The 107,440-nt window shown below is 55.7% G+C and carries 102 protein-coding genes and 3 pseudogenes (1 of these 105 running past the window's edge); 53 read left to right on the top strand and 52 right to left on the bottom strand.

Annotation, left to right across the window (positions count from 1 at the left end):
• The coding region (locus tag ACOTZD_RS14965; RefSeq protein WP_421636335.1) for an SOS response-associated peptidase at positions 1 to 664 on the bottom strand (664 nt) is incomplete at its 3' end.
• A gap of 324 nt (positions 665 to 988) precedes the next feature.
• Positions 989 to 1,186 (bottom strand): annotated as a pseudogene (locus ACOTZD_RS14960) (tyrosine-type recombinase/integrase); the annotation flags it as partial.
• A 71-nt stretch (positions 1,187 to 1,257) separates the two neighbouring features.
• On the opposite strand from ACOTZD_RS14960, the gene ACOTZD_RS14955 reads away from it, so the two are divergent.
• The 3 genes from ACOTZD_RS14955 (at position 1,258) to ACOTZD_RS14945 (ending at position 2,234) form a co-directional block, all read left to right on the top strand.
• Complete coding sequence (locus ACOTZD_RS14955; RefSeq protein ID WP_255301129.1) at positions 1,258 to 1,389, top strand: hypothetical protein; 132 nt, start codon at positions 1,258 to 1,260, stop codon at positions 1,387 to 1,389.
• A 221-nt stretch (positions 1,390 to 1,610) separates the two neighbouring features.
• Positions 1,611 to 1,808, top strand: a complete 198-nt coding sequence (locus tag ACOTZD_RS14950) for a hypothetical protein (RefSeq protein WP_003856931.1) — start codon at positions 1,611 to 1,613, stop codon at positions 1,806 to 1,808.
• 3 nt (positions 1,809 to 1,811) lie between these two features.
• Positions 1,812 to 2,234, top strand: a complete 423-nt coding sequence (locus ACOTZD_RS14945; RefSeq protein WP_022651250.1) for a GFA family protein — start codon at positions 1,812 to 1,814, stop codon at positions 2,232 to 2,234.
• Positions 2,235 to 2,268: 34 nt separating this feature from the next.
• Here the strand turns inward: ACOTZD_RS14945 and ompC (ACOTZD_RS14940) are convergent, their stop codons facing one another.
• Complete coding sequence (gene ompC / locus ACOTZD_RS14940) at positions 2,269 to 3,429, bottom strand: porin OmpC (RefSeq protein WP_003856933.1); 1,161 nt, start codon at positions 3,427 to 3,429, stop codon at positions 2,269 to 2,271.
• Between the two features lie 387 nt (positions 3,430 to 3,816).
• A complete protein-coding gene (gene nifJ / locus ACOTZD_RS14935) occupies positions 3,817 to 7,341 on the bottom strand; it encodes a pyruvate:ferredoxin (flavodoxin) oxidoreductase (RefSeq protein ID WP_045336352.1) in 3,525 nt (1,174 codons plus the stop codon).
• Between the two features lie 270 nt (positions 7,342 to 7,611).
• On the opposite strand from nifJ, the gene ACOTZD_RS14930 reads away from it, so the two are divergent.
• A complete protein-coding gene (locus tag ACOTZD_RS14930; protein ID WP_003856935.1) occupies positions 7,612 to 7,878 on the top strand; it encodes a DUF333 domain-containing protein in 267 nt (88 codons plus the stop codon).
• Position 7,879: 1 nt separating this feature from the next.
• Here ACOTZD_RS14930 and hslJ read toward each other — a convergent pair whose 3' ends face one another.
• The 4 genes from hslJ to ACOTZD_RS14910 form a co-directional block, all read right to left on the bottom strand.
• Complete coding sequence (gene hslJ, locus ACOTZD_RS14925) at positions 7,880 to 8,317, bottom strand: heat shock protein HslJ (RefSeq protein WP_061856078.1); 438 nt, start codon at positions 8,315 to 8,317, stop codon at positions 7,880 to 7,882.
• A 123-nt stretch (positions 8,318 to 8,440) separates the two neighbouring features.
• On the bottom strand, positions 8,441 to 8,569 hold the full coding sequence (locus ACOTZD_RS14920; RefSeq protein WP_017693358.1) for a DUF2474 domain-containing protein: 129 nt from the start codon (positions 8,567 to 8,569) through the stop codon (positions 8,441 to 8,443).
• A complete protein-coding gene (cydB, locus tag ACOTZD_RS14915) occupies positions 8,569 to 9,579 on the bottom strand; it encodes a cytochrome d ubiquinol oxidase subunit II (protein WP_023314215.1) in 1,011 nt (336 codons plus the stop codon). The genes ACOTZD_RS14920 and cydB overlap by 1 nt, the downstream gene beginning before the upstream one ends.
• 5 nt (positions 9,580 to 9,584) lie before the next feature.
• Positions 9,585 to 10,979, bottom strand: a complete 1,395-nt coding sequence (locus ACOTZD_RS14910; protein WP_003856944.1) for a cytochrome ubiquinol oxidase subunit I — start codon at positions 10,977 to 10,979, stop codon at positions 9,585 to 9,587.
• Between the two features lie 393 nt (positions 10,980 to 11,372).
• On the opposite strand from ACOTZD_RS14910, the gene ACOTZD_RS14905 reads away from it, so the two are divergent.
• From ACOTZD_RS14905 to patD, 3 genes are all read left to right on the top strand, one after another.
• Positions 11,373 to 11,561 carry a hypothetical protein gene (locus ACOTZD_RS14905; protein WP_003856945.1) on the top strand — a complete coding sequence of 63 codons (189 nt, stop codon included), beginning with the start codon at positions 11,373 to 11,375 and terminating at the stop codon, positions 11,559 to 11,561.
• 82 nt (positions 11,562 to 11,643) lie between these two features.
• A complete protein-coding gene (locus ACOTZD_RS14900) occupies positions 11,644 to 13,068 on the top strand; it encodes a PLP-dependent aminotransferase family protein (RefSeq protein ID WP_174402384.1) in 1,425 nt (474 codons plus the stop codon).
• A 139-nt stretch (positions 13,069 to 13,207) separates the two neighbouring features.
• A complete protein-coding gene (gene patD, locus ACOTZD_RS14895) occupies positions 13,208 to 14,632 on the top strand; it encodes an aminobutyraldehyde dehydrogenase (protein WP_003856950.1) in 1,425 nt (474 codons plus the stop codon).
• A gap of 35 nt (positions 14,633 to 14,667) precedes the next feature.
• On the opposite strand, the gene ACOTZD_RS14890 is transcribed toward patD, so the two are convergent.
• From ACOTZD_RS14890 to ACOTZD_RS14880, 3 genes are read right to left on the bottom strand one after another with little or no spacing between them, the layout of a single operon-like run.
• The gene (locus ACOTZD_RS14890) at positions 14,668 to 14,850 is read right to left on the bottom strand and encodes a DUF1869 domain-containing protein (protein WP_003856955.1); all 183 of its coding nucleotides are present in this window, start codon (positions 14,848 to 14,850) and stop codon (positions 14,668 to 14,670) included.
• Positions 14,851 to 14,853: 3 nt separating this feature from the next.
• Positions 14,854 to 15,207 carry a DUF1971 domain-containing protein gene (locus ACOTZD_RS14885; RefSeq protein WP_003856958.1) on the bottom strand — a complete coding sequence of 118 codons (354 nt, stop codon included), beginning with the start codon at positions 15,205 to 15,207 and terminating at the stop codon, positions 14,854 to 14,856.
• 27 nt (positions 15,208 to 15,234) lie between these two features.
• Positions 15,235 to 15,561, bottom strand: coding sequence for a DUF1971 domain-containing protein (locus ACOTZD_RS14880; protein ID WP_015570441.1), 327 nt, complete (start codon positions 15,559 to 15,561; stop codon positions 15,235 to 15,237).
• A 243-nt stretch (positions 15,562 to 15,804) separates the two neighbouring features.
• Here ACOTZD_RS14880 and ACOTZD_RS14875 point away from each other — a divergent pair, with 243 nt between their 5' ends.
• Entirely contained in the window at positions 15,805 to 15,978 is a 174-nt protein-coding gene (locus ACOTZD_RS14875; protein ID WP_003856960.1) for a GhoT/OrtT family toxin, read from the top strand.
• 86 nt (positions 15,979 to 16,064) lie between these two features.
• Entirely contained in the window at positions 16,065 to 16,823 is a 759-nt protein-coding gene (locus ACOTZD_RS14870) for an alpha/beta fold hydrolase (protein WP_032658563.1), read from the top strand.
• 33 nt (positions 16,824 to 16,856) lie between these two features.
• Here ACOTZD_RS14870 and ACOTZD_RS14865 read toward each other — a convergent pair whose 3' ends face one another.
• The 3 genes from ACOTZD_RS14865 to ACOTZD_RS14855 are packed head-to-tail and all read right to left on the bottom strand — an operon-like array spanning position 16,857 to position 23,351.
• Entirely contained in the window at positions 16,857 to 19,031 is a 2,175-nt protein-coding gene (locus ACOTZD_RS14865) for a virulence factor SrfC family protein (RefSeq protein ID WP_174402352.1), read from the bottom strand.
• Positions 19,028 to 22,009, bottom strand: a complete 2,982-nt coding sequence (locus tag ACOTZD_RS14860; RefSeq protein ID WP_058659708.1) for a virulence factor SrfB — start codon at positions 22,007 to 22,009, stop codon at positions 19,028 to 19,030. Before ACOTZD_RS14860 ends, ACOTZD_RS14865 begins: the two co-directional genes overlap by 4 nt.
• A 4-nt stretch (positions 22,010 to 22,013) precedes the next feature.
• On the bottom strand, positions 22,014 to 23,351 hold the full coding sequence (locus ACOTZD_RS14855) for an SrfA family protein (RefSeq protein WP_174402351.1): 1,338 nt from the start codon (positions 23,349 to 23,351) through the stop codon (positions 22,014 to 22,016).
• A 282-nt stretch (positions 23,352 to 23,633) separates the two neighbouring features.
• Between ACOTZD_RS14855 and ACOTZD_RS14850 the strand changes: the two genes are divergently transcribed.
• Together ACOTZD_RS14850 and ACOTZD_RS14845 are read left to right on the top strand one after the other, a co-directional pair.
• On the top strand, positions 23,634 to 25,232 hold the full coding sequence (locus tag ACOTZD_RS14850) for an ABC transporter substrate-binding protein (RefSeq protein WP_174402350.1): 1,599 nt from the start codon (positions 23,634 to 23,636) through the stop codon (positions 25,230 to 25,232).
• Positions 25,233 to 25,333: 101 nt separating this feature from the next.
• Complete coding sequence (locus tag ACOTZD_RS14845; RefSeq protein ID WP_003856971.1) at positions 25,334 to 25,567, top strand: YdcY family protein; 234 nt, start codon at positions 25,334 to 25,336, stop codon at positions 25,565 to 25,567.
• 3 nt (positions 25,568 to 25,570) lie between these two features.
• On the opposite strand, the gene ACOTZD_RS14840 is transcribed toward ACOTZD_RS14845, so the two are convergent.
• Positions 25,571 to 26,020 (bottom strand): DMT family transporter, encoded by a 450-nt coding sequence (locus tag ACOTZD_RS14840; RefSeq protein ID WP_058652216.1) that lies wholly within the window; start codon positions 26,018 to 26,020, stop codon positions 25,571 to 25,573.
• Positions 26,017 to 26,535 carry a GNAT family N-acetyltransferase gene (locus ACOTZD_RS14835; protein WP_032609278.1) on the bottom strand — a complete coding sequence of 173 codons (519 nt, stop codon included), beginning with the start codon at positions 26,533 to 26,535 and terminating at the stop codon, positions 26,017 to 26,019. The genes ACOTZD_RS14840 and ACOTZD_RS14835 overlap by 4 nt, the downstream gene beginning before the upstream one ends.
• A 148-nt stretch (positions 26,536 to 26,683) precedes the next feature.
• Between ACOTZD_RS14835 and ACOTZD_RS14830 the strand changes: the two genes are divergently transcribed.
• The 3 genes from ACOTZD_RS14830 to ACOTZD_RS14820 all read left to right on the top strand — a co-directional run bounded on the left by ACOTZD_RS14830 (position 26,684) and on the right by ACOTZD_RS14820 (position 29,288).
• A complete protein-coding gene (locus tag ACOTZD_RS14830; RefSeq protein WP_003856978.1) occupies positions 26,684 to 27,259 on the top strand; it encodes a helix-turn-helix domain-containing protein in 576 nt (191 codons plus the stop codon).
• 66 nt (positions 27,260 to 27,325) lie between these two features.
• Positions 27,326 to 28,360 (top strand): NADP-dependent oxidoreductase, encoded by a 1,035-nt coding sequence (locus ACOTZD_RS14825; protein WP_048244146.1) that lies wholly within the window; start codon positions 27,326 to 27,328, stop codon positions 28,358 to 28,360.
• Positions 28,361 to 28,619: 259 nt separating this feature from the next.
• On the top strand, positions 28,620 to 29,288 hold the full coding sequence (locus ACOTZD_RS14820) for a GntR family transcriptional regulator (RefSeq protein ID WP_032658540.1): 669 nt from the start codon (positions 28,620 to 28,622) through the stop codon (positions 29,286 to 29,288).
• 123 nt (positions 29,289 to 29,411) lie between these two features.
• On the opposite strand, the gene pqqU is transcribed toward ACOTZD_RS14820, so the two are convergent.
• Positions 29,412 to 31,529, bottom strand: coding sequence for a TonB-dependent receptor PqqU (gene pqqU, locus ACOTZD_RS14815; protein WP_023314203.1), 2,118 nt, complete (start codon positions 31,527 to 31,529; stop codon positions 29,412 to 29,414).
• Between the two features lie 246 nt (positions 31,530 to 31,775).
• Between pqqU and ACOTZD_RS14810 the strand changes: the two genes are divergently transcribed.
• Positions 31,776 to 32,837 (top strand): YncE family protein, encoded by a 1,062-nt coding sequence (locus ACOTZD_RS14810; protein WP_003856985.1) that lies wholly within the window; start codon positions 31,776 to 31,778, stop codon positions 32,835 to 32,837.
• Positions 32,838 to 32,930: 93 nt separating this feature from the next.
• Here the strand turns inward: ACOTZD_RS14810 and ansP are convergent, their stop codons facing one another.
• A complete protein-coding gene (ansP, locus tag ACOTZD_RS14805) occupies positions 32,931 to 34,427 on the bottom strand; it encodes an L-asparagine permease (protein ID WP_022648235.1) in 1,497 nt (498 codons plus the stop codon).
• 327 nt (positions 34,428 to 34,754) lie between these two features.
• Positions 34,755 to 35,645 carry a LysR family transcriptional regulator gene (locus ACOTZD_RS14800; RefSeq protein ID WP_032658533.1) on the bottom strand — a complete coding sequence of 297 codons (891 nt, stop codon included), beginning with the start codon at positions 35,643 to 35,645 and terminating at the stop codon, positions 34,755 to 34,757.
• Positions 35,646 to 35,757: 112 nt separating this feature from the next.
• Between ACOTZD_RS14800 and ACOTZD_RS14795 the strand changes: the two genes are divergently transcribed.
• The 13 genes and pseudogenes from ACOTZD_RS14795 to ACOTZD_RS14735 all read left to right on the top strand — a co-directional run bounded on the left by ACOTZD_RS14795 (position 35,758) and on the right by ACOTZD_RS14735 (position 47,358).
• Entirely contained in the window at positions 35,758 to 36,156 is a 399-nt protein-coding gene (locus ACOTZD_RS14795; protein ID WP_023314200.1) for a (R)-mandelonitrile lyase, read from the top strand.
• Between the two features lie 71 nt (positions 36,157 to 36,227).
• On the top strand, positions 36,228 to 36,767 hold the full coding sequence (locus tag ACOTZD_RS14790; protein ID WP_003856993.1) for a shikimate kinase: 540 nt from the start codon (positions 36,228 to 36,230) through the stop codon (positions 36,765 to 36,767).
• Positions 36,768 to 36,876: 109 nt separating this feature from the next.
• Positions 36,877 to 37,878 (top strand): MsnO8 family LLM class oxidoreductase, encoded by a 1,002-nt coding sequence (locus tag ACOTZD_RS14785; RefSeq protein ID WP_045342988.1) that lies wholly within the window; start codon positions 36,877 to 36,879, stop codon positions 37,876 to 37,878.
• The gene (locus ACOTZD_RS14780) at positions 37,875 to 38,996 is read left to right on the top strand and encodes an amidohydrolase (RefSeq protein WP_003856998.1); all 1,122 of its coding nucleotides are present in this window, start codon (positions 37,875 to 37,877) and stop codon (positions 38,994 to 38,996) included. The genes ACOTZD_RS14785 and ACOTZD_RS14780 overlap by 4 nt, the downstream gene beginning before the upstream one ends.
• A gap of 16 nt (positions 38,997 to 39,012) precedes the next feature.
• Positions 39,013 to 41,276, top strand: a pseudogene (locus ACOTZD_RS14775) (NtaA/DmoA family FMN-dependent monooxygenase).
• Between the two features lie 9 nt (positions 41,277 to 41,285).
• Complete coding sequence (locus tag ACOTZD_RS14770) at positions 41,286 to 41,795, top strand: GNAT family N-acetyltransferase (RefSeq protein ID WP_023324690.1); 510 nt, start codon at positions 41,286 to 41,288, stop codon at positions 41,793 to 41,795.
• Between the two features lie 9 nt (positions 41,796 to 41,804).
• Positions 41,805 to 42,731, top strand: coding sequence for an amino acid ABC transporter permease (locus ACOTZD_RS14765; RefSeq protein ID WP_023324689.1), 927 nt, complete (start codon positions 41,805 to 41,807; stop codon positions 42,729 to 42,731).
• Positions 42,715 to 43,488 carry an amino acid ABC transporter ATP-binding protein gene (locus ACOTZD_RS14760; RefSeq protein WP_003857007.1) on the top strand — a complete coding sequence of 258 codons (774 nt, stop codon included), beginning with the start codon at positions 42,715 to 42,717 and terminating at the stop codon, positions 43,486 to 43,488. The genes ACOTZD_RS14765 and ACOTZD_RS14760 overlap by 17 nt, the downstream gene beginning before the upstream one ends.
• A gap of 9 nt (positions 43,489 to 43,497) precedes the next feature.
• Complete coding sequence (locus ACOTZD_RS14755; RefSeq protein WP_003857009.1) at positions 43,498 to 44,385, top strand: transporter substrate-binding domain-containing protein; 888 nt, start codon at positions 43,498 to 43,500, stop codon at positions 44,383 to 44,385.
• 166 nt (positions 44,386 to 44,551) lie between these two features.
• A complete protein-coding gene (locus tag ACOTZD_RS14750; RefSeq protein WP_022651235.1) occupies positions 44,552 to 45,169 on the top strand; it encodes a glutathione S-transferase family protein in 618 nt (205 codons plus the stop codon).
• A gap of 37 nt (positions 45,170 to 45,206) precedes the next feature.
• On the top strand, positions 45,207 to 45,437 hold the full coding sequence (gene pptA / locus ACOTZD_RS14745; protein WP_003857012.1) for a tautomerase PptA: 231 nt from the start codon (positions 45,207 to 45,209) through the stop codon (positions 45,435 to 45,437).
• Between the two features lie 186 nt (positions 45,438 to 45,623).
• Positions 45,624 to 46,625: a Kdo(2)-lipid IV(A) acyltransferase gene (locus tag ACOTZD_RS14740; protein WP_023314194.1), complete on the top strand. Its 1,002-nt coding sequence runs from the start codon at positions 45,624 to 45,626 to the stop codon at positions 46,623 to 46,625.
• Between the two features lie 91 nt (positions 46,626 to 46,716).
• Entirely contained in the window at positions 46,717 to 47,358 is a 642-nt protein-coding gene (locus ACOTZD_RS14735; protein ID WP_023324686.1) for a hypothetical protein, read from the top strand.
• On the opposite strand, the gene ACOTZD_RS14730 is transcribed toward ACOTZD_RS14735, so the two are convergent.
• Entirely contained in the window at positions 47,351 to 47,650 is a 300-nt protein-coding gene (locus ACOTZD_RS14730; RefSeq protein ID WP_000612740.1) for an ArsR/SmtB family transcription factor, read from the bottom strand. The genes ACOTZD_RS14735 and ACOTZD_RS14730 overlap by 8 nt on opposite strands.
• 161 nt (positions 47,651 to 47,811) lie before the next feature.
• On the opposite strand from ACOTZD_RS14730, the gene fusA reads away from it, so the two are divergent.
• Positions 47,812 to 49,914: an elongation factor G gene (gene fusA, locus ACOTZD_RS14725; protein WP_003857019.1), complete on the top strand. Its 2,103-nt coding sequence runs from the start codon at positions 47,812 to 47,814 to the stop codon at positions 49,912 to 49,914.
• A 67-nt stretch (positions 49,915 to 49,981) separates the two neighbouring features.
• On the opposite strand, the gene ACOTZD_RS14720 is transcribed toward fusA, so the two are convergent.
• The 3 genes from ACOTZD_RS14720 to ACOTZD_RS14710 form a co-directional block, all read right to left on the bottom strand.
• Positions 49,982 to 50,407: a DUF3828 domain-containing protein gene (locus tag ACOTZD_RS14720; RefSeq protein WP_003857021.1), complete on the bottom strand. Its 426-nt coding sequence runs from the start codon at positions 50,405 to 50,407 to the stop codon at positions 49,982 to 49,984.
• Positions 50,407 to 50,769 carry a CHAP domain-containing protein gene (locus ACOTZD_RS14715; protein WP_174402320.1) on the bottom strand — a complete coding sequence of 121 codons (363 nt, stop codon included), beginning with the start codon at positions 50,767 to 50,769 and terminating at the stop codon, positions 50,407 to 50,409. The genes ACOTZD_RS14720 and ACOTZD_RS14715 overlap by 1 nt, the downstream gene beginning before the upstream one ends.
• Positions 50,770 to 50,894: 125 nt before the next feature.
• Positions 50,895 to 51,467 (bottom strand): flavin reductase family protein, encoded by a 573-nt coding sequence (locus tag ACOTZD_RS14710; RefSeq protein WP_003857024.1) that lies wholly within the window; start codon positions 51,465 to 51,467, stop codon positions 50,895 to 50,897.
• A gap of 105 nt (positions 51,468 to 51,572) precedes the next feature.
• On the opposite strand from ACOTZD_RS14710, the gene nhoA reads away from it, so the two are divergent.
• Positions 51,573 to 52,418 carry an N-hydroxyarylamine O-acetyltransferase gene (nhoA, locus tag ACOTZD_RS14705; protein ID WP_003857025.1) on the top strand — a complete coding sequence of 282 codons (846 nt, stop codon included), beginning with the start codon at positions 51,573 to 51,575 and terminating at the stop codon, positions 52,416 to 52,418.
• 79 nt (positions 52,419 to 52,497) lie between these two features.
• Here nhoA and narI read toward each other — a convergent pair whose 3' ends face one another.
• The 6 genes from narI to ACOTZD_RS14675 form a co-directional block, all read right to left on the bottom strand.
• Complete coding sequence (gene narI / locus ACOTZD_RS14700; RefSeq protein ID WP_003857027.1) at positions 52,498 to 53,178, bottom strand: respiratory nitrate reductase subunit gamma; 681 nt, start codon at positions 53,176 to 53,178, stop codon at positions 52,498 to 52,500.
• Complete coding sequence (narW, locus tag ACOTZD_RS14695; protein WP_022651230.1) at positions 53,175 to 53,870, bottom strand: nitrate reductase molybdenum cofactor assembly chaperone; 696 nt, start codon at positions 53,868 to 53,870, stop codon at positions 53,175 to 53,177. Before narW ends, narI begins: the two co-directional genes overlap by 4 nt.
• Complete coding sequence (gene narH / locus ACOTZD_RS14690; RefSeq protein WP_174402319.1) at positions 53,870 to 55,414, bottom strand: nitrate reductase subunit beta; 1,545 nt, start codon at positions 55,412 to 55,414, stop codon at positions 53,870 to 53,872. Before narH ends, narW begins: the two co-directional genes overlap by 1 nt.
• Positions 55,411 to 59,151, bottom strand: a complete 3,741-nt coding sequence (locus ACOTZD_RS14685; RefSeq protein WP_174402318.1) for a nitrate reductase subunit alpha — start codon at positions 59,149 to 59,151, stop codon at positions 55,411 to 55,413. Before ACOTZD_RS14685 ends, narH begins: the two co-directional genes overlap by 4 nt.
• Positions 59,152 to 59,218: 67 nt before the next feature.
• A complete protein-coding gene (locus ACOTZD_RS14680) occupies positions 59,219 to 60,604 on the bottom strand; it encodes a NarK family nitrate/nitrite MFS transporter (RefSeq protein ID WP_174402317.1) in 1,386 nt (461 codons plus the stop codon).
• 211 nt (positions 60,605 to 60,815) lie between these two features.
• A complete protein-coding gene (locus tag ACOTZD_RS14675; RefSeq protein WP_003857036.1) occupies positions 60,816 to 61,391 on the bottom strand; it encodes a TetR family transcriptional regulator in 576 nt (191 codons plus the stop codon).
• A gap of 116 nt (positions 61,392 to 61,507) precedes the next feature.
• Here ACOTZD_RS14675 and ACOTZD_RS14670 point away from each other — a divergent pair, with 116 nt between their 5' ends.
• Positions 61,508 to 62,998, top strand: coding sequence for an MFS transporter (locus tag ACOTZD_RS14670; protein WP_099543355.1), 1,491 nt, complete (start codon positions 61,508 to 61,510; stop codon positions 62,996 to 62,998).
• Positions 62,999 to 63,043: 45 nt separating this feature from the next.
• Here ACOTZD_RS14670 and ompC (ACOTZD_RS14665) read toward each other — a convergent pair whose 3' ends face one another.
• Together ompC (ACOTZD_RS14665) and yddG are read right to left on the bottom strand one after the other, a co-directional pair.
• Positions 63,044 to 64,117 carry a porin OmpC gene (gene ompC, locus ACOTZD_RS14665; protein WP_174402316.1) on the bottom strand — a complete coding sequence of 358 codons (1,074 nt, stop codon included), beginning with the start codon at positions 64,115 to 64,117 and terminating at the stop codon, positions 63,044 to 63,046.
• Between the two features lie 627 nt (positions 64,118 to 64,744).
• Positions 64,745 to 65,623: an aromatic amino acid DMT transporter YddG gene (yddG, locus tag ACOTZD_RS14660; protein ID WP_003857042.1), complete on the bottom strand. Its 879-nt coding sequence runs from the start codon at positions 65,621 to 65,623 to the stop codon at positions 64,745 to 64,747.
• A gap of 220 nt (positions 65,624 to 65,843) precedes the next feature.
• Here yddG and fdnG point away from each other — a divergent pair, with 220 nt between their 5' ends.
• The 3 genes from fdnG to fdnI are packed head-to-tail and all read left to right on the top strand — an operon-like array spanning position 65,844 to position 70,436.
• A complete protein-coding gene (fdnG, locus tag ACOTZD_RS14655; protein WP_421636334.1) occupies positions 65,844 to 68,891 on the top strand; it encodes a formate dehydrogenase-N subunit alpha in 3,048 nt (1,015 codons plus the stop codon).
• Between the two features lie 11 nt (positions 68,892 to 68,902).
• A complete protein-coding gene (gene fdxH, locus ACOTZD_RS14650; protein ID WP_003857048.1) occupies positions 68,903 to 69,787 on the top strand; it encodes a formate dehydrogenase subunit beta in 885 nt (294 codons plus the stop codon).
• Positions 69,780 to 70,436, top strand: coding sequence for a formate dehydrogenase-N subunit gamma (gene fdnI, locus ACOTZD_RS14645; protein ID WP_003857050.1), 657 nt, complete (start codon positions 69,780 to 69,782; stop codon positions 70,434 to 70,436). The genes fdxH and fdnI overlap by 8 nt, the downstream gene beginning before the upstream one ends.
• Before the next feature lie 59 nt (positions 70,437 to 70,495).
• Here fdnI and ppk2 read toward each other — a convergent pair whose 3' ends face one another.
• A complete protein-coding gene (gene ppk2, locus ACOTZD_RS14640; RefSeq protein ID WP_421636333.1) occupies positions 70,496 to 71,314 on the bottom strand; it encodes a polyphosphate kinase 2 in 819 nt (272 codons plus the stop codon).
• Positions 71,315 to 71,475: 161 nt separating this feature from the next.
• Between ppk2 and araJ the strand changes: the two genes are divergently transcribed.
• On the top strand, positions 71,476 to 72,651 hold the full coding sequence (gene araJ, locus ACOTZD_RS14635) for an MFS transporter AraJ (RefSeq protein ID WP_174402315.1): 1,176 nt from the start codon (positions 71,476 to 71,478) through the stop codon (positions 72,649 to 72,651).
• Positions 72,652 to 72,690: 39 nt separating this feature from the next.
• On the opposite strand, the gene ACOTZD_RS14630 is transcribed toward araJ, so the two are convergent.
• Complete coding sequence (locus tag ACOTZD_RS14630) at positions 72,691 to 73,893, bottom strand: NAD(P)/FAD-dependent oxidoreductase (RefSeq protein WP_050870565.1); 1,203 nt, start codon at positions 73,891 to 73,893, stop codon at positions 72,691 to 72,693.
• A 130-nt stretch (positions 73,894 to 74,023) separates the two neighbouring features.
• Between ACOTZD_RS14630 and ACOTZD_RS14625 the strand changes: the two genes are divergently transcribed.
• Complete coding sequence (locus ACOTZD_RS14625) at positions 74,024 to 74,533, top strand: RrF2 family transcriptional regulator (protein ID WP_015570482.1); 510 nt, start codon at positions 74,024 to 74,026, stop codon at positions 74,531 to 74,533.
• Positions 74,534 to 74,572: 39 nt separating this feature from the next.
• Here ACOTZD_RS14625 and adhP read toward each other — a convergent pair whose 3' ends face one another.
• The 7 genes from adhP to ACOTZD_RS14590 form a co-directional block, all read right to left on the bottom strand.
• On the bottom strand, positions 74,573 to 75,583 hold the full coding sequence (gene adhP, locus ACOTZD_RS14620) for an alcohol dehydrogenase AdhP (protein WP_023314184.1): 1,011 nt from the start codon (positions 75,581 to 75,583) through the stop codon (positions 74,573 to 74,575).
• A gap of 206 nt (positions 75,584 to 75,789) precedes the next feature.
• Positions 75,790 to 77,499, bottom strand: coding sequence for an ABC-F family ATP-binding cassette domain-containing protein (locus ACOTZD_RS14615; protein WP_174402313.1), 1,710 nt, complete (start codon positions 77,497 to 77,499; stop codon positions 75,790 to 75,792).
• Positions 77,500 to 77,886: 387 nt separating this feature from the next.
• Complete coding sequence (locus tag ACOTZD_RS14610) at positions 77,887 to 79,584, bottom strand: NAD-dependent malic enzyme (RefSeq protein WP_003857058.1); 1,698 nt, start codon at positions 79,582 to 79,584, stop codon at positions 77,887 to 77,889.
• Between the two features lie 176 nt (positions 79,585 to 79,760).
• Positions 79,761 to 79,898: a stationary-phase-induced ribosome-associated protein gene (sra, locus tag ACOTZD_RS14605; RefSeq protein ID WP_003857059.1), complete on the bottom strand. Its 138-nt coding sequence runs from the start codon at positions 79,896 to 79,898 to the stop codon at positions 79,761 to 79,763.
• Between the two features lie 95 nt (positions 79,899 to 79,993).
• Positions 79,994 to 80,209: a biofilm-dependent modulation protein gene (gene bdm, locus ACOTZD_RS14600; RefSeq protein ID WP_003857061.1), complete on the bottom strand. Its 216-nt coding sequence runs from the start codon at positions 80,207 to 80,209 to the stop codon at positions 79,994 to 79,996.
• A gap of 141 nt (positions 80,210 to 80,350) precedes the next feature.
• The gene (locus tag ACOTZD_RS14595) at positions 80,351 to 80,872 is read right to left on the bottom strand and encodes a VOC family protein (protein ID WP_104468639.1); all 522 of its coding nucleotides are present in this window, start codon (positions 80,870 to 80,872) and stop codon (positions 80,351 to 80,353) included.
• Between the two features lie 51 nt (positions 80,873 to 80,923).
• Positions 80,924 to 81,775, bottom strand: a complete 852-nt coding sequence (locus tag ACOTZD_RS14590; protein ID WP_174402312.1) for a Vmh family MBL fold metallo-hydrolase — start codon at positions 81,773 to 81,775, stop codon at positions 80,924 to 80,926.
• Between the two features lie 111 nt (positions 81,776 to 81,886).
• Here ACOTZD_RS14590 and ACOTZD_RS14585 point away from each other — a divergent pair, with 111 nt between their 5' ends.
• Together ACOTZD_RS14585 and ACOTZD_RS14580 are read left to right on the top strand one after the other, a co-directional pair.
• Positions 81,887 to 82,774 (top strand): LysR family transcriptional regulator, encoded by an 888-nt coding sequence (locus ACOTZD_RS14585; RefSeq protein WP_234903206.1) that lies wholly within the window; start codon positions 81,887 to 81,889, stop codon positions 82,772 to 82,774.
• A 69-nt stretch (positions 82,775 to 82,843) separates the two neighbouring features.
• Complete coding sequence (locus tag ACOTZD_RS14580) at positions 82,844 to 83,272, top strand: OsmC family protein (protein ID WP_003857069.1); 429 nt, start codon at positions 82,844 to 82,846, stop codon at positions 83,270 to 83,272.
• A gap of 23 nt (positions 83,273 to 83,295) precedes the next feature.
• On the opposite strand, the gene ACOTZD_RS14575 is transcribed toward ACOTZD_RS14580, so the two are convergent.
• On the bottom strand, positions 83,296 to 84,201 hold the full coding sequence (locus tag ACOTZD_RS14575) for a LysR family transcriptional regulator (protein WP_048244118.1): 906 nt from the start codon (positions 84,199 to 84,201) through the stop codon (positions 83,296 to 83,298).
• A 137-nt stretch (positions 84,202 to 84,338) separates the two neighbouring features.
• Between ACOTZD_RS14575 and ACOTZD_RS14570 the strand changes: the two genes are divergently transcribed.
• Positions 84,339 to 85,088 (top strand): SDR family oxidoreductase, encoded by a 750-nt coding sequence (locus tag ACOTZD_RS14570; RefSeq protein WP_174402310.1) that lies wholly within the window; start codon positions 84,339 to 84,341, stop codon positions 85,086 to 85,088.
• Here the strand turns inward: ACOTZD_RS14570 and ACOTZD_RS14565 are convergent.
• From ACOTZD_RS14565 to ACOTZD_RS14530, 8 genes and pseudogenes are all read right to left on the bottom strand, one after another.
• Positions 85,042 to 85,152: a hypothetical protein gene (locus ACOTZD_RS14565; RefSeq protein ID WP_349861263.1), complete on the bottom strand. Its 111-nt coding sequence runs from the start codon at positions 85,150 to 85,152 to the stop codon at positions 85,042 to 85,044. The genes ACOTZD_RS14570 and ACOTZD_RS14565 overlap by 47 nt on opposite strands.
• Positions 85,109 to 85,909 (bottom strand): annotated as a pseudogene (locus ACOTZD_RS14560) (ABC transporter ATP-binding protein); the annotation flags it as partial. The pseudogene ACOTZD_RS14560 and the gene ACOTZD_RS14565, both read right to left, overlap by 44 nt.
• 94 nt (positions 85,910 to 86,003) lie before the next feature.
• A complete protein-coding gene (locus ACOTZD_RS14555; protein ID WP_003857075.1) occupies positions 86,004 to 86,990 on the bottom strand; it encodes an ABC transporter ATP-binding protein in 987 nt (328 codons plus the stop codon).
• Positions 86,987 to 87,883 (bottom strand): D,D-dipeptide ABC transporter permease, encoded by an 897-nt coding sequence (ddpC, locus tag ACOTZD_RS14550; RefSeq protein ID WP_174402308.1) that lies wholly within the window; start codon positions 87,881 to 87,883, stop codon positions 86,987 to 86,989. The genes ACOTZD_RS14555 and ddpC overlap by 4 nt, the downstream gene beginning before the upstream one ends.
• Positions 87,880 to 88,902, bottom strand: a complete 1,023-nt coding sequence (locus tag ACOTZD_RS14545) for an ABC transporter permease (protein WP_003857077.1) — start codon at positions 88,900 to 88,902, stop codon at positions 87,880 to 87,882. The genes ddpC and ACOTZD_RS14545 overlap by 4 nt, the downstream gene beginning before the upstream one ends.
• A gap of 23 nt (positions 88,903 to 88,925) precedes the next feature.
• Entirely contained in the window at positions 88,926 to 90,458 is a 1,533-nt protein-coding gene (locus ACOTZD_RS14540) for an ABC transporter substrate-binding protein (RefSeq protein WP_003857078.1), read from the bottom strand.
• A gap of 15 nt (positions 90,459 to 90,473) precedes the next feature.
• Entirely contained in the window at positions 90,474 to 91,046 is a 573-nt protein-coding gene (gene ddpX, locus ACOTZD_RS14535) for a D-alanyl-D-alanine dipeptidase (RefSeq protein ID WP_003857079.1), read from the bottom strand.
• A 12-nt stretch (positions 91,047 to 91,058) separates the two neighbouring features.
• A complete protein-coding gene (locus ACOTZD_RS14530) occupies positions 91,059 to 91,913 on the bottom strand; it encodes a MurR/RpiR family transcriptional regulator (protein WP_022651219.1) in 855 nt (284 codons plus the stop codon).
• A 266-nt stretch (positions 91,914 to 92,179) separates the two neighbouring features.
• Here ACOTZD_RS14530 and ACOTZD_RS14525 point away from each other — a divergent pair, with 266 nt between their 5' ends.
• The 8 genes from ACOTZD_RS14525 (at position 92,180) to ACOTZD_RS14490 (ending at position 103,162) form a co-directional block, all read left to right on the top strand.
• Positions 92,180 to 93,655: an alpha/beta hydrolase gene (locus tag ACOTZD_RS14525; RefSeq protein WP_174402307.1), complete on the top strand. Its 1,476-nt coding sequence runs from the start codon at positions 92,180 to 92,182 to the stop codon at positions 93,653 to 93,655.
• An 87-nt stretch (positions 93,656 to 93,742) separates the two neighbouring features.
• Positions 93,743 to 94,954 carry a diguanylate phosphodiesterase gene (locus ACOTZD_RS14520; RefSeq protein WP_003857082.1) on the top strand — a complete coding sequence of 404 codons (1,212 nt, stop codon included), beginning with the start codon at positions 93,743 to 93,745 and terminating at the stop codon, positions 94,952 to 94,954.
• Positions 94,955 to 95,042: 88 nt separating this feature from the next.
• Positions 95,043 to 95,939: an aminoimidazole riboside kinase gene (locus tag ACOTZD_RS14515; RefSeq protein WP_045346219.1), complete on the top strand. Its 897-nt coding sequence runs from the start codon at positions 95,043 to 95,045 to the stop codon at positions 95,937 to 95,939.
• Positions 95,940 to 96,110: 171 nt separating this feature from the next.
• Positions 96,111 to 97,628, top strand: coding sequence for a carbohydrate porin (locus ACOTZD_RS14510; RefSeq protein ID WP_045346217.1), 1,518 nt, complete (start codon positions 96,111 to 96,113; stop codon positions 97,626 to 97,628).
• A 66-nt stretch (positions 97,629 to 97,694) separates the two neighbouring features.
• Positions 97,695 to 99,065 (top strand): sucrose-specific PTS transporter subunit IIBC, encoded by a 1,371-nt coding sequence (locus ACOTZD_RS14505; RefSeq protein ID WP_003857085.1) that lies wholly within the window; start codon positions 97,695 to 97,697, stop codon positions 99,063 to 99,065.
• A complete protein-coding gene (locus ACOTZD_RS14500; RefSeq protein WP_045346215.1) occupies positions 99,065 to 100,471 on the top strand; it encodes a sucrose-6-phosphate hydrolase in 1,407 nt (468 codons plus the stop codon). The genes ACOTZD_RS14505 and ACOTZD_RS14500 overlap by 1 nt, the downstream gene beginning before the upstream one ends.
• 28 nt (positions 100,472 to 100,499) lie before the next feature.
• Positions 100,500 to 101,516: a LacI family DNA-binding transcriptional regulator gene (locus ACOTZD_RS14495; protein WP_045349982.1), complete on the top strand. Its 1,017-nt coding sequence runs from the start codon at positions 100,500 to 100,502 to the stop codon at positions 101,514 to 101,516.
• A gap of 95 nt (positions 101,517 to 101,611) precedes the next feature.
• On the top strand, positions 101,612 to 103,162 hold the full coding sequence (locus ACOTZD_RS14490) for a methyl-accepting chemotaxis protein (RefSeq protein ID WP_045346213.1): 1,551 nt from the start codon (positions 101,612 to 101,614) through the stop codon (positions 103,160 to 103,162).
• A gap of 110 nt (positions 103,163 to 103,272) precedes the next feature.
• Here ACOTZD_RS14490 and ACOTZD_RS14485 read toward each other — a convergent pair whose 3' ends face one another.
• Both ACOTZD_RS14485 and ACOTZD_RS14480 read right to left on the bottom strand, forming a co-directional pair.
• Entirely contained in the window at positions 103,273 to 104,283 is a 1,011-nt protein-coding gene (locus ACOTZD_RS14485) for a phage integrase (RefSeq protein ID WP_414149118.1), read from the bottom strand.
• Between the two features lie 96 nt (positions 104,284 to 104,379).
• Complete coding sequence (locus ACOTZD_RS14480) at positions 104,380 to 104,679, bottom strand: helix-turn-helix domain-containing protein (RefSeq protein ID WP_000106733.1); 300 nt, start codon at positions 104,677 to 104,679, stop codon at positions 104,380 to 104,382.
• Between the two features lie 120 nt (positions 104,680 to 104,799).
• On the opposite strand from ACOTZD_RS14480, the gene ACOTZD_RS14475 reads away from it, so the two are divergent.
• Both ACOTZD_RS14475 and ACOTZD_RS14470 read left to right on the top strand, forming a co-directional pair.
• Positions 104,800 to 105,069, top strand: a complete 270-nt coding sequence (locus ACOTZD_RS14475; RefSeq protein ID WP_421636332.1) for a regulatory phage cox family protein — start codon at positions 104,800 to 104,802, stop codon at positions 105,067 to 105,069.
• A gap of 15 nt (positions 105,070 to 105,084) precedes the next feature.
• Positions 105,085 to 105,273 carry a hypothetical protein gene (locus ACOTZD_RS14470; protein ID WP_421636331.1) on the top strand — a complete coding sequence of 63 codons (189 nt, stop codon included), beginning with the start codon at positions 105,085 to 105,087 and terminating at the stop codon, positions 105,271 to 105,273.
• On the opposite strand, the gene ACOTZD_RS14465 is transcribed toward ACOTZD_RS14470, so the two are convergent.
• Complete coding sequence (locus ACOTZD_RS14465) at positions 105,236 to 105,511, bottom strand: hypothetical protein (protein ID WP_064910462.1); 276 nt, start codon at positions 105,509 to 105,511, stop codon at positions 105,236 to 105,238. The genes ACOTZD_RS14470 and ACOTZD_RS14465 overlap by 38 nt on opposite strands.
• Positions 105,512 to 105,779: 268 nt before the next feature.
• On the opposite strand from ACOTZD_RS14465, the gene ACOTZD_RS14460 reads away from it, so the two are divergent.
• The 4 genes from ACOTZD_RS14460 to ACOTZD_RS14445 form a co-directional block, all read left to right on the top strand.
• Entirely contained in the window at positions 105,780 to 106,280 is a 501-nt protein-coding gene (locus ACOTZD_RS14460) for a replication protein B (protein WP_421636330.1), read from the top strand.
• A 66-nt stretch (positions 106,281 to 106,346) separates the two neighbouring features.
• Entirely contained in the window at positions 106,347 to 106,565 is a 219-nt protein-coding gene (locus tag ACOTZD_RS14455) for a DUF2732 family protein (protein WP_159109623.1), read from the top strand.
• Positions 106,566 to 106,587: 22 nt separating this feature from the next.
• Positions 106,588 to 106,851, top strand: coding sequence for a DUF5405 family protein (locus tag ACOTZD_RS14450; protein WP_421636329.1), 264 nt, complete (start codon positions 106,588 to 106,590; stop codon positions 106,849 to 106,851).
• Between the two features lies 1 nt (position 106,852).
• Positions 106,853 to 107,440: the 5' portion of a replication endonuclease gene (locus ACOTZD_RS14445; RefSeq protein WP_421636328.1), read on the top strand. The gene runs 1,716 nt beyond the window's last position; 588 of the gene's 2,304 nt are visible here — the first part of the coding sequence; its start codon is at positions 106,853 to 106,855; the stop codon falls past the right edge of the window.

Here is a 107,440-nt window from a genome sequence, read left to right as displayed (position 1 = left end):
CTGCCTCGATTAGTTCCGGCCCCTGGTTCTTAACATTCCCCACGGCACGCGTAACGGCGTGCCAGATAAACATGTCGGCGGACACTGTCCCGTCGGCAACTAATCCTTCAGCTTCGTTCCCTCCTACACCAGGACGCATCCATTCTCGTGCTGCTTCCGGTGACAGAACCAGTGGCCGTCGGTCGTGAATATCGACCAGTCCTTTGTCAGCTGCAGACGTCACAATCAGAAAACCTTCTGCTTCATCACCACGCTCAAATGGCGTACTGCCGATCGCTGCCATGAAAATGGGCTGACCATCTGCCCGGTGAATGAAGTAAGGCTGTTTCTTGTCGCCTTCCTTCTTCCATTCGAACCATCCGTCGGCGAAGCATATCGCCCGGCCATGCTGCCAGAGAGGTTTAAACATTCTGCTGGTGGCCGCCGTCTCGATGCGAGCGTTAATCAGTGGCGGCTTATCCCACCACCCGGGCGCATATGACCACAGGACAGGATCGAGGTGCAACTGTTCGTCTCGTTCGCTCAGCAACAGAACTTTGGTACCGGGCGCGACGTTGTACCGGCCAATGGGTTCCGGGTCGTATGCGATGTCGCGATCGGCTTCATGAGCCAGGTAAGCCAGATATTCTTCACGGGTTTGTGCTTGTGCAAAACGTCCACACATAGAAACCTCCAGTCAGTCAGACTGAAAGTATATGGCAGGGAGAAAAAGGAGGGCACACTGGCTAAAGTTAGGGGCAAATTTAGGGGCAAAACTGAGGAATAGGGGCAAAAAAAGGGCATTAAAAATGTATTACTGGGTAGCTTTAGGGAGAAACTGCTATGCTTTAACTAATTGAATAAATTGACAAAACGAAAGCAATCAATGAGTTAACAAAATCAGCGTAGCTTATTCAGGTTGTACTGTTCTTTCTTGTTAATCTCTTGATTTTGTTGCATCTATTCGTTACTCAGATCTCAAATGGGGCACAGGGTGAGGAAAACGATTTCAAAGCGTCAGCTTCGTGTTCATCTCTTCTATCCATGTAGCATAGATTTCATACACCATCTGCGCATTTACGTGCCCCATCTGGTTAGCGATAAAAGACGGGTTTGCGGCTACCGGTAAAAACCAGCATGCGAAAGTGTGTCGTGTATGGTACGGATTGCAGCGCCGAATGCCAGCACGATTTACAAATGAGCCCCACAGGAGAAGTTTGGTTAAGACTGAAGGGTTGTCTACACTTACAGCTTACGCAGTAAAAAACGGAGGTGAAAATGACTGACCGTCCCGTTCATGGTGACCATCCTGATTATAATCCCAGCCCGGATAACCCGGAAAAGGATGGAAGAAAACCGAAAGATGATCCTGGCTCAGCGCCTGAATCAGGCGATAAAGATCCAGAGTAATGACCAACCGCCTTTACGAAGGCGGTTTTAACACCCATTACGGCCTCTCTACGCGCACCGCTATTCACGTTATCCTCATCAACGTCGTCTGATAACCGCTCAGAATCCATCCCTTTTTTGCCGGATGAACGGGTGAGATAAAGCACGGATCTCATTCCCGCGTACCAGCGCGTTTTACAGTTCTCCTGCTACGCTTTTGAGGGGGACAAGGGAGCGCTTCTATGAAAAATAAAGACGAGCAGACAGGATTAGTTGGGCTGGCGATTGGTGCCGCCGTTATCGGGCTGGTTTCATCCCAGAAGATCATCAACCGTGAAAGTATTGTCGATGAACTGGTAAGGCTCGGCAGGCAGAAGGGGGATGGTGTCGAAGATGAGGTCTTTTTAAAAGCGGCTGAGTTAGTGAGAAAAGGGGTATAAGCGATGGCTGACATTCGTCATGCACAGTGTCATTGTGGGGCGGTGAAATTTACGGTTGAGCTGACGGACGGCCTGAATACCGCACGTCGATGTAGCTGCTCGTTTTGCAGGATGCGTGGGGCGGTCGTGGTTTCAGCGCCTTTGACGGGCATTAAGGTGACGCAGGGCGCGGACACGCTCACAGAGTACCGTTTCAACACCGGCACGGCGCGCCATTTCTTCTGTTCGATTTGCGGTATTTACACGTTCCACCAACGACGTTCCAATCCCAATGAATATGGTGTGAATGTCGCCTGTCTGGAAAATGTCACGCCATTCGACTTCCCGGAAGTGGCGGTAATGGATGGAGTAAATCACCCTATGGATGGCGACAGCGGGGTATTTGGCTATCTCTCTTTCCGTAAAGAACAGACGAAACAGCGATGAAAACTAGCCCGCAGATCGCTGCGGGCTAACGGGATTAGAACTGGTAAACCAGACCTAACGCTACAATGTCATCCGTACCGATGCCATTGTTTTTGTAGAATGAATCATCTTCATCCAGCAGGTTGATTTTATAATCAACATAGGTGGACATGTTTTTGTTGAAATAATAGGTAGCACCGACGTCAGCATATTTCACCAGGTCTTTATCGTCCTGGCCATTGCCCAGGTCTTTACCTTTAGACTGTAAATAGGAAATGGCCGGACGCAGACCGAAATCGAACTGATATTGTGCGGTGACTTCGAAGTTCTGGGTTTTGTTTGCAATACCGCCGCCATCTTGGCTATCGGTTGAACCATAAGGGGTCATATTGCGGGTTTCGGAATACATTGCCGCCAGGTAAATATTGTTAGCGTCATATTTCAGGCCGGCAGTCCATGCATCCGCCTTATCGCCACCTGCATACTGAGATGCTGCGCCAGTGCCAGCACTAACCTGATCGTTGGTACGGTCAGATGACGCATATGCCGCGCCCGCGCTGAAGCCCATGCCAAAGTCATAGGTGGTGGAGATACCGAAGCCATCACCGTTTTGATTACGAATGTTGTTATCTGAACGGTTATTAGTGCCTTCCTGAGAGCAGCCATACTCGTCACAGTTGCTGCCTTCATTATTACCCTGATACTGCACCGCGAAGTTCAGACCCTGCACCAGACCAAAGAAGTCGGTGTTACGGTAGGTCGCCACGCCGTTTGCACGACCGGTCATAAAGTTATCGGCATAAGTATAAGAGTCGCCACCAAATTCTGGCAGCATATCGGTCCAGCCTTCAACGTCGTACAGGACGCCATAGTTGCGGCCGTAATCGAAGGAGCCGTAATCGCCCACCTTCACGCCCGCGAAGGCCAGACGCGTCCAGGACTGATTGTCAGAACCTTCGGTGTTGTTTGCCTGAATGTTGTATTCCCATTGGGCGAAGCCGGTCATCATGTCGTTGATTTGGGTTTCACCTTTAAAACCCAGACGCATATAGGTTTGATCGCCATCTTTAGACGCGTCGTCAGAGAAATAATGCAGACCATCTACTTTGCCATACAGATCCAGTTTATTGCCGTCTTTATTATAAATTTCAGCTGCGTGAGCGGCTCCAGCCATTAACAAAGCGGGGATCATCAGTGCCAGTACTTTTCTTTGCATTTTGATTATTCCTTTGCAGTTATTTTTTTATCGCTTAGTGAACTTTCCGGGCTGGAAAGGTGTCCCATGCTAAATCACTCTGGCGGCGGATGAATAAAATATAATTGTTACGGGTTAAGTAAAATCTAAACTAAATGATGCGGTTGAAATAATGATAAACGTCATGAATGGATTATTATAATCAATACAAAATAAAAATTATTAATTACGAGGAAAACAAGGTAATCTCCACGCCGTTATATGCCTTTAAGATTATTTCATCCATAATTCACGTGAATATTGTTCAGAACATTGAGGCAATTTTCACCGATCTTCTGGATTCGCCCGGTGCACGTGCATCGGGCTTTTTTATAGCAAAAAAATGCCCGGACAAGCCGGGCATACAGGTTATTCACTGGTCGATTTTTCGGCTTTTCCTGCCAGTTGCGCCAGAAAGTCATAACGCTTCTGAAGATCCGCTGCCGCATCCTTCCATAGCTGCTCTGCTACTTCAGGCTGCTGGGCGTTCAGCCTGCGGAAACGCTGCTCCTGAAGTAAGGTTTCGGCAAGGGCGTCTGACGGCGGACGCGAATCCAGCGCCAACGGCAATTTCCCTTCATCGGCACGGCGCGGGTCAAAGCGGTACAGTGGCCAGAAGCCGGTTGCGGTGAGCTGACGCATCTGGTCGTGGCTGAGTGCCAGATCGTAGCCATGCTCCTCACACGGACTGTAGGCGATGATCAGCGACGGGCCTGGATACGCTTCCGCCTCCTGAATGGCTTTCACCGTCTGGTTGAGCTGCGCCCCAAGCGAAATTTGCGCGACGTAGACGTGCCCATACATCATCATGCTGACGCCCAAATCTTTACGCGCCTTGCGCTTGCCGTGCTCACCAAATTTCGTGACCGCCCCCAATGGCGTTGCTTTCGAGGCCTGTCCGCCGGTGTTGGAATAACACTGAGTATCGAGCACCAGAATATTGACGTTTTCGGTCAGGCTCAGGACATGATCAAGACCACCGAAACCAATATCGTAGGCCCACCCGTCGCCGCCGATCAGCCAGATAGATTTTTCAACCAACGCGTCAGCATCAGTCAGGAGTTGTTCAGCCCCTTCAACACCCTGAAGCGCGTGGCGCAGTTCAGCAACCTGCGCACGACGAACGTCAGGTGTGGCCTCCGCATGCAGGGCATCATTCAGTTCTGCCGGGATCTTATCGGCAAACTGTGCCAGCAGACGCATTACGCGGGCGCGGTGCTGATCGACCGTCAGACGGAATCCCAGACCAAATTCTGCGTTGTCCTCGAAAAGCGAGTTTGCCCACGCCGGGCCGCGACCGTTTGCGTCGGTAGTGTACGGCGTGGACGGCAGGTTACCTCCGTAGATCGACGAGCAGCCCGTCGCGTTGGCAATCAGCATCCGGTCGCCGTAAAGCTGGGTAAGCAGTTTGATATACGGTGTTTCGCCGCAGCCGGAGCACGCCCCGGAGTACTCGAAGAGCGGGGTGATGAGCTGCGAGGTACGAATGTCAATGCGTTCCAGCTTGTTGCGATCGATTTCGGGCAGGTCGAGGAAGAAATCATAATTCACTTTCTCTTCTTCAACATGTTCAAGACGCGACATCATATTGATGGCTTTGATTGACGGGTCCTGACGATCTTTCGCCGGGCACACCTCGACGCACAGGTTACAGCCGGTACAGTCTTCCGGCGCCACCTGAAGTACATATTTCTGACCACGCATATCGCGGGATTTTACATCCAGCGAGTGCAAACTTTCCGGTGCGCCATCTAACGCTTCTGGTGACACCACTTTGGCGCGAATGGCCGAGTGCGGGCAGGCCGCCACGCAGTGGTTGCACTGGGTGCACAGCTCTTCTTTCCAGATAGGGATCGCTTCGGCAATGTTGCGTTTTTCCCAGCGGGTCGTGCCCATCGGCCAGGTGCCGTCAGGCGGAAGCGCAGAGACGGGAAGGGTATCTCCCAGTCCGGCAAGCATCGCCGCCGTGACGGTTTTGACGAAATCCGGGGCGGCGTCAGACACCACTGGCGGCCGGTTCGGACTGCTGGCATTGACCGGCTGCAACGGCACCTCGAACAGCGATTCGCGGGCCAGCGCCAGCGCCTGCCAGTTGCGCTCAACCAGTTCCTGACCTTTGCTGCTGTAGCTTTTGGCGATCGCCCCCTGGAGTTCCATCAGCGCGCTGTCGCCCGGCAGAATATTGGTCAGGTGGAAGAACGCCATCTGCATAACCGTATTGATACGCGCCGCCAGGCCGCATTCGCGGGCGATCTTCGCGGCGTTAATGACATACAGGCGCGCCTGTTTCTGGTTAAGCACTGCCTGCACTTCCTGGGGCAGGCGTGCCCAGACCTCGTCGGCGCTGTAAGGGGTGTTGATCAGGAAAATACCGCCGGGCTTCAGGCGCTCGGCCATCTGATATTTATCAATGAACTGGAGCTGGTGACAGCCAACAAAATCCGCCTGAGAAATCAGGTATGCCGAGCGGATCGGGTGTTCGCTGACGCGCAGGTGGGAGACGGTCAGTCCGCCCGCTTTTTTGGAGTCGTAGACGAAATATCCTTGCGCATACCACGGCGTAGAGTTGCCGATAATTTTGATGTTGTTCTTGGTCGCCGAGACGCTGCCGTCGCTGCCCAGACCGTAGAACAGCGCTTCCAGTTTCGCATTCGAGGGCAGGGTGTTTTCCGGCAAAGGGAGAGAAAGGTTAGTCACGTCATCATAAATGCCGACCGTAAAGCGCGGCTTCGGTTTTGCCTCGCGCAGTTCAGCAAATACCGCAAGGACGCACTCCGGCCCGAACTCTTTTGAAGACAATCCATAACGCCCGCCAATGACGCGCGGCAGCGTTTCGCGCTCACCGCGGTTAAACGCCTCAGCCAGTGCGGTCATCACATCCAGATAAAGTGGCTCAGCCTGTGCGCCAGGTTCTTTGGTGCGGTCCAGTACTGCCACGGCACGCGCGCTGTCCGGTAGGGCTGCGAGCAGGTGTTTCGCTGAGAAGGGACGGTAGAGGCGAACTTTGAGCACGCCAACTTTTTCACCACGCGTCAGCAGCTCATCGACCACCTCTTCGCAGGTGCCGATGGCAGAGCCCATCAGGACGATCACGCGCTCGGCCTGCGGATGACCGTAATATTCAAACGGCTTATATTCGCGGCCCGTCGCAGCGGCAAAATCGTCCATCGCCTGTTCAACGTGCTCATACACCGCGTTGTACCACGGGTTTGTCGCCTCGCGGGACTGGAAATAGGTATCCGGGTTCGCAGAGGTACCCCGGATCACCGGATGTTCCGGATTGAGGGCGCGAGCGCGATGCGCATCGATGTCAGCCTGCGGCAGCAGATTGAGAATGGTGTCGTCCGGCAGTGGAACGATTTTGTTGATCTCGTGGGACGTGCGAAAACCATCGAAGAAATGAATAAATGGCACTCGGCTTTTCAGCGTAGCGATATGCGATATCAGCGCGAAGTCCTGTGCTTCCTGTACGCTGCTGGCGCAGAGCATAGCGCAGCCGGTCTGACGCACGGCCATCACGTCTGAGTGGTCGCCAAAAATAGAAAGAGCGTGAGTGGCTACGGTGCGTGCGGCAACGTGCAACACAAACGGCGTTAATTGCCCTGCCAGCTTGTAAAGCGTGGGGATCATCAACAGCAGCCCCTGAGACGACGTAAACGAGGTCGACAGGGCACCGGTCTGCAACGCACCATGCACGGTGGCAATGGCCCCGGCTTCGGACTGCATCTCAACAACCCGCGGGACATCGCCCCAGACGTTTTTTATCCCATTACCAGCCCAGGCGTCAGCCTGTTCAGCCATCGTGGAGCTGGGAGTGATGGGGTAGATGGCGATCACTTCGCTGGTACGAAACGCAACAGACGCGACTGCACCATTGCCGTCAATAGTTTGCATAGGACAACACCCTTACATTGCGCAAAAAGAGGGGTCTGTAAAACGACGACAGACCCTGAATATTATCTGTGTATTTTAGCAAAGCTCAGGTTTTACGATTTTCGCTTTTGTGTCCTTGGTATGCGCTGTATCAATGACTCGAAGGCTATTCGCGTTAAAAAATTGCGAGAAATTGTTACCAGGGCGCATAAATACGCACATCCGCTCTCGACGATGCGGCGCGTGATGCCTATTATGCATAGGTTTCGCGTTAATTATGGGGAGGAAGGTATGCGTTCAGCATTTTGGGTCGGATGTGCCGCGTTACTGTTGTCGGCATGCAGCAATGAACCAGTACAGCAGGCGACAGCGGCACACGTTACGCCGGGTATGCGAGCGGCTATGTCCAGTTCAGGTCAGGCCAACTGCGCAATGATCGGCGGTTCACTCTCCGTTGCCCGTCAGCTCGACGGCTCAGCCATCGGCATGTGCGCGTTGCCAAATGGCAAACGCTGTAGTGAGCAGTCGCTTGCCGTTGGTTCGTGCGGAAGCTACTGAGTTATTCAACTCGCTTAAACATCAATGTCTTATTGGCTGTCGCCAGCGTTAACTGGTCTTCGGTCAGGTCTACCTGTGCGCCTGTGCTTAGCATATCGGCGATGGTCTGATCCAGTTCATTTAGCTGCGGCTCGGTGCAGAGTTTCCGCGTCATTGCCAGCGTTTTGACCGTCAACTCTCCTTCGGACAGTTTACCCTGGCCGTTGAAGCCGTTGCACATTGTGCCGGAGACGACAATGTTGTTAATCAGGCTGATATTGGGTTGCGCACTGAAGCGAATTTCAGGCTGCGTTTTCCCGCCTTTGACTGCTTTGCCATCCACATTTTCAAGAACGAAACGGTGATTCTCTAACTGATCGGTCTGAACGGAGGCTTTACCAGGATTAACGCATCCAGCCAGTACAAGGCTGATTAAACTTACTGCCGCGAGCTTTTTCATTTTTCTTCTCAAACTATCAATGCTGTAAATATTTTTTCAGTGTAACCATACCCTCCTGGGTGTTAATGGGGTTTATCTGAAAATGCGGGAAGGGACCGGGCGGCGGCGCGCCCGGTCAGCGAGTTAGTGCGATTTAAATCCAGCTGCGGCCATCAGCATTTTAAAGAGCATACTTACGCAGGCCAGCGCCAGGACGCTGCCGCCCCAGATGATGGCAAGCCACATCAAACGTTTCCATACAGGTTGTTGCATCAGTGATAACCCTCCCCATGCTGTACTTTTCCTCGAAAAACGTAATAACTCCAGAAGGTGTAGACCAGAATCACGGGAATGATCAACAGTGCACCCACTAACATAAAGCCCTGGCTTTGGGCTGGCGCAGCGGCCTGCCAGAGGGTAATGTCCGGCGGGATGATATGCGGCCAGATGCTGATCCCAAGCCCGCTAAAGCCAAGAAAAACCAGCCCTAACGTCATGATAAACGGCAGGGTATGGCTCGCAGGATCGTGCAGGCAGCGCCACTGGCACAGACTCAGGATCGCAACCAGCGCAGGAACAGGCAGCAGATAAAACAGATTCGGCAGAGTAAACCAGCGCGCAGCAATGGCTGGTTGGGCGAGAGGGGTCCAGATACTGATTATCGCAATGAATACCAGAAGCAGGGGCAGAAGCACTTTCGATAGCTGACGCATCCGCTTTTGCAGGGCATTTTCGCTTTTCATTACCAGCCACGTTGATCCTAACAGCGCGTAAGCCACCACAAGACCCGCTCCGCAGAAAAAATTGAACGCGGTAAACCAGTCAAACGGACCACCGCTGTAAGCTCGACCGGTGACGCTGAACCCCTGGATGACCGCACCGACGGTGATGCCCTGGCTGAAGGTCGCCACAATTGACCCGCCAATAAAGGCCTTATCCCAGAACGGGCGGTGCGCCGGAGTGGCCTTGAAGCGAAATTCGAAGGCGACCCCACGAAATATAAGCCCGATCAGCATTATTGTCAGTGGAATGGTTAGCGCGTCGATGATAACCGCATAGGCGAGAGGAAAGGCGCCAAACAGGGCCGCACCGCCAAGCACCAGCCAGGTTTCGTTGCCATCCCAGACGGGAGCCACGCTGTTGACCATCACGTCGCGGTCGTCCGCATTCGGCGTTGCCGGAAACAGGATGCCTATCCCCAGATCAAAACCGTCCATCACGATATACATCAACGTGGCGAAAACGATAATCACGAACCAGATAATGGAAAGATCGATACCCATTACGGTTACTCCTTAAATTCAGTGGTGACGGCAGAAAGCGGACGAGCAGGGCGGCCATCGGATTCAGTCGCGAAGGATTCATGGGGCTGCGGCCCTTTTTTAATCAGACGCACCATATAGCTGTAACCCACGCCGAATACCGCGGTATAAACCACGAAGAAGGCCAGCAAACTGATGCTCATGTGCAGATCGCCATGCGCGGAAACCGCATCCTTCGTACGCTGTAGTCCATAGACGACCCACGGCTGGCGGCCGACCTCCGTTGTTACCCATCCGGCGAGGATCGCGATCAGCCCGGACGGTCCCATCAGCAGGGCAAACCACAGGAAGGAACGTGATGTATAAAGGCGCTGTTTGTAACGCAGCCAGATTGCCGTCACGCCCAGGAGCAGCATCAACATCCCCAGGCCGGCCATGATGCGGAAAGACCAGAAGACAATGGTGGCGTTCGGGCGATCTTCTTTTGGGAACTCCTTCAATGCCGGAACCTGTTTATCGAGACTGTGGGTCAGGATCAGGCTGCCGAGAGCGGGAATTTCCAGGCCAAAACGGGTCCGTTCCTGCTCCATATCCGGCCAGCCAAACAGCAGCAGTGGAGTAGGCTCACCCGGCGGATTCTCCCAGTGACCTTCGATGGCGGCTATTTTCGCTGGCTGGTGTTTTAAGGTATTAAGCCCGTGCATATCCCCCACCAGCGCCTGGACTGGGGCCACGATTAACGTCATCCACAACGCCATGGAGAACATAGTGCGAATAGCGGGGGTATTGTTTCCGCGCAGCAAATGCCAGGCCGCGGAGGCACCAACAAACAGTGCGCTGCTGAGAAATGCCGCTATCGACATGTGCAGCAGGCGGTAAGGGAAGGAGGGGTTAAACACCACGGCAAACCAGTCCACCGGAACGACCTGACCGTTGATGATTTCATACCCTTGCGGTGTCTGCATCCAGCTGTTTGACGAGAGGATCCAGAACGTAGACATGAGGGTCCCCAGTGCGACCATGCATGTCGAAAAGAAGTGCAGCCCCGGCCCGACCTTATTCCAGCCAAACAACATCACCCCGAGGAACCCCGCCTCAAGGAAGAACGCGGTAAGCACTTCATAGGTCAGCAGGGGGCCGGTAATACTGCCCGCGAACTGCGAAAACCCGCTCCAGTTGGTGCCAAACTGATAAGCCATCACCAGGCCGGAGACCACGCCCATCCCAAAGTTGACGGCGAAGATCTTTGACCAGAAATGGTACAGCGATCGCCAGACGGGATTTTTTGTTCTCAGCCACAGCCCTTCCAGCACGGCGAGATAGCTCGCCAGGCCAATGGTTATCGCCGGAAAAATAATATGAAAGGATACGGTAAAGGCGAACTGTATTCGCGCAAGATGAAACGCATCTGGACCAAACATGCATTGCCTCAATGTTAAACGGTGTACTGTTATGATAAAGAGGGGGGGAATGAGATATCAGAAGCAGAAATTGATAATTTACCTATAACAGTTGTGTGAAAAGGTGAACTTTATCTGGCTGATATAGCTAACAAGTAAGAATAAAAAATTTCTTTTTATGATTATTACGCATTAAACAGCTTGCTTTGTCGCCAGCAACATGCGTTAATGGATTTCTGGTTTTGAATCCAAATAAATATCTGACGTAGTTTTATAAAGCAGTTCTCATCACGTTGTGCCTCTCCGCAGCCTCTCTTGGGTCTTTATCTACATTCCGATTAGTTTTGTATCGAACCATTTTTTGCCTGATCGGCTCATGAGTAATTTACGTTTTTACGTTTACAGGAGAATCCTATGACTTCTTATATCCATTTCCGCTGCCCATGCTGTCATGGCTCGCAGTACCGCACCTCAGCTTTTGATGTGTCTGACAAAAATCCGTTCGGCGCGAAATGCATTTTCTGCAAATCGCCAATGATCACGCTCGACCACCTGGCCGCAGCGCGTTCGGCTCAGAATCACATTACTGAGTACCGCAAGTAATCTGCCGCGTTTCCCATAACAGTTAGCAAAATCTTCTCTTTTTCTCCTGCTGATATACACTGTCAGCAATAAGGAGAATCTGATGAAAAAATACCAGCGTCTGGCGCAACAAATTATCTCGCAGATTGAGCTTGGCGTATGGTTGCCGGGCGATAAGTTACCTTCTCTGCGAGAGCAGGTGGCAAGCAGCGGCATGAGTTTTATGACCGTGGGCCACGCGTATCAGATGCTGGAAAGTCAGGGGCGCATTGTTGCCAGACCGCAGTCAGGCTATTACGTTGCCGCGCGCCCGACCACACACCAGCCTGCACCGCCCGCGCAGGTGATGCGCGATGAAGTGGTCGACATCAACACCTATATCTTCGACGTGCTACAGGCCAGCCGCGACCCCTCCGTTGTCCCTTTTGCCTCGGCGTTTCCCGATCCGCGCCTTTTCCCGCTTCAGCAACTCAACCGATCGCTGGCTAACGTCAGCAAAACGGCTACCGCCATGAGCGTGATTGAAAACCTGCCGCCGGGTAACGTCGACTTACGTCATGCCATTGCCCGTCGCTACGCTCAGCAGGGAATGAATATCTCCCCGGATGAAATTGTGATCACCGCGGGTGCGCTTGAGGCGCTCAACCTCAGTTTGCAGGCTGTGACTGAACCAGGGGACTGGGTTATCGTTGAAAATCCCTGTTTTTATGGCGCACTCCAGGCGCTTGAACGTCTGAAACTGAAAGCGCTGTCGGTTGCCACTGACGTGCGTGAGGGCATCGATCTCAGTGCCCTTGAGCAGGCATTAAATGATTATCCGGTGAAAGCCTGCTGGCTGATGACCAACAGTCAGAACCCGCTCGGCTTCACGCTGAGTGCAGAGAAGAAAGCTCAGCTGGTGGCGTTATTAACCCGGCATAACGTCACGCTGATTGAAGACGATGTTTACAGCGAACTCTACTTTGGCCGCGAAAAGCCGCTTCCGGCAAAGGCCTGGGATAAGCAGGATATGACGTTGCACTGCTCCTCATTCTCCAAGTGTCTGGTGGCTGGTTTTCGTATTGGCTGGGTGGCGGCGGGAAAACATGCGCGCCGTATTCAGCAGTTGCAGCTGATGAGTACGTTATCCACCAGTTCTCCCATGCAGCTGGCGCTGGTGGATTACCTGGCGACCAAACGTTACGACGCCCACCTTCGCCGCCTGCGACGCACGCTTGCTGAACGCAAACAGCAGGCCTGGCAATCGCTTTTGCGCCATATGCCTGCCGGCGTCAAAATCCATCATAACGACAGCGGCTACTTTTTATGGCTGGAACTGCCTGAACAGCTGGATGCGGGGCGGTTGAGTGAGAAGGCGTTAACCCATCAAATCAGCATTGCGCCCGGCAAGATGTTTTCCACCTCCAATATCTGGACACCGTTTTTCCGTTTCAATACCTCATGGGGATGGGGCGAGCGGGAGGAGCAGGCGATCGTCCAGCTGGCGGGGGTAATCCGCGAAATGATGCTGCACCCAGTCACACCTTGATGAAAATTCCTGAAGCGACATGACGCGCGGTCTACCTTTAGTAAGGGAGTGCGGATTGGTGACGTGACGTTGTCACGTACATGTCCGCCAGAACGTGTGCTGACAGCGAAAACAATGTCGATTTCAACAGGACGATGCTATGCAAAATCAATTGCTGATTAATGGTGAACTGGTGGCCGGCGAAGGTGAGAAGCAGGCGGTTTATAATCCTGCCACGGGTGAAGTGCTGCTGGAGATTGCTGAAGCGTCGGAAGCACAGGTGGACGCTGCCGTCCAGGCTGCCGATCGCGCGTTCACAGAGTGGGGACAAACGACGCCGAAAACGCGCGCCGAATGTCTGTTGAAACTGGCTGATGTGATAGAAGCCAACGCTGACGCGTTCGCAAATCTGGAATCCCTTAACTGCGGGAAACCGCTGCACTGTGTCCAGGGGGACGAGATCCCGGCCGTGGTCGATGTGTTTCGCTTCTTTGCCGGGGCCGCCCGCTGCCTGAACGGGCTGGCTGCCGGAGAATACCTCGAAGGACATACTTCGATGATCCGCCGCGACCCGGTTGGCGTTGTCGCCTCTATTGCGCCCTGGAACTATCCTCTGATGATGGCGGCGTGGAAGCTGGCGCCCGCGCTGGCGGCGGGAAACTGTGTCGTCATCAAGCCGTCTGAAATCACTCCGTTGACGGCGCTGAAGCTGGCGGAACTGGCGAAAGATATCTTCCCGCCAGGCGTGTTGAACGTGCTGTTTGGTCGCGGCAAAACCGTAGGAGATCCGCTGACCGGTCACGAAAAAGTCCGTATGGTTTCTCTCACCGGCTCTATTGCTACAGGAGAACATATTATCGGGCATACCGCATCTTCAGTTAAACGTACCCATATGGAATTGGGCGGAAAAGCGCCGGTCATTGTCTTTGACGATGCAGATTTGGATGCCGTGGTTGAAGGCGTGCGTACGTTTGGTTTCTACAATGCTGGTCAGGATTGTACCGCAGCCTGTCGTATCTATGCCCAGAAGGGGATTTACCCCGCGCTGGTCGAAAAGCTGGGCGCAGCCGTTGCCAGCCTGAAAATGGGCGCGCCGGACGATGCTTCAACCGAGCTGGGCCCGCTCAGCTCCGCAGCGCATCTTTCCCGCGTTTGTGCTGCCGTGGACGAGGCCAAAACCCTTGGACATATCCGCGTCGTCACCGGTGGCAGTAAAAAAGAGGGGGCAGGATATTACTTCCAGCCAACGCTGCTGGCCGGGGCGAAGCAGGAAGATGCGATCGTCCAGCGAGAAGTGTTTGGCCCGGTGGTCAGCGTGACAGAATTTGAGGATGAAGCGCAGGTGCTGAACTGGGCTAACGATTCGCAATACGGCCTGGCCTCGTCCGTCTGGACAAAAGACGTCGGACGCGCCCATCGCCTCAGCGCACGGTTGCAGTATGGCTGCACCTGGGTCAATACCCATTTTATGCTGGTGAGCGAAATGCCGCACGGCGGGATGAAGTTATCCGGTTACGGAAAAGATATGTCGGTCTACGGACTTGAGGATTACACGGTAGTCCGACATGTCATGTTTAAACACTAAACCCTCATGCCCGGCGCAGTGCCGGGCGATTCAGCTTACCAGCCACATACCTCGTGTTCATTTTCCGTATCGTAGGCGCGAACGGTGTTCACCAGATCCTTCACGACATCTGCCGCGACGTCCGGGATCAACAGCTCCATTGGCGCTTCTGTTTCATAATCCACTGACACGCCGTTGCTGTTGTTGGTGACGGTCACAGTATAGGTAGCCTTACCCATTATTTACTCCTTATGCGTGTTGACCACTTTACCGATGCCCGCACCGCTGAGCGTGACGGCAGGATCCGCGAAAAAGTCGATATTAAAATAGGTGTCGTCGGTCAGAAGCTCAATGCGGTGCCATTTTTGCGGTGGGGAGATGCCAAAAGAACCGGCCTCAATGACCACTTCCAGATCGGGCTCGGTGGCGTCGCCATCGGCAAAGCCAAAGTAACGCACCGCACCCTGCATGACGGACAACCGACCGTACACGCCGGCTTTGGTGTTGTGATGGGTAAAAAGCGCTTTTGGGGCGGTCTCTTTATTCCAGAACGGCGTCGAGCGGGTATGAACAAAGTTTTCAGGAATACGTAACATCATAGTTTCCTTCATGTTGGCGGGTGCTTAAAGGGACTTAAGCACCTCAGGTTCAACAAAGAATTCAATATTGAACAGGGTGTCGTCGGTCATCACCTCAATGTGGTGCCATCTCTCTGGCGGGAAAACGCCGAAACGACCCGCTTCAATGACGAGCTCGCTGTCAGGCTCAGGTGTAAATTCATCAGCATAGCCCAGATAACGCACTGCGCCACGCATCACCGAAAGGCGAGGGTAAACGCCCGGACGCGTGCCCGTATCAAGGTGACGTTTAAAAATGCCAGCTGGGGCCGTTTCTTTGTTCCAGAAAGGCGTGGAACGGGTGTGAATGCAACTCTGCGGAATGCGTAGCATGTTTCCTCCCTTAAAAGCCTGCTGTTATTAGACTGCTTTCTGCGGGGATGGATTTATCAAAAAGTGCATTTAGTTTGCATGTTATCAATAATAACCGTTTTGCTTTACCCGGCGTTGTTACACAAGGTACTCAGTTGTTATTATCCATAGTATTTAAGTGGTTATGATGTAACGAAAAAACTTGATCTGTGTCAACATATGACGCATATTGCGTGCGGTTATTTTTCGGCTCAGGTAAACAGAATGACGTTGTATCAAAAGATGTTGGTGTTCTACGCAATCATGGCCTCCATCTGCGCATTAATCACCTGGTTCCTGTCTAAAGATCGTAAACGTATTCGCCTGTTGAGCGCATTCCTGGTGGGTTCCACCTGGCCGATGAGCTTTCCTGTTGCCCTGTTGATCTCTCTTTTCTGAAGCACGCTTCCAGAATCGGCATCCAGACATAGCATTCCATACATTGAGGCTGTATAAATATACAGTTTGTCATACATGGAGTGCTTATGAACAGTTTCTATTCGCAGCAAGCAGGCTGCACTGTGCGCTGGCAGGATCTTCCCGGTTTCGGTGACCCGGTTGTGTTTATCCACGGGTTGGGCTGTGCATCGTCGTATGAATATCCTCGTATTGTCTGTGATACCCGTTTCGGGGGGCGCAGAGCCATTCTGATCGATCTTCCCGGTAGCGGTTACAGTGACAAACCTGACATCTACCGTTATCGCACGAGCGAACAGGCGCAGGTGGTGGTTGAACTGTTAAACCATCTCGGCCTGGATAGTCTATGGCTCTATGGTCATAGCATGGGGGGGAGTATCGCGATCGAAACGGCAACGCTGTTAACGTCGCGCGTTAAGGGCCTGATAGTGTCTGAACCCAATTTTCATGCGGGTGGCGGGATGTTCAGCCGGGCAATTGCGGCCCAAACGGAACAACATTTTCTGGCTCAGGGCTATGATGACATGCTGCGGGCGGAAACGTCGCCGTGGGCTGGAAGCCTTCAAAGTAATGCCCCCTGGGCCGTCTGGCGCGGCGCAACAAGCCTGGTCGAGGGCGTTAAACCTGACTGGGAACACCTGTTCTTGTCATTGCGCTGCCCGGTAATGTTAGTTTTTGGTGAGCGATCCCTGCCTGATGACGATTTTAATCGTCTGCAACAAAACGGCGTTGCTGTAAAAATTATCCCTGATGCGGGCCATTCAATGTCCTGGGAAAACCCGTCAGCGTTGGCTCAGGCTTTGTCTGGCTTCATAAACGGCTCATGAATGGGCAGCCCGCATTGTTGCGGGCTGGAATGATTAAGACAGCAAGGCAGACAAGGCTTTCCGTGCCGCAGGCTGAACGTCATACGGACACTGATAATCCACGTTCTCAATCGCGCGGGTGTAGAGCGCAACCAACCAGTCATAAACATAGGCTGTCGCCGCATGGACAGGCTGCTCGCCAAGTCGGGTAAGACGGGGTGAAGCGCTGCTCACAACGGGCGTCACAAAAATTGGCTCACCTTTGCGGATCCGGCTTGCAGGCCGTTCAGAGACGGGTGTCAGTTCATAGCCAAGCCAGCTAATGAAATTGCCTGTCGCGGCATGCAGCTGCGCGGCGCTGCTTTTATCTTTTTCTGCAATGCGTTGCAGTTGCAGCGGCAGATCCAGCCGATAGCTGGTAACGATCAGCACATCCGCAATCTGCTGTAATACCTCTGCGTCCAGGCCCAGACGGGCAGCCGCCGCGTCGTTGCGACTCCACTGACGAAGATGGTTAACCCACACGTTATGGGCCAGCCGCGCTTTGTCTTTGGTCTGCAACGCGCCTGGATTTTCCTGCGTCTCTTCCGCAAACAGATCGATAACATCGTTAAACAGGCCGTTGACCTGTTCCTCACGAGGCTGGTGGACGGTCAGCAGCGTCTCAAACGCGTTTAACGGCGGCAGAAGCCCCTCAAGCAGTTCACCATGACGAGCGGCACTGCCTTGCAGCGTTCGGACCATTTTTTCGGCCATTGCCCGCCCTGCGCCTGGCTCCTGAGTGAGAGGCGCGACATATGGGCGCATCAGCGTTGACAGCGACTCTTGTAACAGCCTTTTCAGCGCGCGGAGACGCTTCTGGCGCTGTGCCGGCAGGGTAGCCTGCGACAGCCACTCAATCACTCGCTGCATGCTGTGGCTATCGAGCGCCTGAAGCGTGCCCCAGCGCAGACCCGGCTGGCCCAGCAATTGCTGCACCGCTTCGTCCAGATTCTGCTTTGTGGTAAACCGCGCATCATGAGGGGTAATGGCCCAGACCAGCCCCGGCAACGCGGATTCTTCAACCGGCTGCGTCTCTTTGACCCAGTTTTGCAGGAGCCTTGCCGTTTTCGCGGTCTGCTGGTGGTGCGCCGTTGCATTGCAGATAGCCAGGACATCCGGCTGAATGTGCTGACGATAATGCTCCAGCAACCACAGGCATTTTGCCTGCATCATCAGCGGCGTGTTTTCCTCAGGAATGGCCGGAATATCAATGACGTCAACGGTATCCAGCACGCAGTTCTCAACGGGCAGCACCACTTCGCGGGTCAGAGATGCCAGTACATCAACGGGCAGGCTAATGGCGTTAAGCAGCTCGCCGTTTTTTATCGGATGAAGCAGTGTTTCCTGTGCTTCCGGCACGGTAAACGCCCCGTGAGTAAGAAAGCCTTCGCAGGGTAGACCAAAGCTGTCCACCAGCAGACTCAACGGCGCCGCAAGTGCGCTGGCATGGCTGGTTTGATGCAGCACCTGGGCGAATTTAAGCCACTGCTGGGTTAACTCCTGCTGCTCACCCCACAGCAGAGACCAGACGCAGGCGCGGGTGCTGAGATCAAGCGACGGAACCAGCAGAGCAAACTGGTGCCACAGGGCATCATCAATATGCTGCTTAGCGCCGGGTACTACGCTTTGCCAGAACCGGGCAATGGTCGCGACTTCCCGCGCCGTCATTCCCGGCACGCTCTGCGGTTGACGCAGCACCCGCCACTTCTCAAGCCGGGCTTCAATCACCGATTTATCCACCGCGCGGATCTGCGGATCCAGCGTGGTGCGCGCGATAAACAGCTGCACCAGCTCGGCCTCCGTTACCAGGCGCAGGCGCAGGGGAAACGCGTCGTCTGCGACCTCGCGGGACGCTCTGCTGAAACGCACGGCCATGTTGGTCGGTGCATGCCCGGGGTTAATATGCGAGAAGTAATCAAACGTGCGTTGACCCGGCGTTACGTTCAGCCGTTCGTCCCCGCTGCCGCACAGGGCAGCCAGCAGGTGCGCTTTCGCGGCCTGCGAGTGGCCATATAGGCCGATACTGCCCTGGCTGACAAGGGCGCGATCGAGCGCCTCTTCACGCGCGCTTAGTGCGTTAAGGCGGGCAAGCAGGGCGTCGGCTTCGTTATCCAGCATCGGGGCGTGCTGTCGCGTCTCGTTGATCCACCCGATTAAGGCCTGAGTGGTGGCAGTCGTCGCAGTCATTTGAGGTATACGCTCCCGCTGTCGATCCAGTAGTGGCTGCCGCTGTGTCGGCGATCGGCCAGAGTATTCAGTTTAAAGGTCAGGGCATCCGGCGGCACTGGCGTGCCGTCCTGTAGCCAGGCATCACTCAGCTCGAAAGATTCCGGACCTTCCTGCTTAGTGCCGCCACGCAGCTTCAGGCGCACGTTCAGTACGCCGTCGCCCGCAATGGCTTTCGCCAGCTCGGCAGAGTTGATGCTCAGGGTATAGAGCGGTGTCGCGGGCCAGCGGGCATTGGCCAGCTGCCGGAAGCCGAGCGTAACGTTGCCGCGCAGCGGGAAGTGCAGACGGGCGTCCAGTTTCGCGCCGGGTTTATCGAGGTCGATATCGTGATACCAGACGTTCTCGTCCCGCAGGGTATTGATCGTGTTATCCAGCACGCCCAGATAGCGCACCGTAGAGTACGCGCCGATATCCGCTGCTTTAAAGTTAAAACGCGGCAGACGAAGATCCAGCGCCAGGCTACAGAGCATCGCTCCTACCGCAGCGGTGGATTTCGGGTTGCCGATCCGTCCCTGCTGGCTGAACGGATACCATTCATGAACCTGATATTTATCCAGCCAGACGATGCGGTTGACGGGCACCGGTTGCAGGTGGCGAATCAGGGCCTGAACGCCCGGCAGACAGCCCGGCCGTCCCGTGATCAGCAGGATATCGCAGCTGTAGTGAGAGATCGCCTCACATACCGCATGAAGCGGGGCGGCAAGCGTGAACTGACCCGCCAGCATGGCGTCCCGCATCTCCCGAAAGCTGACGTGCAGCGGTACGCTGAACAGATCAAAGTGTTCTGAGCCGGCAGGCAACGCATGGTCAATCGCCTGCTGGAGATAATTCATCACGTTGCGCGTCGGTTTTTGCGTAAGCAGGTCACCAAAGGTGGCATGCAGCCCGGCCAGCGGATCGTCAACATCGCTCGATTCCCACGCCGCCAGGATCGCGTGACCTATCGGCATAAAAAGCTGAAGCGCCGTCTGCTGGCGCAGGACCGCCTGGGTATCGATCCGCCCGGAATCACCGAACAGGGATGCCATCAGTTGGGAGGCATCGGCTATGCCGGATTTCTGAAGCTGGGTTTGCAGCGCGGGCAGAACGTAGCGCTGGATCACGTCCAGCAGCGTATCATCGCCAGCGACCTTGAACCCTTCGCGGAACAGCAGCTGCGGGGTGATTTTGACGTTATTTCCGGAACCATCATCTAACTGATAGTGCGTGATGGCCATATCCGTCGTGCCGCCGCCGATATCAATCGAGGCCACGCGCAGCGCACGCCCCGGCAGGACGCCAGGCTCAGGCGCGCGATCCGGACGGGCGAGGGAGGCGAAAAAGGCCTCGGTCTGGCCACCGAAATGGGAAATGGCTTCGTTATACAGCCACACCAGCTGGCCGCAGCTGGCCTCGTCCCACTCCATCTGGATCTCAGGGACCGGCACCACGCTTTTTTCCTGCTGCTTGCGGCTGGCAAAATCTTCATCCTGCGGGTGCCAGCCCATCGCTTTCCAGACGATGGCGATGGCTTCGAACATGCGGCGACGGAAAATCTCGCGCTCCTGTTTCGGCATTGCCGAAGGCAGGGTGAGGATCAGCGTCCGCAGCTGGCGGGGAGAGGCCGGGAAGCCGAGCCGCAGGCGGGTGGCCACGCTGTTAATCTGGCCAAGCGCCTGAGCCAGCAGCTCGCAGAGCATGTGCGTCATCAGGGTGCTGCGGCTGTACTGCGGAGAGAACACCGGCAGACGCTCATCCTGCGGCAGCGTAAAGAGTGGTTCCCCGTCGTCGTTCATCAGGTTCATCAGCGGAAACGCAGTTGCCAGCGGTTCGCGCTGGGTTTTGCTGTTCATCTGGCTAAAGCGCCAGTCCTGCACTACCGGCGTCTCGTCCCACAGATAGCGACGCGGGCTGGAAATTCCACTGTTGCCTTCCGTGCCCAGACGCTGCATTGCCAGCTTACGCGCTTCATCACCCACGCGGACAATGGACGGCCAGACGAATGCATCCTCCCGGCCGCTTTCCACAGAGAAGTGCTGCTTGCCAAAACGCGCTTCGGAAAATTCAAGACGGCTGGTAAACAGCGGCTCATTCAGGAACTGTGGCTCACTCAGAGATCGTACCTGAAGTTCAGCCGTCTGGCGCAGGCCGTCGTTGGCATCACCATGATCTTCAATAATCACGCCGCAGGTGTGGGTGTTGCCTACGTCAAGGATCAGATCGACAGGAATAGCAGGGGTGCTCAGGGTATGGGTGACAAACTTCACTTCCGGCACGGTGAGTTGTTCCCCGAGCATGGAGAGCAGGTTGAGCCAGTGTGCCTGATATTCAAAGCTTCGCATGGCCTGATGCAGCTCGCGCTCGGAGCGTTTTTCAACCCCGTCGGCAAACTGCGTAAAGGCTTCGCGCAGCCAGCCGTCAATCCAGGTCTGGTCAAGGAAACTCTCAACCTCACTGTCGCGCCAGGCGAGCGCGAAACGCGTGCCGTTAAGGATATCGTTTTCAACCGGCGACAGGGCAGACGTTGCATGCTCTGCAATCTGGCTGTCGAGCGCGACGGTGACCCGGTGCGTATTGCCAGCCGCGTCGGGAGTTGAAAGCTTTCGTACCTGGACGCGCGCCCAGTTATCCGGACCATCAACAAACGTCCGCGGCGGGTTAAAGCGCAGGAAAGGGAGCGGCAGCCAGACGCCGTCCAGCACGTTCAGGGAGTTATGCAGTGGAATGGTGCTTTCAGGCTTGACCACTTCCGGCTGCCCGCCATCGGTGGCAGGCAGCGTGTACCGGCCGTTAACCAGATCAAAATCCAGGCGCAACAGCGGGCCATTTGCCGTTTTACGCACGAAACGCCCGTTGCTGGAGGTGTCCTGCGGAGTCAGGCCAAAATCGAGAAACTGCACGCCGCTGTTAGCAATCAGCGTCACGCTCTGTTTATAGTCGCAAAGATTAACCAGCATAGGATCAGACACCTGCTTTCTTGAACGTCAGAGGAACGATGGTGTTGGCATCGTAACGTGCGGTGCATTCCGCCACGTCGCTGGCACCTGCCTTACAGGTCACTTCCGGCATCGGATAGCGTGAACCGTCGGTGCAACGAGCGTTTCCGCGCGTTTTGATCAACAGCTCGCCTTTGCTGTGTAATCCGGAAAAGACGTCTACCCGGCAGACAATGTTGTCGCCATGCACAACCCGGGCGAAACCTTTATTGTTCTGGATCTGGTAGCGCAGCGACGGCGGTTTGCCGGTGAGCGGATCCTGCACATCGAGAAACGCGCGCCAGGTGCCATTCAGGAAGCGCGTTAACCCCGCTTTGACCTGGTTTGCCTCCATCACCATCGCATCTTTCGGTATCGCGGTAATGACCACTGGTTCGGCTGCCGGTGCAGGCGTTTTCACCTTCGGCTCTACCACTTCGGCCTGGTGCAGCGGGAGTTTCAGCTCAAGCGGCTCGATCGTCTTTACGGGGGCCGGAGCAATGGCGACAGGCACTGGCGCTGGTGTGGCAACAGGCGCTGCGGTCGGGGCCTGTTTTGGCCAAAGCAGCGGGGTGGCAATGGCCGCAATAATGACGGCGGCAACCGGCAGCAACCACAGGGGGGAGCGACGTTTTTTCTGCATGGCCGCCGGTGCGGGCTCTGGCGGCGCGGCGTTCATGCGCACCGGCTCTGGCGTATACAGTTCATCTTCGGTGATACGGACGGAAGCCACAGGCGTGATAAGCGGCGCGTCGGCCTGCTCAAAGGTCACTACCGGGGCCGGTTCTTGCTCCTGTTCAGGTTCAGGCTCGTTAATCACCACTGGCTCAGGTTCAGGGACCAACGATTCGCGCAGGCAGTCCAGCACGTCGTCGCGCGCGTTCTCGTTAAGATTGACGAAACCCCAGAAGCAGATCACCGGTTTGCCATCCACCAGGAAAACAAAGTTTTCACCGGGAAACTGAAAGGCTTTTGAGAGCAGAGAGCCAAACAGTTGCTGCGCCGTTTTCGGTGACTGAAGGCATTTTTTACTCAGCGACTCCACGCTGGCGAGCGTGTTTTCCAGATAGCGTAGGGCGCGATAACGATCATCTTCATCCGCCGCCTTCCAGCTGGAGACGGTTCCCTCAACCGGGGAGTACCAGTCAACGCGATCGCCGCCGTCGTAGACCTGGGGGATGGCCAGACAATCGACGATAGCCTGTTGTTTGCGCAACCGAAGCGCTTCGCGGATTTGCAGCGCTGATTCAAAAACGGCCTGTCCGCCGCCACCAACGGCCTGAAAATCATCCAGATTACCGCTGCGTAAAAGTGTTTTTGCCACGATTTGGTCCTGTAGACTTCTTCACGCCATTACTTTAACGAAACAGCTAAGCAAGCAAACGGCGGAGGAGACGATAAAAGGGACGATTTCTTGCGGCATTGATCGTGATGGTTGTGCTTGACGAATAATGAACCTTAAGGCAAATCGGTTTCTGCGGGGTGATGCTAAAACCAGCGAAATGTACGGCTTAAGAATAACCTGATAGTGATTCGTTATTTGTCAGGCCAATACGTCTGTGCTGTTATTACTGTTCACTATAATAAAACCGAAAGGGTAATAACCATGTCTACAGGGAAAACCGTGCTCGCCCTCGCGCTGAGCGCGCTGCTACCGGCAAGCGCCGCATGGGCGGCAAATAAAGACACCATTATCTACTGCTCCGAGGCGTCGCCGGAGTCGTTTAACCCGCAGATCGCCAGCTCTGGACCTTCGTTTGTCGCCAGCTCGCAAACGCTGTATAACCGTCTGATTAACTTCGACCCGGTAAAAAACACGCCGGTGCCTTCCCTGGCCGAGTCGTGGACCATTTCGCCAGACGGCAAAACATACACGTTTACCCTGCGTAAAGGGGTAAAATTCAACAGCAATAAATACTTCAAACCTACCCGTGATTTTAACGCTGATGACGTTATTTTCTCCGTTATGCGTCAGAAAGACCCTAAGCATCCCTATCACAATGTTTCCCAGGGTAATTACGAATACTTTAATGACGTGGGCCTCGACAAGCTCATTCAGGATGTGAAAAAGATCGACGATTATCACGTCCAGTTCACGCTGAGCGAACCCAACGCGGCGTTCCTGGCCGACTGGGGAATGGACTTCGCCTCGATCCTCTCTGCCGAGTACGCGGACGCGATGCTGAAAAAGGGGACACCTGAAAATGTGGACACCTGGCCAATCGGCACCGGCCCGTATGTGCTTCAGCAGTACAAGGTGGATTCGCTGATCCGCTACGTCGCCAATCCGAACTACTGGGACGGTGAGGTGCCGACCAAACACCTGATCTTCTCCATCACGCCAAACGTTGAGACGCGTCTGGCGAAGCTGCAAACGAACGAGTGTCAGATCATTCCTGCGCCGTCGCCGGTGCAGTTTGAAGCGATCAAGAAAAACAAAGACCTGACCCTGCACTCGGTGGATGCGCTGAACGTGGGGTACCTGGCGTTCAACACGGAGAAAAAACCGTTTGATAACGTGCTGGTGCGCCAGGCTCTGAATTACGCGACGGACAAAAAGGCCATTGTGAACGCGGTCTTTATGGGGTCTGGTACGGTCGCTAAATCGCCGATCCCGCCGAACATGCTCGGCTTTAATAAAGACCTGAAGGATTACGGCTACGATCCGGAAAAAGCGAAAGCGCTGCTGAAGCAGGCGGGTCTGGAAAAGGGCGCGGAAGTGACCCTCTGGTCCATGCCGGTTCAGCGTCCGTACAACCCGAACTCGCGACGCATTGCGGAGATGATCCAGGCTGACTGGGCGAAAGTGGGTGTGAAGGCGAAAATCGTCTCTTACGAGTGGGGTGAGTACCTCTCCGGCATGCGTAAAGGCGAGCATGATTCCGCGCTGTTCGGCTGGATGTCTGATAACGGCGATCCGGACAACTTCGCCGATGTGCTGCTGGGTTGTAACAGCATCAAAACCGGATCTAACGCCGCGCGCTGGTGTGATAAGGGGTATGATGAGCTGGTGCAAAAGGCCAAACTGACCAGCAACCCGGACGAACGTGCGAAGCTGTATGGACAGGCACAGGAGATTTTCTATCAGCAGGCACCGTGGATTGCGTTAGCTAACGGCAAAACGTTCTACGCGACCCGCAGCAACGTGACCGGGTACGGCGTGAGTCTGATGGGCAGTGACTTCTCGAAAGCGAAGCTGAACTGATCGTATTCTTGCCGGGTGGCGGCTATGCCTTACCCGGCCTACAGTTAGCACCCGTAGGCCGGGGAAGCGTAGCGTCACCCGGCACGTGATAAGGAGTGACAATGTCACATTTAAACAAAGTTATCGCCCGCGTCGATGCCACCATCGAAGAGAGCGTGATTACCCACATGAACGAACTGCTGATCGAATTAAGCGATGATGCAGAGCTCAGCCGTGAAGATCGTTATACCCAGCAGCAGCGCCTGCGTACCGCGATTGCGCATCATGGCAAGCAACATAAAGAAGAGGCGGAGGCACGCCATGCCCACCTCACGCAGGGTGGGACTATCCTGTAAGGGTTAAAACTGGCGCCGTGCCACCAGCCAGGCGCCAACCACCAGCATCACTGCGCCGCAGACCGGGCCAACCAGCGCGCGCAGGGGAATGCCGTTGCTCTTGAGGATGTCCATCACCAGACCGCCAATCAGCTGGCTTGCCACCAGTACGGCAATGGTCGTTGCCGCGCCCACATTCTGATATCCGCTAATACTGGCAAAGACAAAAAATGACCCCAGCAGGCCGGGGATCAGCGTCCACCAGCGCACCGTTGACGCCAGTTCGTTAAACCCCGCCATGCCATTTTTCACCAGCAACATGCTGACAAACAACACAATCCCCACCAGCGAGTTCAGCAGCATGGCGATAAGAATGGTGGAAGAGGATTGCGTAATGCGCACCATAAGGGTGTTTTGTACCACCAGCCCAATCCCGGCGGCCACCAGAAATGCTAACGTCAACGATTGATTCATGGCAGAGCATCCGGATCGCTGCGCTCATCGAGCTGGAGTTGCATAAAGGTTAAATCCAGCCAGCGACCGAATTTGGTTCCTACCTGCTGCATATTTCCGGTGGTAATAAAGCCCAGGGTTTCATGCAGATGAATCGACGCCTGGTTCTGCGCCTCAATACCGGCAACCATCACATGTTTACCTATCTGGCGGGCTTCCTTAATTAATTCCGTCATTAGCAGTCGACCAATGCCTTTGCCCTGATGATCGGGATGAACGTAAACCGAGTGCTCCACCGTATGGCGAAAACCGTCGAATGCTCGCCAGTCGCCAAATGAGGCGTATCCCGTCACTACACCTTCTTCTTCACTGACCAGCACCGGATAACCCAACAGCGTGCGCGCCTCAAACCATGCAATACGGTTATCGGTATCGACAGTTGTATCGTTCCATATTGCGGCGGTGTGCAGCACCGCATGGTTATAAATTTCACCGATAGCGGCACAATCTTCTTTGCAGGCATGACGAACAATCATGGTTAACCTCTGGCTGTGTTGTTCACTATAGTAGTATGGTTTTGTCACAATATTACACAGTTCATGTATTCCATCGCTACGACAAAATCCCTGTTTTTTTGTCACAAAACTCCCCCGAAAAACCATCCGTACACTATAGTATGACGTCATGAATACAATGACAGACAATATGAATCAACGCATTAGCGCCCGCATACGCCTTGAACGCGAGTCGCGTGGCTGGTCATTAAGCGAACTGGCCGAACGGGCAGGTATCTCACGCGCCATGATCCATAAGATTGAACGGGGTGATAGTAGCCCAACGGCGACGCTGCTTGCGCGGTTATCCGGTGCCTTCGGTATTAGCATGTCTACGCTCATTGCGCGCGCGGAAATGCAGGAGGGCAAACTGTTACGTCTGGCGAACCAGCCCGTCTGGCGCGATCCGCAAACCCACTATTTGCGTCGCCATGTGTCGCCGCGCACCGATATGCCTATCGACCTCGTCCAGGTGGAGCTACCCGCAGGCAGCGATGTGCCGATGCCCGCTTCCTCTTACGCGCTGGCGCGACAGCTGATTTGGTTGCAGGCAGGTGAACTGGTCTTTCTGGAGGGGGATACCCGCCATGAAATGAAGGCCGGAGATTGTCTGGAACTCGGGCCGCCGAACGACTGCCGGTTTATCAACGAAACGGATGAATCGTGCCTCTATCTGGTCGTGCGGCTTAATCAGTCCGGCTCATAATGCAAAGGCGATCCGCAGGATAACGTGCCAGACTTGAATGACATTTTCAGCAGTAAGGAGCGAAGAATGAATCAATCAACTACGCAAAACCGACGCTGGGTACTGGCTTCCCGTCCACACGGCGCGCCGGTTGCCGAAAATTTCCGCCTGGAAGAGCAGCCGATCCCCACGCCCGCAGAGGGACAGGTGTTATTACGCACCGTATGGCTCTCGCTTGATCCGTACATGCGTGGCCGTATGAGCGATGCCCCATCCTATTCACCTCCTGTCGAGATTGGCGCGGTGATGGTGGGCGGCACGGTAAGCCGCGTCGAGACCTCCCGCCATCCGGATTATAAAGAGGGCGAGTGGGTTCTGGGCTACAGCGGCTGGCAGGAGTATGAACTTTCCGACGGGCAGGGGCTGGTGAAGCTGGGTGAAAACCCGTCGCATCCTTCATGGGCACTCGGCGTGCTCGGGATGCCGGGCTTCACCGCGTATATGGGGCTGCTCGATATCGGCCAGCCTCAGGCAGGAGAAACCCTCGTCGTGGCGGCGGCCACGGGGCCGGTTGGCGCAACGGTGGGGCAGATCGGAAAAATCAAAGGGTGCCGGGTCATCGGCGTGGCTGGCGGGGAGGAGAAATGCCGTCATGCGGTCGACGTGCTCGGTTTCGACGCCTGTCTGGATCACCATGCGGATGATTTTGCCGAACAGCTGGCGAAAGCCTGCCCGCAGGGCATTGACGTGTATTATGAAAACGTCGGCGGTAAAGTCTTTGACGCCGTGCTGCCGCTCCTGAATACCTCCGCGCGCGTGCCGGTTTGCGGACTGGTCAGCGGCTACAACGCGACCAACCTGCCGGAGGGGCCGGATCGCTTGCCGCTGCTGATGGGGACCGTCCTGAAAAAACGCATCCGCATGCAGGGCTTTATCATCGCTCAGGACTATGGTCATCGTATCGTCGAGTTCCAGCAGGAAATGGGACGCTGGGTGAAGGAAGGCAAAATACACTATCGCGAGCAGGTCACCGAAGGGCTGAACGCGGCGCCGGAGGCGCTGATTGGGCTGCTGGAAGGGAAAAACTTCGGCAAGGTCGTGATCCGCGTGGCGGCGGACTAAACAGAGCATCGGTTATGGCGGGCAAAGTCCGCCATAATTATTTGTGAAGATACGATATATTGTCTTTAATTAATCCATAAGCATTGCGCGCCATCGGCCCAGCTGAGCCAGAAGTGGTAAACGTAATAGTAATTGAACAATTTTTATTTTAACGCGCGCCCTTCATACCAGGCATGACGATACAGGATATATCAAACCGGCGATGTTTTTTTAAACAGTCGCTGAAAATGGCATTTTGTTTTGGCTACGGGAATTAAACATGCTTGATTTGGAAAACCTGGAAAAAGCACAAAGAATCAGTCTGACGATGCAAGTTGAGAACAGTTTAAAGGGAGCGTTAATTACGGGCTCATTAAAACCTGGGGCTCGACTCATCACGAAAGAGATTGCGGATAAATTAGGCACCAGCATCACACCAGTGCGCGAAGCCCTGCTGCGCCTGGTGTCGGCAGGCGCATTACAGGCCACGCCTGCTCAGGCGTTTTTGGTGCCAGAGGTTACGCTGGAGCGTTATAACGAAATTAACGCCATCCGAAAACAGCTTGAGCCGATGGCCGTTGCGGCGGCATGTCAGAATATGACCGAGACCAAACTGGGTGCATTACGCGCGCTGTCAGATAACTTCAGCACCGCCATGCATCAGGGCGACGTGCAGAAGGCGATCCATGCCAACCGCGTGTTCCGGTTTACGCTCTATCAGTATGCCGAAATGCCGACCCTGAACTCGCTGATTGAGCAGCTATGGGTACGGATTGGTCCGTGTATCAACTACCTGCACGAAGAGATGAAAGATATCCCTGCCACGACTTACCATTATGCCGATCTGCTTTCTGCGCTTGAGCAAAGGGACGTGACGGCCAGTCGGGAAGCGATCGACCGAGCCATTGATGAAGCCAATATCCTCCTGCAACGGCAATACTACAGTTAAGGATCGCACTGGCGCACTTATTTTTTTATTCGTTTTAAACTTCCCTGAGTATATTCCCGGCGCTTAAGGCTACCGGGAATGATGTTATTTTTTTACCGGCAACGTGCGCTGCCGGAAAATGTTTTACTCAAAGCGATAAGAGACCGACAGGCCCACGCCATAGTTACGGCCAGGGGCGGGTTCGTAATAGCGATTGTAGCCGGCGTTTACAATCTCTGAACCGACGTACTCTTTATCGAACAGGTTATCGACGCGACCAAAGATGTCCATTCCCCATTTGCCGTAATTGAGTTTATACCCGGTATTCAGACCGACCACGGTATAAGAGGGCGCTTTGGCGGTATTGGTGTCGTTTGCCATCACGTCGCTCATGTAGCGGGCATCTGCCCCCGCGTACCAGCCTTCCTCAGGCTCCCAGCCAAACGACGCATACCCCATATTACGGGCAATCCCCGGCATTCGGTTGCCGCTACAATCTGCTTTATCGCAGACGTTGGTACGGTAGGTCGCATCGAGATAGGTCCACGCCATTTTCAGCTTCCAGTTTTCGGCAAACTGCTGGTCAAGCGCAATTTCCACACCCTGACGGCGCGTTTTCCCCGCATTTTTGTAGGTAGTGCGACCATCTTTGTTTTCGTCCACTACGATCTCGTTGTCGGTATCCGTGCGGAACAGCGCCGCCGTCAGGATGCCATTGCCGATGCGGGTTTTGCTGCCAATCTCATAGGTGTTGTTGGTTGACGGTTGCAGGTTGATATTGAGGCCGCCTTTGCCATCAGAACGGTATGAGAGTTCGTTGATGGTAGGGGTCTCAAATCCCCGTCCCGCCGCGGCATACAGGTTCCAGGCGTCGGTCACGGCGTATTTCACCGCACCAGCCGGGAGCCATTTATGGTAGCTGGCGTCACCGCTGTCATCGCCGTTTTGAGGGGTAATGTAATGATCGTTGGAGTCAAACCAGACGGAGCTGTAACGCACGCCCGCCTCAACGGACAGCTTTTGCGTGAGCTGCCATTGGGTTTGCAGGTAGGGATCAAGGTTCCACATCAGGTTACGTTCGTCACGGCGTTTGTTACCCTTCACGCCAAAATCCGGGACGCCGTTGTTCATCACGAAGTTTTCATACCCGCGGCGATTTTCACTCATATTTTCGTAGTTCAGGCCGGTGGTAAACGTTACCGGCACCAGAAGCTCACCGCGGTGGGTCCAGCGGGTATCAATACCCTGATAGTGGCGCTGCATATCAATTACGCCACCCGAATGCGCAGGATTTTCAGTCTGCGCGGTATCCGGAATGGACTGGTACTGGGTCATTTCACGCTCACCGGCGTACATCATCACGCTGAGGTCGTCCTGTTCGCTCAACTGACGGTCGTAGCGGATCCCGGCCTGGGTCTGCTTAATGGTTTTACGCGTGTTGTACTGATCGCCACGGGGTGACTGGCGTGGGTTGTTCTGCCACTCCTGATAACTCAGTCCGCCCGGATCGTTGGCTTTCATGTCGACGCTGTTAAAAATCAGCGTTAGCTTGCTGACATCATCAATGCGTACGCCCAGTTTCGCATTGGCGAGGTTTTTCCGTGCGCCGCTGTGGTCGCGATAGCCATGGGTGGTGAAGCGGGTTGTGGATACCGCATAGTCCACATCCCCCGCCTGAGTCCCGTCGCCCACCGCACCGGTGGCCTTCATGCCGTAACGCCAGGTGCCGTAACTGCCGTAATAGCTGCTGGCTTCAATTGTGGCTGGCTGTTGTCCGGTCTGGGTGTTGATGTTGATTACGCCGCCGGAGGCATTGCCGTACAGGGCAGAGAAGGGGCCGCGCAGCACGTCGACGCTCTCAATGCTGTTGAGGTCTATGTTTGACGTCTGCCCCTGGCCGTCGGGCATGGTTGCCGGAATGCCGTCCACGTACATGCGGATCCCGCGTACGCCGAAGGTTGAACGCGCGCCGAATCCGCGAACGGAAAGTTGCAGATCCTGAGCATAGTTCTGGCGGTTCTGGATTTGCAGGCCAGGCACGCTCCCAAGGGATTCAGAAAGGTTGATGCGCGGTGTGGCATGTCGCATATCCTCGCCGCTCACCACGCTGACTGCGGCCGGGGTGTCCAGTTCGGAGACAGTTTGCGGCGTGGCGCTGACGATCAGGGTCTGTTCATCCGCGGCCATCGCACTCAGCGGGCCAAAAATGACGGGAGCGAACAGCAGGGGTAGTGATGCCTTGCGGGCAGTAATAATTTTCATGGAGTAAACCGGTTAAGAAAAATTCGAACCAAATCAACTGGAACCTGTGTATATATGTTAAATCCTTTGTAAATGTTATGAAAACTATAACCGCACATTTCGTGAATGTAAGGCTTTGAAGGAAAGAAATACTCCACATTCAACTGATTAATGATTACTATTCTCATTAAAATAACGGCAAAGCGATGACTTTGCCCACCGGAAGTGATGTCAGCGGTAAATCTCCTCATTTAAAAAGGAATTGTTATGTCTTTACGTCATCTGTGCTCGCCGCGCCTGCGTGGGTCTCTGCTGTTGGGCTCTTTACTGTTTGCCGGTACGTTCCAGGTTCATGCCGCTGAAGAGATGTTGCGCAAAGCGGTCGGCAAGGGCGCGTATGAAATGGCCGTCAGCCAGCAGGAAAACGCGCTGTGGGTTGCGACGTCACAAAGCCGCAAAACCGATAAGGGCGGCGTGGTTTATCGTCTGGATCCGGTCACGCTGGAAGTGACGCAGGCGATTCATAACGATCTCAAGCCGTTTGGCGCCACGATCGATAACGCCACCCAGACGCTGTGGTTCGGTAACACCGTCAACAGCGCCGTGACGGCGATTGACGCCAAAACGAGCGAGGTGAAAGGGCGCCTGGTGCTGGACGATCGCAAGCGTAGCGATACGGTGAAGCCGCTTCAGCCGCGCCAGCTGGTGGCCGATGACACGACCAATACGGTGTACATTACCGGCATCGGCAAGGAGAGTGTGATCTGGGTTGTTGATGGCGCAACGCTGAAGCTGAAGGACACTATCACGAACACCGGCACGTTCAGCACCGGACTGGCGCTGGATGCGAAGGCAAAACGCCTGTATACCACCAATGCGGACGGCGAGCTGGTGACCATTGATACGGCAACCAACAAAATCCTCAGCCGTAAAAAAGTGCAGGATGACGGAAAAGAGCACTTCTACCTGAACCTGAGCCTGGACACTGTCGGCCAGCGTGCGTTTGTGACGGATTCAAAACAGCCAGAAGTGCTGGTGGTGAATCTGAAAGATGGCACCGTGATGCAGAAAATCGCCGCGCCAGAATCGCTGGCCGTACTGTTTAACCCGGCGCGTAACGAAGCCTATGTGACGCACCGCGAGGCGGGCAAGGTGAGCGTGATTGACGCCAAAACCTACAAAGTGACCAAGACCTACGATACCCCGGTTTACCCGAACAGCCTGGCGCTGTCTGCGGACGGTAAAACGCTGTACGTAACGGTGAAACAGAAATCAACCCGTCAGCAGGAAGCGACCCAGCCTGACGATGTGATTCGTATCGCGCTCTGATGTGGGATTTGCCCGGTGGTGGTGCGCTTACCGGGCATAAAAAAACCATGAAATGCAGGCCGGGTAAGGCGAAGCCGCCACCCGGCTTTTTTATTAACGCGACGTCTCTTCCACCAGCGGACCGTCCTGTTTGTCATCTCCAGGATGAACCGGTGCGGTACTGTGGATTTCATTCACGCGTTTACGAACGCCAAACCAGCCAGCAATCAACAGCACCGCCAGCAGCGGTATTGTGGCGATGGTGTAGGTACCGTTCGGGTAGTCGAAGGCCATCAGCACCAGCACGCTCAGCAGGAACAGCAGGGTAAGCCAGGAGGTCACCGGTGCGCCCGGCAGCTTGAAGCTGACGTCAGCCGCTTTTCCTTCTTTGATCGCTTTGCGCAGGCGCATCTGACACACCACAATAAAGGCCCAGGAGGCAATAATGCCCAGTGCAGCGACGTTCAGCACGATCTCAAACACCTGAGACGGCACCAGATAGTTCAGGAACACGCCAAAGATATACACCACCAGAGTGGCCAGAATACCCGCGTAAGGCACCTGCTGCTTGCTCATCTTCGACATAAACTTCGGCGCAGAGCCCCCCATCGACATGGAGCGCAGGATACGGCCCGTCGAATAGAGTCCGGAGTTCAGGCTGGAGAGCGCGGCGGTCAGTACCACGATGTTCATGATGCTGCCCACGTACGGCACGCCCAGCTTAGAGAAGAAGGTTACAAACGGGCTTTGGCCCGCCTGGTATGCGTTCCACGGCAGCAGCAGAACCAGTAGCACCACGGAGCCCACATAGAACAGGCCGATACGCCAGATCACGCTGTTGATGGCTTTTGGCACCATCGTCTGCGGATCTTTGCATTCACCTGCCGCCGTACCGACCAGTTCGATGGAGGCAAAGGCGAACACCACCCCCTGCACCAGAACCAGCGCTGGCAGCAGGCCGTGCGGGAAGAAACCACCGTTATCGGTAATCAGGTGGAAGCCGGTTGCGTTACCGTCCAGCGGTTTACCGGTGCCGAGGAATACGGTCCCGACCACCAGGAAGATCACAATGGCCAGCACCTTAACCAGCGCGAACCAGAACTCCATTTCGGCGAACCATTTCACGCCGATCATGTTCATGGTCCCGACAATTGCCAGCGCTCCGAGGGCGAACACCCACTGCGGCACATCGCCAAACGCGCCCCAGTAGTGCATATACAGCGCAACGGCGGTGATATCGACAATACCGGTCATTGCCCAGTTAACGAAGTACATCCAGCCCGCGACATACGCGGCTTTTTCACCAAGAAACTCGCGGGCGTAAGAGACAAAGCTGCCGCTGGAAGGGCGGTGGAGTACCAGTTCGCCGAGGGCACGAAGGATGAAGAAAGAGAAGATCCCGCACACCAGATAGACCAGGGCGAGAGCGGGGCCAGCCATTTGCAGACGTGCGCCTGCACCTAAAAACAGACCTGTACCGATAGCGCCGCCGATGGCGATCATCTGCACCTGACGGTTGCCCATCGCCTTGTGATAGCCCTCTTCATGAGAGTTCAACCAGCGACGTTTCGCAGCATGATGATCGGCTGCGCTTTTATTGCTTGTTTTCATTGAGTTACCTGTTTGCCTGTCTGAACCATTAACGTGATAGTCCTGCCTGGCAGATGCCGAAACAAACGATTGCTTCTGCGCAGACACATGCTGCCTTTCCAGTCATTCTGTGTATGGATAAGGCAAAACATGGCGAGGCATCCTACCCGCAATTGATAAGCGACGCAAAATATAACCGTGCCGAAAGTGATGCACGTCGAAGGAAATCGTGTGGTCAGAGCAGACGGGGATCACAACGCGCTGAATCGTGGCGTTTTTTTAGGCAAAAAGGTCTGCGAATGCTGATTTAATCATCAGGTTTACTTAATAGTTACTTATAGGTAGAGACTATGTATGCCGCAGGGCTGCAATGAGTAATGCAAAGGCGGTAGTATGCTGGCGGCGGCTCGGATAATACAGATGGTATCCCGTAAAAGCCGGACACCAGGCTTCAAGCACACCCACTAACCGGCCCTTAGCAAGGGCGTCCTGAACCGCATCTTGCGGAACATACGCCAGCCCCAGACCGTTTTCGGCGGCATCGATGCGCTGCGGCAGGCTGTTGAGGATCAGCTGGCCGTCAACCCGCACGCGCAGCTCACGTCCGTCCCGTTCAAATTCCCAGGCATATAATCCGCCGCGTGTGGGCAGGCGCATATTAATGCAGCGGTGCTGATCGAGCTGCTCCGGCGTTTTCGGTATGCCGAAACGTTGCAAATACTCTGCTGACCCGACAACCGCCATGCGCATGTCCGGCGCAATACGTACCGCAATCATATCTTTCGCCACCTGCTCACCCAGACGCACCCCCGCGTCAAAGCGGCCATCGACAATATCAGTCAGCCCATTGTCCACCGTGACTTCAACGTTGATGTCAGGATACTGCGCCATAAAGGGTTTAAGCACAGGCCACAGCACCGTAGACATGGCGTGTTCCCCGGCGTTAAGGCGAATATTCCCGGCAGGTCTGTCGCGGGTATCACGCAACGCGGTGAGTTCCTGCTCGATCTCCAGCAGATGGGGGCTTAAGCGCCTAAAGAGTTGCTCGCCGGCCTCGGTAGGGGCCACGCTACGGGTGGTGCGGGTTAACAGACGGACTTCCAGCCTCGCTTCCAGCTTGCGCATTGCGTGGCTGAGTGCCGACTGAGATACCCCAAGCTGCGCCGCGGCGCGGGTAAAGCTGCGCTCCCGGGCGACGACCATAAAGGAAAGCAGATCGTTGAAGTTGTCTTTTAACATGGCGGCTTACTCGATTTATGAATTGAACTCATGGTTCCTTTCTGATTATGCACTCTAATGCTCCCCATGGCTTTACGCTACTGTTAACGCAACAGCAAACGAGGAGTAAATCATGAAAATTATCCGTAGCGGTTCGTTACCTTCCGTTCAGGGTCCAGAGGCCTGGTTTACCGGCAGCGTGCGCATTGACGCGCCTTTCCAGGCGACTGAACCGGCAAAAGTCGGTGGCGCGACCGTCACCTTTGAACCCGGCGCACGTACCGCCTGGCATACGCATCCTCTTGGACAAACGCTGATCGTGACGCAGGGGCGCGGCTGGTTACAGGAGTGGGGGAAAGAGGCGGAACCGCTGAATCAGGGGGATATCGCCTGGATCCCACCCGGCGTGAAGCACTGGCACGGCGCAAGCGCGCAGACGGCGATGACCCATATCGCCATCGCAGAAGCGGTCGACGGGAGTCCGGTGGCGTGGCTGGAGAAGGTCACCGACGAGCAGTATCCGAACGAGTAGTCTGGCGTTTCGTAAACAAATTATTAACGTTATGATTCGATCCGTTTTCTTCAGCATTTGCAGGCGGAACGGTGAAAATCAATATCATAGGTACCAGCGGAAGTGGGAAAAGCACGTTTGGCAGGCGAATCGCGGAGGCGCTGGCTATCCCTTACATTGAGATGGACAGGCTTTACTGGCGAGCGAACTGGCAGGGAACACCGGACGATGAGTTTCTTGCAACCCTGGAAAAAGCGCTCGCCGCCTCGCCTGACTGGGTCCTGGACGGGAATTACAACCGCACACGCGACGTTAAGTGGCGCGACGTCGATCTGGTGGTGTGGATAGATCGTGGGTTTATCCGCACGCTCTGGCAAGCGGTGACGCGGGCCTCCAGACGCGCCTGGCACAAACAGGAGCTCTGGCCCGGCACGGGGAACCGCGAAAGCTTTCGTCGGTCGTTCCTTAGCAAGGACTCTATTATCATCTGGACGATCAAAACCTGGCGCAGCAACCGCAAACGCTATCAAGCGGATATGCAAAACCCGCAGTACAAACACATTCGCTTTCTCCGCATTACCCGACGGCAGGATGCCGAAAGACTCATTGCCTCGCTTAAATCACGCCGATGACAGACTCTCTATTGCCGTTTTCCGGCAATCCAAATGTAAAATAATTGTTTCTCAGAGGTGAAATCCGCCTTTAATAATGACGACATGTTAAGTCAAACGAGAACGCAACATGTCATGGCGAATCAGCATTCTGGATAAAAGCCCCGTCGCAGAACACGAAACAGCCGCCGATGCGCTGGCGCGAACCTTAGCACTGGCGCAGCAGGCAGAAACGCTGGGTTATCACCGCTTCTGGATTGCCGAACACCACAATACCCCGCAGCTTGCCAGCCCCTCGCCGGAGCTGCTGATTGCCTGGATCCTCGGGCAAACAAAGCGTATTCGCGTGGGCTCAGGCGGCGTCATGCTGCAACATTACAGCCCCTACAAAGTCGCCGAAAATTTTAACGTACTGGCCGCCATTGCGCCGGGCCGGGTTGATCTGGGCGTTGGCAAAGCGCCCGGCGGTCTGCCGCTCTCTACCCGCGCCTTGCAGTACGGCCTAAATCCGCAGGAGAAAGGCAGCTTTGCAGACCAGCTGACGCAGCTTGATCGCTGGATCCGCCCTGAAAATCAGTCAGCGGAGGAGGACGTTCGCGCCACGCCGCTGCCACCGGCGCCTGCCCGGGGATTCCTGCTGGGCGCCAGTACCGAAAGCGTGCTGCTGGCGGCCTCCCTCGACTGGCATTTTGTCTTTGCCGCCCATCTGAATGGTGATCCTGAGCTGCTGCGCGAGGTCGTCACAGCCTGGCGTCAACACAGCGTCCGGGAGGTGATTGTGGCCGTGCAGGTCATTGTTGCCCCAACCCAGGCTGAGGCCGATGCGCTGGCGCAGAAGGTTGAAGTGTGGGGTGTGGAGCTGGCAAACGGACAGCGCGTCACCGTCGCCAGCGAAGAACAGGCCTACGCCTTTGCGCGGCAGGCGGGGAGTGAACCGGTGCGCATTGCGCGTCGGGCGCAGTCTCTGCTGGCCGGAACGGCGGCGTCGGTGCTTGAACAGCTCAACGCGCTGCATCAGCAGTGGGGGATTGACGAATTTATCATCGACACGCCGGTCGCTGATGGCGCAACGCGCGTGCAGTCCCTGCGACTGCTGGCCGAGGCGCGTCTTAACAGGGAGGTTACCGTATGAGCTTTAGCGAACAACTGATTGCCTGGCGTCGTGAGCTGCACCAGAACCCTGAACTCTCCGGTCAGGAGGTCGAAACAACGGCCCGCCTGCGCGAGTGGCTGACGGCAGCCGGGATTGCGCCGCTGCCTTACGATCTCCAGACCGGGCTGGTTGCGGAGATCGGCACGGGCAACGCACTGGTTGCGCTGCGCGCCGATATCGACGCGTTACCCATCGACGAGCGCAGCGGGGTGCCGTTTAGCTCCCGGCGTGCCGGGGTGATGCATGCCTGCGGACACGACATTCACACCAGCGTGATCCTCGGCGCCGCGCTAAAGCTGAAAGAGCGGGAAGCCTCGCTTAACGGTCGCGTGCGGATCCTGTTCCAGCCTGCGGAAGAAAATTTCGGCGGAGCGAAAAGCATGGTGCGGGCCGGGGCGTTACGCGACGTACGCGCGATTTTCGGAATGCATAATGAGCCTTCACTGCCGGTCGGCGAGTTTGCCACGCGCGGCGGCCCGTTCTATGCCAACGTCGATCGCTTCGTTATTCACGTGACCGGCAAAGGCGCGCATGCCGCACGTCCCCATGAAGGCAACGACGCCATCGTGCTGGCAAGCCAGCTGGTAACCGCGCTGCAAAGCGTAGCCAGCCGTAACGTCAATACGCTGGATTCGGTTGTTCTGAGCGTGACGCGCATCGCCGGGGGGAATACCTGGAATGTGCTGCCGGAAAGCGTTGAGCTGGAGGGCACGCTGCGCACGCACCGCACGGAAGTGCAGCAGAACGTGAAAGCGCGCGTCGGTGAAATCGCCGCCGGATTTGCCAGCGCCTTTAGCGCGCAGATCAACATCACCTGGTACGCCGGGCCCACCGCGCTGGTGAACGATGAGCACTGGGCCGTGTTTGCCACCTCGGTCGCGCGCGAAGCGGGATATGAAACCCGGCATGCGGAACTGCACATGGGCGGGGAGGATTTCGCGGTCTATCTGCAAAACATACCCGGCGCGTTTGTCAGCATTGGCAGCAACAGTCCGTTTGGGTTACATCACCCGGCATTTAACCCGGACGAAGCATTAATCGAACCCGCTGCCCGCTATTTTGCTCAGCTCGCGGAAAAAGCCCTGCAACACGTTTAATTAATTTGAGGTGAATATGACTGCACATCGTCAATTGCGGCTGGGGACCATTTTGCATGGTGCATCCGGTAATATGTCTGCCTGGCGCCATCCCGCGGCGGTCGCGGATGCCAGCATTAATTTTGATTTCGTTAAAGAAACGGCTTTAAAAGCAGAAGAGGGCAAGCTCGACTTTATATTTGTGGCCGACGGCCTTTATATTAACGAGAAATCCATTCCGCATTTTTTAAACCGCTTTGAGCCGCTGACGGTGTTGTCCGCGCTGGCGAGTATCACCTCGCGCCTGGGGCTGGTCGGCACGTTATCCACCTCGTACAGCGAGCCTTTCACCGTTGCACGCCAGTTCGCCAGCCTCGATCACCTGAGCAACGGACGCGCGGGCTGGAACGTGGTGACGTCACCGCTGGAAGGGTCAGCGAAGAACTTCTCACGTGAAAAACACCCGGAGCATGCGCTGCGCTACCGCATTGCCGATGAGTATCTCGACGTGGTGAAGGGGCTGTGGGATTCCTGGGAAGGGGATGCCTTTATCCGCAATAAAGAGAGCGGACAGTTCTTTGATGCGTCGAAACTGCATACTCTTGATCACCACGGTGATTTCTTCCAGGTTTCCGGCCCGCTGAATATTGGCCGCACGCCGCAGGGACGTCCGATAGTCTTTCAGGCTGGTGCGTCCGACGACGGTAAAAAGCTGGCGGCAAAACACGCTGACGCCATCTTTACCCACCATGACACGCGGGGAGAAGCCCAGGCTTTTTACCGCGATGTTAAACAGCAGCTGGAAAGTCACGGCCGTCGCGCAGAGGATTTACATATATTCCAGGGCGTCAGCGTGATTGTTGGAAACGACGCCGATGACGTAGAAAACCAGTATCAAACTACGGCGGCACTGGTCTCCATTAATGATGCGCTGAATTACCTCGGACGATATTTCGAGCATCACGACTTCAGCCAGTATCCCCTCGACGCGCCGTTCCCGGATATTGGCGATTTGGGCAAAAACAGCTTTCGCAGCACCACCGATGAAATCAAGCGTAACGCCCGTGAGCGGAACTTAACTCTGCGTCAGGTCGCGCTGGAAGCCGCATCGCCGCGCCCGCGTTTTTCCGGCACACCGGAGCAGGTGGCCGATGGTTTACAGGCCTGGTTCGAAGAGAAGGCGGCGGATGGCTTCATCATTCAGGGCGGCACGCCGGACACCTTTCCGCGCTTTGTCGACCAGGTGGTGCCCGTTTTACAGGCGCGCGGCCTGTTCCGCACCGACTATCCCGGCACCACGCTGCGCGAAAGTCTGGGCTTAGACGAGCCCAAAAATCAGTTCACACAACAATAAAAGAGAAAAACGCTATGCAGAAATCATCGCTTATTCTGGCGCTTGCGCTGGCCTTTACCCCTGCCGTCTGGGCAGAGAACGTCAATATTAACGGCACCGGCGTGAGCATTGAGGCCAATAAAACGCCGATCAATACCGCCAAAAACAGCGATGCGATCGCGCAACTGCCGAAAGACTATCGCTTTGCCGTGCCGGGGAAATTTACCGTGGCGGTGGCGGGACTGAATCAACCGCCGCTGACGGTCTTTTCCGACGACAACAAAACTCTGCTGGGAAGTGAGGTCGACATTGCGCGTCTGGTAGCGGACAGCCTCGGACTGGAGCTGAACGTGGTGCCCACCTCTTGGGAGGACTGGCCGCTGGGGGTTGCCTCCGGGAAATACGACGCGGCTATCAGCAACATCACCGTCACTAAAGCGCGCAAAGAGAAGTTCGACTTCGCCACCTACCGCAAGGATTCACTTGGCTTCTACGTGAAATCCACCAGTCCGATCAACTCGCTTGTGAAGGCAGAGGATATCGCCGGGCTGCGCATCATCGTAGGTTCCGGCACCAACCAGGAGGCCATCCTGCTGGCATGGAACGAAGAGAACCTCAAAAAAGGGCTTAAACCCTTTACGCCGATATACACCAAAGACGACGCGGCCCAAACGCTGGCGCTTCAGTCCGGACGCGCGGACGCCTACTTTGGCCCGAACGTGATCGGTGCCTGGAAAGCGGCGCTTAACGGTAAAACCAAACTGGTCGGCAGCGTCGACGGCGGCTGGCCGAAGGCGGCGCATATCGCGGTGACGCTGAAAAAAGGCAGCGGCCTGGTCGAACCGGTTCAAACCGCGCTGAACGGCGCGATCAAGAACGGAGATTACGACAAAGTGCTGAACCGCTGGGGGGAAGGCGTGGAGCGTATCTCCAGTTCCGAAGTTAACCCGGCGGGTCTGGGCGATTAAGGAGGCGCTATGCGCGAACAATTTCGTGACGTTTCGCCGGAAGATGCCGATCTTCAGCCCATTATCGAGGGGCTTTTTGGTGAATACGCCGCTCGTTACGGCGACTACTTTTCAAAGGATGCGGAAGTCGAGCTGACAGAGTGGTACCTGGCGCCGCAGGGGCTGTTTATCGTTCTGGAGCGCGATGGCGAGATCATCGCCACCGGGGCGTATAAGCCCTTCGACGAACATACCGCAGAGATCAAACGTATCTGGACGAATAAAACGCTGCGCCAGCAGGGGCTGGCCGCGCGCGTGATACAGGAGCTGGAGCGCCGGGCGGTGCTGGCGGGCTACAGCCACATCTACCTGACCACGGGGTTTCGTCAGCCGGAGGCGGTGCGGCTCTATCTCAGCCAGGGGTATCAGCCGCAGTTCGATCTCAACCGCGACCCGGAAGAGTACAGCCAGCCGCCGTTCGACGGTCGGCTGCGTTTCACCAAGACGCTGATCCGCGAAGCGCTCAGCAAAACCGCATAAGGAGCGACGATGAGCAACGTTGAAACCATAAAAGTGGTCCCGGCACGTTATCCGCTGCGCGCTGCTGGCGCCGTGGTGGCGCTGTTTGTGCTGGCGGTCGTGATTCAGTCCGTGGCCTTTAATCCGCGCTGGGAGTGGGCGGTATTTGCCCGCTGGTTCTTCGACCCGGTGATCCTCGAAGGCGTCGGCCAGACGCTGCTGCTGACGTTGATAAGCACCGTACTGAGCGTGGTGATTGGCGGCATGCTGGCGCTGGCGCGGCTCTCGTCATCATGGCTGTTGAGCAGCCTGGCGTGGGGTTACATCTGGCTGTTCCGATCGCTGCCGCTGATCGTGGTGCTGATTATCCTCTATAACTTCTCCTATCTCTACGACACGCTCTCTCTCGGCGTGCCTTTTACCGACATTACCTGGGGCAGCTTTGAAACCATCAACGTTCTCGGGCAGTTTTCTACCGCCATCGTGGGGCTGACGCTGGTGCAGAGCGCCTATACTGCGGAGATCATTCGCGGGGGCTTCCTTGGGGTCGACCACGGTCAGTATGAGGCGGCCGCTGCGCTAGGTCTGCCGGCGTGGCGTCGCACCGTGCGCATAATTCTCCCGCAGGCACTGCGCACCATCCTGCCGTCCGGGTTTAACGAAATTATCAGCCTCGCCAAAGGGACGGCGATGGTGTACGTGCTGGCGATGCCGGAACTGTTCTACACGATCCAGATGATCTACAACCGCACCCAGGAGGTGATCCCGCTGTTGATGGTGGGGGCCGTCTGGTATCTGGTGATCACCACCGTACTGTCTGCCATCCAGCATGTTATTGAGCGTGGACTCGCCCGCAGCGAGCGCCGCTCCGCCGTAAACCAGAACCGGGCGGCGAGTCGCTCGCGTTCGGTCACCACTTCGCCAGCACAGGAGCCTGTTCATGCAAGCCTCTCCTGAAGGACACATTTCCATTACCGGCGTCAGTAAGTTTTTTGGCCGACATAAAGCGCTCGATAACGTCACGCTTGAGATCCCGCCGGGCTCCGTGACGGTGATCCTCGGCCCCTCTGGATCGGGAAAATCGACGCTGCTGCGCGCCATTAACCATCTGGAGCGCGTAGACGAAGGCTTTATTCAGATTGACGGGGATTACATCGGCTATCGCCGTCAGGGTGACAAACTCTACGAACTAAAAGAGAGAGAGATCCTCAAACAGCGCGTCAACGTTGGGTACGTGTTTCAGAACTTCAATCTTTTTCCGCATCTCACGGTGCTGGAAAACCTGATTGAAGCACCCATCGCGCATAAAAAGTTCAGTAAAAAAGAGGCTGTTGAAAACGCCTACAGCCTGCTGGATGTGGTAGGACTGCGCGATAAAGCCGATGCCTGGTCGCGTCACCTCTCCGGCGGCCAGCAGCAGCGTATCGCCATTGCCCGCGCGCTTGCGCTGCGCCCGCGCGTGATGCTGTTTGATGAACCAACCTCGGCGCTGGATCCGGAACTGGTTGGCGAAGTGCTGGACGTGATTAAAAAACTCGCCCGTTCCGGCACTACGCTGGTGGTGGTCACCCATGAGATCGGCTTTGCCCGGGAAGTGGCGGACCAGGTGGTATTTATGGTCGACGGTAAAATTGTGGAGCAGGGCAGCAGCGACGACGTGTTAAACCGACCGTCTCATCCGCGAACGCGCCAGTTCCTCTCAAAAGTGCTGTAAGGAGCGCAGATGAAATATGGACTCCTGGCGGGGCTGGTCTTCACGACGGCGAGCCACGCCAGCATTGATTTAAAGGCCAACGAACAGCCGCTGCCGGTGACGGTTGATCAACAGGCAGTGGCGAAAATCCCGGCGAACTATAAATTTGTTGAGCCGGGTACCCTCACGGTGGCGATTTCAGCCCTGAATTCTCCGCCGCTGGCGCTGCTGGCCAGTGATAACCGCACCCGTATTGGCAGCGACCCGGATATCGCCCGGTTGCTGGCGGGCAGTCTGGGGCTGAAGCTGAAGCTGGTGCCAACGGCGTGGGAAGACTGGCCGCTGGGGATCACTTCCGGGCGCTATGACGTGGCGTTGGTGAATATCGCCGTCACCGAGCAACGTAAGGAGAAGTTCGATTTTGCGACCTATCGCGTCGATTCCCTGGCCTTCTCGGTGAAATCCACCAGCAACGTACAGTCGATCACCAGTGCGAAAGATCTGGCCGGGAAAAAGGTGATTGTCGGGTCTGGCACCAATCAGGAGCGTATTCTGCTGGGCTGGAACGAAGAGAATAAAAAGGCCGGGCGCGAGCCTGCGTTGCCGGTTTACCTGACCGACGACGCCTCAGGCAATCTTTATATTCAGTCCGGCAGGGCGGATGTGTTCTTTGGACCGCAGTCCGTTTCGGCCTATAAAGCCGCGTTAACCGGCAAAACCCGCGTCGTGGGTTTAGGCCCGAAGAAAGCCTATGTCGCCACCACAACCAAAAAAGGTAATGGGCTGGTGTATGCGTTGCAGGCTGCGCTGGACGGTGCGATTAAGCGCGGGGAGTATCAAAAGGTGCTGGCGCGCTGGGGGGAAGCGGGCGAAGCGGTGACGTCTTCAGACGTTAATCCGCCCGGGATAACCTACTAATGGTGCTCTATACCCTAAATAATTCGAGTTACAGGAAGGCGGCAAGGGAACGAATCCCCGGGAGCGTACATAAGTACGTGACTGGGGTGAGTGAATGCAGCCAACGCACCTGCAACTTGAAGTATGACGGGTATACACTTAGGGTTTTCATCCCTGAGGGGGCAACATGATCAAACTCTATGGCGTACCTGGCTGGGGATCGGCAATCAGTGAAGTGATGCTGACTCTGGCAGACATCCCGTATCAGTTCGTCAACGTGGACGGGTTTGACCAGCCCGGCCCGCAGCGCGAATTGCTGTTGAAACTGAACCCGCTGTGCCAGGTGCCGACGCTGGAGCTGGAAAACGGGGCGATCGTGACGGAAACCGCGGCGATCGCCCTGATGGTGCTCGACAGACGTCCCGACCTCGCGCCGCCCGTTGGGCAGGCCGAGCGCCAGCAGTTTCAGCGCCTGCTCATCTGGTTTGTGGCGAACGTCTATCCCACCTTTACGTATGCAGATTACCCGGAACGCTGGGTTCCTGATGCCCCGGAACAGTTGAAGAAAAACTGCATTGAGTACCGAAAATCGCTTTATCTGTGGTTCGACAGCCAGCTCAGCGCCTCGCCGTTTGCGTTTGGCAAACAGCTGACGCTGCTTGACGTCTATATTGCTGTTGCGCGTACCTGGGGTCCACGCCATGAGTGGTTTGCCACCAACACGCCTAATTTTACCGCCGTCGCGGATGCCGTCTGCGCGCTGCCGGAACTGCACAAGGTGCTAAAAGCTAACGATATAATCTGATAACGTGGAACGCTCACCTATAAAAGGAGCCCTGCCCATGCCACACGTTGATATCAAATGTTTTCCACGCGATCTGACTGACGAACAAAAAACGGCCCTGGCGGCGGATATCGCCGAAGCGATCGCCCGCCACTTGAACAGCAAAGATCGCTCAATCTCCGTGGCGCTTCAGGAGGTTCAGGAAGCTGACTGGAAGGCGCAGGTCTGGGATACCGAGATCGGCCCGAAACTGGATGAACTGATTAAGAAGCCCGGCTATTCGATGTAACTTGCCTGCCGGGTGGTGCAATATCACCCGGCGATCCCCACTTTTATTCCCTTTCGCAAAAATCGATAATAAAAACCATAACGATTCCGCTACAATTCATCCTTCCGAACAATATTCGTTAAATCAGCAGGTAAGCACTGCAACTGCACCAGATTAAGTACAAATTAGTAAAAGGATAATTTTTCCATGACAAAATTACCTCAGTTTTCACTCGCCTTTATTCATCCTCGTTACTGGCTCAGCTGGGCAGGCATTGCCGCGCTCTGGTGCACGGTTCAGCTTCCGTACCCGCTGCTGTTGAAAACAGGTCACAGGCTTGGGCGTCTGGCTATGCGCCTGCTTCCACGCCGCGTGGAGATCGCCAGACGAAATCTTGAGCTTTGCTTTCCTGATATGAAAGAGGACGAGCGCGAGCGTTTACTTGAGCGTAATTTTGAATCGGTTGGAATGGGCGTCATCGAAACCGGGATAGCGTGGTTCTGGCCTAACTGGCGCGTGCGGAAACACTTCAGCGTGACCGGCTACGAACATATGGAACAGGCGCGGGCGCAAGGTAGGGGCGTGGTGCTCATTGGCATGCATTTTCTCACGCTGGAATTAGGCGCACGCATCTTTGGCATGCTCAACGCGGGTATTGGTGTGTATCGTCCCAACAATAATGCGTTGCTCGACTGGCTGCAAACGCGCGGTCGTCTGCGTTCCAATAAAACCATGCTTGACCGCTATGACCTGAAGGGCATGATCCGCGCACTGAAGCAAAACGAGATCCTGTGGTATGCCCCGGACCACGACTATGGCAAAACGAATAGCGTGTTTGTGCCGTTTTTTGCCGTCCCGGACGCCGCGACAACTGCCGGGAGCTACATGCTGGTGAAAAGTGCCAGACCGGCCGTGATCCCGTTTGTACCGCGCCGAAAAGCAGATGGCACAGGGTATGAGCTGCTTATTCTGGAAGATATCAGCGATACCTTGCAGGGAGGCGATAAAGCGTCGGTGGCCACGCAAATGAACAGAGCGATTGAGCGCGCCGTGATGATGGCGCCTGAGCAATATATGTGGCTGCATCGCCGGTTCAAAACCCGCCCTGAAGGCCAGCCGGACCGGTATAAACGCAAAAAACAGGTCGCGTCTACTGCAAGAACCTTATCTGCCAGCGATATTTCGGACCGGTCGAGTATCCAGCAGTAGTCGGTCAGGGCGGATGCCGGTGCGCTCCGCCCTTTATAAATGCTGCCGCGCTGGATAGAATTACCGCATCCACATTGACGGGATGCCCCACATGACCGGAAGAGTCGATTATCATCTTGAAAAATACCTCCTTACCGAAGCCGGCGAGCCCGAACGTTTGACGCGCCAGTGGGCCGAGGTGATGCGCGAGTGTCATGACCAGAAATCCGGGGCAGAAGAGCGGCTGCGTCTCGCGCTGCTGAACGTGGATTATGTGACCAGCTTTGAGCTTCCCTTCCGGTTACTTCTTACCCGTGCACCGCAGCTGATTGATGGCATCAGAAATGAGTTCCAGCTCAGTCAAAAAAATGTCCTGTTCAACGGCAAGCGGTTTGGCTGCGTTTACAGCCTTAAACAGGATTTGAAGGGCATTCCAGATGAATTTACCTACCACCTGAAGACCCGTATTCAGCGGATCGATGCCTCCGGCGGTTCGGAAGTGCCTTACCGGCAAATCGCTCAGCAGGTGAAAGCCCCCCGCGAGCGCCTCCAGCTGGCGCTGGAACAGGGGCTTGCGGTCACCGCGCTTGACGGGCTTTTCTGGTTTGGCCTCCAGCGCATAGCCGCCGACGTGCAGCGGTTAAGGAAGACGGGGATGAGAATAGTGACGTCCGATACGGAGGTGTTCGACACCCTTACCGGAACAACACGGCGCATTCCGGTTTATCGTCTTGAGGACGCTGCCGCTACTTAGCCTGGAGCAGGATCGCCAGCAGTCCCGGAAAGCGGGCGTCCAGATCCTCTCTTCTCAGTGAAATCATATTCTCGCGCCCCTGCGGGCGCTGCCAGATCACGCCGCTGTCGCGCAGCACGCGCCAGTGGTGAGTCATAGTGGATTTCACCACCTCTTCCGGGCGCAGCGCGTTACAGCTCAGTTCGCTGCCGTCGGCCAGCCTGCGAATAATCGCTAATCGCAGCGGGTTGCCGAGGGCGAACAGCACATTTTCCAACACTATTTGTTCAGGTTCCGGGTGGTTTGGGATCATCGTTTTCCTGCGTCTCGCGTGAGATTGAGCTATATCAACAATAGGTCAACCGTTAAAAAATAGTCCGATAATACTCGTACAATGGGACTATTATAACAAACGAACGAATACGCGACCATCCCGGTCGTCACAAACCAGTCTTGAAGACTTAAGGAAATATCATGCCCCGACCCATTCCACTCGAACGTTATCGCAACATCGGTATCTCCGCGCATATCGATGCCGGCAAAACAACTACCACTGAGCGCATCCTGTTTTACACCGGGATGAGCCACAAGCTGGGTGAAGTACACGATGGCGCGGCAACCACCGACTGGATGGCGCAGGAGCAGGAGCGCGGGATTACCATTACGTCGGCGGCGGTAAGCTGTTTCTGGCCTGGTATGGACAGAGGCTTTGAACCGCACCGCATCAATATTATCGACACCCCCGGGCACGTGGATTTCACCATTGAGGTGGAACGTTCCATGCGTGTGCTCGACGGCGCGGTAATGGTCTATGACTCCGTCGGTGGCGTGCAGCCGCAGTCGGAAACCGTCTGGCGTCAGGCGAATAAATATCATGTTCCGCGTCTGGCATTCGTCAACAAAATGGACCGCCCGGGCGCAGATTTCTTCCGCGTGGTGCGGATGATGCAGGAGCGGCTGAAAGCCAATCCTGTCCCGATTGTGATCCCCGTGGGGGCAGAAGAACACTTCACCGGCGTGGTGGATCTCATCAAGATGCGCACCATTCTGTGGGACGATGCGACGCAGGGCATGGCATTTAGCTACGCGCCGGTGCCTGACGATCTGCTGAGTACCGCCCAGACGTGGCGAGAAAAAATGGTCTCGTCTGCGGCAGAAGCCAGCGATGAGCTTATGGATAAGTACCTTGAGACGGGCGAACTGGATGAAGCGGAAATCATCAAAGGACTGCGGATCCGGACTATCTCCGGTGAAATACAGCCCATGCTGTGCGGCAGCGCTTTCAAGAACAAGGGCGTGCAGCGCATGCTCGACGCGGTGATTGAATTGATGCCGTCTCCACTGGACGTGCCCGCTATTGATGGGGTAGACGAAGACGGACAGCACGCCGAGCGCCACCCAAGCGATGATGAACCGTTCTCGGCGCTGGCCTTCAAGCTGATGAGCGATCCGTACGTCGGCCAGCTGACCTTCATCCGCGTCTATTCCGGCATACTGCGTAAAGGCGACGCGGTGTACAACCCGGTGAAGGGCAAGAAAGAGCGTATCGGGCGCATCGTGCTGATGCATGCCAACGATCGCCATGAGGTGGACGAGCTGCGCGCAGGGGATATCGCAGCCTGTGTCGGGCTGAAAGACGTCACCACCGGTGACACGCTGACCGACCCGAATGCGGTGATCACCCTTGAACGGATGGAGTTCCCGGATCCGGTTATTTCGCTGGCGATTGAGCCGAAAACCAAGGCCGATCAGGAGAAAATGGGGATCGCCCTACAGCGCCTGGCGGCGGAAGATCCGTCGTTCCGCCTGCACACGGACGAAGAGTCCGGTCAGACGATTATCTCCGGGATGGGCGAGCTGCATCTGGAGATCATCGTCGACCGCATGAAGCGCGAGTTTGGCGTTGAGGCGAACATTGGTCGTCCGCAGGTCACCTACCGTGAAACCCTGCGTAAAGCGGTGAAGGATATTGAAGGTAAATTTGTCCGACAGTCCGGCGGGAAAGGGCAGTACGGTCATGTGGTCCTGAGCCTTGAGCCGTTAGCAGCCGGGAGTGGTTTTGTGTTTGAAGATGCCACCAAAGGCGGGGTGGTGCCGCGGGAGTACATCCCGTCGGTGGAAAAAGGCTTGCGAGAAGCCATGAATACGGGTGTGCTGGCGGGCTATCCGGTGGTGGATGTGAAAGCGACCCTGACGTTTGGTTCTTACCATGACGTTGACTCCTCGGAGATGGCCTTCCGCATGGCGGCGATCCTCGGCTTCAAAGAGGGCGCACGGCGGGCGGACCCGGTTATTCTTGAGCCGGTCATGCACGTTGAGGTGGAAACGCCGGAAGAGTATGCCGGGAACATTATGGGCGATCTCTCCTCCCGTCGCGGCCTGGTGCAGGGGATGGCAGAGCAGTACGGCAGCCAGATTATTCGCGCTGACGTCCCGCTGGCTGAGATGTTTGGTTATGCCACCACGCTGCGCTCGATGTCCCAGGGGCGCGCGACGTATACGATGGAATTCCATCATTTTGCGGAAGCTCCGCGGAATGTGGCGGATGAGATTATTGCGAAGCGTGTGAAGAGTTAATTAATTGCACATGGTAGTCATTTGGCTACCATGTGTCTTTATTATCGCGACAGGGAGTTTATGCCTGTTACTTAATTAGCGTCGCCGATCGCACTTTCCATTTTCCTTGCTCTTCAACGAGACAATCTGCAATAACATGATCTTGCTTCTTACCAAATGCGACATAGACGTTTGTGCATACGGCGTCAAAATCAGAATGTAAGACGGTTATCTGATTCCAGTCATCATCCCAGTCCTGCGCTTTGATAAACATATCCGCATCGGGCATATCTTTATCGTTACTGTCGCCAGAGTACATTTCTTTAATTGCTGCAATGGTCCCTGAGGCTACGTACTCGTTCATAATGTCTGGATTGAGTACGGGTGGTTTGTTCTGATCTAACTGCGCTATATACCATTGATTGAATTTAAGTGCCGCCTGACCCGGTGCATAAATATTTTCTGCGGCCGCGAGCGGAGACAGGGCGAAAAGTAAAAAGTAGAGTGGTTTCATTAATCATGCCTGAACAGTTCGTAATGAGGTTGTATGTTGCGGTAAGCCTGCCCAGGATACATGGTGCGTTGCACAAAATCGCTGATCCACTGTTGACCATCGTATATACAAACGTGACCGCTATCATGACCAACTATATTTTGGATAACTGCGACGTCACCAGCATGGGGTTGATCATATACCAGGTGAAAGCCTGCATTGACTAATGTGCGCCCCATATCTTTTGCCAGACGCGTGTTGGGGAGTTTTAATCGACCACCCGCTCTGCTCGCTTCTGTTACGTAACGAGCACAATTACCCGTGCTGCTGGGCTGCGCGTGTGATTTCGCATATGATATTGCGCCATCTTTGTTCCATGACATGGATATTTCCTTTACGAAAGATTGTTTATGCAACAGCTTCTGAAATATCCTCCGTTTAACATCGTCATGATAAACATAAAATGCCATTGAAATTTTATATAATTCATATGGGTATAATTAAAAAATCATTCCAGCGCCTTCACCATTTTCCCGCTCGCGACAAACGTACCCGCTCCCAGATGATGCAGCGTATTCAGCTTATCCCCGTCAAACTGCCAGCGTCCGGCGACAAATGCGCGTTCATCCGCCGCGGCGGAAACCACTTCGCCAAACAGAGTGTCATATTTCTCTGCCGCAGAGGTGACAGGTAATAACCGGCACTCCATCCAAGCCAGACATTTCTCTTCTATAACCGGCAGGTCAAGCTCAGGGCCATAAATAACCGGGATCCCGTAGCAGTTAAATTTATCCTCGTCGCGCCCGCTGACGCTGCCGACCGCCCAGGTCCAGTTGGCTGCCGCCACGCCGGGGATCACAATGCCGAATTTCCCGCTGCGTTCGATCAACTCCCGTGACCACGCGCTTTTGTCTACCACAATCGCGATACGCGGGGGTTCAAATTCCACCGGCATAGACCATGCGGCGGCCATGACATTGCGACGATCGATGGTCTCATCCCGGCTGGTGATGAGCACGGTTGGACCGTGATTCAGAAGGCGGCTGGCGTGACGTAATTCAACAGGGCGAAAGTGGCTCATAGGATCTCCTCGTGTACACGATGAGTATGACGAAAAAGCACTTTTACGCATATGCAAAAGGGAAAATAGTTTATAAACAGGGGATATCACCTCCTGGAGCAAATCATGTCCCCATTTCTGAGTGCTTATTTTGCCCGCACGGGCTGGCAGCAGCCCGTACAGGTTAATATCGATACCCTGCGGGGGCTGCATTTACACCATAACTGCGCGATCCCCTTCGAAAATATCGACGTCGTTTTGCCGCGGGAAATCCATCTGGACGACGGGTGTCTGGTGGATAAACTGGTCACCGCACGTCGAGGGGGGTATTGCTTCGAGCAAAACGGCTTGTTTGAGCGGGTATTGCGCGAAGTCGGGTTTACGGTGCGCAGCGTGCTGGGGCGGGTTGTGCTGGCCAATCCGTCGCAGATGCCGCCGCGTACGCACCGGTTGCTGCTGGTTGAGCTGAACGGCGAGCGCTGGATCGCCGATGTGGGATTTGGCGGACAAACGCTGACGGCGCCGATTCGTTTGATCGCCAACGAGGAACAGGAAACCCCGCACGGGCGTTATCGTTTGCTGAGCGAGGGTAACGACTGGATACTGCAATTCCGCCATCACGACCACTGGCAGTCGATGTACCATTTTGACCTGGCGACCCAGTACTTCAACGATTACGTGATGGGAAACTTCTGGTCGGCGCACTGGCCGCAGTCCCATTTCCGTCATCACCTGCTGATGTGTCGCCACCTGCCGGACGGGGGCAAGCTAACGCTGACCAACTTTAATTTTACCCACTGGCAGAACGGTCATGTGGAAGAGCAGATCCATTTGCCGGATGCGGAGGCGCTGTATCAGCTGATGCAGGCGCGGTTTGGCCTGGGCGTTGATGACCCGAAGCACGGCTTTACCCTGGCAGAGCTGACGGCCGTGATGGCGGGGTTTGATACGCATCCGCAGGCGGGGAAATAGCCCGGTGGCGGCTACGCCTTACCGGGCCTACGGGAGTGTGAACGTAGGTGGAATAAGGCGTAGCCGCCACCCGACAAAATTAACGGCGCGATCTCACAACCTGATAGCGACGGGTAAAATACTCAAACGGCGCGCTCCACACGTGCACCAGGCGGGTGAACGGGAAGATAAGGAAGATCGTCATCCCCAGCACCAGATGCACGCGGAAGATCGGCGCGACGCCGCTCAGCATTTCCGACGAGCCTCCCTTGAACGTCACGATCCCCTGCGCCCAGCCGACCAGCTTCATCATCTCGCTTCCGTCAGGATACTGGGCGGAGAAAGGAATGGTCGACAGCCCAAGGATGCACTGAAGCAGCAGGATACTCATGATGATAATATCCGGCGTGGTGGACGTGGCACGTACCCGCTGGTTGAACAGGCGGCGGATCAGCAGCATAGAGCCGCCAATCAGCGTTAGCACCCCGCAAATGCCCCCCGCAATCATGGCTAACTGCTGTTTAACCGCGATGGGTAAAAACCAGGCGTACATCCAGTGCGGGGTTAACATGCCGAACAGGTGCCCGAAGAAGATCCCCAGAATGCCGATATGAAACAGGTTCGAAGCCCAGTTCATCCCGCGCTTGCTGAGCATCTGGCTCGACGAGGCGCGCCAGGTGTACTGCCCGTAGTCGTAGCGCAGCCAGCTGCCAAGGAAAAAGACGGTGGCGCAGATGTACGGATAAATGTCATAGAAAAACACGTTCAGGTAATGAGTCATTTTGGGCCTCCGGCGCTGACGTCCACGTACTGCGGCGCGACGTCCTGGCTAAAGCGTCGTTGATATTGCTGCATCGGCGAACTGTCGCACGATGTGGCGTTGTCTTCGATAAACTTGACCTGTTCCTCTTCCCACACGGCGTCCAGCGCCTGACGGGTATCATCCCGTTTTTCACCGGATACCTGTTTCGCCACGCTGTCGCTGGAAAGCCGTGTTTCCGCCAGCGACAGCAGGGCGTCAAACAGCTGGTAATGCGCGACCTCGCGCTGTTTCAGGCGGCCTCCAATCAGCGCCAGTATAGGCGCGACGTTTTGCAGCCCTTCACGTGCCTCGTCGTCGCTGACGATACTGAGATATTCCAGATAGAGCGGCAGATAGTCCGGCAGCTCGCGGCAATCCAGCTCCAGCCCGGCTTTCTCATACTGGCTCATCAGGTCGACCATCGCCTGACCGCGATCGCGCGACTCGGCGTGAACGTGCTCGAACAGCAGCAGCGACGTTGCGCGTCCCCGCTCGAAGACTTCACACCATTCGGCCTGCTTATCCAGCAGCGGGGCGCTCAGGTGCTGCTGCGCAAACGGCAGCAGCATGGGCGCATCCTGTTCCACCAGGGAAAGCGCTTCGTCACGGTTTTCCCACAGCAGCTCATCGGGATACTCAATGAGCAGCGCGATGATTTTGAGGATTTGCATTACTCTCCCTCCCCGTGATCGCGCACTTCGGTGATGTTGATCGCGTCGATGCGGCTGCTGTTGAAGAGGTTGAATTTGGTGTCGGAGCCGTGACAGCCGTCGCCGAAGGTGAAGCCGCAGCCGTTTTTCTCCGGGAAAGCGTCGCGTGCCATTTCGCGGTGGCTGGTGGGGATCACGAAGCGGTCTTCGTAGTTGGCAATCGCCAGATAGCGGTACATCTCCTCAACCTGCGCTTCGGTCAGGCCCACTTCCTCAATGGCGCGGGTATCGGTCACGCCTTCCACGGTCTGGGAGCGCTTGTAGTGACGCATTGCCATCATGCGCTTCAGGGCGCGCAGCACCGGGCCGGTGTCGCCCGCGCTGAGCATGTTTGCCAGGTATTGCACCGGGATGCGCAGGCTTTCTACCGCAGGCAGTACGCCGTCGCTCTGCGGCAGACCACCCGCGTCCGCGTAGGACTGAATCGGTGACAGCGGCGGCACATACCAGACCATCGGCAGGGTGCGGTATTCCGGGTGTAGCGGCAGGGCGAGCTTCCAGTCCATCGCCATTTTGTAAACCGGGGAACGCTGCGCTGCGTCGATGACGTTCTGCGGAATACCCTGTTTCAGCGCTTCTTCTATCACCGCCGGATCGTTCGGGTTAAGGAACACGTCGCACTGGCGCTCATACAGATCGGTTTCATGCTCGGTGCTGGCCGCCTCTTCAATGCGGTCTGCGTCATACAGCAGCACCCCGAGATAGCGGATGCGTCCGACGCAGGTTTCCGAGCAGACAGTCGGCTGGCCGGACTCGATGCGCGGATAGCAGAAGATGCACTTCTCTGACTTGCCGCTTTTCCAGTTGAAGTAGATTTTTTTGTACGGACAGCCGCTAATGCACAGACGCCAGCCGCGGCATTTGTCCTGGTCGATCAGCACAATGCCGTCCTCTTCGCGTTTGTAAATCGCACCGCTCGGGCAGGTGGCGACGCAGCTCGGGTTCAGGCAGTGCTCGCACAGGCGCGGCAGGTACATCATGAAGGTGTTTTCGAACTGGCCGTACATCTCTTTCTGGATCTTCTGAAAGTTTCGATCGCGGGCGCGTTTTTCGAACTCGCCGCCCAGCAGCTCCTCCCAGTTGGGCCCCCATTTGATTTTATCCATTCGCTTGCCGTCGATCAGCGAACGTGGGCGGGCGGTGGGGAGGTGGTCTCCCTCCGGGGCGCGGTGCAGATCCTGGTAATCGAAGGTGAAAGGTTCATAGTAATCGTCAATCTGCGGCAGGACGGGGCTAGCGAAAATCTTCGACAGCACGCCCATTTTGCCGCCCAGGCGCGGGGTCAGCTTGCCGTGAATTCCGCGGATCCAGCCGCCTTGCCACTCATCCTGATCTTCCCAGTTTTTCGGATAGCCGATGCCGGGTTTGGTTTCGACGTTATTAAACCACGCGTACTCCATCCCTTCGCGCCCGGTCCAGACGTTCTTACAGGTGACCGAGCAGGTGTGGCAGCCAATACATTTATCGAGATTCAGTACCATGCCAACCTGTGAGCGTATTTTCATTTTTTCGCCTCCTGTACCTGATCCCGACCTTCGCCGTCCAGCCAGTTAATGTTTTTCATTTTGCGGATCATGATGAACTCGTCGCGGTTCGAGCCGACGGTGCCGTAATAGTTGAAACTGTACGCCAGCTGCGCGTAGCCGCCGATCATGTGGGTCGGTTTCGGGCAGACGCGGGTAACCGAGTTGTGGATCCCGCCGCGCCGTCCGGTTACTTCTGAACCCGGAATGTTCAGGATGCGTTCCTGAGCGTGGTACATCATGGTCATGCCCGGCGGCACGCGCTGGCTGACCACCGCGCGGGCGGTGAGGGCGCCGTTGGCGTTGAAGGCTTCAATCCAGTCGTTGTCCTCAATGCCCAGCTCGCGCGCGTCGGTTTCGCTGATCCAGACGATGGGCCCGCCGCGCGACAGGGTCTGCATCAGCAGGTTTTCGCTGTAGGTGGAGTGAATGCCCCATTTCTGGTGCGGCGTCAGAAAGTTAAGCGCTTTTTCAGGGAAGCCGTTCGGCGGGATCTCGCGCATATGGGTTACGCTGCGGGTATCAATCGGTGGACGATAGGCCACCAGACTCTCCCCGAAGGCGCGCATCCAGGCATGATCCTGATACAGCTGCTGGCGGCCGGAAATCGTGCGCCATGGGATCAGCTCGTGAACGTTGGTGTAGCCCGCATTATACGAGACGTGCTCGCTTTCAAGGCCGGACCACGTTGGGCTGGAGATAATTTTGCGCGGCTGCGCCTGAATATCGCGGAAGCGGATTTTCTCGTCTTCTTTGTTCAGCGCCAGATGGGTGTGATCGCGCCCGGTCAGTTCGCCGAGGGCCTCCCAGGCTTTGACCGCGACTTGACCGTTGGTTTCCGGCGCAAGAGCCAGGATCACCTCTGAAGCATCAATGGCGGTTTCAATGCGCGGTCGGCCTTTGGCCGGGCCGTCGAGCTTGACGTAGTTGAGCTTGCCGAGGAAATCGACCTCATTCTGGGTGTTCCACGATATGCCTTTTCCGCCGTTGCCGAGCGTGTCCAGCAGCGGGCCAAGCGCCGTAAAGCGCTCGTAGGTTTCCGGATAGTTGCGCTCGACGACTGCAATGTTTGGCGCGGTTTTGCCGGGGATCAGATCGCACTCGCCTTTGCGCCAGTCCAGAATATCAAAAGGCTGCGACAGCTCCCCCGGGGAGTCATGCTGTAGCGGCTGTAGCACCACGTCAGTTTCGGTGCCGAGATGCCCGACGCACACTTCAGAGAAGACTTTGGCGATGCCCTTGTAAATCTCCCAGTCGCTGCGGGACTCCCACGCCGGGTCAACGGCGGCGGAGAGCGGGTGAATAAACGGATGCATGTCCGAGGTATTCATATCGTCTTTTTCATACCAGGTGGCGGTGGGCAGGACGATATCCGAGAACAGGCAGGTGCTGGACATACGGAAATCAAGCGTCACCAGCAGATCCAGCTTGCCCTCAATGGCGGCGGTTTGCCATTCCACCTCTTCAGGTTTCACGTCGTCCGTTGAGCCTAAATCCTCACCCTGAATACCGCTCTCGGTGCCAAGCAGGTATTTCAGCATGTATTCATGGCCTTTCCCGGACGAACCGAGCAGGTTAGAACGCCAGACGAACAGGTTGCGCGGGTGGTTCTTGCCGTTGTCCGGCTGTTCGCAGGCGAAGCGAATATCACCCGATTTTAACGCCTGTACGGTGTAATCCTGCGGCGACATCCCGGCGGCGTCGGCGCGAGCTTTCACGTGCAGCGGGTTGAGGTTGAGCTGCGGCGCGGAAGGGAGCCAGCCCATACGCTCGGCGCGGACGTTGAAATCAATCAGGTGACCGGTAAACTTCGATGCGTCTGCGAGGGGAGAAAGCAACTCCCTTGCGGTGAGCTTCTCATAGCGCCACTGGCTGGCGTGGTTGTAAAAGTACGATGTGCTGTTCATCTGGCGCGGCGGACGGTTCCAGTCCAGCGCGAAGGCCAGCGGCAGCCAGCCGGTTTGCGGGCGCAGCTTTTCCTGGCCGACATAGTGCGACCAGCCGCCGCCGCTCTGCCCGACGCAGCCGCAGAAGACCAGCATGTTAATCATCCCGCGGTAGTTCATGTCCATGTGGTACCAGTGGTTCACACCGGCCCCGAGAATGATCATCGACCGTCCGTGGGTCTTATGCGCCGTGTCGGCAAATTCACGGGCGATTTTTTCTATCAGATAAGCGGGGATGCCGGTAATTTGTTCGCCCCAGGCCGGGGTGTAGGCTTTTATCTCGGCGTAGTTTGTCGCCGCGTTACTGTCTTCCAGACCGCGATCGAGGCCGTAGTTTGCGAGCACCAGATCGTACACGCTAACCACGCGTCTCTGGCTGCCGTCGGCCAGCGTCAGGGTTTTACTCGGTACTCGGCGCGTCAGCACCGGCTCCTGCTTCACGCTGCGGAAATGCGGGTTCTCGTTGCCCCCGAAGTAAGGGAAGGCCACGTCTGCCACGCTGTCGTGGGTGATGAGCAGGGAAAGCGTCAGCTCGGTTTCCTGTCCCGCGGCCAGCGACTCCAGGTTCCATTTGCCTTTTTCACCCCAGCGGAAGCCGATGGAACCATTCGGCGCCACCAGATTTCCGGCCACGTCAAAGGCGATGGTTTTCCACTCCGGATTATTGGTTTCACCCAGCCCGTCGGCCAGATCCGATGCACGCAGCATGCGGCCCGGCACCACGCGACCGTCAGCCTGTTCATCCAGCAGAACCAGCATCGGCATGTCGGTGTAGCGGCGGCAATAGTTGAGGAAGTAATCGCTCGGGTTATCAAGATGGAACTCTTTGAGGATCACATGCCCCATCGCCATGGCAAGGGCGCTGTCGGTACCCTGTTTGGGGGCCAGCCATTCGTCGCTGAGCTTTGCCACCTCCGAGAAGTCCGGCGTAATGGCGACGGTCTTGGTGCCTTTGTAACGCACTTCGGTAAAGAAGTGGGCGTCCGGGGTACGCGTCTGCGGCACGTTCGAGCCCCAGGCAATGATATAGCTGGAGTTGTACCAGTCCGCCGATTCCGGCACGTCGGTCTGTTCGCCCCAGGTCATCGGCGACGCCGGAGGCAGATCGCAATACCAGTCATAGAAGCTCAGGCAGGTGCCGCCGAGCAGGGAGAGATAGCGCGTACCGGCGGCATAAGAGACCATCGACATGGCCGGGATGGGGGAAAAACCGGCTACCCGATCCGGGCCGTAGTTTTTGATGGTCCAGACGTTGGCGGCAGCAATCAGCTGGTTAAGCTCTTTCCAGTTTGAGCGTATAAAACCGCCTTTACCGCGCGCCTTCCTGTAGCTCTGCGCTTTCTGCGGATCGTTCTGAATGGCGTCCCAGGCCAGCACCGGATCGGTATGCTGCGCCAGCGCCTCGCGCCAGAGTTCGATCAGCCGACGGCGCACCAGCGGGTATTTCAGGCGGTTGGCGCTGTAGAGATACCAGGAGTAGCTTGCGCCGCGCGGGCAGCCGCGTGGTTCGTGGTTAGGCAGGTCAGGGCGGGTACGTGGGTAGTCGGTCTGCTGGGTTTCCCAGGTCACCAGGCCATTTTTGACATAAATCTTCCAGCTACAGGAGCCGGTGCAGTTAACGCCGTGGGTGGATCGCACAATTTTATCGAACTGCCAGCGTTGACGGTAGCTGTCCTCCCAGTCGCGGTTGGTGTGGTACACCTGCCCGTGCCCATCGGCGAAACTGTCGCCTTTTGTTTTGAAGTAACGGAAGCGGTCCAACAGTTTGCTCATGACATTTCTCCTGCTTCGATAGCATGGCCGGAGGGTGAGGCATCACGCTCCGGCGAAGATGTAGTTATTATTTTTGTGAGGATTTGCGGCCGTACACCAGCCAGGTGACGAGTACGCAGACGATGTAAAACACGAGGAAGACTTTCATGGCGCCCACCGGGGATCCGGTCATCGCCAGGGATGTGCCAAAGGCTTTGGGAATAAAGAACCCGCCTACCGCACCGATGGCAGAGATAAAGCCCAGCGCGGCAGCCGTTTCGGTCACCGCTTCATGCTGTGCCTGTTCGTCGCTCCCGCCCTGTTTTTTTACGCGGTCGAGGGTGATTTGGCGAAAGATAATCGCGATCATCTGGAAGGTCGAGCCGCTGCCCAGGCCTGCGGTCAGAAACAGGCCCATAAAGACCAGATAGAAGGCGATAAAACTGCCTGAACCAGACCCGGGGAGTGTCAGGAAAATCAGGGCGCTAAAGATGGCCATAAAGACGAAGTTGATCAGCGTCACCCGTACGCCGCCCAGCCTGTCTGAAATCATCCCGCCAGCCGAACGCGCCAGGGCGCCAATCAGCGGACCAAAGAAGGCGAGGTGGAGGATATTTACGTCCGGAAACTGGGTTTTCGACAGCATGGCAAAGCCTGCCGAGAAACCGATAAACGAGCCGAAGGTTGCCAGATAAAGCAGGCTCAGCAGCCAGAGGTGAAAGCGCTTAAGTACCGGAAGCTGGCTGGCAATGGATGCTTTCGAGCTGGCGATGTCGTTCATGCCAAAAAACGCCGCAAGGGTGGCCAGAATCAGCAGCGGCGCCCAGATCCACGCCGCGTTCGCCAGCCACATCGTCGAGCCATCCTCCTGGGGGACGCCATTAACGCCGAGAAAGGTAAACATCGGCAGGAAAATCACCAGCGGCGCAACCAGCTGCATCACGCTCACACCCAGGTTACCCAGCCCGCCGTTAATGCCCAGCGCGCTGCCCTGTCTGGCTTTCGGGAAGAAGAAACTGATGTTTCCCATGCTGGAAGCGAAGTTGGCGCCGGCAAAACCGCACAGCAGTGCGATGATGATAAAGACCCAGTAAGGCGTGGCGGTATTCTGGATGGCGATCCCAAGCCAGACACAGGGTACGACCAGGATAACGGTGCTTAACACGGTCCAGTAACGCCCGCCAAATATCGGCACCATAAAAGAGTAGGGGACACGCAATATCGCGCCGGAGAGAGAAGGTAATGCCGTTAGCATAAAAAGCTGATCGGTGCTGAAATTAAATCCGACCTTATTAAGGTTTACCGCAATAGCGCTAAACAACATCCAGACACAAAACGCGAGAAGCAAACACGCCACGGAAATCCACAGGTTTCTTCGTGCGATATGTTTCCCTTTATTCTCCCAAAATTGCGCATTTTCCGGTTTCCAGTTACTCAACAGATGCTGGTTACTCTTCTCGCTTTGATGTGACATATCACCCTCTTGCTTACCCAAGTGGAGAGAAAAAATTAAATAAAAACAGAAAGATACCTGTCTATAGCTTGTAGGAATTATTGGATGTTATGGGATACATCTGAAAGGATAGATAAAAAAGCGAATCCCTGAGTTTGGAATGGGAATCTGGGTTCGCTTTATGTGTTACTAATTGTAACTTTTTGCGGAAATTAATACCCCGATGGGAGTATTAAAACAATTCGAGGGAGATAAGTTTATCCAGATGCTTATTAAAGGCCGCGTCGTCCATTTCAGGCATATTTAATACGTATATGCCATCCAGGCCACATACCAGACCAATTAAACGCCAGGCGATATTTTCCGGCTGGTCAGCAAGCGTAAAGGCGTTAGCCTCCGCCCCGGCCCTGATAATCGCAACCGTTTCCTGGTGCCACATCTCCATAGTCAAAACGTAGGCGCCTTTAATATCGCTATCCCGGCTGGCGAGAATTTGCGCCTCTCGCCACAGCCGAATGTAGGGCTCAAACCCGCCGTCATCGCTGCCGAGCATGGCATGCAGGCGCTCGCGCCAGCCAGCGTTTTCGCCAACGATTTCAGCATCCAGCAAATCGCGGATTAGCCGGACAAACGCCAGCGACTTAAGCTCGCCCGCCGACGCAAAGTGGTGATGCAACTGCCCGGTGGCGACGCCCGCTTCGGTGGCGATGCGGCGCACGGTCATTGCAGCGAATCCTTCGGTCAGCGCCACGCGCATCGCGGCCTGGAGGATCTCTTCCCGCCGCTCGTCCTTGCTCAGATAACGCATAATTTCTCACTCTCAATGGCAACGAAACGAGTGTAACAAAGAGCTGGACAAGTGTTCAACTTTACGTAGGATCGCAATCTGGACATGTGTCCAATTTTTAACTGAAAAGGAAATTTATGTTTCGTCAGTGGTTAGCGTTAGTGATTATCGTGCTGGTATATATCCCGGTGGCGATTGACGCGACGGTGCTGCACGTGGCGGCGCCAACATTGAGTATGACGCTGGGTGCCAGCGGCAACGAATTGTTGTGGATTATTGATATTTACTCGCTGGTGATGGCGGGGATGGTGCTGCCGATGGGCGCGCTGGGCGATCGCATAGGTTTTAAGCGCCTGCTGATGATCGGCAGCGTGCTGTTTGGCCTGTCATCGTTAGCGGCGGCTTTTGCGCCGTCCGCGGGCTGGCTGATTGCCGCCCGCGCGTCGCTGGCGATTGGCGCGGCGATGATTATTCCGGCTACGCTTGCAGGGATCCGCACGCTGTTTATTGATGCGCGGCACCGTAATATCGCCCTCGGCGTCTGGGCTGCCGTTGGGTCGGGCGGCGCGGCGTTTGGCCCGTTGATTGGCGGCATGCTGCTGGAGCACTTTTACTGGGGTTCGGTGTTCCTGATTAATGTGCCGATCGTGCTGATGGTGGTTTCGCTTGCTGCGCGCTTTGTGCCTGCTCAGCAGGGTCGGCCCGAGCAGCCGCTCAATATCAGCCATGCCATTATGCTAATTGTGGCGATTTTACTGCTGGTCTATAGCGCCAAAACCGCCCTGAAAGGGGTGCTGTCGCCGTGGATGGTGGCCTGTACGCTGCTTACCGGAGCGGTAATGCTGTTTATCTTCGTCCGTATCCAGCTGCGCGCGCGCGTGCCGATGATCGACATGCGCCTGTTTTGCCATCGCATTATTTTAAGCGGCGTGGTCATGGCGATGACCGCCATGATTGCGCTGGTGGGCTTTGAACTGCTGATGGCGCAGGAGTTGCAGTTTGTGCATGGTTTTACGCCGTTTGAAGCGGGGATATTTATGCTGCCGGTGATGGTGGCGAGCGGATTTAGCGGGCCGATCGCGGGCGTGCTGGTCGGGCGTCTGGGGCTGCGCATTGTCGCGGCCGGAGGCATGGGGCTAAGCGCAGTCAGTTTTATCGGCCTGTCGATGCTTGATTTCAGCACCCAACAGTGGCAGGCGTGGAGCCTGATGGTGCTGTTGGGCTTCAGTGCCGCCAGCGCACTGCTGGCATCGACGTCAGCGATCATGGCTGCCGCGCCGAAAGAGAAAGCGGCCGCCGCAGGCGCGATCGAAACCATGTCCTACGAGCTGGGCGCTGGTCTGGGGATCGCCATTTTCGGTTTGCTGTTAACCCGCAGCTTTTCGGCGTCTATTGTACTGCCGCAGGGGCTGAGCGCGTCGCTGACCGATAAAGCCTCGTCGTCCATCGGTGAAGCGATGAAGGTGGCGCAGGAGCTGACGCCGACACTGGCCGAGCCGGTGATGACGGCGGCGAAAACTGCGTTCATTACCTCGCACAGCGTGGCCCTGGGCAGTGCGGGAGGCATGCTGCTGATTCTGGCGGTCGGGATCTGGTTTAGTCTGGCGAAGGTCGGAGGGCAGCAGTAATAAAAAAGGCCAGCCGGGAGGGCTGGCCTTTTGAACTAACAGATCTTAGAACTGGTAGGTCAGACCCACAGCCACGATGTTGTCGGTAGCCACTTTGGCATCTTTGGTGAACTGGCTGTCATCCACGAGGTTGATTTTGTAATCAACGTAGGTGGACATGTTTTTGTTGAAGTAGTAGCTCGCGCCAACGTCAACGTATTCAACCAGATCCTGGTCGCCATAAGAACCGATGTCTTTACCTTTGGATTTCAGGTAAGCGATGGATGGACGCAGACCGAAGTCGAACTGGTACTGCGCCACAACTTCGAAGTTCTGCGCTTTGTTGGCAACGTGACCGTTACCGAACGCCGTCATGTTGCGGGTTTCAGAGTAGGTGGTTGCCAGGTAGATGTTGTTCGCATCGTACTTCAGGCCAGCAGCCCAGACTTCTGCGTTTTCGCCACCGGCGTTCAGGTTGCTTGCAGCACGAACCTGACGGTCAGTACGGTCAGATTTCGCGTAGGTCGCACCCACACCGAAGCCGTCGAATTCATAGGTAGAAGACAGACCCCAGCCGTCACCGTTGGATTCGGTGATCTCTGAACGGTCGTTTTTACCCTGGTACTGAGCAGCCACGTTCAGGCCGTCAACCAGACCAAAGAAGTCGGTGTTACGGTAGGTTGCAACGCCAGTGGTACGGCCGGTCATGAAGCCATCAGTCTGCGTCCAGGTATCGCCACCGAACTCTGGCAGAACGTCAGTCCATGCGCCGATGTCATAAGCCACACCGTAGTTACGACCGTAGTCGAAGGAACCGAATTCATCGAATTTCAGACCAGCGTAGGCCAGACGGGTTTTGTTGCCGTCGGAACCCTGAGCTTCGGAGCGATTGCCCTTGAACTCATATTCCCACTGGCCGTATCCGGTCAGCTGATCGTTGATCTGAGTTTCACCTTTGAAGCCCAGACGAACATACGTTTTGTCGCCGTCGCTACCAGCATCATCAGAAAAATAGTGCAGACCAGTAACTTTGCCGTACAGATCCAGTTTGTTACCGTCTTTGTTAAAAACTTCAGCCGCGTTAACAACGCCAGCTGCCAACATGGAAGTCACTGCCACTGCAATTAATTTAAGTTTCATCTTAAATAATCCTTATAATTTTATTTAGGTATTTCCTAAGCCACCTGAGCGATTTTTAAACGAGGCTTATCGTCAATGGCAGACTATTTTTAAAATTCCGTAGACTGCTTTCAATAATAAGTTTCAAAATATTAAAGATAATTTCAATTAGTGTGATCCCGATCGGGTAAATTGCCCTTAAATCGCTCAATCAGGTTAATATATAGACATAAATTGATTATTAACAAAGCACGATAATATGGCTGTAAATAATTTCTGGACGTTTTAGTTTTTCTGGGGAATTAAAGGAATTTGACAGAGAGTATCAACGGGTGGGGCGCGATAACATATTATAAAACAGCGGATTATGAATTTTCCGGTGAGCCAGTGTCTGTTTTCTAAGTGAAATATTCAGAAATAAACTATTGCACTTTGTGCTATATAGCGCGGTAATATTGGCGCTGAACTAATTACCTGTGTTGTCAGTTTATGTCAACTTCCACAACGGCTCTGGCTATCTGTGGGCATTCTATACAGAAATTTTAGTTGTCTCGAATGTTACCAATTATATTCGAGGGTGTGATCACACATTAAATAATTGTTAATTTTGTGCCGGGCATATTGGGTACCCGGCAAAAAATAAAAATACTATTTGCGCGTGGCATACCAGCACAGTAACGATCCGGCGCACACCATTAATGCCCCTTGCCAGAATGAGAATGAAAGCGTAGAGCTCAGCACAATAGCCGCCAGCGCGGCGGAAAGAACGGGCGTGAAATAAGAGACAGCCGCAAGCACCGTGACGTTACCGTGAAGAATACCGATATTCCAGGCGGCGTAGCCAAAGCCAAGCGCAACCCCACACATCAATAGCTTCACCACAACCGGGACGCTGAACACCATTTCGGGCTGATCGCTGACGGCATATTTGACCCACAGGCTCAGGGCGGTCAGCAGGACGAAAAGGGTAATGCCATTTTGCCCTTTGGCATACTTGCTGGTGACGGTGCAGTAGGCGGCCCAGATAAAAGCGCCAGCAAACGCCAGCCCATAACTCAGCGGACTTGAAACGACGTTCTGCATGATGTCATTCAGTTGCAGACCGTTTTCGCCACCTAAAACCCAGCACACCCCCAACAGCGAGATGAGAAGCCCAGGGATGACCCACAGGGTGGATTTTTGCCCGTTGAACAAAATCGCGAAGGCAATCGTCAGGCTTGGCCACAGATAATTGACCATACCGACTTCAATCGCCTGTGAGCGCGTCGCGGCATATCCCAGCGACAGGGCCAGGCACATCTCATAGCTGACAAACAGGATGCTGCCCGCAAGAAGATAGCGCCTGGAAAAACGCCGAAGATCGGGAAAACCCACCGTTACCAGACACAGCAGCCCGCTGACGGTGTAAATCATCGCCGCGCCGCCCACCGGGCCCAGTCCTTCACTGACGCTGCGGATGAGTCCCACCATGGTGCTCCACAGCAATATGGCCGCCAGGCCTGTCAGCGTTGCTCTTTTTCTGTCCATTACCCTGCCAGTCTTCAAAAAATCAAAGGGAAAACTTATAGCATCTATCCGCTACACCTGGCGAATTTTCTACTGGGGAGATACCCCGAAAAGAGTAGCAAATCGTACCAGCGGTGACTATTTGGGGGGCTAAGTATAGCGACCTTGATTTGACGCAATAAAAAAAGGGGCTTTGCTGTTAGTTTGCCGCGCGAAGTCTTATCAGATAAAGAGGACAACAATGGACGTCAGCCGCAGACAATTTTTTAAAATCTGCGCGGGCGGTATGGCCGGAACAACAGCCGCGATGCTGGGATTCGCTCCCAAAATGGCGCTGGCTCAGGCACGCAACTATAAACTGCTGCGCGCGAAAGAGATCCGTAACACCTGCACATACTGCTCCGTGGGTTGTGGGCTATTAATGTATAGCCTGGGTGATGGCGCGAAGAACGCCAAAGAAGCGATTTATCATATTGAAGGGGACCCGGACCATCCGGTGAGCCGCGGGGCGCTTTGCCCGAAAGGGGCGGGGCTGCTGGACTACGTCCACAGTGAAAACCGTCTGCGCTACCCGGAATATCGTGCGCCGGGGTCTGACAAATGGCAGCGTATCTCCTGGGACGACGCTTTCTCCCGAATTGCAAAACTGATGAAAGCGGATCGCGACGCCAATTTTATTGAGAAGAACGAGCAGGGCATCACGGTAAACCGCTGGACCTCCACCGGGATGCTGTGTGCCTCTGCGGCAAGTAATGAGACCGGCATGCTGACGCAAAAATTTGTGCGCTCCCTCGGCATGCTGGCGGTTGATAACCAGGCGCGCGTCTGACACGGACCAACGGTAGCAAGTCTTGCTCCAACATTTGGTCGCGGTGCGATGACCAACCACTGGGTTGATATCAAAAACGCAAACGTCGTGGTGGTTATGGGCGGTAACGCCGCTGAAGCCCATCCGGTGGGGTTCCGCTGGGCGATGGAAGCGAAAAACAACAACGATGCGACGCTGATTGTCGTCGATCCACGCTTTACGCGTACGGCATCGGTGGCTGATATCTATGCGCCGATCCGCTCCGGTACGGATATTACGTTCCTTTCCGGCGTACTGTTGTACCTGATCGAAAACAATAAGATTAACGCGGAATACGTTAAGCATTACACCAATGCCAGCCTGCTGGCGCGGGAAGATTTCGCTTTCGAAGATGGTCTGTTCAGCGGCTATGACGCCGAGAAACGTCAGTACGATAAATCATCCTGGAACTATCAGTTCGACGAAAACGGCTACGCGAAACGCGATGAGACCCTGAGCGATTCGCGCTGCGTGTGGAACTTGCTGAAACAGCACGTTTCCCGCTATACGCCGGACGTGGTGGAAAACATCTGCGGTACGCCGAAAGCGGACTTCCTGAAAGTGTGTGAAGTGCTGGCCTCCACCAGTGCCGCCGACAGAACCACTACTTTCCTGTACGCGCTGGGCTGGACGCAGCATACCGTGGGCGCGCAGAACATTCGCACCATGGCGATGATCCAGCTGCTGCTCGGCAACATGGGGATGGCCGGTGGCGGCGTGAACGCCCTGCGCGGGCACTCTAACATTCAGGGCTTAACCGACCTCGGCCTGCTGTCGACCAGCCTGCCGGGTTACCTGACCCTGCCGTCCGAGAAGCAGACCGACTGGCAAAGCTGGCTTGACGCCAACACGCCAAAAGCGACGCGTCCGGACCAGGTGAACTACTGGAGTAACTATCCGAAGTTTGCCGTCAGTCTGATGAAATCGTTCTACGGCGACGCGGCGCAGAAAGAGAATGACTGGGGCTTTGAGTGGTTGCCGAAATGGGACCAGGCTTACGATGTCATCAAGTATTTCAACATGATGGATAAGGGCGACGTCACGGGGTATATCTGCCAGGGCTTTAACCCGGTGGCGTCATTCCCGGATAAAAACAAAGTCGTTCGCAGCCTGAGCAAGCTGAAGTACATGGTGGTTATCGATCCGCTGGTCACCGAAACGTCTACGTTCTGGCAGAACCACGGTGAATCAAACGATGTCGATCCGGCATCCATTCAGACGGAGGTGTTCCGCCTGCCATCGACCTGCTTTGCGGAAGAGGACGGTTCTATTGCCAACTCTGGCCGCTGGCTACAGTGGCACTGGAAAGGTCAGGATGCGCCGGGTGAAGCGCGTAATGACGGCGAAATTCTGGCCGGGATTTACCATCGTCTGCGCGAGATGTACCGCACAGAAGGCGGCAAAGGCGCTGAGCCGCTGCTGAAGATGAGCTGGAACTACAAGCAGCCGGATCATCCTGAGTCCGAAGAGGTGGCAAAAGAGAACAACGGTGTGGCGCTGGCCGACCTGTACGATGCCAACGGCAATCTGGTGGCGAAGAAAGGCCAGTTGCTCAATAGCTTCGCGCTGTTGCGTGACGACGGTACCACCGCCTCGTCCTGCTGGATCTACACCGGCAGCTGGACTGAGCAGGGTAACCAGATGGCCAACCGCGATAACGCCGATCCGTCAGGCCTGGGTAACACCCTGGGCTGGGCATGGGCGTGGCCGTTAAACCGCCGCGTACTGTACAACCGTGCCTCCGCAGACGTGAACGGTAAGCCGTGGGATCCGAAACGCATGCTGATCGAGTGGAACGGCACGAAGTGGACGGGGAACGATATCCCGGACTTCAACACCGCCGCGCCGGGTAGCAACACCGGGCCGTTTATCATGCAGCCGGAAGGGCTGGGACGTCTGTTTGCTATCGACAAACTGGCGGAAGGGCCGTTCCCTGAACACTACGAGCCGATGGAAACGCCGCTAGGCACTAACCCGTTGCACCCGAACGTGGTGTCAAGCCCGGTGGTACGCATCTACGAAGACGACGTGCTGCGTTTAGGTAAAAAAGACAAGTTCCCGTATGTCGGCACTACTTACCGCCTGACCGAGCATTTCCATACCTGGACCAAGCACGCGCGGCTTAACGCCATCGCGCAGCCGGAACAGTTTGTGGAGATAAGCGAAACCCTGGCGAAGGCGAAAGGCATTGCCAATGGCGATCGCGTGAAGGTCAGCAGCAAGCGCGGCTTTATTCGCGCGGTGGCGGTGGTCACCCGTCGTCTGCAAACGCTGAACGTGCACGGCCAGCAGGTGGAAACGGTGGGCATACCACTGCACTGGGGCTTTGAAGGGGTAGCGCAGAAAGGCTACATCGCCAATACCCTGACGCCAAACGTCGGCGATTCCAACTCGCAAACGCCGGAGTATAAAGCGTTTCTGGTCAACATCGAGAAAGCGTAAGGAGCGATTAAATGGCGATGGAAACACAAGACATTATTAAACGCTCCGCGACCAACCCGATAACGCCCGCGCCTCGTGCGCGGGACTACAAGGCAGAAGTCGCCAAGCTGATCGATGTCTCTTCCTGCGTGGGCTGTAAGGCCTGCCAGGTGGCCTGCTCGGAGTGGAACGATATCCGCGACGAGGTGGGGCACTGCGTAGGGGTCTATGACAATCCTGCTGATCTGAGCGCCAAGTCCTGGACGGTGATGCGCTTTAGCGAAACCGACCAGAACGGCAAGCTGGAGTGGCTGATCCGTAAAGACGGCTGTATGCACTGTGAAGATCCGGGCTGCCTGAAGGCATGCCCGTCTGCCGGGGCAATCATTCAGTACGCCAACGGGATCGTCGACTTCCAGCAGGATAACTGCATCGGCTGCGGTTACTGTATTGCGGGTTGTCCGTTTAATATCCCGCGTCTCAATAAAGAGGATAACCGGGTCTATAAATGCACCCTGTGCGTCGATCGCGTCAGCGTCGGCCAGGAGCCTGCCTGCGTGAAGACCTGTCCTACCGGGGCGATCCACTTCGGCACCAAAAAAGAGATGCTGGAAGTGGCGCAGCAGCGGGTGGATAAGCTCAAAGCGCGCGGCTATGACAAGGCCGGGATTTATAACCCGCAGGGCGTGGGCGGCACGCACGTCATGTATGTTCTGCACCACAATGACCAGCCGGAGCTGTATCATAATCTGCCGAAAGATCCGGCGATCGATACATCAATCAACCTGTGGAAAGGGGCGCTTAAACCGCTTTCAGCGGCGGGCTTTATCGCCACCTTTGCCGGGCTGATTTATCACTACATCGGTATCGGGCCGAATAAAGAGGTGGATGACGACGAGGAGGAGCATCATGAGTAAGTCGAAAATGATAGTGCGCACAAAATTTGTCGATCGCGCCTGTCACTGGACGGTAGTCATCTGCTTCTTCCTGGTGGCGGTATCCGGCATATCGTTCTTCTTCCCGACGCTACAGTGGCTCACGGAAACCTTCGGGACACCGCAGATGGGGCGCATTCTGCATCCGTTCTTCGGCGTGCTGATTTTCGTGGTGCTGATGTTTATGTTCGTGCGTTTTGTTCATCACAACATCCCTGACAAGCAGGATATTCCGTGGCTAAAAGGGATTGTTGAGGTTCTGAAAGGCAACGAGCATAAAGTCGCGAAGGTGGGGAAATACAACGCCGGGCAGAAGATGATGTTCTGGACCATCATGAGCATGATTTTTGTGCTGCTGGTGACCGGGGTCATCATCTGGCGTCCGTATTTTGCGCACTATTTCCCGATTCAGGTAGTGCGTTATGCGCTGCTGATCCACGCGACCTCGGCCATTATTCTGATCCACGCCATTCTGATCCATATGTATATGGCCTTCTGGGTGAAAGGATCGATTAAAGGCATGATTGAAGGGAAGGTGAGCCGCCGCTGGGCGCAAAAACACCATCCGCGCTGGTACCGGGACGTTGAGCGTCTTGAAGCGCAAAAAGAGAGTTCGGAAGGGTTGAAGTAAACCTTGCGCCGTCGGCATTGTCCGGCGGCGCTGCGCTTGTGCTGGCCTGCTTCCCCGTATCAAAATCGCTCTGCAATATACCGGAAGGGATATTTTGTAGGCTTCACTTTGCCGATCTTGCGTTTCGGTAAATCCACTTTGTCTTCGTGAATTTCTTTATAGGGGATCTGTGAAAGCAGATGCGAAATAATATTCAGCCGCACCCGTTTTTTATCTTCTGAGCGCGCCACAAACCACGGCGCCCAGGCGGTGTCGGTCGCTTTAAACATCGCGTCACGGGCGAGGGTATATTCATCCCACAGATTAAAAGATTTTATGTCCATTGGAGACAGCTTCCAGATCTTGCGACCATCATTAATGCGATCGCGCAGGCGGCGTTCCTGCTCTTTTGGCGTTACTTCAAGCCAGTATTTCAACAATATGATCCCGGCATCGACCATCGCTTTTTCCATTACCGGCGTTCCATCAAGAAATTTTTCGGTCTGCTCTTCAGTACAGAAACCCATTACTTTTTCCACCCCCGCGCGGTTGTACCAGCTGCGGTCAAAAATAACGATTTCCCCGGCAGAGGGCAGATGAGGAACGTAACGCTGAAAATAGAGCTGACTTTTCTCTTTATCGGTGGGGGCCGGTAACGCAACAACGCGAAACACCCGGGGGCTGACGCGTTCGGTGATGGCTTTGATGACGCCGCCTTTACCGGCGCCGTCTCGCCCTTCAAAAACAATACAGACTTTTAACCCTTTGGCGACCACCCATTGCTGGAGCTTAACCAGTTCAACATGGAGGCGGCGCAGCTCTTGCTCGTACGTTTTGGTTTTGAGCGGCGCGTTTTTAACGACATCATCAACAACACGGGTTTTCTTCTTACTGACCATGGCGGGTCTCCCTATGGGTCCGGTCGCGGGATCGAGGACGTACTAAGCGTGTAATCGGCCTGAATGAATGGATTAATGTGTCAGAAAGCTGATTTGAACTGGTTCACCATACAAGTTTAATCAATAATGCACGCTGCGTATTTTTTAACAGTGGTCGCGGTATGAAAAAGACAATTTTTTCGTTAGCACTGGCTACCTTTGGTCTGGGGATGGCTGAATTTGGCATCATGGGCGTGCTGACAGAACTGGCCCATGATACGGGCATTTCGATTCCCTCTGCCGGAAATATGATTTCGTTTTACGCTTTTGGCGTGGTGATCGGCGCGCCGATTGTGGCGCTGTTCTCCAGCAAATTTTCGCTGAAAACAACGCTGCTGTTTCTGGTGGCGATGTGCGTCGTTGGTAACACACTCTTTACCTTCTCTGACTCCTACGTGGGGCTGGCGGCGGGGCGCTTAATCTCTGGTTTTCCGCATGGCGCGATTTTCGGCGTGGGGGCGATAATCCTGTCAAAAATCGCACCGCCGGGTAAAGTGACGGTCGCTGTGGCCGGGATGATTGCCGGGATGACCGTTGCCAACCTGCTTGGCGTGCCACTCGGGACGTGGCTGGGACATGAATTTAACTGGCGTTACACCTTCTTTTTGATTGCGGTCTTTGACGCGCTGGTGATCCTGTCTGTTCTGCTGTGGGTGCCAGACATTCACGACACGACAACCACCCGGCTGACAGAACAATTCCATTTCCTGAAGAAACCGGAACCGTGGTTGATTTTTGCCGCTACGATGTTTGGCAATGCCGGGGTGTTTGCCTGGTTTAGCTTCGTGAAGCCGTTTATGGTCAACGTGTCAGGCTTTTCCGAGGGCGTGATGACCGCGATCATGATGCTGATGGGGCTGGGAATGGTGCTGGGAAATGTCTTCAGCGGCAAGCTGTCGTCGCGCTTTAGCCCGCTGCGCATTGCTGCCACCACCGACCTGGTGATTGTGGCTTCGCTGCTGGCGTTGTTCGCCTTTGGCGAGCTTAAAACAGCTTCACTGGTAATGGGATTCGTGTGCTGCGCCGGGCTGTTTGCGCTCTCTGCGCCGCTGCAAATTCTGCTGCTGCAAAATGCGAAAGGCGGCGAGATGCTGGGGGCCGCAGGCGGACAAATGGCGTTTAACCTCGGCAGCGCAATTGGCGCGTATTTCGGTGGAATGATGATTACGCTCGGCTTTAGCTGGAGTTATGTCACGCTGCCGGCAGCGATCTTATCCTTCTCAGCGATGACCTCTCTGTTGATGTATGGTTATTTATGTGCCAAAAAGCGTCAGGTCAACGCAGGAGCGCTGGCCTGATTCCACATGTTGCCCGCTGGTCGCGGGTGCTGGAGTGGACTACACGAATTTCGCCAGCGGGTCAGCGGCGGCAAAAGCAACCGCTTTGTCTGCTGCTGGCGGGTAAATCAGTTCGTTGGTGATGGCGACTTTGATCTTTTTGCCTTCCTCGCGCACGGATTTAATGCGCTGATCCCAGCCCTCGGTGTATACCGCACCCCAGCTACCCAAATCCAGACAGGTGACGTAGTTCACCTGACGGTAAGGATACGGCTCCACATTTAACAGGCTGGCCGCTGCGTTGTGTCCGGCGAATTTCCCCAACTGGATCGCGTGCTGGCAGGTCATCAGCGCCGTGTTGCCCACATCGTCCGTTTTGGCATGCGCCATATCACCCGTCGCGTAAACCTCCGGATGCGCAGGAACCTGCAATGTGTCGGTGACGATAAGGCGTCCCTGAGTGTCGCGTTCCCCGTCAATTTGCAGGCTGAGGGGGTTAGCTTCTACCCCTGCCGTCCACACTACAGTGGCGCTGGCAATGCGTTCTCCGTTTTTCAGCGTTACGCCGCTGGCATCGATGGCTTCAACTTCACTGTTTAAACGCCATTCAACGCCCAGCGCGCTGCTTGCTTCTTCAATGGTGTTTCTCAGCGCCTCGCTGTAACGCCCGCCAATGGTTGCACCCCTTTCAACTACGATTATTTTAGTCTTTGTATGGGTGCCGAAGCGAGTGCGGAGCCGGGCAGGGAGTTCCGTTGCCAGCTCGATGCCGGTAAAGCCGCCGCCACACACGACCACAGTATTACGCTCCGGGGTGGAGGGGCGCGAAACCAGCGAATCAAGATGTTGCTCGAATAACCTGGCGGAGTCGAGTTGGTCGATATCAAAGGCGTATTCAGCCAGACCGGCAATCGGGGGGCGTTTAGTCTGGCTACCGGTTGCGAGGATCAGACGTTCCCAGACGACTTCAGCAATCACGCCGTTTGAATCGCGATATAAAACGGTTTTAGACGAGGTATCAATACGTTGTGCTTCGCCCGCAATAAAGGTAATGCCCAGCTCAGCAAACAGTTCGGTCAGCGGCGCGACCATCGTCGACACGTTCTCTTCATAAAAGCGTGGGCGAACGCGCAATTCCGCAACAGGGGCCAGCACGGCAATGCTGAGGCTATTGTTACCCTCCAGAGCAGAAAGGCGCGCGGCGCTGACCGCAGCCCACATACCGGAAAACCCACTACCCACAATTAAAATCTGCTTTTTCATACTCGATCCTTTAGTGCGTCAGGCTGTATGTCTGACATAACTGCCACTATACTTGTCGGAGTTAACTACGACAACTTCTTTCTGAGTTAAAAATCGTTATAATGCAGCGAACAATGACCCGGAGTGAGCCATGGCGTTTTACAGTTCTGGTGTGGAATATGGCATTCATAGCCTGATGTGTATGGTGGATGCAAAAGGCAATGAACGTGAGATGAGCGTCCGGGAGATGGCGGCCTTGCAGGGCGTGCCGTACGACTATCTTGGAAAAATCTTCACCCGTTTATCACGCGCGGGGCTGGTTATCAGCACCGAGGGTAAAGGGGGAGGCTTCCGGCTGGCGCGTCCGGCAGAGCTGATCAGCGTGCTGGACGTGGCGCACGCCATCGACGGCGAGAAGAATATGTTTGAGTGTCGGGAAGTGCGTCAGCGCCTGGCGGTGTTTGATGAAACGCCACCTGCCTGGGTCTGTGACGGCCCGTGTGGGGTGCGCTCGGTCATGGACAGCGCGCAGCAGCGGATGGAAGAGGAGTTAGGGCGCCATACTATCCTGGATCTGGCGCGGAAAATGTATCGAAAAGCGCCGGACACGTTCCAGATCGAGGTTCAGGAGTGGATTTCCGATCGCCGTTCGTCCACGTGAAAAGCCGGGCAGGGCAAAGCCGCTACCCGGCCGCCGCGGTTAAGAACGTAAATCAATCACCATACGGCCACGGATCTGGCCCTGTTCCATCTCTTTAAAGATAGCGTTGATATCTTCCAATGGGCGCATCGTGACTTTCGGAACCACCTTACCTTCAGCCGCAAACTGGAAGGCTTCGAGCAGATCCTGACGGGTACCCACCAGAGAGCCCACCACCTGAATCCCATCCAGGACCAGACGTGGAATATCCAGGCTCATCGCTTCCGGCGGCAGGCCAACAGCCACCACGCGGCCTCCGGCGCGAACCGCGTCAACGGCAGAGTTGAAGGCCGCTTTCGCTACTGCCGTCACCACCGCCGCATGCGCACCGCCGGTTTTCTCCTGAATCACTTTTGCCGCATCTTCACTGCGAGAGTTCACGGTTAAGTCTGCGCCCATGCTGGCAGCGAGCTTCAGCTGCTCGTCATTCACGTCAATGGCGATAACCTTCGCATTGAAGACATTTTTGGCGTATTGCAGCGCGAGGTTGCCCAGACCGCCCAGGCCATAGATCGCAATCCACTGGCCGGGTTTGATGTCAGAGACTTTTACCGCTTTGTAGGTGGTGACCCCGGCGCAGGTGATGCTGCTGGCCGCCGCGGAGTCCAGCCCGTCCGGGACTTTAACCGCGTAATCCGCGGTTACGATGCACTCTTCCGCCATGCCGCCGTCAACGGAGTAACCCGCGTTTTTCACGTCACGGCACAGCGTTTCGTTGCCGGTATTACAATATTCACAGTGGCCACAGCCTTCAAAGAACCACGCCACGCTTGCACGGTCGCCTACTTTTAGCGACGTGACGCCAGGACCAATCTCTTTGACGATACCAATCCCTTCGTGGCCGAGGATCACCCCGGTTTTGTCGCCAAAATCACCATTCTTAACATGGAGATCGGTATGGCACACGCCACAGCACTCCATCTTCAGCAGCGCTTCACCATGTTTAAGCGCGCGTAAGGTTTTCTCTGTAACATTAACCTGATGATCCTGAGTGACAACAGCAGCCTTCATGTGTTTCTCCTTTCATGATGAGTATCTGCATAGCAGGTGTAATACCCATTAAGGATTAATACTTTGACGCTGTAATGCAAGGCAACCGCAACATAATGTCATCATTTAGCTCAGTTTCAGATTAAGAATACGGCGATCCTCTAATAATCAGTAGGGAAAAACACTGACGTAAAAAAGACCCGGCGTAATGACCGCCGGGTACAGACTTACAGTTGGGCTTCTATCTCCTCAATCTCTTTTCGCCATTGCGCCTGCAACTGCGGTTTTTGATGTTTGGGCTTACGCGCCAAATCTTCTTCCAGCAACGTTTCCAGGGCGACAAGGCGTTCGAGCAGATCGTCTGACGCTGAAGAGGGTGCCTTCAATGCGGCGTTCGATGCCTCAGGTACAACCGGACCGGTGTCCTCACGCAGGCGCTCAAAGACCGCCTCCGCATCGTGCCATTCGCTCAGCCTGCCGTCCTCAATCAGCCAGAAGCGGTTACAGCACTGGCTAATTAACTGACGATCGTGGCTCACCAGCAGCACTCCGCCTTCAAACTGTTGCAGCGTTTCCGCCAGCGCCTCTTTGCCCTCCATGTCCAGGTGGTTGGTCGGTTCATCCAGCATCAGCAGGCTATAACGGGCAAGCGTCAGGCCGACGAACAGCAGGCGCGAACGTTCCCCGCCGCTCAGCGTACTGACTTTTTGCCCGTGACGCGCCCAAGGGAACCCGGCACTGATGAGCGCCATTTTACGGGTCTGCGGATCTGGCGCGAAAGGCTCCAGCGCATCAAGCAGCGCCGCATCATCTGGCAACTGGTGCAGCGTCTGGTCGTAGTAGCCGGGTGAGACGCGCGGATGACGCTTAAGCCGCTCGTCCGCGATCTCGTCGCGAAAATGTCGCCAGATAAGCTTCAGCAGCGACGATTTTCCGCAGCCGTTACGACCCACAATCGCCACGCGATCGCCGCTCTTCAGCCGCGCGCTGACGAGGGTAAACAGGTCTGGCAGACCCGGCGCCGGGGGGACGCCGAGGTGAGTCATTTCCAGCAGGCGGTCGGCGCGAAGCGCGTCCCCGCGCAGGGTTAAGGTCCACGGGCTTCCCGCCGTCAGTTCCGTCTGGTTTTCTTTAAGCCGTTCGACCTGTTTTTCCATCTGCTTAGCCTTGCGGGAGAGATCTTCGTTGTCGTAGACCTTGCCCCAGGTCGCGAGGCGTTTGGCGCTGGCCGTGACGCGGTCGATCTCTTTTTGCTCTGCCTTATGCCGCAGCGCATCGCTTTCGTCTTTCGCCTTCAGCGACTGACGGGCGGCAGTGCAGGGAAGGGCGAAGTAGTGCAATGTTTTATCGCGCAGGATCCAGCTGCCGTTGGTTACCGCGTCCAGCAGTTGCCTGTCGTGTGAAACCAGCACAAAGCTGCCGGACCAGCTCTGTAAAAACTGCTCCAGCCACAGCAGGGTCGGCAGGTCGAGGTGGTTGCTCGGTTCGTCCAGAAGCAGCAGATCCGGATCGCTTATCAACGCCCGCGCCAGCAGCAACCGCGTATGCTGGCCGCCGCTCAGCGTGGCGGATTGCAGCGCCGTTTCCTGCGTCGTAAAGCCCATTCCGGCCAGCAGCGTCTCGGCCTTCCAGCGAAGACTGTCGCGCTCACCGGTCGGCAGCTGCGCCAGCACCGCATCCAGCATGGTCAGGGGATAAAGGGTCTCCGGCAGATGTTGTTCCACGCGCGCCAGCAGGCAATGTCCCGCCAGTGAAACGGTTCCGGCAGCAGGGGACTGCGTCCCGTCGAGGATTTTCAGCAGCGTACTTTTTCCGCAGCCGTTATCACCCAGCAGGCCAATGCGGTCGCCTTTTTTCAACGTAAAGGAGAGAGAGTCGAAGAGCGTGCCAAACGCGGTATCAACACGTAAAGAATGTGCAGTGAGTAGAGTGCTCATTGTTGCTTACCCAGGAGTTACAGGCATGTTTATGCCTCGTCAAACATCGCTGACGATAACTCAGTAAGCCCGAGAGAAGGGATTTCAGGGGTTAGTGTCTTCGCTCAAGCGGAAGTTATCGCAGCACGATACCGATAACGCTTGAGCTGGTGCGATCACCAAATGTATGTGAAACATTGAAAATTTCACAGTACAGCATAATTGGCCTCCTTATATATTCAGTAGGTTAATGGATGAAGGGAGTGTAGCGGGGGAAAATGGGTTTGGCTAGTGGGAAGTGCCGTATATTCCCCTCACCCTAACCCTCTCCCCAAAGGGGCGAGGGGACTGTCCGGTGCGGTTTTCACCCTCTCCCCTTTGGGGAGAGGGCTGGGTGAGGGGCGATGCTTAAATCGAAGTACGACGATAGCTACGGTATTCCGGCATCCAGAAATTATCATCAATCGCCTGCTGCAACGCATCGGCAGAGGTTTTCACCGCGACGCCTTGCTGCTGCGCCATTTTGCCTACCGCGAAGGCAATTGCGCGGGACACTTTATGAATGTCTTTCAGCTCCGGCAGTACCAGGCCTTCACCGTTATTCACCAGTGGTGAGTGACCTGCCAGCGTTTCGCTCGCGGACATCAGCATTTCGTCGGTGATGCGGGACGCGCCGGAAGCGATCACTCCCAGACCAATACCCGGGAAGATATAGGAGTTATTGCACTGCGCAATGGGGTAGAGCTTGTCCTTCCACACCACCGGATCGAACGGACTGCCGGTCGCGACCAGCGCATTGCCTTCGGTCCAGGCGATGATATCCTGCGGCGTCGCCTCCACGCGTGAGGTCGGGTTCGATAGCGGCATCACGATAGGTCGTTCGCAGTGCTTATGCATCTCGCGAATAATCTCCTCCGTGAAGAGGCCGGTCTGCCCGGATACGCCGATCAGAATATCCGGCTTCACGTTGCGCACCACGTCAAGAAGCGAGAGCACTTCGTTATCCGTATCCCAGTTTTTCAGGTTCTCGCGCTTCTGCACCAGTTTGGTCTGGAACGGGAGCAGGTTTGGCATACCGTCGGTCAGCAGGCCAAAACGGTCCACCATAAAGACGCGGGAGCGGGCGAGCTCTTCGCTTAAGCCTTCGCGCTGGGTCTGGGCAATAATTTGCTCGGCGATGCCGCAGCCCGCGGAGCCTGCACCCAGGAAGACAATTTTCTGATAGCTAAGCTGGCTGCCTGCCGCACGGCTCGCAGCAATCAGCGTACCGACGGTCACTGCCGCAGTGCCCTGAATGTCATCGTTGAACGAGCAAATCTCATCGCGGTAGCGGTTCAGCAGCGGCATGGCGTTTTTCTGTGCGAAGTCTTCGAACTGCAACAGCACGTCCGGCCAGCGGTGCTTCACGGCCTGGATGAAATCATCCACAAACTGATAGTACTCGTCGTCGGTAATGCGCGGGTGACGCCAGCCCATGTACAGCGGATCGTTCAGCAGTTGCTGGTTGTTGGTCCCCACGTCCAGCACCACCGGCAGGGTGTAGGCCGGGCTGATCCCACCGCAGGCGGTATACAGCGAGAGCTTACCGATGGGAATACCCATCCCGCCAATGCCCTGGTCGCCAAGGCCCAGAATACGTTCGCCATCGGTTACCACGATCACCTTGATGTTGTGGTTCGGCACGTTTTGCAGAATGTCATCCATGTTGTGACGGTTCTGATAAGAGATGAACACGCCGCGGGAACGACGGTAGATCTCCGAGAAGCGTTCACATGCCGCGCCGACGGTTGGGGTGTAAATGACGGGCATCATCTCTTCGAGATGGTTCTGCACCAGGCGGTAGAAGAGGGTTTCGTTGGTGTCCTGGATATTACGCAGGTAGATGTGCTTATCGATTTCGGTTTTAAAACCCTGATACTGGATCCAGGCGCGTTCCGCCTGTTCTTCAATGGTTTCAACCACTTCAGGCAGCAGGCCCAGCAGGTTAAAGCTGCTGCGCTCTTCCATGCTAAAGGCGCTGCCTTTGTTCAGAAGGGGAAACTCCAGTAAAACCGGACCGGCGTAAGGAATATAAAGGGAACGATGTTTTTTCAGTTTGTTGTCCATGTCACTCACTCTTTTTAAGAAGATCCGTCCCTGACACTGCTGTTTGTCATCTTTCTGGCCTGTGCTACGGGGTGCGGTCGGTTGGTATTATAAAGGAGCTGAATATTAATTACCGCAACACATAAACAAAAACACCATCGGGATTACCGATGGTGTTGTGAATATCGTGCCGGAACTTACTTGCCGGAAGGGCGTTTTCTGCCGGTAGCGTGGGTAACCTGAGTTTCGCTACCCTCCTCAATAACCACTTTACGCTTGTTAGAGAGCTTGTAGTTCAGTCCCAGAATGTGGCGTGCCTGACGGTTCGATTTCATTTTAACTCCTCAATCCCGTTGATAGTTTTAAGGACAAGTTTGCTCACGCAAACGAAATGTAACCCCTTAGATTGCAGATCCAGCTTAGCAGGTTTTTACAAAGGTGCATTTTGCCCGCTGACCACATAGTTGATGGTTTGCTGGTAGATGTCACTGAGGATGTCATTGTCTGTGGCTTCCACCCACTTGGTCAGTTCCATCAAAATGTCATCTTCGGTAACAACACCGTGCTCCGCCTGAAGACCCTGCGCAATCGCGTTAACGAGTTCGGGTTGTGCTGCTGTGGTATGTGCCGGGTAATAAGTAAACATGCTGCCTCCGTGTCGTTGTCTGTTTAATGTTACGGCGTGCAAAATCGTAATTCACATTCAGATTGGCAAATATTTTCGTCGTTGTGGTTCAGATTCGTCCTGGAAATAAAAATATCATCTCTCCTGGCACACAAATAAAATTCAGGGTTTCCAGCGGCGTAAATTTGTCGTTTTTTCATAAGGCATGGGCGTCGGCCAGGAGATCAATTCCACAATGCTGCCCCAGGGGGTCTGCCCATAGCAGAAAGCATTCCCTTCACCTTGCTCATCCGGAAACGTGAGCGGCTTTGGCGCGGTAAACATCTCCCCGCCGGCAGCGGTGAAAGCGGCTATCGCCTTATCAAAATCATCAACATAAACAGCAAAATGCTGGAGGCCAAAGTCGCTGGCGCGGGCGGGCATTCCCTGTTCAGGGCCATGCATTTCGAAAAGTTCAATGCCGGGTCCATGGGGCATAACAAGCATGCGAATGGCGTAAATTTTTGTGCCGGGAAATAATTTTAAGGTGTGCTGTTGGGCGGCCTGATCAATATTATCGGTTTCCGCATCGACAGAATGATATAAAACCTGTGCGCCGAAAGCGCGTTTAAAAAATAGGGTGGCTTTTTCAATGTCGGGCACCGTAATACCGATATGGTCGATGCCCCTTACTGACGATGGCATAGTAAACTCCTGCTATAAAAAATTTAAATATAGCAGGAGATAATCAGGATATTACCACTTCATTTCGCCGGTATTCACTTTGGCACTCAATTCCAGCGAACTGGCTTCAGCCAGATTCGGCCACTGTTTTTTCATCGTGTCAATGACGCCGGTTGACGCTTTATGTGTCATGAGGGCCTGTTCAAACTGATGTAGATAGCGACGGGTAAAGTCGATAGCGCCGGTACCCGCTGGCGGTGTCCCAAGGTAGTGGCCCGGAATAACGTGTTCGGGCTTAAGGGCTGCCATGCTATCCAGCGTCTGCTGCCACTGTTTGCGGCTTTCCGGCGTTTGGGTATCCGCCGTCCAGACGTGAATACCCCACGAGACGCCCGTGCCGCCGAGGATGGTTTTTGCGGATGGGATCCAGACGTACGCCGCATAGCTCTCAGGCTCTTCAATATTCACTCTCTCACCGTCAATCATAAAGGTGGTTGAGGCAAGCACCTGCGGCACGTAGAGCTGCGTCGGCGCGCCGTCTTTCATCTGTGGCCCCCAGAAGGCGAGCTTAGCGTCTTTTGTGGCCTTGATATGGTCCACCACCTGTTGCGTGGCGACAACTTTGGCATTAGGGAAGGCTTTCACCAGCGGTTGCAGGCCGAAATAGAAATCCGGATCGCCGGAGGTGATCACGATTTTGTTCAGCGTTTTACCGCTGTGGCGAATTTTTTCTACCAGCGCTTCGCCATCTTTCACGCTGAACTGGGCGTCAAACAGTACCGCCTCTTTCGGGCCAGATACCAGCGTGGAAGAAACGGCAAAAATGCCTTTTTCCTGCGGGTTGTACGTATCAACGGTCAACGGCGCGGCAAAGACGGCCGGAGTGAAAAGGGTTGTCAGCAAAGCAAGGCGGGCGATAGTCATGGTCAAGTCTCTGTTCTTCAGGAAAGTCTCTATTGTACGGATCTCTTCATTTGCCAGAATTCCTGAAACAGGAGATGCTTAGTTTCATAAATCGAGCAAATGGAGGTCAAAATGGATCGCGTTATTGCCGCCCAGGTGTACAACCGCATCTGTGAGCTGGGGAGTTTAAGCGCGGCGGCGCGGGCGCTGGGGATCTCCCGTCCGATGGTGAGCCGTTATCTGGAGCAGATGGAGAAGTGGGCCGGGGCGCGGCTGGTGAACCGCTCCACCCGCAAGCTGACGCTGACGGCGGCGGGGGAGAAGGTCCTGCAAAAGACCCGCACGCTCTCGCAAATTTCTCAGGAAATTGAAGATCAGTCAGTGAAGGATTTACCCTCAGGCACGCTTCGTGTCGCCTGCGCGCACTTTACGGCGATGCATATTATCGTTCCGGTGCTGCCCGATCTGTTGCAGCGTTACCCTCAGCTGCGCATTGAGCTGGATGTTAACAATCATCCGGTAAGTCTGGTGGGCGAGCGAATTGACGTGGCGATCCGCATCACCGATAACCCTGAACCGGGCATGATCGCCCGCCGACTGGGAGAGTGTCGGTCCGTACTTTGCGCCTCGCCGCACTACCTTGCCAGTCGGGACGTTCCAGAGCAGCTGGAGGATTTATCCCGGCACAATTGCCTGCATTACAGCTTTTTTGCCGGTCAGTCGTGGCGTTTTTTGACGCCAGAAGGGGAGTCGGTCACGACGGCGGTCAGCGGCAATCTCAGCGCCAGTATCTCGTCATTGCTGATGGAGGCGGCGATAAACCACTGTGGTATTGCCATGCTGCCCGAGCGCGAGGCCGACGCGGCGCTACGGCAGGGCAGCCTGGTGCCGGTGCTCGGCGCCTTTACGCCAAAACCGATCGGTATTTTTGGTATTTATCAGTCGCGAGACTACCAGCCTGCGGCGCAGCGTGTGTTCCTGGATGCACTTGCAAACCACCTTGCCACGCGCTCGGACTAGTCTGTCTTCCCTGCAAAATGGATTATGCGTCCTATACTTATCCCTTTGTAAGCCAAAAGGAGAGCAAGAATGACGATTCATAAGCACGGTTCAGCACACTGGTCTGGCGACATCAAACGCGGCAAAGGGACGGTCTCCACAGAGAGTGGCGTCCTTAACCAGCAACCTTACGGCTTTAACACCCGCTTCGAGGGCGAAAAAGGGACTAACCCGGAAGAGCTGATTGGCGCAGCGCACGCGGCCTGTTTCTCTATGGCCCTGTCTCTAATGCTGGGCGAAGCGGGTTATACTGCCGATTCCATCGATACCACGGCGGATGTCTCGCTGGATAAAACCGACAGCGGTTTTGCCATCAGCAAAGTGGCGCTACAAAGCAAGGTGACGGTACCGGGTATCGATCCGCAGCAGTTCGACGGCATTATTCAGAAAGCGAAGGCGGGTTGTCCGGTATCGCAGCTGTTGAAAGCCGAAATCACGCTGGATTACAAACTGAACTGATATCAGGCCGGGCAAATGCCCGGCTAACCTTTCACTGCCGCAGGGAAAACCTCGGCAAGCCACGCAATAAACACTCTCAGGCGATGCGTTAAATGCCGACTCTGGGGATAGACCACGTGAAAAGGATACGCCTTAGGACGCCAGTCGCTCAGGATCTCTACCAGCGCGCCCGTTTCCAGATGCGCTCTCGCAGCATAGCCAAACGTCTGAATAATCCCTAAACCCGCCAGCGCCGCGGCCAGATGTGCGTTGCTTTCATTGACCCCAAGATGGTGCGGTACGCTGATCTCCAGCGGCTCACCCCGGTCGAGGAAGCGGAACGGAAATGCGCGTCCGGTAACCGGGGAAAGGTAGCTAATCAGCTTATGGCCGTTGCGCAGCTCCTGCGGATAGGCAGGGATGCCGTGAGCTTTAAGATAGCCCGGCGCCGCGCAGGCGATCATCCCGGCATCACCGATATGCCGCGCGATAAGCGAAGAGTCATCCAGCGCGCCGCCGCGGATCACGCAGTCCACGTTTCCGCTGATTAAATCTACCGGACGATCGGCTACCCCCAGGTTAATGCGCAGATCCGGGTAGCGCTGAAAAAAATCCGGCAGCAGGGGGATCAGCACGTCCCGGGCGGTTGAGCCCCCCACGTCAATACGCAAATGGCCTTTGGGCGTGCAGCACGATGCGCGAAAGGCGGTATCAATGTCCTCTATATCAATTAATACCCGTAGCGCTTTCTCGTAGTATTCCATGCCTTCTGCCGTCGTGACCACCCGGCGCGTCGTGCGATGCAGCAGCCGTGTTTCCAGGTGCGCTTCAAGTGATTTTACCAGCTTGCTCAGCGTGGCTATCGGCATGTTCAGGGAGTCTGCCGCTCGGGTAAAGCTTCCGGATTCAACCACCCGCGTAAAGGCACGCATTGCCATTAGCTGATCCACATAGATCTCCTCTGATTATTTCCTGCTGTGAAAATTCATTTTCATTTTTGCCCGTTTATCGCTAATCCCGCAAGGTCTAAAGTCTGCCTGACGCGGGCAAACGCTCCTCTTTTACATCACAACAAAAGGTTATGAGTATGAATACAACGCTTGCAGGAAAAATCGCTCTGGTGACCGGTGGCAGCATCGGTATTGGTCTCGCAACGGCACAGGAGCTGGCGGCGCAGGGAGCGAAGGTCTATATCACCGGACGTCGTCAGGCCGAACTGGATGCTGCCCGGGCAGACATTGGCGCCGCGGCGGTAGCTATCCGCGCGGACGTCTCCAGAATGGCCGATCTGGATGCGGTTTACGCGCAGATTGCTAAAGAAGAAGGACGACTCGATATTCTGTTCGCCAACGCCGGGGGCGGCGACATGCTGCCGCTGGGCGCTATCACCGAAGAGCAGTTTGACCGGATTTTTGCCACCAACGTGCGCGGCGTGCTGTTCACCGTCCAGAAAGCGCTGCCGCTGCTCTCATCTGGTTCATCCATTATCCTCACCGGATCGACGGTTTCGATTAAGGGGACGGCGAATTTTAGCGTCTACAGCGCCAGTAAAGCCGCCGTGCGTAACTTTGCCCGCTCCTGGGCGCTGGACTTACAGGGCCGCGGGATACGCGTCAACGTCGTCAGCCCTGGCCCCGTGAAAACGCCCGGTCTTGGCGATCTGGTTCCCGAAGAACAGCGTCAGGGATTATACGATGCGCTGGCGGCCCAGGTACCGCTGGGTCGCCTGGGCGCGCCGGGCGAAGTCGGGAAAGCCGTGGCGTTTCTGGCGTCCGATGCCGCCAGCTTTATTAACGCCACGGAGCTGTTTGTCGATGGCGGGATGGCGCAAATCTAGCGGTTACGCCAGCAGCGTACGCTTCGGCCTTCGGCTGCGGGCTGAAGCGGCTGCGGCCGTTCACATCCCTGCATCGCCAGCGGGCAGCGGTCGCGGAAGTAGCAGCCAACGGGCAGGTGGCGATTACCGGGAAGATCTGTTTTGCGTAATGCCAGATCTTCGTCCAGCGGTTCTCCGGTACGGGGAACGGAGTCAAGCAGCAGCTGCGTATACGGATGCCGCGGCTGACTCAGCACCTGGTCCGCCGGACCCAGCTCCACGATCTGCCCCAGATACATCACTGCCACCCGGTCGCTCATGTGCCGGACCACCGAGACGTTGTGCGAGATCAGTACGTAGGTCAGATTTCGCTGCTGTTGCAGGGCAACCAGCAAATTGAGGATCTGCGCCTGGACAGAAATATCCAGCGCGCTGGTGGGTTCATCCAGCACGATGATGTCCGGATCTGAAGAGAGCGCCCGGGCAATAGCGATGCGCTGGCGTTGTCCGCCCGAAAACGCATGCGGCAGGCGGTCAAGATATTCTGCTCGAATGCCCACCTGCTGCGCCAGCGTCTCAGCCAGCTGACGACGCTCCCGTTCGCTGCGGCGTTGCTGTATCCACACCGGCTCGGTAATGATGCGCCAGACGGGTAAACGCGGATCGAGGGACGAGAGCGGGTCCTGAAATACCATCTGCATATCGCCTGCCGCATTTGCGCGCTGACAGGCACCTGTACTCGGTTTGAGCATGCCCATCAGCAGTTGCGCCAGCGTGCTCTTTCCACAGCCGGATTCCCCCACAACGCCCAGCGTTTCGCCGCGATGGATCCGGAGATCCATGCCGTTGAGGGCGTGTACCTGCTCCGTCACGCGCCCCAGCCAGTTTTTGCGCGCAGGAAAATTCACATGCACGCTATCCAGTTCCAGCAGTACCTCAGACATGGCGTCTCTCCTGTTGTGGGTACCAGCAGGCAGCCTGTTGGCCTTCTGCGCCCGTGGAAATTAAGCGCGGCGTTTCGCTGCATTTCGCCCCGGCAGCAAAACAGCGTTCGCGAAAGGCACATCCGCGCGGGAGGTGGCTGAGGTTAGGCACCGTGCCGGGAATGGCCGGGAGGATCTCGCGCGGTTCACCATTTTCCGGGGCACACCGCAGCAGGCCAATCGAATAGGGGTGTACAGGATGGTGGATCAAAGTCTGCGTGCTGCCGCTTTCGATCACGCTGCCCGCGTACATAACGTACATCCGGTCACAAAGCTGCGACACCACCGCCATATCGTGACTGATAAACAGCACCGACGTCCCGCTGGCGCGCGCTTTGTGTTTCAGTAGCCGCAGCACCTGACGCTGAACGGTCACGTCCAGCGCGGTGGTCGGCTCATCGGCAATGATCAGCTCCGGCTCGCAGGAGAAGGCAAGGGCGATCATCACCCGCTGGCGCATGCCGCCGGAAAGCTCAAACGGATAGCGTTCCATCACCTGTGCCGCATCCGGGATTTGCATCTCGCCCAGCAGGGCGATCGCCTTCTGCTGCGCGTCGCGGCGGGAAAGCGACTGATGCTGGCGGATCACCTCCACCATTTGCCTGCCAATCCGGCGCGTAGGGTTAAGCGCCGTCATCGGCTCCTGAAAAATCATCGCCACCCTGGCGCCGCGCCACTGACGAAGCTGTTTTTCCGACGCGTTCAGGACATCTTCCCCGAGCAGGGTGACCCGGCCATGGTGAACATGGTAACTGCCTTCCGGCAGCAGGCGCATCGCCAGCATCGCGGTGACCGATTTTCCCGAGCCGGATTCGCCCACCACGCCGACAATTTCACCCCGGCCAATCTCCAGCGAGACGTGGTTGAGCGCGTGGACGTCACCGCGAAAAATGGGGAAGCTCAGATGCAAATCTTCAATCGATAATACGGAATCACTCATGACTGCTTCCCTCCTGATTTGGGATCCAGCAGGTCGCGAAGACCATCGCCAAACAGATTAAACCCAACCGCCGTGATCAGAATTGCCGCCCCCGGAAACGCGCAGTACCACCACTGGTCAAGCACGTAGTTACGCCCCACGGCCACCATCGCGCCCCATTCGGCGGTCGGCTGCTGCGCGCCTAATCCAATAAAGCCCAGCGTGGCGGCCATCAGGATGGCGCTGCCGATATCCAGCGACGCCTGTACGATCAGCGGCGGAAGGGCGTTACGCAGAATATGCCAGCTGATCAGGTGCCAGCGCGATGCGCCAAAGGTGCGGGCGGCCTGCACGTAGGTGAACTGGCGCACCAACAGCGTTTGCCCGCGTGCCAGCCGCACGTAAAACGGAATGCGTACAATCGCAATCGCCAGCATCGCGTTAAACAGGCTTGGGCCGAGCGCGGCGGCCAGCGCCATCGTCAACACCAGCGAGGGGATGGAGAGCATAATGTCCATGATACGCATAATGATGGCGTCGCCGCGTCCGCCGAGTACGCCGGACAAACAGCCGAGCAGAGAACCGATGCCGCCCGCAATCACCACCACCGCCAGCCCCGCCGTGATGGACTGCTGGCTGCCCACCAGCACGCGGCTGAACAGATCCCGGCCCACCTCATCGGTGCCAAACCAGTGCTGGGCTGAAGGCGCCTGCAATCGCGCGGTCAGATCCAGCGCATTCGGATCGTGCGGGACTATCCACGGCGAGACCATCATCATCAGCAGCATCACGATCATAATCACCCCGCCGATCAGCGTGAGCGGGCTTTTGCGTAACATCCACAATAGCTTTGCCCAGTTAATGCGCTGTTTAGCGGTGCTGACAGGGACGGGCGTTTCCTGAGTTAACATCATTCGGCACCTCCGCGCCCGATTCGCGGGTCGATCCACAGATACAGCAGATCCACCACCAGATTGACGAAGACATAGGCCAGCGATACCACGACCGCGAAGCCCATGACGGCAGGGAAGTCCAGCGCCTGAATGGAGGTCACCACCCAGGCTCCCATTCCCGGCCAGGCAAACACGGTTTCGGTAAGGACTGCCCCGTACAGCAGATCGCCCAGCGCCAGCCCGAGCACGGTAATGGAGGGGATCATGGCGTTGGGTAAGGCGTAGCGCAGCACGATGTACCACCCCGGCAACCCGCTCGCGCGGGCGGTACGAATATAATCCTCGCTCAGTTGCTCCAGCATCGCGGAACGTACCTGACGCGCCACAATACCCAGATGCACAAAGGCCAGGGTCAGGGAGGGGAGAATCAGGTGCTGTAGGGCGTTGAAAAACACCTCGCCGTTGCCTTCCAGCAGAGCGTCCAGCAGATAAAAACCGGTAACGTGGGCGGGCGGATCGAGCCAGTCGTCCAGCCTGCCGCCGCCGGGCAGAATTTGCAGTTGCCCGTAGAACAGAACGATAACTCCCAGTCCCAGCCAGAAGGCAGGCGTCGAGATGCCGGTCATCGCCATCAGTCGCACCAGGTGATCCAGCCAGCGGTTACGGTACACCGCCGATAAAATGCCCAGCGGCACGCCAATCACCAGGGCCAGCAGCAAAGAGCAGAAGGCCAGTTCCAGCGTGGCGGGGAAAAAGGCTTTCAAATCTTCCGCAACGGGGCGACCGGTGCGAATGGATGTGCCCAGATCGCCATGCGCCAGCGCCTCTACATAGCGGCCAAACTGAATATAGAGCGGTTGATCCAGCCCCAGCTGCTGGCGGATGCCCTGCACGATTTCATCGCTGGCGCGGTCACCGGCCAGCAGGCGGGCCGGATCGCCGGGGATCAGGTGTGAAATAATAAAAGTAATAATACAGACACCGGCCACCACCAGGATTAACCCCCAGCAGCGCTGGCGCACAATGCTCCAGAACGTCATACACTTCCCCCCGGCGTGGGCCGTTACTTACTCATGGTGGCGATGTTAAAGACCTGCTCAAGCATCGGATTAAAGGTGAAGCCTTTGACCTCTTTGTTCATCGCCAGCTGATAGTTCTTCTGGAACAGATAAACGTAAGCCGCCTCGTCAATCACCACTTTCTGCGCCTGCTGGTAATCTTTGGTGCGCTCCGCCTGATCGGTGGTTTTCAGTGCCGCCTGCAACAGCGCATCGACCTCTTTGTTCTCATAGAATGAGCGGTTACCCGGCAGCCCTTTTTTGTCCGATTCGAACCAGTAGTTCATGAACATGTACGGGTCAGCGAAGTCCGGGCTCCAGTTACCAATCGCAATGTCATAATCACCTTTGCCGACGCGGTCGCGCATGGTGGCGTTCGCCAGTTTCTCGAGCTTGACGTTAATCCCCAGCTTGCCCAGGCTCGCCTGCGTGGAGAGGGCGATAGGCTCCCAGTTCGGGTCGTTATCGGAGTAGAGGAACGTCAGGCTGGCGGGTTTATCGTTGACTTTTTCCAGCGCCGCTTTGGCTTTGGCCTCGTCAAAGCTGTACTGCATGGCGTTCGCATCAAAGCCCCACATGCCCTCCGGGATCGGGCCGCGCATCTGCTTGCCGTTCCCGCTGAGAATGCCTTTCACCATCCCCTGATAATCGGTCGCCCAGGAGACCGCGCGGCGCAAATCCACCTGATTCATCGGAGGCTTACTGTTGTTCAGATAGAGGTAGGTCACCCGCAGGGACGGGTATTCCGCCACGGCCACTTTGCCTTCCTGCTTCAGAGCGGCAAGCTGATCCACCGGCAGGGCGTCGGCGATATCCAGATCGCCACGGGAAAGTTGCAGGCGACGCGAGGCGCTTTCACCGATAATCTTGACCGAGACGCGCTTGAAGTGCGGCTTTTCACCCGGCCAGTGTGGGTTGGGCACCATCACCAGCTGCTGACCTTTCCGCCAGCTTTTCAGCATAAACGGTCCGGAACCCGCGGTGTTTTGCGCCAGGAAACCGCGAGCGTCGTCGGCGGCATTGGCTTTCAGCACCGCCGGGTTGACGATCGACGCGCCGTCATTGGCCAGCGTGTAGAGGAACGGGGCGAACGGCTGGCTGAGGGTGAATTTCACCGTATGCTCATCCACCGCGTCCACTTTCAAATCTTTCGGGAACGCTTCGGAAGGTCCCTGGTTAATTTTCAGCAGACGTTCAAACGACAGCTTGACCGCTTCGGCGGTCACCGGCGTGCCGTCGGAGAATTTTGCATTATCTGCCAGGGTGAACGTCCACTCTTTCTGGTCGTCAGACGCCTTCCAGCCCGTCGACAGATCGCCTTCCACCTCCGTGGTGCCAGGCTTGTATTTAACCAGACGCTGGTACGAGGGGTAGGTCACCGTCCAGTCGTTGTTATCGATAGTGACCGCCGGATCCAGCGTTTGCGGATCGGCAGCTTTCCCAATCACCAGCATATCTTTTGGCACCGCCGCCAGCGCGAGAGGGGCGCTCAGGGCGAGCGTAGCGGCAATCAGGGTTGTAAGCAGCGTTGTTTTCATGGCGGGGCTCCAGAATTACAGTGAGTGTGTGGTCGGATAACAGGCGAACTGGTCATCTAACAGCGGGTAGCTGGCGGCATTCGGCAGTTCGAAATGCCACCATTCGCTGCTGATGCCCACAAAACCGCCGCCGTACATAACGGCGTTCAGGAGCAGACGATTTCGCTGCGCCTCAGGCGGAACGGAAGGGTGCCAGGCATGAGAACGGTCGTGCATTTCGTCAAACCCGGCACCCATATCCAGCACGTTGTCGTGTTCATCCATCAGCGTGACGTCAATGGCGGTGCCCCGGCTGTGGTTAGAGCCAATTGCGACATCCACCACGTATTCCGGATTGGGGCAGGCATCCCAGAGTTGCGACTGCGCCTGCTGGGGGCGGTAGGCGTCGTAAACCACCAGCTTCAGACCGGCCAGCGCGGCGATGCCGATCGCTTTCGCCAGCGCGGTGGCGGCATCCGTATGCAACAGGCACGCGGCGTGCTGGTAGATCGGGCGGCCAGTGATGTTATCGGCGGTCGCGTATTTCAGATCGATATGCAGCGTGGGAAAGGTTTTCGCCACATCAATCAGTTGACTCTCTTCAGGCATAGCTCCGCTCCTTTAGCGTTCAAATTGACCAAACTCTTGTTGTAGTTGTCGGTTGATTGCCAGACGTTCCGGCAGCGCATCCCCCAGCGCCTCCACAACGCCCGACAGCAGCAGGTTGAACAGACAGCTCACCGGCGCCAGCGAATCCCAGAAATGGCCGGTATCGGTCTTCACCTGGAGTAAATCAATCGGGTAATCCCGCGCCCACGGGCACCAGATATCGGTGATCAGCGCCATCGCCAGGCCTTTTTCGCTCGCCACGCGGCAGTACTGGCGGGCAATGGCGGAGTAGGCGCGGGTATCCGTCAGCACGATATACGGGTTCGCAAAGCCGGAGTTAAGCGACTCCACCCAGCTACCGGAGAGCCCTTCTGAATAGCTCACCCGCGGGCGCAGATACTCCAGATGGCTGAAGAACGCATTGGCGATCCCGCGCGTGGACTGGATCCCCAGCACGAAAACGGCGTCGGCATGGGTAAGTTGCTGGACCACCTGCCTGAACGTTTCGCTTTGCGCCAGCTGGTAGACATGGGCAATGGCGTCCACCTCCAGCGACAGGGAGTTCTGAAGGCGATCCGACAGCGGCTGTTGCTGCTTCCAGGAGTCGAGACGCTCGTTAATGCCCCAGGGCTGGTGGGGATCGCGCAGGCTTTTTTTGGCGTCGTCCAGGTTGCGATAGCCCAGCTTGCGCAGAAAGCGTCCGACGGTGATCCCGCTGGTGGCCGTGGCCAGCGCCACGCTCTCTGCCGTTTCAAAGGGGATCTGCCCGACGTGCGCCAGCATCCAGCTTGCCACCCGTTTTTCGCTCGGGGTGAGCTGGCTAAAGGTCGCTTCGATACGGCTCAACACCTCAGGTTTGGTCGTCATACCGCCTCGCTGTTAACTGGCTGTCAAAGGCCGGGTTTCTGTTACCGGATTAACAATGCAGGACGCGTGCCATGTTCACATTGCGGCGAAAACGCGCTGTCCAGCAAAGTTAATGCAATATTTGTTTAACATGTGATCAACATTTGTGCAGCGTAGTTCACTTTTGGTGCAGTGTGCAGGCTGAAGGGTATCTATTTGGTGAATACGTCAGCCTCTTCACATTTTTTGGTAAGATGAAAGCTCTGGGAAAAAAGAGGGAGCCTTACATGGCGAATTTGCCCTGGCGGGTCAGCGTGCGCCTGATGGCTCTCGCAAAAAAAATAGCGATGGTCATCGGGATCATTGTGCTCGTGCTGCTGGCGGTGCGGGTTTATCTTTCGCAGCAGGGGCCGGCCCTGCATCACTGGCACACCTGGCGGGCTGACGAAATGTCCGTGCAGGAGATGGATAACGCGACCTTCGCAGCGTATGTCGCGCGGGAAAACGCCATCCTCACCGCTCTCGACGCTGAGGTGACGGCGAAAGTCACCCCCGCAGAGCGCACGCCGCTGAACCGTTATTACCGCCAGAGCCTGGTGTGGCCAGGACACTTTTCCCCGGATGCAAACCGGTCGTTCGTGCTGATGCCTGCCGGAAAGCCGCGCGGGGGGGTGGTATTGCTGCACGGTCTGACGGATTCGCCCTACAGCGTCAGGCATCTGGCAGAGAATTATCAAAAGCACGGCTTTGTGGCCGTAGTGCCTCGTTTGCCCGGACACGGCACGGCACCGGGCGCGCTGACAGACGTTGACTGGGAGGCGTGGCTGGCGGCAACGCGCCTCGCGGTTCGTGAAGCGACACGCCTGACGGGGAACGATCTCCCCCTGCATCTGGTGGGCTACTCCAACGGCGGGGCGCTGGCGATGAAATATGCCCTCGACGCCCTTGATGCGCCTGCACTGCGTCAACCTGAGCAGATCGTTTTGCTCTCACCGATGATTGGCGTCACGGCGTTTGCGCGCTTTGCCGGATTCGCCGGGCTACCGGCTATGTTACCGGCGTTTGCCAAAGCCGCGTGGCTCAACATTTCGCCAGAATATAATCCTTATAAATACAATTCGTTCCCGGTGAATGCGGCACGTCAGTCCTGGCTGCTTACCCAGGCGCTGCATGAGCAGATAAATCGCGGTGTTCATGATCACAAACTGGCGCAGCTTCCGCCGATACTTGCTTTCCAGTCGGTCATGGATTCAACGGTCAGTACCCGCGCCGTGGTCAGCGGGCTGTTTGACCAGCTTCCGGCAAACGGCAGCGAACTGGTGGTTTTTGATATCAACCAGGCCGGGAGTTTCCGTCCACTGTTCAGGCCATCATCCTGGACGGCGGTGGCTGACCTGCTGCCGGAGGCAAAAAGACGTTACAGTGTCACAATTGTGACCAATGCCAGCCCCGACAGGTTTGATATGGTGGCAAAGAAAACGCCAGCGGGCAGCACCCGGGAAACGGTGATGCCGCTGTCGGTCGCGTATCCGCAGGAGGTTTATTCCCTGTCACATGTTGCCATTCCGTTCCCGCAGGATGACGATCTTTATGGCCGCCATCCTGCGGTGAAAAACCGCTACGGTATCAGCCTCGGGACGATAGCCCTGTGGGGAGAAACATCGGTTCTGAGCGTCGGCAAAGATGCGCTGATGCGCGTGACGTCGAATCCGTTCTACGACTATATGCAGACGCGGATCGACAGCCGTATCGGTGATAATTAAGCCCGACGTGGAATAGATTAGGTCACACCGGGGAACTGTGTTAAACAGTACCGTTCAGGCGTATACCCCATACCGGACCCCGTTTCTGTGCTGACAACTCTCATTTATCGAAGCCAGCTGAGCTTAACCTGCACCTCCGCAGCGTTAAGCGCGCTGGTTGAACAGGCCAGGATCCGTAACACGGAGCAGGGCATCTCAGGCATTCTTCTCTCCCGTGGACGTGACGTTCTGCAAATTCTCGAAGGCACGGAACAGCGCGTCGTCGCGCTTTTTAACTCCATCCGTGCTGATGACCGGCATACCGGCGTAGTGGAGCTGATGCGCGATTACGGCCCGCGCAGACGTTTCGAAGACGTGGGAATGCTGCTGTTTGACCTGGACGTTCAGACCCCGAAAGCGGTTCTGGCGTCGGTTCTGCATTACAGCAAGCTGGAAAGTTATCTGACTTCTGAGGATCGGGTCTTCAAATTCATTCAGACCTTTATCACCGGTAAAACCGCTATCCCACCCGCTTCGGACTATGAGCCCGATAAATGGACCCTTTCGCGAGAGCGCGCGCCGTTTGGTAAAGGGTTAGGTCTGCTGGCGGGACAGCCCTGCCAGTTTGCGCTGCAACCCATTGTCGAGCCGTCCGAAGGCAAGATCAGTTCTCTCGAAGCGCTTATACGCGGAAACGACGGCGGCAGCCCGGAGCATTTCTTCCGTAGTCTCGATCGTGAACTGATTTACGAAGTCGACCTGCAAACCAAAGCCTGGACCTTTGCGCTGGCGCAAAAGCTCGGCATCGGCAGCCACAAACTGGCGGTGAACCTGCTGCCAATGTCGCTGGTTAACGTGCCGGGCGCGGTAGAGTTCCTGGTAACGCAGATCAAAAAGCACAATCTACAGCCGGAGCAGGTGATCATTGAAGTCACTGAGAACGAGATGATTTCAGGCTTCAACCAGTTTAACAGCGCGATTAAACAGCTGCGGGCGGAAGGGGTTGGGCTGGCGATAGATGATTTTGGTTCCGGCTATGCTGGTCTTTCGCTGCTCACGCGGTTCCAGCCGGATAAACTCAAAATCGACAGAGAGATCGTCAGCGATATCCACCTGAGCGGGCCCAAGCAGGCGATTGTGAAGTCGATAATCAGCTGCTGCACCGATCTGGAGATTACGCTGGTCGCAGAAGGCATTGAGAAGATAGAAGAGTGGTGCTGGCTTGAATACGCCGGTATTCGGCGCTTCCAGGGCTTTTTGTTCGCCCGCCCGCAGCTCAATGGCGTGGGTGATATCCACTGGCCCCATCGGGTGGGTTAAGCAAATTTTCCCTCGCCATATTTCCCCGACACCCTGCCTGTGCTTAAATAGCTAAACCGGTTTAACATTATTTAGCTAAGAAGGTGATATGGAGACGATCTGGGTACTTGGCGATGCAGTGGTGGATCTGTTGCCCGACGGAGAGGGCAAACTGCTGCAATGTCCTGGCGGCGCACCGGCCAACGTCGCGGTAGGGGTAGCGCGTCTGGGCGGCAGAAGCGCCTTTATAGGCCGGGTGGGCGACGACCCCTTCGGGCGTTTTATGCAAAAAACGCTTGCGGATGAGCAGGTTAATACAGAATGGCTGCGGCTGGACCCGCAGCATCGCACCTCCACGGTGGTGGTGGATCTCGATAACGACGGTGAACGTTCCTTTACCTTTATGGTTCGCCCGAGCGCTGACTTGTTCCTCGACGCCGCCGACCTCCCGTCATTCCGCGCCGGGGAGTGGCTGCACGTCTGCTCAATCGCGCTCAGCGCCGAACCCAGCCGTTCCGCGACGTTTCAGGCGATGGCCGCGATCAGACAGGCGGGGGGATTCGTCAGCTTTGACCCCAATATTCGCGCCGATCTCTGGCACGATGAAGTCGAGCTGCGTCAGTGTCTTGAGCGGGCATTAGCCTGTGCAGATGTGGTGAAAATCTCGGTGGAAGAGCTGGCGTTCTTAACTGGAAATGCGCAGGTCCATGAGGGGCTGGCGGCGCTGATGCGCACCTGTCCGGCCAGGCTGGTGCTGGTGACGCAGGGAAAAGAGGGCGTCACCGCCTGGCAGGAAGGCGCGTTGACACACTATGCTGCATCACCCGTGGAATGCATTGATACCACTGGCGCGGGGGATGCTTTCGTCGCCGGGCTGCTGTTCGGTCTGGCACGTTATGGCCAGGCCCGTCTCTCAGAGGTCATCACGCTGGCGCAGCGCTGTGGGGCGCTGGCGACAACCGCAAAAGGGGCAATGACCGCGCTGCCTTATCATCACGAACTGTAATTCACCTCTCAAGGCCACCATTCGGCGGCCTGAATTGTCGCCTCGATCACACTTACTAAAACGGTTTAGCAAAAAACATTGCCGATCTAAAATTCAACGGTTTAGTATCACCAGCCTAAACCGGTTTAGCAATTTAGCACTTTCACCGATAGTTATTAGGGATGCGACAAAATGTATAAAAAACGCAGACTTGCCGTGATGATAGGCATGCTGGCCGGCAGTACCTCTGTTTTTGCCCAGACGGATATGACCCGTATCGAAGCGCGCCTGGCGGCGCTGGAGCAGCGTTTGCAGGAGGCGGAAACCCGCGCGCAGGTTGCTGAAAAGCGCGCCACGGCAGCGGAACAGAAAACACAGCTGCTGGTGGCTGCGCAGCACGAAGCGCAAACCTCCACACAGGCGGTGGCGCAACGCACCACGGTGCTGGAAGAAAAAGCCGACCGGACAGGCGGTTTTGAATTTCACGGTTACGCCCGTTCCGGCCTGCTGATGAACGACGCGGCCTCCAGCAGCAAAAGCGGCCCTTATCTGACGCCCGCCGGGGAAACGGGCGGGGCCATCGGGCGTCTGGGGAACGAAGCGGATACCTACGTTGAGCTGAATGTTGAGCACAAACAGACGCTGGAGAATGGCGCGACGACGCGCTTTAAGGCGATGCTGGCCGACGGTCAGAAAACCTATAACGACTGGTCGGCAGACAGCAGCGACCTGAACATTCGTCAGGCCTTTGCCGAGCTGGGCAATTTGCCGGACTTTACCGGCGCGCTGAAGGGCAGCACCTTCTGGGCGGGTAAGCGTTTTGACCGCGACAACTTCGACATTCACTGGCTGGATTCCGACGTAGTATTTCTCGCCGGGACCGGTGGCGGCGTCTACGACGTGAAGTGGAACGATACGCTGCGCAGTAACTTCTCCCTTTATGGCCGTAACTTCGGCAGCGAAGAGGAGATCGACAACAACGTTCAGAACTACATCCTCAGCATGAATCACTTCGCCGGGCCGGTGCAGATGATGGTCAGCGGCTTACGGGCAAAAGATAACGACGACCGTAAGGACAGCAACGGCGATCCGATTAAAACCGACGCGGCCAATAACGGAGTACATGCGCTGGTTGGTCTGCATAACGAGAGCTTCTACGGCCTGCGGGAAGGTTCCGCCAAAACGGCGCTCCTTTACGGCCACGGTCTGGGCGCCGAGGTGAAAAGCATTGGTTCAGACGGCGCGCTGCTGTCAGAAGCCGATACCTGGCGTTTTGCTAGTTACGGTGTCACGCCTCTGGGCGGTGGCTGGCACATTGCGCCCGCCGTGCTGGCTCAAAGCAGTAAAGACCGCTACGTGAAGGGCGACAGCTATGAGTGGGTCACGCTCAACACGCGTCTGATCAAAGAGGTGACCCAGAATTTCGCCCTCGCGTTCGAGGGCAGCTATCAGTACATGGATTTAAGCCCGGAAGGCTACAAGGATCGCAATGCGGTTAACGGTAGCTTCTACAAGCTGACCTTCGCCCCGACCTTAAAGGCGGGCAAGATTGGCGATTTCTTCAGCCGTCCGGAGCTGCGCCTGTTCGCCACCTGGATGGACTGGAGCAGCAAGCTGGATAACTACGCCAGCGATGACGCCTTTGGCAGCAGCGGCTTTAACGCGGGCGGGGAATGGAACTTTGGGGTGCAGATGGAAACCTGGTTTTAACCCTTCACGCTCCCGCATCGCGGGGGCGTTTCAAACACCATAAAAAGAGGTCAGGAAGAGGTATCTATGGATTTTAATCATATTGCGCGCGAGCTGATTCCGCTGCTCGGTGGCAAAGAGAACATTGCCAGCGCGGCACATTGCGCCACGCGCCTTCGTCTGGTGCTGGTCGACGATGCGCTTGCCGACCAGCAGGCTATCGGCAAGGTTGAAGGCGTGAAAGGCTGTTTTCGCAACGCCGGGCAGATGCAGGTGATCTTCGGAACCGGGGTGGTGAATAAGGTTTACGCCGCGTTTATTCAGGCGGCAGGAATTAGCGAGTCCAGTAAATCGGAAGCGGCCGATATTGCGGCCCGCAAGCTGAACCCGTTCCAGCGTATCGCGCGTCTGCTCTCCAACATCTTCGTGCCGATTATCCCGGCGATCGTGGCCTCGGGTCTGCTGATGGGCCTGCTGGGGATGGTTAAAACCTACGGCTGGGTTAATCCGGATAACGCGCTCTATATCATGCTGGATATGTGCAGCTCGGCGGCGTTTATTATTCTGCCGATCCTGATTGGCTTCACCGCCGCGCGGGAGTTTGGCGGCAACCCGTATCTGGGGGCAACGCTCGGCGGCATCCTGACTCATCCGGCGCTGACCAACGCCTGGGGCGTAGCGTCCGGCTTCCACACCATGAACTTCTTCGGTCTTGAAATCGCCATGATTGGCTATCAGGGAACCGTCTTCCCGGTGCTGCTGGCGGTGTGGTTTATGAGCATTGTGGAAAAACAGCTGCGCCGGGCAATACCGGATGCGTTAGATCTGATCCTGACGCCGTTCCTGACCGTCATTATCTCCGGCTTTATCGCGCTGTTGATTATTGGCCCGGCGGGACGCGCGTTGGGCGACGGGATCTCCTTCATTCTTAGCACCCTGATTGCCCACGCGGGCTGGCTGGCCGGGCTGTTGTTTGGTGGGCTCTATTCGGTAATTGTCATTACCGGCATTCACCACAGCTTCCACGCTATTGAGGCCGGACTGCTGGGTAATCCGTCGATTGGCGTTAACTTCCTGCTGCCGATCTGGGCGATGGCGAACGTGGCGCAGGGCGGGGCGTGTCTGGCGGTGTGGTTCAAAACCCGCGATGCTAAAATCAAAGCCATTACCTTACCGTCGGCGTTTTCCGCGATGCTGGGCATCACCGAAGCGGCAATTTTTGGCATCAACCTGCGTTTTGTGAAGCCGTTTATCGCGGCGCTGATCGGTGGTGCGGCGGGCGGTGCCTGGGTGGTGTCGGTGCATGTCTACATGACCGCCGTTGGCCTGACCGCGCTTCCCGGCATGGCGATTGTCCAGGCCAGCTCGCTGCTCAACTATATTATCGGCATGGTGATTGCCTTTGGCGTGGCGTTCACCGTCTCTCTGCTGCTGAAATATAAGACGGACTCTGAATAATGACCTTAACTTCCCGCTGGCCTGCCGTGTTGCAGGCCGTGATGCAAGGCCAGCCGCGTGCGCTGGCGGACAGCCACTATCCGCAATGGCATCCCGCGCCGGTGACGGGGCTGATGAACGATCCGAACGGCTTTATCTGGTTTGCCGGACGCTATCATCTGTTTTATCAGTGGAACCCGCTGGGCTGCAATCATCGCTACAAGTGCTGGGGACACTGGAGCTCAGCAGATCTGGTGCACTGGCAGCACGAGCCAATGGCGCTGATGCCTGACGAAGAGTATGACCGCAACGGCTGTTACTCCGGCAGCGCCGTGGATAACAACGGTGTGCTGACCCTGTGCTATACCGGCAACGTTAAGTTTGACGATGGCGGCCGCACCGCCTGGCAGTGTCTGGCGGTGCAAAATGACGACGGCACGTTTGCCAAACTGGGACCGGTGTTGCCTCTGCCGGACGGGTATACCGGGCACGTCCGCGATCCGAAAGTGTGGCGCCATGACGGGCTGTGGTACATGGTGCTCGGGGCGCAGGATCGGCATAAGCGCGGCAAGGTGCTGCTGTTTACGTCAGCCGATTTACACACCTGGGCGTCCTGCGGCGAAATCGCCGGTCACGGCGTCAACGGACTCACGGACGCGGGCTATATGTGGGAGTGCCCGGATCTGTTTGAGCTTGATGGCACACACGTCTTGATCTACTGCCCGCAGGGGCTGGCGCGCGAACCGCATCGCTATCTCAACACCTATCCGGCCGTCTGGATGAGCGGGGCATTTGATTATCAAACCCCTGCATTTACGCACGGCGAGCTGCATGAGCTTGACGCCGGATTCGAATTTTACGCGCCGCAAACCACGGTGGCAGAAGATGGCCGCCGCATCCTCATCGGCTGGATGGGCGTGCCGGACGGCGAAGAGATGCTCCAGCCTACGCGGGCGCACGGCTGGATCCACCAGATGACCTGTCCTCGCGAGCTGCGCTACCGCGACGGTAAGCTCTGGCAGACCCCGGTCCGTGAGCTGGAAACGCTGCGCGAGGATGAACACCACTGGCAGGGACGCGCCAGCGATGCCCCGGTGCTGGCGGGAGCGCGTCTTGAGTTCGAACTGAGCGCCTCGTGCGTGAACGTGGATTTTGCCGGCGCGTTGCGACTGATTGTGGATGATGCGGGGATCCGTCTGGAACGCGCCAGTCTGAAAACCGCAGACACGCTGACCCGCTACTGGCAGGGCACTGTTCATCATTTACGCGTGCTGTGTGACCGTTCCAGCGTCGAAATTTTCATCAATCACGGTGAAGGCGTCATGAGCAGCCGCTATTTTCCTGACCATCCGGCCCAGGTACGCTTCGAAGGTGCGTCCGACATCACATTACGCTACTGGTCGCTGCGCAGCTGCATGATAGAATAGAGGTTTTGGCAGCCGGATCTAAGTCGTTGTGAGAAAAACAAAACGCGTCACCATTAAAGATATCGCGGAGCTCGCGGGGGTATCAAAAGCCACCGCCAGCCTGGTGCTGAACGGCCGCAGCAAAGAGCTTCGGGTGGCGGAGGAGACACGCGAGCGCGTGCTGGCGATTGCCAAAGAACATCATTATCAGCCCAGTATTCACGCCCGTTCGCTGCGAGACAACCGCAGCCACACCATTGGTCTGGTGGTGCCGGAAATCACCAACTACGGGTTTGCCGTTTTTTCTCATGAGCTGGAGACCCTCTGCCGCGAGGCGGGTGTTCAGCTGCTGATCTCCTGTAGCGATGAAAATCCGGGCCAGGAGACGGTGGTGGTCAATAACATGGTGGCCCGCCAGGTGGACGGGCTGATTGTCGCCTCCAGCATGCTCAACGACGCGGACTATCAAAAGCTGAGCGAACAGTTGCCCGTTGTGCTTTTTGACCGTCATATGAACGACAGTACTCTGCCGCTGGTCCTCACCGATTCAATTACCCCAACCGCCACACTGGTGGCCGACATCGCGCGCAAGCATCCGGATGAGTTCTACTTCCTCGGCGGCCAGCCGCGGCTTTCCCCGACGCGTGACCGTCTGGAAGGGTTTAAGCAGGGGCTGCGTGATGCTGGCGTCGAGTTACGTCCGGAGTGGATCATTCATGGTAATTACCATCCGAGCTCCGGCTACGAAATGTTTGCCGAGCTTTGCGCACGCCTGGGCCGCCCGCCAAAAGCCCTTTTTACCGCCGCCTGCGGTCTGCTGGAAGGGGTGTTGCGCTATATGGGGCAACATAATCTGCTGCAAAGCGATATGCGTCTGGCCAGCTTTGACGATCACTATCTCTATGATTCTCTGACCATTCCTGTCGATACCGTTCGTCAGGATAACCGCCAGCTCGCCTGGCACTGCTTTGATCTGATTGGCAAACTGATTGAAGGGGAAACGCCGGAGCCGATCCAGCGTAAGCTGGATGCCACCCTGCAACGGCGATACAAGGCCGTGGAGTGACAGGGTAACGTATGAGGGGTACATCTATAACTTTAATTAATTAAAGATTGGATTCAGCCGATAACCAAAGGGAAATTATATCCCTGAGGTGTGTTATGTCGTTGAAAAAATCATCCCTGATTATCCTGTTTTCCCTGCTTTTCTTCTTTGTGGCCAGCACTATCACCAGCGTTGGGCTCATCATTAAAAGTAATACTTCGCTGGATAATGTGAACAAAGAAATTCAGGTTGTCCTGTCCATTATTGATCCCATTAACCACAGCCGAACCCTGCGCGTCAGGGTTATGGAGTATGTGAAAATGGTGGAAGCGGGGGACGCTACCGACCCGTCTGCGAAACTGGCCTCGGTTAAAGAGGCGCTGACCAAAGCCGATAGTGCATTTTCGGCGTTTATGGCCTCGCCGCGTTTGCAGGAAGAAGCCCCGCTGGTCACTGCCTACCAGGAGGCGTGGCAAAACTACCGTAACCAGGGACTGGCACCGCTGATTGCCGCTGCCGCCGCTCACGATGTGTCGCGGTTCAACGCTCTTATTCCCGTGGTGTCTCAACTCGATCGCCAATATGAAATTGTGCTCGATCAGGTTCTCTCCGTTCACCAGAAGTACGCCAAAACGCTGAACGAGGAGGCGAGCCATGATTTTGTGTCGGGTCTGGTTATTATCGCCAGTATTGCGGTGCTGTTCGTGGTGGTGATTTTCGCCGTCAGCCTGCTGATGAAACGCGTGGTCTTTGCGCCGGTGAACCTGGCGCGCGAGCACTGTCGCCAGATTGCGGCCGGGAAGCTGGACGTACCGGTACCGATCAAGCGTGATTCCGGGAATGAAATCGATCACCTGATGTCCTCGATGGAGCAGATGCGCCAGGCGCTGCTCTCCACCATTTCTCAGGTGCGCGATGCCAGCCAAACCGTGACGCATGCAGCGCAGGAAATTGCCTCCGGCAATATCGACCTGGCCTCCCGTACCGAGCAACAGGCTTCGGCCCTGACCCAGACGGCCGCCAGCATGGAAGAGCTGAGCGCGACGGTGGCGAATAACACCGACAACGTTTTCCAGGCCGGTAAGCTGGTGCAGGATGCCGTGAAAAATGCCCATACCGGTGAAGCGGTAACCCGTGAAGTCATCGAAACGATGAGTACTATCGCGTCCAATTCGAAGCGTATTGAGGACATCACCAGCGTCATCAACAGCATTGCTTTCCAGACTAACATTCTGGCGCTAAACGCGGCCGTTGAAGCGGCGCGTGCTGGCGCGCAGGGGCGAGGATTTGCCGTGGTAGCAAGTGAAGTGCGCACACTGGCCCAGAAAAGCGCGGTGGCGGCGAAGGATATCGAAAGCCTCATCGCCCAGTCTGTTTCCAGCGTGAAAAACGGTGCGGAACTGGTGAATCGTTCGGGAGAGGTGATTGATTCTATTATCAGCTCTGTGAATAAAGTGCATATGCTGATGGAACAGATTTCGGTTGCCTCAGAAGAGCAGAGCCGCGGGATTGGTCAGGTTGGGCAGGCCGTAACGGAGATGGACGGTGTGACCCAGCAGAACGCGGCGCTGGTGCAGCAATCCGCCGCCGCCGCGGCCTCGCTGGAGGAGCAGGCGCAGCAGCTGTCCCAAAGTATCTCGCGCTTTAGTTTGCCTGCTACGGCGTGATGTTCAGAGAGGCTCCCGAGGGAGCCTTATTAATGTCTGGCGCAGCTGGGAAGCCGCGCCAGACAAGGCTTCACGTTTTACTACTAGCAGCCAGAAGCCATAAAAAGCGGCTAGGGTGTGGACACATTGTGGACATTCTGACAACCATTTGCACCCTTCAACGGGTTAAGCGAAATCGCATCCTGCAGGTACTGAGGAGCGAAGTGCGCATAGACCATCGTCTGCGCTATCTTCGTATGACCTAAGATCCTCTGCAGTGTGATGATATTGCCCCCGTTAATCATAAAGTGCGTGGCGAAAGAGTGTCGTAACGCATGTGTTGCTTGCCCCGCCGGTAAGTCGGGCTTAACTTCTTTGAGGATTCGCCTGAATTCAGCATAACTGGCATCAGGAAACAGAAAGCCTCGTGCTTTGCCGACTACGTAAGCTGCAACGTCATCAGAGATCGGGACCGTGCGCGGTGTGTTGGTTTTCGTCTTAACGAAAGACACCCGGTTATGAATCACGTTCTCCGCTTTTAGCCTTGCAGCCTCACCCCATCTTGCCCCGGTACTCAGACACAAGACGGCAATTTTACGATTATCTCCTGATAGCGCTGCCAGTAAGGCGTCAATTTCCTCAAGAGTGAGATAGCCTGTTTCGGCAGTCTGCTCTTTCAGTTTTTTGAACCCCCTAAACGGATGCTCGCCGTTATACATTTCTGACTCAATCAGGGTAGTAAACATCCCACCTAATGTAATCAGGTCGCGGTTGATGGTAGTTGGCTTAATACCTTCAGCCCGGCGTTGAGCACAATATTGCGTTATCAGGCTCTTGGTGATCTGGAAAGCGCATGGGTTACCGGTCATCGTTTCGAAACGCTCAATCTTCCTGAGATACGATTGACCGTGTTCCTCGTGTTTACCTTTCAGCTTCCACCATAACTCTTTCAGTTCTGACAGTTGGCGTTTGTCCGTGGGTTTTGAAAGCCATTCCTTTGAGTGATGGTTATATTGAGTATGCTTTTCAAAAGCCATCGCCTCGCTTTTCTTGTCGAACTTCCGACGGATGCGTTTTCCGTTACGCCCAGCCGGTCTAATGTCCACTTCATATCGACCATCATCGAGCTTTTTAACAGACATAAAGCCTCCCGATGATGTTACTGCGTACTTCAATTTCCTGATTTAGATAGCAAAAACTCACTGTGCATTTATTGCACAAAAAAGCGCCGTAAATGGTTAGCCAGTTTTCTGGTCTGAGTGGGGTGACGTTGTTGTCTGCTGCCCAAAGTGCGCGAGAGCCGGTGCAATCTGCCCAGCTTCAGGTGCTATTTGGTCAGTCATAAACCATAAGGTGTACTTGGTGAAACGAGGATGTTGAAGGATTCTCATTATGGGCTCGACACCCGGTTTTTTATCCCCAGCTTCGTATCCACAAAATGAACCATATGCTATTCCGGTTAACTCACTGATTTCCTTTCTATTTAATCGTTCTGACTCCCTGATGAGTTTGATTTTTTCATTTATCGGGGTTGACATGAATCCTCCATACGATGATTATTCCCTTATAAGGAAATAAATTCCTTTTTAGGGGTTTTGGCTATAGGCAATTAAAGCCCTTTATGAGCAATTAAATGCACTAAAGGAGAATCGTAACAGATGAACAACCAGCTTGTAAGTAGCACGGATGCGGTCCCGTATCAGGAGTTTGCCCGTCTTATTGGAAAAACTCCTGCAGCGGTTAAAGGGATGATTGAGAAGGGCAAGTTGCCTGTTGTTGAGATGACCGATCCGCAGTCGACGAGTGGGCGTGCAGGGGAATATTGGGTTTATCTTCCAGCGTGGAATAAGGGCATGAAGATGGCTTATGACAGCCGCCCGAAGGAAATTCGTGACGGTTGGCTTATGTGGCTCGGGTTAGGTGAGTAAAGAGATGAGGGAATCATGATGAAACAACAAATACGTGAGGTCGAGCTGGTATCTAAACCGCTTTATCAGAATGGCGCACACATGGGGAATGTTTACTACCACATAGATATTTGGGGAATGAACAGCCTCAAAAATGAGGCTGAAGTAGAACGTCGCTTAGAAGATTTTATTTCCCAGCTGCAAGCTGATTGGAAAGAGTCTTGAAGTTAGCGCTGAGTACGTTCAGATCGGCGATTGCTTTAATCGCGGTATCAGACATCGGATTAATGTTTTCTGAGATTGAATTCATCATCGCCAGAAAGTTATCTCTGCTTTCTCCCTCAAGGGATGCACCAAGAGCGCAAGCCATAACTTCGAGTGCGAAAAGGCGATCTTCAGCAGAATGTTTAGTACGTGAATCTTTCGCCTGATCGAGGAAAGTTTCGATTTTTTGCTTTTCCATATCTTCTCCTTGTTGATAGGTGCTTGTTTTGGCGAACTAATCCTACCACAAGACCGTTGGAACTTTATGGATAAGTTGTTAAGTAGGTAGTAGGAGGATTAATGCAGGAACCTAGATGTATTGCTCAATTGCTACGAAAAGAAAGCCCTAACCAAATTAACTTCACCATCACACACGGTCGCGGACGCAAGGGCATCATCATCCGAACCCGTAAGACGGGTCTTATCGAGAAGCTTCGTCGCTTGGTCAAAAAGAGAGGACTGTGGTTATGACGGTAATGACACTTGATGTGATCCAGAAGCAACCAACAGCACTTCGCGGTCTGGTCTGCAAGTATCTGGCTCAGCCTCGCTGGCAAGACACTTGCGATTTTTACAATCAGATGATGGAACGGGAGCGCCTTACAGTTTGTTTCCACGCTCAATTAAAACAGCGTCACTCTGTGATGCGCTTAGAGGAAATGGCTGAAGCCGATCGTGAGCGTCTTGTTTGTGCGCTTGATGAATTGAGAACTGCATTCACCCGGTATCGTCAACTTGGCGCGTCAAAAGCAACTTTCATCAGCCGCCTGACCGTCAGCCAAAGGCGCTCATTGTTTCTTCATGCTGGACTGACAGAGCGGGAATTTATGATGCCGCACTGGCGTTTGAATGAGGAGGACTGTTATTGGCGTGACAAACTTTTCCGCGCTCTGCGAGAGCTGTTCAGCCTTTTTGAGTACGCACCAACCATTTTAAGCTCGGTAAAACCTGAGCAGTATTTACATTAATTAATCTGGATTCGATTTATTACGCGCCTTACAGCGTGGGGACTCCTTTTGTCTGGAGATAGGCAAATGCAAAAGCAAAATACAGCGCAGCGGGGGATGTATTCGGCACTTCTGGCGCAGGCAGTAAGCGAGGCACAGCGCGACACGGCGACCCGTTTCTCTTCTCAGTTTGACGGGCTCATCGCGCACATCAGTAAGTCAGAACTTAATCGCACCGAGATTATCGAGTTATTAGGTCAGGAGTCGGAAAAGTTACACAACGCAATTTTCGGTAGAGCTGGCTAACCACTGTTAACAGGAAGCAAAAATGAGCATACACATCGAGATTAATAACCAATACGTCATCACCAGTGACCGCTATCAATTCATTTTGCAGGAAAAAAAAACCGCTACATCCGGGAAGAATGAAGGTAAGGAATGGTTGGATATTGTGGGTTACTACCCAACTATCCCTAAGCTTATCTCAGGCTTGGTATTGCATGATCTTTTGACCAGCGATCTTACTGGCTTCTCAGCTCTGGAAGCTCGGATTGAACGCTTGGGGAAGCTATGTCTGGACGCTTTTAAATAATATGTCCAACGAACCTCGGGGGCGTGTTGCCCCCTCGCCACCACCACCATTTTTGAAGGGCTCTAGTGATTCATTCGTTGGAGCTTATCCCTGGAATAACGTCAACAAAGAGGCTATTGGCCGCGACAGACCCCTTACACGTGCCGAACTCCGTCAGGTGCAAGGTGTTTTAAACCGTATTGACCGTTTGCCGTTTTTCCTGCAAACCCTGTTTACATCGCGTTATAACTTCATCCGCCATAAAAAGAGCCCTTTGGGTGGGCTGTATTTCCTAAAAAACACGTTTGAGCGCAAGCTGCTGCCGCGTCTTGAGCGTGTTAATGAGCTGTGCGGGATGAATGAATCCGCCTCGATTGGTTTTCTGTCCGAGCGCGACCAGTATGCGCGCTTACCAGATATGAATGACAAAGAGCTCAGGAAATTTGCGGCCAGAATTGCCTCTCAGCTCTGGAGCAAATACGAGGAGTTAAGCGACGCCTGGGCGGATGCTCACGGCGGGAAAGAGACACTTTTCACCGATGAAGCTCAGTCGCACCTATACGGGCAAGTGGCCGGTGTTGCTCGCGCATTTAACATCACCCCGATGTAC

It is taken from the genome of Enterobacter cloacae complex sp. SHL022, assembly GCF_049237785.1.
Lineage (GTDB): Bacteria > Pseudomonadota > Gammaproteobacteria > Enterobacterales > Enterobacteriaceae > Enterobacter > Enterobacter hormaechei_C.
This window is presented reverse-complemented; position numbering and strand designations above follow the sequence as displayed.

Excerpts from the sequence above, each read along its gene's own strand:
- ACOTZD_RS14545 (WP_003857077.1), bottom strand. The coding sequence starts at position 88,902 with ATGACGTTCTGGAGCATTGTGCGCCAGCGCTGCTGGGGGTTAATCCTG.
- ACOTZD_RS14910 (WP_003856944.1), bottom strand. The coding sequence starts at position 10,979 with ATGTTTGGTCCAGATGCGTTTCATCTTGCGCGAATACAGTTCGCCTTT.
- narH (WP_174402319.1), bottom strand. The coding sequence starts at position 55,414 with ATGAAAATACGCTCACAGGTTGGCATGGTACTGAATCTCGATAAATGT.
- pqqU (WP_023314203.1), bottom strand. The coding sequence starts at position 31,529 with ATGAAAATTATTACTGCCCGCAAGGCATCACTACCCCTGCTGTTCGCT.
- ACOTZD_RS14500 (WP_045346215.1), top strand. The coding sequence starts at position 99,065 with ATGACCTTAACTTCCCGCTGGCCTGCCGTGTTGCAGGCCGTGATGCAA.
- adhP (WP_023314184.1), bottom strand. The coding sequence starts at position 75,583 with ATGAAGGCTGCTGTTGTCACTCAGGATCATCAGGTTAATGTTACAGAG.
- ompC (WP_003856933.1), bottom strand. The coding sequence starts at position 3,429 with ATGCAAAGAAAAGTACTGGCACTGATGATCCCCGCTTTGTTAATGGCT.
- fdxH (WP_003857048.1), top strand. The coding sequence starts at position 68,903 with ATGGCGATGGAAACACAAGACATTATTAAACGCTCCGCGACCAACCCG.
- ACOTZD_RS14765 (WP_023324689.1), top strand. The coding sequence starts at position 41,805 with ATGAGCAACGTTGAAACCATAAAAGTGGTCCCGGCACGTTATCCGCTG.
- hslJ (WP_061856078.1), bottom strand. The coding sequence starts at position 8,317 with ATGAAAAAGCTCGCGGCAGTAAGTTTAATCAGCCTTGTACTGGCTGGA.
- ACOTZD_RS14490 (WP_045346213.1), top strand. The coding sequence starts at position 101,612 with ATGTCGTTGAAAAAATCATCCCTGATTATCCTGTTTTCCCTGCTTTTC.
- ACOTZD_RS14860 (WP_058659708.1), bottom strand. The coding sequence starts at position 22,009 with ATGCTGGTTAATCTTTGCGACTATAAACAGAGCGTGACGCTGATTGCT.
- narI (WP_003857027.1), bottom strand. The coding sequence starts at position 53,178 with ATGACTCATTACCTGAACGTGTTTTTCTATGACATTTATCCGTACATC.
- ACOTZD_RS14735 (WP_023324686.1), top strand. The coding sequence starts at position 46,717 with ATGACCGGAAGAGTCGATTATCATCTTGAAAAATACCTCCTTACCGAA.
- ACOTZD_RS14835 (WP_032609278.1), bottom strand. The coding sequence starts at position 26,535 with ATGATTGTTCGTCATGCCTGCAAAGAAGATTGTGCCGCTATCGGTGAA.
- ACOTZD_RS14585 (WP_234903206.1), top strand. The coding sequence starts at position 81,887 with ATGGATCGCGTTATTGCCGCCCAGGTGTACAACCGCATCTGTGAGCTG.
- ACOTZD_RS14830 (WP_003856978.1), top strand. The coding sequence starts at position 26,684 with ATGAATACAATGACAGACAATATGAATCAACGCATTAGCGCCCGCATA.
- ACOTZD_RS14785 (WP_045342988.1), top strand. The coding sequence starts at position 36,877 with ATGTCATGGCGAATCAGCATTCTGGATAAAAGCCCCGTCGCAGAACAC.
- patD (WP_003856950.1), top strand. The coding sequence starts at position 13,208 with ATGCAAAATCAATTGCTGATTAATGGTGAACTGGTGGCCGGCGAAGGT.
- ACOTZD_RS14630 (WP_050870565.1), bottom strand. The coding sequence starts at position 73,893 with ATGAAAAAGCAGATTTTAATTGTGGGTAGTGGGTTTTCCGGTATGTGG.
- ACOTZD_RS14770 (WP_023324690.1), top strand. The coding sequence starts at position 41,286 with ATGCGCGAACAATTTCGTGACGTTTCGCCGGAAGATGCCGATCTTCAG.
- nifJ (WP_045336352.1), bottom strand. The coding sequence starts at position 7,341 with ATGCAAACTATTGACGGCAATGGTGCAGTCGCGTCTGTTGCGTTTCGT.
- ACOTZD_RS14885 (WP_003856958.1), bottom strand. The coding sequence starts at position 15,207 with ATGTTACGTATTCCTGAAAACTTTGTTCATACCCGCTCGACGCCGTTC.
- ACOTZD_RS14755 (WP_003857009.1), top strand. The coding sequence starts at position 43,498 with ATGAAATATGGACTCCTGGCGGGGCTGGTCTTCACGACGGCGAGCCAC.
- cydB (WP_023314215.1), bottom strand. The coding sequence starts at position 9,579 with ATGGGTATCGATCTTTCCATTATCTGGTTCGTGATTATCGTTTTCGCC.
- ppk2 (WP_421636333.1), bottom strand. The coding sequence starts at position 71,314 with ATGGTCAGTAAGAAGAAAACCCGTGTTGTTGATGATGTCGTTAAAAAC.
- ACOTZD_RS14865 (WP_174402352.1), bottom strand. The coding sequence starts at position 19,031 with ATGACTGCGACGACTGCCACCACTCAGGCCTTAATCGGGTGGATCAAC.
- ACOTZD_RS14480 (WP_000106733.1), bottom strand. The coding sequence starts at position 104,679 with ATGTCAACCCCGATAAATGAAAAAATCAAACTCATCAGGGAGTCAGAA.
- ACOTZD_RS14680 (WP_174402317.1), bottom strand. The coding sequence starts at position 60,604 with ATGTCACATCAAAGCGAGAAGAGTAACCAGCATCTGTTGAGTAACTGG.
- ACOTZD_RS14880 (WP_015570441.1), bottom strand. The coding sequence starts at position 15,561 with ATGCTACGCATTCCGCAGAGTTGCATTCACACCCGTTCCACGCCTTTC.
- ACOTZD_RS14800 (WP_032658533.1), bottom strand. The coding sequence starts at position 35,645 with ATGTTAAAAGACAACTTCAACGATCTGCTTTCCTTTATGGTCGTCGCC.
- ACOTZD_RS14955 (WP_255301129.1), top strand. The coding sequence starts at position 1,258 with ATGACTGACCGTCCCGTTCATGGTGACCATCCTGATTATAATCCCAGC.
- ACOTZD_RS14455 (WP_159109623.1), top strand. The coding sequence starts at position 106,347 with ATGCAAAAGCAAAATACAGCGCAGCGGGGGATGTATTCGGCACTTCTG.
- ACOTZD_RS14710 (WP_003857024.1), bottom strand. The coding sequence starts at position 51,467 with ATGAGCCACTTTCGCCCTGTTGAATTACGTCACGCCAGCCGCCTTCTG.
- ACOTZD_RS14920 (WP_017693358.1), bottom strand. The coding sequence starts at position 8,569 with ATGCAACAACCTGTATGGAAACGTTTGATGTGGCTTGCCATCATCTGG.
- ddpX (WP_003857079.1), bottom strand. The coding sequence starts at position 91,046 with ATGCCTGAAGAGAGTCAACTGATTGATGTGGCGAAAACCTTTCCCACG.
- ACOTZD_RS14525 (WP_174402307.1), top strand. The coding sequence starts at position 92,180 with ATGGCGAATTTGCCCTGGCGGGTCAGCGTGCGCCTGATGGCTCTCGCA.
- ACOTZD_RS14750 (WP_022651235.1), top strand. The coding sequence starts at position 44,552 with ATGATCAAACTCTATGGCGTACCTGGCTGGGGATCGGCAATCAGTGAA.
- narW (WP_022651230.1), bottom strand. The coding sequence starts at position 53,870 with ATGCAAATCCTCAAAATCATCGCGCTGCTCATTGAGTATCCCGATGAG.
- ACOTZD_RS14820 (WP_032658540.1), top strand. The coding sequence starts at position 28,620 with ATGCTTGATTTGGAAAACCTGGAAAAAGCACAAAGAATCAGTCTGACG.
- ACOTZD_RS14530 (WP_022651219.1), bottom strand. The coding sequence starts at position 91,913 with ATGACGACCAAACCTGAGGTGTTGAGCCGTATCGAAGCGACCTTTAGC.
- ACOTZD_RS14460 (WP_421636330.1), top strand. The coding sequence starts at position 105,780 with ATGACGGTAATGACACTTGATGTGATCCAGAAGCAACCAACAGCACTT.
- ACOTZD_RS14715 (WP_174402320.1), bottom strand. The coding sequence starts at position 50,769 with ATGTCATGGAACAAAGATGGCGCAATATCATATGCGAAATCACACGCG.
- ACOTZD_RS14510 (WP_045346217.1), top strand. The coding sequence starts at position 96,111 with ATGTATAAAAAACGCAGACTTGCCGTGATGATAGGCATGCTGGCCGGC.
- ACOTZD_RS14890 (WP_003856955.1), bottom strand. The coding sequence starts at position 14,850 with ATGGGTAAGGCTACCTATACTGTGACCGTCACCAACAACAGCAACGGC.
- ansP (WP_022648235.1), bottom strand. The coding sequence starts at position 34,427 with ATGAAAACAAGCAATAAAAGCGCAGCCGATCATCATGCTGCGAAACGT.
- ACOTZD_RS14875 (WP_003856960.1), top strand. The coding sequence starts at position 15,805 with ATGACGTTGTATCAAAAGATGTTGGTGTTCTACGCAATCATGGCCTCC.
- ACOTZD_RS14740 (WP_023314194.1), top strand. The coding sequence starts at position 45,624 with ATGACAAAATTACCTCAGTTTTCACTCGCCTTTATTCATCCTCGTTAC.
- ACOTZD_RS14675 (WP_003857036.1), bottom strand. The coding sequence starts at position 61,391 with ATGCGTTATCTGAGCAAGGACGAGCGGCGGGAAGAGATCCTCCAGGCC.
- ACOTZD_RS14730 (WP_000612740.1), bottom strand. The coding sequence starts at position 47,650 with ATGATCCCAAACCACCCGGAACCTGAACAAATAGTGTTGGAAAATGTG.
- ACOTZD_RS14625 (WP_015570482.1), top strand. The coding sequence starts at position 74,024 with ATGGCGTTTTACAGTTCTGGTGTGGAATATGGCATTCATAGCCTGATG.
- fusA (WP_003857019.1), top strand. The coding sequence starts at position 47,812 with ATGCCCCGACCCATTCCACTCGAACGTTATCGCAACATCGGTATCTCC.
- ACOTZD_RS14945 (WP_022651250.1), top strand. The coding sequence starts at position 1,812 with ATGGCTGACATTCGTCATGCACAGTGTCATTGTGGGGCGGTGAAATTT.
- ACOTZD_RS14670 (WP_099543355.1), top strand. The coding sequence starts at position 61,508 with ATGTTTCGTCAGTGGTTAGCGTTAGTGATTATCGTGCTGGTATATATC.
- pptA (WP_003857012.1), top strand. The coding sequence starts at position 45,207 with ATGCCACACGTTGATATCAAATGTTTTCCACGCGATCTGACTGACGAA.
- ACOTZD_RS14580 (WP_003857069.1), top strand. The coding sequence starts at position 82,844 with ATGACGATTCATAAGCACGGTTCAGCACACTGGTCTGGCGACATCAAA.
- ACOTZD_RS14795 (WP_023314200.1), top strand. The coding sequence starts at position 35,758 with ATGAAAATTATCCGTAGCGGTTCGTTACCTTCCGTTCAGGGTCCAGAG.
- ACOTZD_RS14780 (WP_003856998.1), top strand. The coding sequence starts at position 37,875 with ATGAGCTTTAGCGAACAACTGATTGCCTGGCGTCGTGAGCTGCACCAG.
- ACOTZD_RS14720 (WP_003857021.1), bottom strand. The coding sequence starts at position 50,407 with ATGAAACCACTCTACTTTTTACTTTTCGCCCTGTCTCCGCTCGCGGCC.
- ACOTZD_RS14470 (WP_421636331.1), top strand. The coding sequence starts at position 105,085 with ATGATGAAACAACAAATACGTGAGGTCGAGCTGGTATCTAAACCGCTT.
- ACOTZD_RS14505 (WP_003857085.1), top strand. The coding sequence starts at position 97,695 with ATGGATTTTAATCATATTGCGCGCGAGCTGATTCCGCTGCTCGGTGGC.
- ACOTZD_RS14475 (WP_421636332.1), top strand. The coding sequence starts at position 104,800 with ATGAACAACCAGCTTGTAAGTAGCACGGATGCGGTCCCGTATCAGGAG.
- ACOTZD_RS14950 (WP_003856931.1), top strand. The coding sequence starts at position 1,611 with ATGAAAAATAAAGACGAGCAGACAGGATTAGTTGGGCTGGCGATTGGT.
- ACOTZD_RS14870 (WP_032658563.1), top strand. The coding sequence starts at position 16,065 with ATGAACAGTTTCTATTCGCAGCAAGCAGGCTGCACTGTGCGCTGGCAG.
- fdnI (WP_003857050.1), top strand. The coding sequence starts at position 69,780 with ATGAGTAAGTCGAAAATGATAGTGCGCACAAAATTTGTCGATCGCGCC.
- ACOTZD_RS14615 (WP_174402313.1), bottom strand. The coding sequence starts at position 77,499 with ATGAGCACTCTACTCACTGCACATTCTTTACGTGTTGATACCGCGTTT.
- ACOTZD_RS14450 (WP_421636329.1), top strand. The coding sequence starts at position 106,588 with ATGAGCATACACATCGAGATTAATAACCAATACGTCATCACCAGTGAC.
- ACOTZD_RS14930 (WP_003856935.1), top strand. The coding sequence starts at position 7,612 with ATGCGTTCAGCATTTTGGGTCGGATGTGCCGCGTTACTGTTGTCGGCA.
- ddpC (WP_174402308.1), bottom strand. The coding sequence starts at position 87,883 with ATGATGTTAACTCAGGAAACGCCCGTCCCTGTCAGCACCGCTAAACAG.
- ACOTZD_RS14570 (WP_174402310.1), top strand. The coding sequence starts at position 84,339 with ATGAATACAACGCTTGCAGGAAAAATCGCTCTGGTGACCGGTGGCAGC.
- ACOTZD_RS14685 (WP_174402318.1), bottom strand. The coding sequence starts at position 59,151 with ATGAGCAAACTGTTGGACCGCTTCCGTTACTTCAAAACAAAAGGCGAC.
- ACOTZD_RS14515 (WP_045346219.1), top strand. The coding sequence starts at position 95,043 with ATGGAGACGATCTGGGTACTTGGCGATGCAGTGGTGGATCTGTTGCCC.
- yddG (WP_003857042.1), bottom strand. The coding sequence starts at position 65,623 with ATGGACAGAAAAAGAGCAACGCTGACAGGCCTGGCGGCCATATTGCTG.
- ACOTZD_RS14540 (WP_003857078.1), bottom strand. The coding sequence starts at position 90,458 with ATGAAAACAACGCTGCTTACAACCCTGATTGCCGCTACGCTCGCCCTG.
- araJ (WP_174402315.1), top strand. The coding sequence starts at position 71,476 with ATGAAAAAGACAATTTTTTCGTTAGCACTGGCTACCTTTGGTCTGGGG.
- bdm (WP_003857061.1), bottom strand. The coding sequence starts at position 80,209 with ATGTTTACTTATTACCCGGCACATACCACAGCAGCACAACCCGAACTC.
- ACOTZD_RS14845 (WP_003856971.1), top strand. The coding sequence starts at position 25,334 with ATGTCACATTTAAACAAAGTTATCGCCCGCGTCGATGCCACCATCGAA.
- ACOTZD_RS14760 (WP_003857007.1), top strand. The coding sequence starts at position 42,715 with ATGCAAGCCTCTCCTGAAGGACACATTTCCATTACCGGCGTCAGTAAG.
- ACOTZD_RS14840 (WP_058652216.1), bottom strand. The coding sequence starts at position 26,020 with ATGAATCAATCGTTGACGTTAGCATTTCTGGTGGCCGCCGGGATTGGG.
- ACOTZD_RS14850 (WP_174402350.1), top strand. The coding sequence starts at position 23,634 with ATGTCTACAGGGAAAACCGTGCTCGCCCTCGCGCTGAGCGCGCTGCTA.
- ACOTZD_RS14900 (WP_174402384.1), top strand. The coding sequence starts at position 11,644 with ATGAAAAAATACCAGCGTCTGGCGCAACAAATTATCTCGCAGATTGAG.
- ACOTZD_RS14610 (WP_003857058.1), bottom strand. The coding sequence starts at position 79,584 with ATGGACAACAAACTGAAAAAACATCGTTCCCTTTATATTCCTTACGCC.
- ACOTZD_RS14465 (WP_064910462.1), bottom strand. The coding sequence starts at position 105,511 with ATGGAAAAGCAAAAAATCGAAACTTTCCTCGATCAGGCGAAAGATTCA.
- ACOTZD_RS14595 (WP_104468639.1), bottom strand. The coding sequence starts at position 80,872 with ATGCCATCGTCAGTAAGGGGCATCGACCATATCGGTATTACGGTGCCC.
- ACOTZD_RS14555 (WP_003857075.1), bottom strand. The coding sequence starts at position 86,990 with ATGAGTGATTCCGTATTATCGATTGAAGATTTGCATCTGAGCTTCCCC.
- nhoA (WP_003857025.1), top strand. The coding sequence starts at position 51,573 with ATGTCCCCATTTCTGAGTGCTTATTTTGCCCGCACGGGCTGGCAGCAG.
- sra (WP_003857059.1), bottom strand. The coding sequence starts at position 79,898 with ATGAAATCGAACCGTCAGGCACGCCACATTCTGGGACTGAACTACAAG.
- ACOTZD_RS14485 (WP_414149118.1), bottom strand. The coding sequence starts at position 104,283 with ATGTCTGTTAAAAAGCTCGATGATGGTCGATATGAAGTGGACATTAGA.
- ACOTZD_RS14825 (WP_048244146.1), top strand. The coding sequence starts at position 27,326 with ATGAATCAATCAACTACGCAAAACCGACGCTGGGTACTGGCTTCCCGT.
- ACOTZD_RS14905 (WP_003856945.1), top strand. The coding sequence starts at position 11,373 with ATGACTTCTTATATCCATTTCCGCTGCCCATGCTGTCATGGCTCGCAG.
- ACOTZD_RS14810 (WP_003856985.1), top strand. The coding sequence starts at position 31,776 with ATGTCTTTACGTCATCTGTGCTCGCCGCGCCTGCGTGGGTCTCTGCTG.
- ACOTZD_RS14590 (WP_174402312.1), bottom strand. The coding sequence starts at position 81,775 with ATGACTATCGCCCGCCTTGCTTTGCTGACAACCCTTTTCACTCCGGCC.
- ompC (WP_174402316.1), bottom strand. The coding sequence starts at position 64,117 with ATGAAACTTAAATTAATTGCAGTGGCAGTGACTTCCATGTTGGCAGCT.